116 protein-coding genes and 2 pseudogenes (2 of these 118 running past the window's edge) are annotated in these 112,235 nt (G+C 69.5%); 41 read left to right on the top strand and 77 right to left on the bottom strand.

Annotation, left to right across the window (positions count from 1 at the left end; all coding sequences use genetic code 11):
- Positions 1 to 1,417 carry the 5' portion of a glycosyl hydrolase family 18 protein gene (locus tag ALI22I_RS34580; protein ID WP_077009740.1) on the bottom strand. The gene continues 206 nt to the left of window position 1, outside the view, so only the first 1,417 of its 1,623 coding nucleotides appear in the window; its start codon is at positions 1,415 to 1,417; the stop codon falls past the left edge of the window.
- A gap of 254 nt (positions 1,418 to 1,671) precedes the next feature.
- Between ALI22I_RS34580 and ALI22I_RS34575 the strand changes: the two genes are divergently transcribed.
- Positions 1,672 to 2,778 carry a serine hydrolase domain-containing protein gene (locus ALI22I_RS34575; RefSeq protein ID WP_077009739.1) on the top strand — a complete coding sequence of 369 codons (1,107 nt, stop codon included), beginning with the start codon at positions 1,672 to 1,674 and terminating at the stop codon, positions 2,776 to 2,778.
- 222 nt (positions 2,779 to 3,000) lie between these two features.
- Here the strand turns inward: ALI22I_RS34575 and ALI22I_RS34570 are convergent, their stop codons facing one another.
- Both ALI22I_RS34570 and ALI22I_RS34565 read right to left on the bottom strand, forming a co-directional pair.
- A complete protein-coding gene (locus ALI22I_RS34570; protein ID WP_077009738.1) occupies positions 3,001 to 3,462 on the bottom strand; it encodes a heme-degrading domain-containing protein in 462 nt (153 codons plus the stop codon).
- Complete coding sequence (locus ALI22I_RS34565; protein WP_077009737.1) at positions 3,459 to 3,836, bottom strand: Gfo/Idh/MocA family oxidoreductase; 378 nt, start codon at positions 3,834 to 3,836, stop codon at positions 3,459 to 3,461. Before ALI22I_RS34565 ends, ALI22I_RS34570 begins: the two co-directional genes overlap by 4 nt.
- Positions 3,837 to 3,890: 54 nt before the next feature.
- On the opposite strand from ALI22I_RS34565, the gene ALI22I_RS34560 reads away from it, so the two are divergent.
- Complete coding sequence (locus tag ALI22I_RS34560) at positions 3,891 to 4,946, top strand: ROK family transcriptional regulator (protein ID WP_077009736.1); 1,056 nt, start codon at positions 3,891 to 3,893, stop codon at positions 4,944 to 4,946.
- Positions 4,947 to 5,001: 55 nt separating this feature from the next.
- On the top strand, positions 5,002 to 5,751 hold the full coding sequence (locus tag ALI22I_RS34555; RefSeq protein WP_077009735.1) for a PP2C family protein-serine/threonine phosphatase: 750 nt from the start codon (positions 5,002 to 5,004) through the stop codon (positions 5,749 to 5,751).
- 118 nt (positions 5,752 to 5,869) lie between these two features.
- On the opposite strand, the gene ALI22I_RS34550 is transcribed toward ALI22I_RS34555, so the two are convergent.
- Positions 5,870 to 6,547: an ArsR/SmtB family transcription factor gene (locus ALI22I_RS34550; protein WP_238598725.1), complete on the bottom strand. Its 678-nt coding sequence runs from the start codon at positions 6,545 to 6,547 to the stop codon at positions 5,870 to 5,872.
- A gap of 65 nt (positions 6,548 to 6,612) precedes the next feature.
- Between ALI22I_RS34550 and ALI22I_RS34545 the strand changes: the two genes are divergently transcribed.
- Complete coding sequence (locus ALI22I_RS34545; RefSeq protein ID WP_077009733.1) at positions 6,613 to 7,908, top strand: isocitrate lyase/PEP mutase family protein; 1,296 nt, start codon at positions 6,613 to 6,615, stop codon at positions 7,906 to 7,908.
- A 298-nt stretch (positions 7,909 to 8,206) separates the two neighbouring features.
- Here ALI22I_RS34545 and ALI22I_RS34540 read toward each other — a convergent pair whose 3' ends face one another.
- The 4 genes from ALI22I_RS34540 to ALI22I_RS34525 all read right to left on the bottom strand — a co-directional run bounded on the left by ALI22I_RS34540 (position 8,207) and on the right by ALI22I_RS34525 (position 12,431).
- Positions 8,207 to 10,039 carry a cellulase family glycosylhydrolase gene (locus tag ALI22I_RS34540; protein WP_077010147.1) on the bottom strand — a complete coding sequence of 611 codons (1,833 nt, stop codon included), beginning with the start codon at positions 10,037 to 10,039 and terminating at the stop codon, positions 8,207 to 8,209.
- A gap of 98 nt (positions 10,040 to 10,137) precedes the next feature.
- The gene (locus tag ALI22I_RS34535; RefSeq protein WP_077009732.1) at positions 10,138 to 11,100 is read right to left on the bottom strand and encodes a PDR/VanB family oxidoreductase; all 963 of its coding nucleotides are present in this window, start codon (positions 11,098 to 11,100) and stop codon (positions 10,138 to 10,140) included.
- A gap of 12 nt (positions 11,101 to 11,112) precedes the next feature.
- Positions 11,113 to 11,379, bottom strand: coding sequence for a hypothetical protein (locus tag ALI22I_RS34530; protein ID WP_077009731.1), 267 nt, complete (start codon positions 11,377 to 11,379; stop codon positions 11,113 to 11,115).
- A complete protein-coding gene (locus tag ALI22I_RS34525) occupies positions 11,376 to 12,431 on the bottom strand; it encodes an aromatic ring-hydroxylating dioxygenase subunit alpha (RefSeq protein ID WP_077009730.1) in 1,056 nt (351 codons plus the stop codon). The genes ALI22I_RS34530 and ALI22I_RS34525 overlap by 4 nt, the downstream gene beginning before the upstream one ends.
- Before the next feature lie 136 nt (positions 12,432 to 12,567).
- On the opposite strand from ALI22I_RS34525, the gene ALI22I_RS34520 reads away from it, so the two are divergent.
- The 8 genes from ALI22I_RS34520 to ALI22I_RS34485 all read left to right on the top strand — a co-directional run bounded on the left by ALI22I_RS34520 (position 12,568) and on the right by ALI22I_RS34485 (position 21,562).
- A complete protein-coding gene (locus tag ALI22I_RS34520; protein WP_238598724.1) occupies positions 12,568 to 13,434 on the top strand; it encodes a PaaX family transcriptional regulator in 867 nt (288 codons plus the stop codon).
- Between the two features lie 61 nt (positions 13,435 to 13,495).
- Positions 13,496 to 13,810 (top strand): hypothetical protein, encoded by a 315-nt coding sequence (locus ALI22I_RS34515; RefSeq protein WP_083752226.1) that lies wholly within the window; start codon positions 13,496 to 13,498, stop codon positions 13,808 to 13,810.
- Positions 13,797 to 15,251 carry a sensor histidine kinase gene (locus ALI22I_RS34510; protein WP_202971140.1) on the top strand — a complete coding sequence of 485 codons (1,455 nt, stop codon included), beginning with the start codon at positions 13,797 to 13,799 and terminating at the stop codon, positions 15,249 to 15,251. Before ALI22I_RS34515 ends, ALI22I_RS34510 begins: the two co-directional genes overlap by 14 nt.
- A complete protein-coding gene (locus ALI22I_RS34505) occupies positions 15,248 to 15,913 on the top strand; it encodes a response regulator transcription factor (RefSeq protein ID WP_077009729.1) in 666 nt (221 codons plus the stop codon). The genes ALI22I_RS34510 and ALI22I_RS34505 overlap by 4 nt, the downstream gene beginning before the upstream one ends.
- A 400-nt stretch (positions 15,914 to 16,313) precedes the next feature.
- A complete protein-coding gene (locus tag ALI22I_RS34500) occupies positions 16,314 to 17,702 on the top strand; it encodes an SLC13 family permease (RefSeq protein ID WP_238598723.1) in 1,389 nt (462 codons plus the stop codon).
- 236 nt (positions 17,703 to 17,938) lie between these two features.
- Positions 17,939 to 19,099, top strand: coding sequence for a glycerate kinase family protein (locus ALI22I_RS34495; protein WP_238598722.1), 1,161 nt, complete (start codon positions 17,939 to 17,941; stop codon positions 19,097 to 19,099).
- 156 nt (positions 19,100 to 19,255) lie between these two features.
- On the top strand, positions 19,256 to 20,857 hold the full coding sequence (locus ALI22I_RS34490; protein WP_202971139.1) for a pectate lyase family protein: 1,602 nt from the start codon (positions 19,256 to 19,258) through the stop codon (positions 20,855 to 20,857).
- A gap of 183 nt (positions 20,858 to 21,040) precedes the next feature.
- Positions 21,041 to 21,562 carry an SgcJ/EcaC family oxidoreductase gene (locus ALI22I_RS34485; RefSeq protein ID WP_202971138.1) on the top strand — a complete coding sequence of 174 codons (522 nt, stop codon included), beginning with the start codon at positions 21,041 to 21,043 and terminating at the stop codon, positions 21,560 to 21,562.
- A 2-nt stretch (positions 21,563 to 21,564) separates the two neighbouring features.
- Here ALI22I_RS34485 and ALI22I_RS34480 read toward each other — a convergent pair whose 3' ends face one another.
- From ALI22I_RS34480 to ALI22I_RS34460, 5 genes are all read right to left on the bottom strand, one after another.
- Complete coding sequence (locus ALI22I_RS34480; protein ID WP_077009725.1) at positions 21,565 to 22,923, bottom strand: sensor histidine kinase; 1,359 nt, start codon at positions 22,921 to 22,923, stop codon at positions 21,565 to 21,567.
- The gene (locus ALI22I_RS34475; RefSeq protein WP_077009724.1) at positions 22,920 to 23,576 is read right to left on the bottom strand and encodes a response regulator transcription factor; all 657 of its coding nucleotides are present in this window, start codon (positions 23,574 to 23,576) and stop codon (positions 22,920 to 22,922) included. Before ALI22I_RS34475 ends, ALI22I_RS34480 begins: the two co-directional genes overlap by 4 nt.
- A 289-nt stretch (positions 23,577 to 23,865) precedes the next feature.
- Positions 23,866 to 25,002, bottom strand: coding sequence for an MFS transporter (locus ALI22I_RS34470; RefSeq protein ID WP_077009723.1), 1,137 nt, complete (start codon positions 25,000 to 25,002; stop codon positions 23,866 to 23,868).
- Between the two features lie 111 nt (positions 25,003 to 25,113).
- Positions 25,114 to 26,379 (bottom strand): PepSY-associated TM helix domain-containing protein, encoded by a 1,266-nt coding sequence (locus ALI22I_RS34465; protein ID WP_077009722.1) that lies wholly within the window; start codon positions 26,377 to 26,379, stop codon positions 25,114 to 25,116.
- 74 nt (positions 26,380 to 26,453) lie between these two features.
- Positions 26,454 to 26,975, bottom strand: coding sequence for a hypothetical protein (locus tag ALI22I_RS34460; protein ID WP_143532592.1), 522 nt, complete (start codon positions 26,973 to 26,975; stop codon positions 26,454 to 26,456).
- 431 nt (positions 26,976 to 27,406) lie between these two features.
- Here ALI22I_RS34460 and ALI22I_RS54865 point away from each other — a divergent pair, with 431 nt between their 5' ends.
- Complete coding sequence (locus tag ALI22I_RS54865) at positions 27,407 to 30,073, top strand: ATP-binding protein (protein WP_077009720.1); 2,667 nt, start codon at positions 27,407 to 27,409, stop codon at positions 30,071 to 30,073.
- Positions 30,074 to 30,250: 177 nt separating this feature from the next.
- Here ALI22I_RS54865 and ALI22I_RS34450 read toward each other — a convergent pair whose 3' ends face one another.
- From ALI22I_RS34450 to ALI22I_RS34440, 4 genes are all read right to left on the bottom strand, one after another.
- Positions 30,251 to 30,757, bottom strand: a complete 507-nt coding sequence (locus ALI22I_RS34450) for a GNAT family N-acetyltransferase (RefSeq protein WP_077009719.1) — start codon at positions 30,755 to 30,757, stop codon at positions 30,251 to 30,253.
- A 10-nt stretch (positions 30,758 to 30,767) separates the two neighbouring features.
- A complete protein-coding gene (locus tag ALI22I_RS34445; RefSeq protein ID WP_083752224.1) occupies positions 30,768 to 31,991 on the bottom strand; it encodes an MFS transporter in 1,224 nt (407 codons plus the stop codon).
- 24 nt (positions 31,992 to 32,015) lie between these two features.
- On the bottom strand, positions 32,016 to 32,183 hold the full coding sequence (locus ALI22I_RS51435) for a hypothetical protein (RefSeq protein ID WP_179118457.1): 168 nt from the start codon (positions 32,181 to 32,183) through the stop codon (positions 32,016 to 32,018).
- A 105-nt stretch (positions 32,184 to 32,288) separates the two neighbouring features.
- Positions 32,289 to 32,921, bottom strand: a complete 633-nt coding sequence (locus ALI22I_RS34440; RefSeq protein WP_077009718.1) for a class I SAM-dependent DNA methyltransferase — start codon at positions 32,919 to 32,921, stop codon at positions 32,289 to 32,291.
- An 84-nt stretch (positions 32,922 to 33,005) separates the two neighbouring features.
- Here ALI22I_RS34440 and ALI22I_RS34435 point away from each other — a divergent pair, with 84 nt between their 5' ends.
- Both ALI22I_RS34435 and ALI22I_RS51430 read left to right on the top strand, forming a co-directional pair.
- Complete coding sequence (locus tag ALI22I_RS34435; RefSeq protein WP_143532591.1) at positions 33,006 to 33,203, top strand: PLP-dependent lyase/thiolase; 198 nt, start codon at positions 33,006 to 33,008, stop codon at positions 33,201 to 33,203.
- A complete protein-coding gene (locus ALI22I_RS51430) occupies positions 33,196 to 33,351 on the top strand; it encodes a hypothetical protein (protein WP_179118456.1) in 156 nt (51 codons plus the stop codon). Before ALI22I_RS34435 ends, ALI22I_RS51430 begins: the two co-directional genes overlap by 8 nt.
- Before the next feature lie 16 nt (positions 33,352 to 33,367).
- Here ALI22I_RS51430 and ALI22I_RS34430 read toward each other — a convergent pair whose 3' ends face one another.
- Entirely contained in the window at positions 33,368 to 33,736 is a 369-nt protein-coding gene (locus ALI22I_RS34430; protein ID WP_077009716.1) for a hypothetical protein, read from the bottom strand.
- Positions 33,737 to 33,822: 86 nt separating this feature from the next.
- Here ALI22I_RS34430 and ALI22I_RS34425 point away from each other — a divergent pair, with 86 nt between their 5' ends.
- Entirely contained in the window at positions 33,823 to 34,278 is a 456-nt protein-coding gene (locus ALI22I_RS34425; protein ID WP_077009715.1) for an SRPBCC family protein, read from the top strand.
- A 123-nt stretch (positions 34,279 to 34,401) separates the two neighbouring features.
- Here the strand turns inward: ALI22I_RS34425 and ALI22I_RS34420 are convergent, their stop codons facing one another.
- Complete coding sequence (locus ALI22I_RS34420; protein WP_077009714.1) at positions 34,402 to 35,844, bottom strand: aminotransferase-like domain-containing protein; 1,443 nt, start codon at positions 35,842 to 35,844, stop codon at positions 34,402 to 34,404.
- Between ALI22I_RS34420 and ALI22I_RS34415 the strand changes: the two genes are divergently transcribed.
- Positions 35,843 to 36,781, top strand: coding sequence for a DMT family transporter (locus ALI22I_RS34415; RefSeq protein WP_077009713.1), 939 nt, complete (start codon positions 35,843 to 35,845; stop codon positions 36,779 to 36,781). The two genes, ALI22I_RS34420 and ALI22I_RS34415, sit on opposite strands and share 2 nt — an antisense overlap.
- On the opposite strand, the gene ALI22I_RS34410 is transcribed toward ALI22I_RS34415, so the two are convergent.
- The 4 genes and pseudogenes from ALI22I_RS34410 to ALI22I_RS52555 all read right to left on the bottom strand — a co-directional run.
- The gene (locus ALI22I_RS34410) at positions 36,698 to 38,080 is read right to left on the bottom strand and encodes an RNA polymerase sigma factor (protein WP_083752223.1); all 1,383 of its coding nucleotides are present in this window, start codon (positions 38,078 to 38,080) and stop codon (positions 36,698 to 36,700) included. The genes ALI22I_RS34415 and ALI22I_RS34410 overlap by 84 nt on opposite strands.
- A gap of 65 nt (positions 38,081 to 38,145) precedes the next feature.
- Positions 38,146 to 38,592 (bottom strand): YciI family protein, encoded by a 447-nt coding sequence (locus tag ALI22I_RS34405; protein ID WP_077009712.1) that lies wholly within the window; start codon positions 38,590 to 38,592, stop codon positions 38,146 to 38,148.
- A gap of 134 nt (positions 38,593 to 38,726) precedes the next feature.
- Complete coding sequence (locus ALI22I_RS52560) at positions 38,727 to 39,566, bottom strand: SDR family oxidoreductase (RefSeq protein WP_077010141.1); 840 nt, start codon at positions 39,564 to 39,566, stop codon at positions 38,727 to 38,729.
- Between the two features lie 483 nt (positions 39,567 to 40,049).
- A pseudogene (locus ALI22I_RS52555) lies at positions 40,050 to 40,481 on the bottom strand (MSMEG_6728 family protein); the annotation flags it as partial.
- Positions 40,482 to 40,658: 177 nt separating this feature from the next.
- Between ALI22I_RS52555 and ALI22I_RS34395 the strand changes: the two are divergent.
- Positions 40,659 to 40,808: pseudogene (locus ALI22I_RS34395) on the top strand (F420-dependent methylene-tetrahydromethanopterin reductase); the annotation flags it as partial.
- Between the two features lie 36 nt (positions 40,809 to 40,844).
- On the top strand, positions 40,845 to 41,486 hold the full coding sequence (locus ALI22I_RS34390) for a ThuA domain-containing protein (RefSeq protein WP_202971137.1): 642 nt from the start codon (positions 40,845 to 40,847) through the stop codon (positions 41,484 to 41,486).
- Between the two features lie 18 nt (positions 41,487 to 41,504).
- On the opposite strand, the gene ALI22I_RS34385 is transcribed toward ALI22I_RS34390, so the two are convergent.
- Positions 41,505 to 42,407 (bottom strand): LysR family transcriptional regulator, encoded by a 903-nt coding sequence (locus ALI22I_RS34385; RefSeq protein ID WP_077009710.1) that lies wholly within the window; start codon positions 42,405 to 42,407, stop codon positions 41,505 to 41,507.
- A 247-nt stretch (positions 42,408 to 42,654) separates the two neighbouring features.
- Between ALI22I_RS34385 and ALI22I_RS34380 the strand changes: the two genes are divergently transcribed.
- Entirely contained in the window at positions 42,655 to 44,007 is a 1,353-nt protein-coding gene (locus ALI22I_RS34380; RefSeq protein ID WP_238598720.1) for an MFS transporter, read from the top strand.
- 197 nt (positions 44,008 to 44,204) lie between these two features.
- Here ALI22I_RS34380 and ALI22I_RS34375 read toward each other — a convergent pair whose 3' ends face one another.
- Positions 44,205 to 45,476: an ROK family transcriptional regulator gene (locus ALI22I_RS34375; RefSeq protein WP_077010138.1), complete on the bottom strand. Its 1,272-nt coding sequence runs from the start codon at positions 45,474 to 45,476 to the stop codon at positions 44,205 to 44,207.
- Positions 45,477 to 45,630: 154 nt separating this feature from the next.
- On the opposite strand from ALI22I_RS34375, the gene ALI22I_RS34370 reads away from it, so the two are divergent.
- Genes ALI22I_RS34370 through ALI22I_RS34355 form a run of 4 tightly spaced genes read left to right on the top strand, consistent with a single transcriptional unit; the run spans position 45,631 to position 51,014 of the window.
- On the top strand, positions 45,631 to 47,319 hold the full coding sequence (locus tag ALI22I_RS34370) for an ABC transporter substrate-binding protein (protein ID WP_077009709.1): 1,689 nt from the start codon (positions 45,631 to 45,633) through the stop codon (positions 47,317 to 47,319).
- A 28-nt stretch (positions 47,320 to 47,347) separates the two neighbouring features.
- On the top strand, positions 47,348 to 48,337 hold the full coding sequence (locus ALI22I_RS34365) for an ABC transporter permease (protein WP_077009708.1): 990 nt from the start codon (positions 47,348 to 47,350) through the stop codon (positions 48,335 to 48,337).
- Between the two features lie 17 nt (positions 48,338 to 48,354).
- On the top strand, positions 48,355 to 50,181 hold the full coding sequence (locus ALI22I_RS34360) for a dipeptide/oligopeptide/nickel ABC transporter permease/ATP-binding protein (protein ID WP_077009707.1): 1,827 nt from the start codon (positions 48,355 to 48,357) through the stop codon (positions 50,179 to 50,181).
- The gene (locus ALI22I_RS34355) at positions 50,178 to 51,014 is read left to right on the top strand and encodes an ABC transporter ATP-binding protein (protein ID WP_077009706.1); all 837 of its coding nucleotides are present in this window, start codon (positions 50,178 to 50,180) and stop codon (positions 51,012 to 51,014) included. The genes ALI22I_RS34360 and ALI22I_RS34355 overlap by 4 nt, the downstream gene beginning before the upstream one ends.
- 93 nt (positions 51,015 to 51,107) lie before the next feature.
- On the opposite strand, the gene ALI22I_RS34350 is transcribed toward ALI22I_RS34355, so the two are convergent.
- Positions 51,108 to 53,243 carry an alpha-galactosidase gene (locus tag ALI22I_RS34350; protein WP_077009705.1) on the bottom strand — a complete coding sequence of 712 codons (2,136 nt, stop codon included), beginning with the start codon at positions 53,241 to 53,243 and terminating at the stop codon, positions 51,108 to 51,110.
- Positions 53,244 to 53,361: 118 nt separating this feature from the next.
- Here ALI22I_RS34350 and ALI22I_RS34345 point away from each other — a divergent pair, with 118 nt between their 5' ends.
- The 4 genes from ALI22I_RS34345 (at position 53,362) to ALI22I_RS34330 (ending at position 58,905) form a co-directional block, all read left to right on the top strand.
- Positions 53,362 to 55,809, top strand: coding sequence for a glycoside hydrolase family 2 protein (locus tag ALI22I_RS34345; RefSeq protein ID WP_077009704.1), 2,448 nt, complete (start codon positions 53,362 to 53,364; stop codon positions 55,807 to 55,809).
- Positions 55,806 to 56,648: a LacI family DNA-binding transcriptional regulator gene (locus ALI22I_RS34340; RefSeq protein ID WP_077009703.1), complete on the top strand. Its 843-nt coding sequence runs from the start codon at positions 55,806 to 55,808 to the stop codon at positions 56,646 to 56,648. The genes ALI22I_RS34345 and ALI22I_RS34340 overlap by 4 nt, the downstream gene beginning before the upstream one ends.
- On the top strand, positions 56,645 to 57,625 hold the full coding sequence (gene mgrA / locus ALI22I_RS34335) for an L-glyceraldehyde 3-phosphate reductase (protein ID WP_077009702.1): 981 nt from the start codon (positions 56,645 to 56,647) through the stop codon (positions 57,623 to 57,625). The genes ALI22I_RS34340 and mgrA overlap by 4 nt, the downstream gene beginning before the upstream one ends.
- Positions 57,626 to 57,948: 323 nt before the next feature.
- Positions 57,949 to 58,905 (top strand): ROK family protein, encoded by a 957-nt coding sequence (locus tag ALI22I_RS34330; protein WP_077009701.1) that lies wholly within the window; start codon positions 57,949 to 57,951, stop codon positions 58,903 to 58,905.
- Positions 58,906 to 59,041: 136 nt separating this feature from the next.
- Here the strand turns inward: ALI22I_RS34330 and ALI22I_RS34325 are convergent, their stop codons facing one another.
- The 3 genes from ALI22I_RS34325 to ALI22I_RS34315 form a co-directional block, all read right to left on the bottom strand.
- Positions 59,042 to 59,713 carry a lytic polysaccharide monooxygenase auxiliary activity family 9 protein gene (locus ALI22I_RS34325; RefSeq protein ID WP_077009700.1) on the bottom strand — a complete coding sequence of 224 codons (672 nt, stop codon included), beginning with the start codon at positions 59,711 to 59,713 and terminating at the stop codon, positions 59,042 to 59,044.
- 176 nt (positions 59,714 to 59,889) lie between these two features.
- A complete protein-coding gene (locus tag ALI22I_RS34320) occupies positions 59,890 to 60,306 on the bottom strand; it encodes a nucleoside deaminase (RefSeq protein ID WP_077009699.1) in 417 nt (138 codons plus the stop codon).
- Between the two features lie 29 nt (positions 60,307 to 60,335).
- On the bottom strand, positions 60,336 to 61,169 hold the full coding sequence (locus ALI22I_RS34315) for an LLM class flavin-dependent oxidoreductase (protein ID WP_077009698.1): 834 nt from the start codon (positions 61,167 to 61,169) through the stop codon (positions 60,336 to 60,338).
- Between the two features lie 93 nt (positions 61,170 to 61,262).
- Between ALI22I_RS34315 and ALI22I_RS34310 the strand changes: the two genes are divergently transcribed.
- Entirely contained in the window at positions 61,263 to 61,709 is a 447-nt protein-coding gene (locus ALI22I_RS34310; protein ID WP_077009697.1) for an Lrp/AsnC family transcriptional regulator, read from the top strand.
- Positions 61,710 to 61,734: 25 nt separating this feature from the next.
- On the opposite strand, the gene ALI22I_RS34305 is transcribed toward ALI22I_RS34310, so the two are convergent.
- From ALI22I_RS34305 to ALI22I_RS34295, 3 genes are all read right to left on the bottom strand, one after another.
- Positions 61,735 to 62,625, bottom strand: coding sequence for a hypothetical protein (locus ALI22I_RS34305; RefSeq protein WP_077009696.1), 891 nt, complete (start codon positions 62,623 to 62,625; stop codon positions 61,735 to 61,737).
- On the bottom strand, positions 62,622 to 63,218 hold the full coding sequence (locus tag ALI22I_RS34300; RefSeq protein ID WP_077009695.1) for an RNA polymerase sigma factor: 597 nt from the start codon (positions 63,216 to 63,218) through the stop codon (positions 62,622 to 62,624). The genes ALI22I_RS34305 and ALI22I_RS34300 overlap by 4 nt, the downstream gene beginning before the upstream one ends.
- A gap of 269 nt (positions 63,219 to 63,487) precedes the next feature.
- Positions 63,488 to 64,444: an arabinan endo-1,5-alpha-L-arabinosidase gene (locus ALI22I_RS34295; protein ID WP_083752221.1), complete on the bottom strand. Its 957-nt coding sequence runs from the start codon at positions 64,442 to 64,444 to the stop codon at positions 63,488 to 63,490.
- A 233-nt stretch (positions 64,445 to 64,677) separates the two neighbouring features.
- Between ALI22I_RS34295 and ALI22I_RS34290 the strand changes: the two genes are divergently transcribed.
- Positions 64,678 to 67,293 carry a glycoside hydrolase family 3 protein gene (locus ALI22I_RS34290; protein WP_077010136.1) on the top strand — a complete coding sequence of 872 codons (2,616 nt, stop codon included), beginning with the start codon at positions 64,678 to 64,680 and terminating at the stop codon, positions 67,291 to 67,293.
- A gap of 167 nt (positions 67,294 to 67,460) precedes the next feature.
- Here the strand turns inward: ALI22I_RS34290 and ALI22I_RS54860 are convergent, their stop codons facing one another.
- Positions 67,461 to 67,586, bottom strand: a complete 126-nt coding sequence (locus ALI22I_RS54860) for a hypothetical protein (protein WP_274523025.1) — start codon at positions 67,584 to 67,586, stop codon at positions 67,461 to 67,463.
- A gap of 114 nt (positions 67,587 to 67,700) precedes the next feature.
- Positions 67,701 to 68,675 (bottom strand): EamA family transporter, encoded by a 975-nt coding sequence (locus ALI22I_RS34285; RefSeq protein ID WP_083752220.1) that lies wholly within the window; start codon positions 68,673 to 68,675, stop codon positions 67,701 to 67,703.
- Positions 68,676 to 68,740: 65 nt separating this feature from the next.
- Between ALI22I_RS34285 and ALI22I_RS34280 the strand changes: the two genes are divergently transcribed.
- Positions 68,741 to 69,232, top strand: coding sequence for a MarR family winged helix-turn-helix transcriptional regulator (locus ALI22I_RS34280; RefSeq protein ID WP_077009694.1), 492 nt, complete (start codon positions 68,741 to 68,743; stop codon positions 69,230 to 69,232).
- A 317-nt stretch (positions 69,233 to 69,549) separates the two neighbouring features.
- Here ALI22I_RS34280 and ALI22I_RS34275 read toward each other — a convergent pair whose 3' ends face one another.
- Positions 69,550 to 70,563, bottom strand: coding sequence for an alpha/beta hydrolase (locus ALI22I_RS34275; RefSeq protein ID WP_077009693.1), 1,014 nt, complete (start codon positions 70,561 to 70,563; stop codon positions 69,550 to 69,552).
- A gap of 102 nt (positions 70,564 to 70,665) precedes the next feature.
- Positions 70,666 to 71,976, bottom strand: coding sequence for a cytochrome P450 (locus ALI22I_RS34270; RefSeq protein WP_077009692.1), 1,311 nt, complete (start codon positions 71,974 to 71,976; stop codon positions 70,666 to 70,668).
- Positions 71,977 to 72,145: 169 nt separating this feature from the next.
- Between ALI22I_RS34270 and ALI22I_RS34265 the strand changes: the two genes are divergently transcribed.
- Together ALI22I_RS34265 and ALI22I_RS34260 are read left to right on the top strand one after the other, a co-directional pair.
- Positions 72,146 to 72,961, top strand: a complete 816-nt coding sequence (locus ALI22I_RS34265; protein ID WP_077009691.1) for an SAM-dependent methyltransferase — start codon at positions 72,146 to 72,148, stop codon at positions 72,959 to 72,961.
- A 116-nt stretch (positions 72,962 to 73,077) separates the two neighbouring features.
- Complete coding sequence (locus ALI22I_RS34260) at positions 73,078 to 75,195, top strand: putative bifunctional diguanylate cyclase/phosphodiesterase (RefSeq protein ID WP_077009690.1); 2,118 nt, start codon at positions 73,078 to 73,080, stop codon at positions 75,193 to 75,195.
- Here the strand turns inward: ALI22I_RS34260 and ALI22I_RS34255 are convergent, their stop codons facing one another.
- Positions 75,196 to 75,942, bottom strand: a complete 747-nt coding sequence (locus ALI22I_RS34255; protein ID WP_077009689.1) for a TetR/AcrR family transcriptional regulator — start codon at positions 75,940 to 75,942, stop codon at positions 75,196 to 75,198.
- 102 nt (positions 75,943 to 76,044) lie between these two features.
- Between ALI22I_RS34255 and ALI22I_RS34250 the strand changes: the two genes are divergently transcribed.
- Both ALI22I_RS34250 and ALI22I_RS34245 read left to right on the top strand, forming a co-directional pair.
- Positions 76,045 to 76,968 carry an ATP-binding cassette domain-containing protein gene (locus ALI22I_RS34250; protein ID WP_077009688.1) on the top strand — a complete coding sequence of 308 codons (924 nt, stop codon included), beginning with the start codon at positions 76,045 to 76,047 and terminating at the stop codon, positions 76,966 to 76,968.
- Positions 76,965 to 77,723, top strand: coding sequence for an ABC transporter permease (locus ALI22I_RS34245; RefSeq protein ID WP_077009687.1), 759 nt, complete (start codon positions 76,965 to 76,967; stop codon positions 77,721 to 77,723). Before ALI22I_RS34250 ends, ALI22I_RS34245 begins: the two co-directional genes overlap by 4 nt.
- Here ALI22I_RS34245 and ALI22I_RS34240 read toward each other — a convergent pair.
- Positions 77,699 to 79,264: a DUF885 domain-containing protein gene (locus ALI22I_RS34240; protein WP_077009686.1), complete on the bottom strand. Its 1,566-nt coding sequence runs from the start codon at positions 79,262 to 79,264 to the stop codon at positions 77,699 to 77,701. The two genes, ALI22I_RS34245 and ALI22I_RS34240, sit on opposite strands and share 25 nt — an antisense overlap.
- Positions 79,265 to 79,308: 44 nt before the next feature.
- Positions 79,309 to 79,830 carry an ArsR/SmtB family transcription factor gene (locus ALI22I_RS34235; protein ID WP_077009685.1) on the bottom strand — a complete coding sequence of 174 codons (522 nt, stop codon included), beginning with the start codon at positions 79,828 to 79,830 and terminating at the stop codon, positions 79,309 to 79,311.
- A 72-nt stretch (positions 79,831 to 79,902) separates the two neighbouring features.
- On the opposite strand from ALI22I_RS34235, the gene ALI22I_RS34230 reads away from it, so the two are divergent.
- The gene (locus ALI22I_RS34230; protein ID WP_238598719.1) at positions 79,903 to 81,111 is read left to right on the top strand and encodes an MFS transporter; all 1,209 of its coding nucleotides are present in this window, start codon (positions 79,903 to 79,905) and stop codon (positions 81,109 to 81,111) included.
- Between the two features lie 226 nt (positions 81,112 to 81,337).
- Here ALI22I_RS34230 and ALI22I_RS34225 read toward each other — a convergent pair whose 3' ends face one another.
- From ALI22I_RS34225 to ALI22I_RS34215, 3 genes are read right to left on the bottom strand one after another with little or no spacing between them, the layout of a single operon-like run.
- Positions 81,338 to 82,111 carry an ATP-binding cassette domain-containing protein gene (locus ALI22I_RS34225; protein WP_077009683.1) on the bottom strand — a complete coding sequence of 258 codons (774 nt, stop codon included), beginning with the start codon at positions 82,109 to 82,111 and terminating at the stop codon, positions 81,338 to 81,340.
- Entirely contained in the window at positions 82,108 to 83,142 is a 1,035-nt protein-coding gene (locus ALI22I_RS34220; protein ID WP_083752219.1) for an ABC transporter permease, read from the bottom strand. Before ALI22I_RS34220 ends, ALI22I_RS34225 begins: the two co-directional genes overlap by 4 nt.
- A gap of 3 nt (positions 83,143 to 83,145) precedes the next feature.
- Positions 83,146 to 84,192 (bottom strand): sugar ABC transporter substrate-binding protein, encoded by a 1,047-nt coding sequence (locus ALI22I_RS34215; RefSeq protein ID WP_077009682.1) that lies wholly within the window; start codon positions 84,190 to 84,192, stop codon positions 83,146 to 83,148.
- Between the two features lie 226 nt (positions 84,193 to 84,418).
- Here ALI22I_RS34215 and ALI22I_RS34210 point away from each other — a divergent pair, with 226 nt between their 5' ends.
- Both ALI22I_RS34210 and ALI22I_RS34205 read left to right on the top strand, forming a co-directional pair.
- Positions 84,419 to 85,453, top strand: a complete 1,035-nt coding sequence (locus ALI22I_RS34210) for a LacI family DNA-binding transcriptional regulator (protein WP_077009681.1) — start codon at positions 84,419 to 84,421, stop codon at positions 85,451 to 85,453.
- Positions 85,454 to 85,535: 82 nt separating this feature from the next.
- Positions 85,536 to 86,585, top strand: coding sequence for an amidohydrolase family protein (locus ALI22I_RS34205; RefSeq protein WP_143532590.1), 1,050 nt, complete (start codon positions 85,536 to 85,538; stop codon positions 86,583 to 86,585).
- 329 nt (positions 86,586 to 86,914) lie between these two features.
- Here the strand turns inward: ALI22I_RS34205 and ALI22I_RS34195 are convergent, their stop codons facing one another.
- The 4 genes from ALI22I_RS34195 to ALI22I_RS34180 all read right to left on the bottom strand — a co-directional run bounded on the left by ALI22I_RS34195 (position 86,915) and on the right by ALI22I_RS34180 (position 89,894).
- On the bottom strand, positions 86,915 to 88,090 hold the full coding sequence (locus ALI22I_RS34195; RefSeq protein WP_077009679.1) for a methyltransferase domain-containing protein: 1,176 nt from the start codon (positions 88,088 to 88,090) through the stop codon (positions 86,915 to 86,917).
- Positions 88,087 to 89,043, bottom strand: coding sequence for an ATP-grasp ribosomal peptide maturase (gene tgmB / locus ALI22I_RS34190; RefSeq protein WP_077009678.1), 957 nt, complete (start codon positions 89,041 to 89,043; stop codon positions 88,087 to 88,089). Before tgmB ends, ALI22I_RS34195 begins: the two co-directional genes overlap by 4 nt.
- The gene (gene tgmA / locus ALI22I_RS34185; RefSeq protein ID WP_077009677.1) at positions 89,043 to 89,372 is read right to left on the bottom strand and encodes a putative ATP-grasp-modified RiPP; all 330 of its coding nucleotides are present in this window, start codon (positions 89,370 to 89,372) and stop codon (positions 89,043 to 89,045) included. The genes tgmB and tgmA overlap by 1 nt, the downstream gene beginning before the upstream one ends.
- A gap of 87 nt (positions 89,373 to 89,459) precedes the next feature.
- Entirely contained in the window at positions 89,460 to 89,894 is a 435-nt protein-coding gene (locus ALI22I_RS34180) for a hypothetical protein (RefSeq protein WP_077009676.1), read from the bottom strand.
- A 165-nt stretch (positions 89,895 to 90,059) separates the two neighbouring features.
- On the opposite strand from ALI22I_RS34180, the gene ALI22I_RS51420 reads away from it, so the two are divergent.
- Together ALI22I_RS51420 and ALI22I_RS34175 are read left to right on the top strand one after the other, a co-directional pair.
- On the top strand, positions 90,060 to 90,233 hold the full coding sequence (locus ALI22I_RS51420) for a hypothetical protein (protein WP_179118454.1): 174 nt from the start codon (positions 90,060 to 90,062) through the stop codon (positions 90,231 to 90,233).
- A 603-nt stretch (positions 90,234 to 90,836) separates the two neighbouring features.
- The gene (locus ALI22I_RS34175; protein ID WP_143532589.1) at positions 90,837 to 92,177 is read left to right on the top strand and encodes a helix-turn-helix domain-containing protein; all 1,341 of its coding nucleotides are present in this window, start codon (positions 90,837 to 90,839) and stop codon (positions 92,175 to 92,177) included.
- Between the two features lie 232 nt (positions 92,178 to 92,409).
- On the opposite strand, the gene ALI22I_RS34170 is transcribed toward ALI22I_RS34175, so the two are convergent.
- The 22 genes from ALI22I_RS34170 to ALI22I_RS34060 all read right to left on the bottom strand — a co-directional run bounded on the left by ALI22I_RS34170 (position 92,410) and on the right by ALI22I_RS34060 (position 103,426).
- Positions 92,410 to 93,192 (bottom strand): hypothetical protein, encoded by a 783-nt coding sequence (locus tag ALI22I_RS34170; protein WP_077009675.1) that lies wholly within the window; start codon positions 93,190 to 93,192, stop codon positions 92,410 to 92,412.
- Positions 93,193 to 93,489: 297 nt separating this feature from the next.
- Positions 93,490 to 93,771, bottom strand: a complete 282-nt coding sequence (locus tag ALI22I_RS34165) for a hypothetical protein (protein ID WP_077009674.1) — start codon at positions 93,769 to 93,771, stop codon at positions 93,490 to 93,492.
- Entirely contained in the window at positions 93,768 to 94,133 is a 366-nt protein-coding gene (locus ALI22I_RS34160) for a sigma factor-like helix-turn-helix DNA-binding protein (RefSeq protein ID WP_077009673.1), read from the bottom strand. Before ALI22I_RS34160 ends, ALI22I_RS34165 begins: the two co-directional genes overlap by 4 nt.
- Complete coding sequence (locus ALI22I_RS34155; protein ID WP_077009672.1) at positions 94,130 to 94,432, bottom strand: hypothetical protein; 303 nt, start codon at positions 94,430 to 94,432, stop codon at positions 94,130 to 94,132. The genes ALI22I_RS34160 and ALI22I_RS34155 overlap by 4 nt, the downstream gene beginning before the upstream one ends.
- Positions 94,429 to 95,613 (bottom strand): hypothetical protein, encoded by a 1,185-nt coding sequence (locus ALI22I_RS34150; protein ID WP_077009671.1) that lies wholly within the window; start codon positions 95,611 to 95,613, stop codon positions 94,429 to 94,431. Before ALI22I_RS34150 ends, ALI22I_RS34155 begins: the two co-directional genes overlap by 4 nt.
- 210 nt (positions 95,614 to 95,823) lie before the next feature.
- Entirely contained in the window at positions 95,824 to 96,222 is a 399-nt protein-coding gene (locus ALI22I_RS34140) for a hypothetical protein (RefSeq protein ID WP_077009669.1), read from the bottom strand.
- Positions 96,219 to 96,401: a hypothetical protein gene (locus tag ALI22I_RS34135; protein ID WP_077009668.1), complete on the bottom strand. Its 183-nt coding sequence runs from the start codon at positions 96,399 to 96,401 to the stop codon at positions 96,219 to 96,221. The genes ALI22I_RS34140 and ALI22I_RS34135 overlap by 4 nt, the downstream gene beginning before the upstream one ends.
- Complete coding sequence (locus ALI22I_RS34130; protein ID WP_077009667.1) at positions 96,398 to 96,589, bottom strand: hypothetical protein; 192 nt, start codon at positions 96,587 to 96,589, stop codon at positions 96,398 to 96,400. The genes ALI22I_RS34135 and ALI22I_RS34130 overlap by 4 nt, the downstream gene beginning before the upstream one ends.
- Positions 96,586 to 96,951: a hypothetical protein gene (locus ALI22I_RS34125; protein ID WP_083752217.1), complete on the bottom strand. Its 366-nt coding sequence runs from the start codon at positions 96,949 to 96,951 to the stop codon at positions 96,586 to 96,588. Before ALI22I_RS34125 ends, ALI22I_RS34130 begins: the two co-directional genes overlap by 4 nt.
- A complete protein-coding gene (locus tag ALI22I_RS34120; protein WP_077009666.1) occupies positions 96,948 to 97,157 on the bottom strand; it encodes a hypothetical protein in 210 nt (69 codons plus the stop codon). Before ALI22I_RS34120 ends, ALI22I_RS34125 begins: the two co-directional genes overlap by 4 nt.
- Positions 97,154 to 97,765 carry a toprim domain-containing protein gene (locus tag ALI22I_RS34115; RefSeq protein WP_202971136.1) on the bottom strand — a complete coding sequence of 204 codons (612 nt, stop codon included), beginning with the start codon at positions 97,763 to 97,765 and terminating at the stop codon, positions 97,154 to 97,156. Before ALI22I_RS34115 ends, ALI22I_RS34120 begins: the two co-directional genes overlap by 4 nt.
- Entirely contained in the window at positions 97,659 to 97,964 is a 306-nt protein-coding gene (locus tag ALI22I_RS55730; RefSeq protein WP_083752270.1) for a CHC2 zinc finger domain-containing protein, read from the bottom strand. Before ALI22I_RS55730 ends, ALI22I_RS34115 begins: the two co-directional genes overlap by 107 nt.
- A gap of 74 nt (positions 97,965 to 98,038) precedes the next feature.
- Entirely contained in the window at positions 98,039 to 98,359 is a 321-nt protein-coding gene (locus ALI22I_RS34105) for a hypothetical protein (RefSeq protein WP_077009664.1), read from the bottom strand.
- Positions 98,356 to 98,733 carry a hypothetical protein gene (locus tag ALI22I_RS34100; RefSeq protein ID WP_083752216.1) on the bottom strand — a complete coding sequence of 126 codons (378 nt, stop codon included), beginning with the start codon at positions 98,731 to 98,733 and terminating at the stop codon, positions 98,356 to 98,358. The genes ALI22I_RS34105 and ALI22I_RS34100 overlap by 4 nt, the downstream gene beginning before the upstream one ends.
- A 31-nt stretch (positions 98,734 to 98,764) precedes the next feature.
- On the bottom strand, positions 98,765 to 99,514 hold the full coding sequence (locus tag ALI22I_RS34095) for an AAA family ATPase (RefSeq protein ID WP_274523030.1): 750 nt from the start codon (positions 99,512 to 99,514) through the stop codon (positions 98,765 to 98,767).
- Between the two features lie 102 nt (positions 99,515 to 99,616).
- Complete coding sequence (locus ALI22I_RS34090) at positions 99,617 to 99,814, bottom strand: hypothetical protein (protein WP_143532588.1); 198 nt, start codon at positions 99,812 to 99,814, stop codon at positions 99,617 to 99,619.
- A 62-nt stretch (positions 99,815 to 99,876) separates the two neighbouring features.
- The gene (locus ALI22I_RS34085) at positions 99,877 to 100,308 is read right to left on the bottom strand and encodes a hypothetical protein (RefSeq protein ID WP_077009661.1); all 432 of its coding nucleotides are present in this window, start codon (positions 100,306 to 100,308) and stop codon (positions 99,877 to 99,879) included.
- A 155-nt stretch (positions 100,309 to 100,463) separates the two neighbouring features.
- Positions 100,464 to 100,736, bottom strand: coding sequence for a hypothetical protein (locus tag ALI22I_RS34080; protein ID WP_077009660.1), 273 nt, complete (start codon positions 100,734 to 100,736; stop codon positions 100,464 to 100,466).
- 56 nt (positions 100,737 to 100,792) lie between these two features.
- Positions 100,793 to 101,323: a hypothetical protein gene (locus tag ALI22I_RS34075; RefSeq protein WP_202971135.1), complete on the bottom strand. Its 531-nt coding sequence runs from the start codon at positions 101,321 to 101,323 to the stop codon at positions 100,793 to 100,795.
- Positions 101,324 to 101,359: 36 nt separating this feature from the next.
- Positions 101,360 to 102,262 carry a RecB family exonuclease gene (locus ALI22I_RS34070; RefSeq protein WP_077009659.1) on the bottom strand — a complete coding sequence of 301 codons (903 nt, stop codon included), beginning with the start codon at positions 102,260 to 102,262 and terminating at the stop codon, positions 101,360 to 101,362.
- Positions 102,259 to 102,624, bottom strand: a complete 366-nt coding sequence (locus ALI22I_RS34065; RefSeq protein WP_143532587.1) for a hypothetical protein — start codon at positions 102,622 to 102,624, stop codon at positions 102,259 to 102,261. Before ALI22I_RS34065 ends, ALI22I_RS34070 begins: the two co-directional genes overlap by 4 nt.
- A 340-nt stretch (positions 102,625 to 102,964) precedes the next feature.
- Positions 102,965 to 103,426 (bottom strand): hypothetical protein, encoded by a 462-nt coding sequence (locus ALI22I_RS34060; RefSeq protein WP_077009657.1) that lies wholly within the window; start codon positions 103,424 to 103,426, stop codon positions 102,965 to 102,967.
- 149 nt (positions 103,427 to 103,575) lie between these two features.
- Between ALI22I_RS34060 and ALI22I_RS34055 the strand changes: the two genes are divergently transcribed.
- The gene (locus ALI22I_RS34055) at positions 103,576 to 103,866 is read left to right on the top strand and encodes a hypothetical protein (protein ID WP_077009656.1); all 291 of its coding nucleotides are present in this window, start codon (positions 103,576 to 103,578) and stop codon (positions 103,864 to 103,866) included.
- A 70-nt stretch (positions 103,867 to 103,936) separates the two neighbouring features.
- Here the strand turns inward: ALI22I_RS34055 and ALI22I_RS34050 are convergent, their stop codons facing one another.
- From ALI22I_RS34050 to ALI22I_RS34010, 9 genes are all read right to left on the bottom strand, one after another.
- Positions 103,937 to 104,164: a hypothetical protein gene (locus ALI22I_RS34050; protein ID WP_143532586.1), complete on the bottom strand. Its 228-nt coding sequence runs from the start codon at positions 104,162 to 104,164 to the stop codon at positions 103,937 to 103,939.
- Positions 104,165 to 104,254: 90 nt separating this feature from the next.
- Positions 104,255 to 104,602, bottom strand: coding sequence for a DUF2746 domain-containing protein (locus ALI22I_RS34045; protein WP_077009654.1), 348 nt, complete (start codon positions 104,600 to 104,602; stop codon positions 104,255 to 104,257).
- Positions 104,599 to 105,888, bottom strand: coding sequence for a tail fiber domain-containing protein (locus tag ALI22I_RS34040; RefSeq protein ID WP_077009653.1), 1,290 nt, complete (start codon positions 105,886 to 105,888; stop codon positions 104,599 to 104,601). Before ALI22I_RS34040 ends, ALI22I_RS34045 begins: the two co-directional genes overlap by 4 nt.
- A gap of 70 nt (positions 105,889 to 105,958) precedes the next feature.
- Positions 105,959 to 106,201 (bottom strand): hypothetical protein, encoded by a 243-nt coding sequence (locus ALI22I_RS34035; RefSeq protein ID WP_077009652.1) that lies wholly within the window; start codon positions 106,199 to 106,201, stop codon positions 105,959 to 105,961.
- A 12-nt stretch (positions 106,202 to 106,213) separates the two neighbouring features.
- A complete protein-coding gene (locus ALI22I_RS34030; protein WP_077009651.1) occupies positions 106,214 to 106,975 on the bottom strand; it encodes a hypothetical protein in 762 nt (253 codons plus the stop codon).
- On the bottom strand, positions 106,975 to 107,235 hold the full coding sequence (locus ALI22I_RS34025) for a hypothetical protein (protein WP_179118452.1): 261 nt from the start codon (positions 107,233 to 107,235) through the stop codon (positions 106,975 to 106,977). The genes ALI22I_RS34030 and ALI22I_RS34025 overlap by 1 nt, the downstream gene beginning before the upstream one ends.
- Positions 107,236 to 107,298: 63 nt before the next feature.
- A complete protein-coding gene (locus ALI22I_RS34020) occupies positions 107,299 to 108,516 on the bottom strand; it encodes a Gp37-like protein (RefSeq protein WP_077009649.1) in 1,218 nt (405 codons plus the stop codon).
- 2 nt (positions 108,517 to 108,518) lie between these two features.
- Positions 108,519 to 109,379: a phage tail domain-containing protein gene (locus tag ALI22I_RS34015; protein ID WP_077009648.1), complete on the bottom strand. Its 861-nt coding sequence runs from the start codon at positions 109,377 to 109,379 to the stop codon at positions 108,519 to 108,521.
- Positions 109,380 to 112,235, bottom strand: the 3' portion of a protein-coding gene (locus ALI22I_RS34010) for a hypothetical protein (protein WP_077009647.1). Its footprint extends 1,035 nt past the window's final position; only the last 2,856 of its 3,891 coding nucleotides appear in the window; its start codon lies off the right edge, out of view — the gene reads right to left on this strand; it ends in the stop codon at positions 109,380 to 109,382.

The following is a 112,235-nucleotide window of genomic DNA, read 5'->3' as shown; positions in this document are numbered from 1 at the left end:
TCTTGAGGACCTTGTAGTCCTCGATGCCCGCCTCGTACGTGCCGGGCGCCGCGCCGGTGGCCGTGCCGCCCGGAGCCGACTGGGTCACGCCCGTCCAGCCACGGCCGTAGAAGCCGATGCCGAGCAGCAGCTTGGCCGCGGGAACACCCTTGCTCTTCAACTTCTGGATCGCCGCGTCGGAGTTGAAGCCCGCCTGCGGGATGCCGGCGTACGAGGTCAGCGGGGAGTGCGGAGCCGTCGGGCCCTGGGCGTTGAACGCGCCGAAGTAGTCGTAGGTCATGACGTTGTACCAGTTGAGGTACTGCGCCGCGCCGCCGTAGTCGGCCGCGTCGATCTTGCCGCCGTTGGAGCCGTCCGCCGTGATGGCCGCCGTCACCAGGTAGTTGGCGCCGAACCGGGTGCGCAGCGCCTGGGAGAGCGTCTTGAACGAGCTGAAGCCGGTCGTGTCGCAGGTCAGACCGCAGGCGTTCGGGTACTCCCAGTCGATGTCGATGCCGTCGAACACGTCCGCCCAGCGCGGGTCCTCCACCAGCCGGTAGCAGGACTCGGCGAACGCGGCCGCGTTCTGCGACGCCTGGCCGAAGCCGCCGGACCAGGTCCAACCGCCGAACGACCACAGCACCTTGATGTGCGGGTACATCTTCTTCAGCTTGCGCAGTTGGTTGAACGAACCGCGCAGGGCGCCGGTGTCCCACGTGTCCGCGACGCCGTCGACGGAGTTCGCGGCGGTGTAGGCCATGTCGTAGTCGGCGTAGGCGTCACCGATGGTGCACTGGCCGTTCTGCACGTTGCCGAACGCGTAGTTGATGTGCGTCAGCTTCGCGGCCGAACCGCTGGTGTGGATGTTCTTCACGAAGTACTGGCGGCCGTAGACACCCCACTGGGTGAAGTAGCCGAGGTTCTTCCGCGAGCCGACCGGCGGGTTGCTGGTGGTCGTGGTCGGGCCGGTCGTGGTCGTCGTCGGTCGAGTCGTCGTAGTGGTCGTGGTTGTGGACGTCGGGCTGGTGCCGCCGGCGTCGCAGGAGGCGCCGTTCAGCTTGCAGTTGGCCGGTCCGCTGTAGGTGCCGGTGTAGGTGACGTTGAAGCCGAAGTTCGCCGAACCGCCGACACCGACGGAGCCGTTCCACGTGTTCTTGACCGTCACGTGCTGGCCGCTGGCGGTGTAGGAGCCGTCCCACAGGGAGCTGATCTTGTGGCCGGCGGGCAGGTCGAACTCCACCGTCCACGAGGTCAGGGCGGACGTGCTGCCGTTGCTGATCGTGTACTTGCCCTCGTAGCCGGTGCCCCAGTCCGAGCTCTTGCCGAAGGTGGCCGAAACGCCGCCCGCGCCGCTCGCCGCGGGCGCGACGACCAGCCCCACCACCAACGTGGCGACCGCCACGAACAACGCTGTGACATGCCATCGGATCTTGGACATCGTGCTCCTCGTGCAGGGAAGGAGTGCAGGGTGAGATCACGATGTGGTTCAGACCACTTCACGGTCAAGGTCTAGACCATTCTCGTCACTCGAAAGGACTAGCGCCAGAGCCCTCGGAACCGGTTCAGCGGCTGGACGACCACTAAGGGTGGACGAGCCTAAAGTCTGATCACCTCTTAGACCAGGGTCCGACGTAGGAGCGCCGCCGAACGGTCAGACTCGGAGTCCTCAACGTCGAGAGGGAGGAAACGTTGATGGGCAAGAGGGGGATCGCCCTGGCGGCCGTCGTGGGGTTGGCGGCGCTAGGGCTCAGTGGGACGGCGGTGGCCGAGCCGACCACCGACCAGGCGAGCCGGATCGATCGCGAGGTCGTCCAGCGGGCGTTGGACGAGATGGCGCGCACCGGTGCGCAGGGGGTGCAGGTCCGGATCACCGACGGGCGGCGGCAGTTCACCGCCCGCAGCGGCACGGCGCTGGTCGACTCGCCGCGGCCGGTGCCGACCGACGGCCGGTTCCGGGTCGGCAGCATCACCAAGACGTTCGTGTCGACCGTCGTGCTCCAGTTGGTCGGCGAGGGGAAGGTGGAGCTGGACGCGTCCGTGCAGCGGTACCTGCCGGGGCTGCTGCCGGACGGCGACAAGATCACCGTGCGCAACCTGCTCCAGCACACCAGCGGCCTGTACAACTACACCGACGCGCTGCCGCTGGGGCCTGAGGGCTTCGAGACGATCCGGCACAAGACGTGGACGCCGGCGGAGCTGGTCGCCCTGTCCACGGCGAAGCCGCTGGACTTCCCGCCCGGCACGGATTGGCGCTACTCCAACACCAACTACGTCGTGGCCGGGATGCTGATCGAGAAGGTCACCGGACGGCCGTACGCGGTGGCGCTCACGCAGCGCATCCTGCGCCCGTTGGGGCTCACCTCGACCTCCGTGCCCGGCACGCGGACCGGCATCCCCGGCCCGCACGCGCACGGCTACTACCGGGTGGGCGGGCAGGTCGTGGACGTGACGGAGCTGAACCCGTCGGTCGCGTACGCGGCCGGTGAGCTGATCTCCACGACGGCGGACCTGGACCGGTTCGTCGACGCCCTGCTGGACGGTCGCCTGCTGCGGCCCGCACAGCAGGCGGAGCTGACGGCCGTGCTCCCGTACTCGGACGGCTACGGCCTCGGGATCTCCCGCGCCGACCTGTCGTGCGGCGTCACCGTGTGGGGACACGACGGCGGGATTCCGGGCTACATCAGCATGATGTCGAGCACCGAGGACACCAAGACCCGACTGACCGCCTCGATCACCACCGCACCCGACCCGGGCGAACTCGGCGGGGTCGGCGCATTGCTGGAGGAGGTGTTCTGCTGACGCGTGCGGTCAGGGTCGGAGCGCTGGCTGGTGATACCCAAGGGCGGGTTGAGTATCACGACGAGTCGGTAATGCGAATTCGGTAGCACTGGGCGTAGAAGGCGGTGCGGGGCTTCCCCTGGGGGGAGTGGGAAGCCCCGCACGCCGGTCCGACGGCACGTCCGGGGGCAGAACGGCGTCGGGAGAGGGGCGCGGCTGAGTGGACAGCCGGGTGCGCCCGGGTCAGGTCGAGGCCAGGAACGTCTCCAACTGCTGCACCACGAACGCGTGGTCCTCGGCTTGGGGGAGGCCGGACACCCCGACGGTGCCCACCATGCCGACGCCGACCACGTTCACGGGGAACACGCCGCCGTGCGCGGCATAGCGGTCGGGGTCAAGGCGGGAGTGCTCCTCGAACGTCTTGCCGCTCGCACGGAAGCTCTCGCCGACCCGGTACGAGCTCTGCGCGTACCGGTCGACCACGCGGCTCTTGCGGTCGATCCACTCGTCGTTGTCCGCGGAAGTCCCCGGCAGCGCGGCGTGGAACAGGCGTTGCTGCCCGCGTCGCACCGAGATCGTCACCGGCAACGCCTGGTCCCGGGCGGCGGACAGCAGGAACGCGCCCAGTGCCAGCGCCACCTCGTTGTCGAACGACGTGAACACCAGCCGGGACTCCTGTTCGACCAACGTCTCCAGCAAGCTCACAGCGACACCACCTGTCCGGTCCGGGCGGAGGTGAACGCCGCCTCGATGACTTCCAGCGTGCGCACCGCCGACTCCGTCGGCGCGAACGGCTTGTCCACCACGACCGGCAAACCGGCCTCGATCGCCGCCAGCGCCAACGGCACGTGCGTCCGGTTCGGGGTGGCGACCACGACCAGGTCCAGGTCCAGCGTGAACAGGTCCTCGATCGTGTAAGGCAGCTCGACACCGGGGTAGGCAGCCCCAGCCTGCTCACGTCGCACCGGATCGGCGGTGACGACGGCGCTCAGCTCCAAGCCGCGAGTGGCGGCTATCAGCGGTGCGTGGAACACGCGGCCGGCGATGCCGTAGCCGAGCAGTCCGGTGCGGAGAGACATGAGGGAGATTAAAGCAACGCCGTGTAGTAAAAAGCCAGGTGCGATGATGGACCCGTGGCCAACTTGCGCTTTCTGCGGGGGTACAACGACGCGGTAGTGCTGGGCTTGGCCCGGTCCGGCGCGGTCACCAGGGTCGAACTGGCCGACCGCAGCGGCCTCACCCCCCAAGCGGTGTCCAAGGTGGTGAGCAGGCTCATCGTCGACGGTCTGCTGGTCGAGTCCGGCACCCGCAACGTCGGCGTCGGCAAGCCGCGCACCCTGCTCAAGCTGGTCGCGGACAGCAGGCTCGCGCTCGGCGCCCAGGTCGAACGGGACGAACTGCGCGTCGTGCTCACCGACCTCGCGGGCACCGTGCTGGACCGCGCCGTCGCACCACTCCCGCGCGACTTCGACCCGCCGACGTTCGTGGAGGAGCTCAACCGCTTGGTCGACGGCCTGCGCAGCGACCGGCTCCGCAGCGACCGGCTTCTCGGGGTGGGCATCGGTTTCGTCGGACCGCTCGACCACCGCACCGGCGTGGTGCACTACCCGACCGGCCTGACCGCGTGGCACGACGTGCCGCTGCGCGCGTTGGCCGAGAAGCGGCTGGGCCTGCCGGTCGTGCTCGACAAGGACACCAACACGGCGGTTGTCGCCGAGGCGTGGCGGCGCGGCGAGGAGCTGCGGGACGCGGTGCTCGTGCTCGTCGGCACCGGTCTCGGCATCGGGATGCTGCTCGACGGCCGCGTGCACCGGGGCGTGCGGACCAACGCGGGCGAGTACGGGCACACCACCATCCAGCTCGACGGCCCGCCGTGCGTGTGCGGCCGGAGCGGGTGCATCGAGGCGCTGCACAACCTCGCCGCCGCACGCGGTGACCTGGTGGAGGCGACGTCCATAGTGGGCGTGGCCGTGGCCGATCTGGTGCAGCTGCTCGACATCGACCACGTGGTGCTGGCCGGTCGCGCGGTGCTCGCCGAACCCGCCGCCTACCTGGATGGTGTGCGGGCCCGGTTGCCCAAGGACGAGTGGCTTCCGGTGGACGTGTCGATCACCCCGTTGGGTGACGATGTGGTCGCGGCGGGTGCGGCCATGCTCCTCCTGAGCGAGTTCTACGGCCGCCCTAGGTGACTGATTTGGAGATGCCCTGCTCACGGGCACCCGTGCGGGTGATTCACTGTGCAGCATGTATGCGCTCCGGTACGCCGTCGGCACCGACCCCGGCCTGCGCCGTGAAGCGAACGAGGACTCGGTGTATTTCAGCGAACGCCTGTTCGCCGTCGCCGACGGCATGGGCGGTCACGCGTACGGCGAAGTGGCGAGTTCGATCGCGGTGGCGGTGCTGGCCGACCTCGACGTGGAGGCCGACGACCCCCTCGGTGAACTGTCCGGCGCGGCGCGGGAGATCGCCATCCGGCTGACGGACCTGGCCGAGGAGAACTTCGACATGCGCGGCATGGGCACCACGCTCACCGCGCTGGTGTGGGACGGGGAGCGGTTCGCGGTCGGGCACATCGGCGACTCGCGCTGCTACCTCGTCCGCGAGGGCGAGCTGACCCAGATCACCAGGGACCACACCATGGTCCAGGCGTTGGTGGACGACGGTCGGATGGCCGCCGAACAGGCCGCCGAGCACCCCGGCCGGTCCATGCTCATGCGCGCGCTCCAGGCGGGCAGCGCGCACGACCCGGACCTGTTCTTCCAGGACGTCGAGGCGGGCGACCGGTACCTGATCTGCTCGGACGGTCTGTCCGACGTGGTCGGCGCGGCCGAGATCGCCGGACTGCTGGCGGCCACCTCGGACGGTGACGAGACCGTGCAGGCGTTGATCCAGGCGGCGAACGCGGGCGGCGGACCGGACAACATCACCTGCGTCGTGATCGACGTGCTGCCGTCGGGCAACTCCTCGTGGCTGCCGAAGTGGCTGACCCGCTGACCCCTGGCTTCAGAGCGCTGAGAGCCAGGGTGCTGATCCGTGTCCACGCCGCCAGGACGGGCTAGGGCGCTGAGCCAGGGTCTACGTTGAGCCAGGGCCTAGGGCGTTGAGCCAGGGTCTAGGGCGTTGAGACGCCGAGCAGGTCGTGCAGTGCCGCCTCGCCGGTCGGGGTGAGGCGCACGGCGCGGCTCGTGCCGATCTTCCGGACCCAGTTGCGGGCGTGGAGTTGGGCGCACACGTGCGCGCCCGCCGTGCCCGCGAGGTGGGAGCGGCGCTCGGTCCAGTCCAGACATGCTTTGGCGAGCGGGCGGCGAGTGCTCGGTGGGGTGAACGCGAGTTCGTCCCTGAGCCATGCGAGGCCCTGGTCTGTGACCGCGAGGTCGTCGGTGAGCAGGCCGCGTGCGGTCATGGCGTCGGTGATGGCCACGCCCAGCCGTCCGGCCAAGTGGTCGTAGCACGTGCGGCCGCGTCGGAGGGCCTGGTTGGCGGCGGACGCGCTGAGCGTGGGTTTCGGCGGTTCGGTCGGTCCCAGGTAGCCGAGCAGGTCTTCGAGCAGCCGGGCCTGCTTCGGGCCGGCGAGTTGGACGTAGCGGTGGCGGCCCTGGCGGCGTTCGACCAGCAGTCCGCCTTGAACGAGCCGGGTCAGGTGCTCGCTGGCCGTCGAGGGTGCGACTTCGGCGGCGTTGGCCAGTTCGCTGGACGTCCACGCCTTGCCGTCCATGAGCGCGAGCAGGAACCGGGCGCGGCTGCGGTCGGCCAGCAACGCGGCCAGGTTCGCCAGTTCGTCGGCTGCCATGCCCGCCATTGTGCGCGCCCGACGCTTCGGTGTGCGCCGAAGTAAGTAAGGCTTATGTTCGCAGCATGACTTCGGAAGTTCTGCACAGCAAGGCTTACGTCGTAACGCCAGTGCCCGCAGCGGAGTCCGGGGTGGCGTGGCTGCGGGCCGGTGGGGCGCGGTTCAGCGAGGGTGCGGACCACGAGCGGCGGCGGGCGTTCGCGCGACGGACTCTGTCCACTGTGGATATTCAGTCGTTGCGGCGGGCGGGGATGCCGGTGGCGGTGTTGGCGGAGGCGTTGGGGCTGCCCCGGTCGGTCGCGTCGGATGTGGCGGTGGTGGCCACCTGCTATCAGCCGCATGTTGCGGTGACACGTGAGGCCGATGAGGCGGTGGCACGGCTGGTCGCCGCGTGTGGTGGGGTGTGGGACGAGGAGACGGCCAACCGGATCGGGTTGCTGGTGCAGGCGTGTGACGCGACGCGGGCGTTGATCGCCGGGGTCGAGCCGCCGGTCCCCATCACCCGCCGGGTCGCGCCTGATGGTGCGGTGGTCGAGGTGGATCTTCGTGACGCTTGGTTCGGGGCCGGGCGGCACGAGTGCCCGGGGCGGGCGCACGCGTTGGCGTTGGTCGAGGGCGCGCGGGCGTTCCACCGGTTGCACGACGGGTTCCTGGTGCTGCCGAACGCCTGGGACTTCGCGTCGGCGGCGGCTTTCGTGCGGGCGGGGTTCCCTGCGGTCGGCACGACGAGCCTGGGTGTCGCGGCGGCGCACGGTATCCCGGACGCGGCGGGGGCGGCGCGTGCGGAGACGTTGGCGTTGGCCCGGATGCTGGTCCGCCTGCCCGTGCCGGTCACGGTGGACGTCGAAGCCGGCTTCGGCGGTGACGTGCGTTCGTTGGCGGCAGAGCTCTGGGAGCTGGGCGTGGCCGGCGTCAACGTCGAGGACGGACGCGGCGAAGGCTTGGCCGACCCCGCCGATCAGGCCGCGATCGTGCGGGCGTTCAAGGAGGCCGCACCCGGACTGTTCGTCAACGCCCGCGTCGACACGCACTGGCTGACCGTGGACCGGGATTCCACAGTAGACCGCGCCCTGCGATACGTAGACGCAGGCGCCGACGGCATCTTCGTCCCCGGACTGAACGACGAACGGCGAATCGCCGACGTGGTCGCCGCCGTCCCCGTCCCCCTGAACGTCCTGGCACAGCTGAACATCAAGACCCTGCAAGACCTGGGCGTCCGACGAGTCAGCACCGGCTCACTACTCTTCCGCGCCGCACTAGGCGAGGCCGTCCGAACCGCCGAAGCCGTCCGAGACGGCACCCCCACACCCACCAACATCCCCACCTACAACCAAATCCAGTCCCTAACCCCCACCTCATAACCCAAACCCCGAGAGTCGAACCCTCACGTCGCGCGTGTCCAACGTTCAGAACGCGCGTGTCCTACGTTCAGAACGCGCGTGTCCTACGTTCAGAACGCGCGTGTCCAACGTTCAGGACCCCCGAGTTCAACGTTCAGGACCCCCGAGTTCAACGTTCAGAACAGGCGAGCGCGGGGCCCGAACGTTCCGAGTGCTCAACTCGCCTGTTCTGAACGTTGGACACGCCTGTTCTGAACGTTGGACACGCGCGACGTGAACGTTGGACACGCGGGGCCTGAGGGTTCGACTCTCGGGAGGGTTAGTTGGGGAAGGTGGCTGCTGCCCAGGTGGCTAGTTCGGCGGCGGCGGCGGTGGGGGATCCGGGGGACGGGGTGTTGGTGATCAGGGCGAAGTGCAGGCCGGGGGTGGGGGTGGACAGGAGTAGGCGGTTCACGCCGGGGGTGCCGGGTTCCGGTGCGACGGAGACGCGCTCGGTGCCGGTGTAGGAGGGGAGGCCGGTGAGGGTGGCCAGGGTGCTCACGACGGTCGTGGAGGCAGGGGTGAAGGACGACGGGAGGTGCAGTTCCGTCGGGGCGGTGAGGCCGCTGGAACGCCAGACGAGCACGCCGAACTGGCCAGTGCCGACCAGGGCGCGCACGGCGGGCATCGTGTCGGGGATCTTGTTCCAGGAGAGGACGGTACTGCCGTCCCGGGCGCGGTCCTCGTACGTGAACGCGAGCGTCTTGCCCGCGACGGCGCGCGGGAACAGCCGGTCGACGACGCGGCTTTCCACCGTCAGCACGGCGTTCCCGCTGTCGTCGAGGCGCACGGCGGAGAAGTGCTCGTCGTTCATCGCGTCACCCTCGGTGCGCACCTTGTCCGGGTTGTCGTTCATCAGCTCGTGGTGCCGCCCGTAGTTCACGTCCCAGTGCCACTGGCTGCCCGACAGCACCGGGCCGGACCCCGCCGCGCCGGCCCACCACCGTGCGCCCGACAGCCGGGAGTCCAACGCCTGGTACATCGCCTTCAGCACGGTCGGGTTCTTGTCGGAGGTGTAACCCGAGACCGGGTGCCCGAACTCCGACACGATCCCGGCCGTGCCGAGCGCGCTCGCCCGGTCACGAATCCGGCCGAACGCGGCCGTGTACTCGCCGTCGGCCGCCTTGCCCGGCTTGAGCACACCGGACTGCGCGGCGCCGTCGTAGAAGTGCGAGTTGAACACGTAACGGTTGCCGAGGGTGGAAATGCCGGGGAACCCACCGGGTTCGGCGAAGAAGTCCACGTTCTGGTTCCAGAACACCAGCGGCTCGACGAACGCCGGCTTGTCCGCCCACCCCGCGTCGTCCATCCGCTGCCGGAACTGCTGGTAGAACGGCCAGAGCAGGTCACGTTCCCAGCTCACGCCGTCCTGCCCCTGGTCGTACTTCCCGGCGTACGGCTCGTTGAGCGGGTTGACGCCGAGCACGAGCCGGAACGCCTCGGCGGACAGCCGCGACTTCACGTGCCGCATCGCCTCGCCCGCCTGGTACAGGAATTCGTCGCGGATGCGGATCGACCCCGCGGACGTGGTCACCTCGCGGTTGTGCCAGAAGTCGTACGTGGCGGCGGTGACCGCGTTGTTGTTCTTCATGTTCTGGCCCCAGTGCGCGCAGATCCCGCACGACTCCTTGGGGTAATTGCCCGCGCGCACGACCCACTCCGGCGCACCGTCGCCGGTGTACCAGCTGTCGCGGTTGAAGATGTACCGCGAGTACAGGTCCTGGTGGAAGTCGAGGTAGACCCGGATGCCCTGGTCGGTGAAGGCGCCGATCTGCTCGGTGACCCGGTCCAGGTAGGCGTGGTCGATCCGCCGCGGCTCGGGCTCGACCCACGCCCACGTGAGCAGGAAGCGCACCGCGTTGGCACCGGTCAGCCGGCGCATCGCCACCGCCGACGACCGGGCGTCCGCCGTGCCGGCGAACGGCAGGCCCCGGTTCTCGGCGAGCTTGGCGGTGCCGGAGACGTTGAACCCGCGCAGCACGACTTCACGCCCGTGCTGATCGCGGAACGTCCCGTCGGCAACGACCAGCGTGGCGCCGTCGAACGGGAGGCCTTCCGCGACCGCGACGCTGGGTGTCGTCAGTGACATCAACAGCAGCACAACCACGAGCATCGATCGCTTCACGAGCACGTCCGCCTCTCACTCCGCCGAAGATGAAGACGTTTCACGTTCAGCGTAGCGGATCAACGGCGTCGCACAAGCGAACGAGGTCAGAGGTCGAGCACCAATCGCGGCCCGCACGACCGTGACACACAGATCATCATCACGTCGCAGGCCTGCTTCTCCTCCTCGCTGAGCAGCGAGTCCCGGTGGTCCGGCACTCCTTCCAACACGCCCGTCTCGCACGTCCCGCAGGTGCCCTCCTGGCAGGAGGACAGCACGGTGACGCCCGCTTCTTCGAGGGTGTGCAGGATCGACTTGTCCTCCGGCACGACCAGCGTCCGACCCGATTGCGCCAGCTCCACCTCGAACGACGTGCGCTCACCGCTGTCGGCGCCCGCCTTGGGCGTGAAGCGCTCGACGTGCGCGCGACCGGGTGGGAGCCGCTGCTCCACGGCGGTGAGCAGCGGCTCCGGCCCGCAGCAGTACACAGCGGTCTCCGGCGCCTCCGACGAAACGAAGGAGTCGAGGTCCAGCAGCCCGGTCTCGTCCTGCGGCGCGACGATCACCCGATCGCCGTACTGCTCCCGCAACTGCGCGACGAAGGCCATCGAGGAACGCGTCCGCCCGCCGTACAGCAGCCGCCAGTCCGCCCCACGCTCGTGGACGGCGGCCAGCATGGGCACGATCGGCGTGATGCCGATACCGCCCGCGATGAACAGGTAGCGTTCCGCCGGCACCAGCGGGAAGTTGTTGCGCGGCCCGCGAATGCGCAGCGTGCTGCCCGTCGCGAGCTGTTCGTGCACGTGCCGGGAGCCACCGCGGCCCGCCGGCTCGTGCAGCACGGCCACCTCGAACACCGAACGGTCCGCCGGATCGCCGCACAGCGAGTACTGCCGCACGAGATCAGGCCCCAGCACCAGGTCGAGGTGGGCGCCGGGCTCCCAGGCGGGCAACGGCTCGCCGTCGGGGTGGCGCAGCGTCAGCCGCACCACGCCGTCGGCCACGACCTCCTTGTGCTCCAGCAGGACGTCGAACTCCACCACGGCGCGCGGCTCGGTGAACGTGGTCATCCGCACTTCTCCTCAGGCCTGGGCCCCGACGGGCTGCCGGTCGACAACGGGCTCACGGTCGGCGGGAGGTTGATCGGCGGGAGGCTGGTCGGGCTGCCGGTCGGCGGCCGGTGGTTCGTGGCCCTCCGGGTGGGCCAGCAGCCACTCCCACAGCTCGATCGGGTCTTCCGACTCGTGCTCCGCGCCGCAATGGCACACGCCGATCAACACGTCCGTGCCGAGTTCCCAGTGGATCCGGTAGACCGTGTTGCCGCGCAGCATCGCGACCCGGTCATTCATGCCCTGGCCGCCTTCACCGGCTCGTCGGACTCGGCCGCCATGCGCTTGAGGATGCGCCGCGCCGCCAGGCCGCCCGTGTCGATGTTGACCGACAGCTCCTGGTAGTCGGCGGGCTCCTTCTGGATCACCTGCTCCAGGATGTCCAGCGCGACGACGTCCTGCATCACCACCGTGCGGTTGTTCTCGCGCAGGAAGTCCGACACCTCCTGGTCGCCGAGGGCGAAGTCCCGCGCCACGGCCCAGAAGTCGTGGGTGCTGTGCTCGGTCTCCGGGGTGATGGCGTAGACGACCTCGACGTGGAAGGCGTCCGGGTCCGTGCCGTCCTCGTTGGGCAGCACGCCGACCGGCGCGATCCGGCTGTGCAGCAGGTACAGGCACGGCGGGTGGTACTCGATGTCCTGCCACCGGGTGATCCGGCCCTCGATGCCGGTGGACTTGGAGTAGAACGGCGGGCAGGCGGCGTCGGCCATGTGCCTGCTCACGTAGATGACCTTGTTGTCCTCGTCCACCTCGGTGGTGATCGGCGTGTTCGCCACCTCGGGCGTGCCGATGTAGCCGCCGTGCAGGTAGGTCTCGTGCGACAGGTCCATCAGGTTGTCCACCAGCAGCTCGTACCGCGCGGCCAGCGGCTCCATCCCGCACACCGTGGTGTACGCGGGGTCGGCCAGCCAGGGCGCCCGGGGGATCAGCGCCTCGTCGGCCTTGTCGCGCTCGCCGATCCACACCCAGACGAACGTGTCCTGCTCGACCACCGGGTACGACGCCACCCGGGCGGTGCGCGGAATCCGTGCCTGCCCCGGTACGAACACGCAGGTGCCGGTCTTGTCGTAGGTGAAGCCGTGGTAGCCGCAGACGATCGTGTCGCCTTCGAGCCTGCTCTCCGACAGCGGGTAGCGCCGGTGCACGCACCGGTCGGCCAGCGCCACGACCTCGCCCGTCTCCTCACTGCGGTAGAACACCAGAGGCTCGCCGAGGATCGTCCTGCCGAACAGCTCGCGCCCGATCTCGTGGCCGTAGGCCGCCACGTACCACTGGTTGCGTGCGAACGTCATGACTCTGTTACCTCCAGGTGTGGCGAGGTGGGGTATCCGTCGAAGTTAGGCTCCTACGTGTCGGCCGTCAAGAATGTGCCTAACATCGTCTCGACGAAGGAGGACGCCCGTGAACGGCTCCGGTTACGCTAGCCCGGTGACCTCGCACGACGATCCGCCGGTCCGGGGTGCCGGGCAGGAGGCGTCGGCGCGGCCGCAGTCGCTCATGCTCAGTTTCCTGGGCGTTCACGTGCTCAACCGGGGCATCGCGGTGTTCTCCGGCAGCGTGATCGACGTGTTCGCCCGGATCGGCGTCTCCGAGGAGGCGGTCCGCTCGACGTTGACCCGGATGGTCAAGCGGGACCTCCTGGTGCGGCACCGCAACGGCAGGCGGATGTACTTCGGCCTGACCGCACGCTCGGCGGCCGTGCTGGACGACGGCGAGCACCGGGTCTGGTACAGCGGCGCGGTCAACAGCGACTGGGACGGCACCTGGACGATGGTCGGGTTCTCCCTGCCCGAATCCTGGCGCAGCCAGCGGCACGACCTGCGCTCCCGTCTGGTCTGGGGCGGGTTCGGCCCGTTGCAGAACGGCCTGTGGGTCGCCCCCGGCGTGGTGGACGTGCCCAACCTGGTCGACGACCTCGACCTCAACGACCACCTCAACGTGTTCACCGCGCACACGGCCAAGCCGACCGAGGCCGACCAGATCGTGCACGCCGCGTTCGACGTGCCCGCGATCGCGGAGCGCTACCACGCGTTCCTGCGCCGCTGGGACGGCGAGTTCCCGTTGCCCGACGCCCCGGACGACCTGGCCCGGCAACTGCTGCTGCACACCGAATGGCTGCAACTGGTCCGGCAGGACCCCCGGCTGCCCGCCGAGCACCTGCCCGCCGACTGGCCCGCGATCCGCGCCGAACAGGTCTTCCACGGCCTCGCCGAGGCCTACCGCGAGCCGGCCCGGTCGATCGCGGAGTCGGTGCTGGACACCATCCCGGTCGACGGCCCGTCGACCGGCGCATGAGGGCCGCGGGCGGTCGACGGGCCGCCGCGTCGTTCCATGAAGAAATCCTCATGGTCGTTTCATGGTTCCGCCGGAGTCGACGACGATGCTCGGACGCGTGATCCCCTCGCGGCGCACCGCAGCTCTGCTCGCGGCAGCGGCGGCCCTGTTCGCCGCGGTCTTCGTCGTCTTCACGCTCGCCGGACAGGCCGAGCCGCCCCGGATGCCCGCCGAGGTGACGATCGGCGAGTCCGCCCCGCCGCCCAGTGCGACCACGTCGTCGGCGCCGACCACATCGCCGCCACCGGCCACCCAGGAACCGCCACCGCAAGCGCCCCTGACCACGGTAGTACCCCCGCCACCGCCGGTCGGAGACGATGACGATGACGACGACTGATCCCGTGCGGGGCACCCGCATCCCGGCCAGGGTGAAGATCATGGCGTGGATGCTCGGCCTGATGGTCCTCGTGCTGACCACCGTCGTGCTCGTGGTCTGGCAGCTGCTCGCCTCCGGCATGGACGACCGGGTGGCCAGGGCGATCGAGCAGGAGGCGGGCGAGTTCGGCAACTTCGCCGGCGTGGCGAAGGACCCGTCCACCGGACAGCCGATCAGCGACCCGCACCAACTGCTGGAGGCCCATCTCCGGGCCCAGTACCCCGACGCGTTCGAGGTGCACCTCGGGATCACCGAGACCGGTGACCGGCTGCGCGCGCTGCGTCAGGGCGAACCACCGTACGACATCGGCGCCGACGACGCCCTGCTGCGGCGGATCGTCGCCTCCCCGACGCCCTACGGCGAGGCGGACACCCCGGCCGGGCCGTTCCGCTGGGGCAAGGTGCACGCCCTGCCGCGGGAGGGGACGGGCGACGGCGCGGGCGGGTGGTTCGTCACCGGCTACTTCCTGACCGGGCTCGGCGCGCAGGACCGCCAGACCATCGACCTGATGGTGCTGGTCAGCGCGGTGGGACTGGTGGTCGCGGCCGTGGTGGCGTGGCTGGTCGCGGGCGAGATCCTGGCGCCGTTGCGGATGGTCCGGTCGGCCGCGGCGCAGATCGGCGAGGAGGACCTGAGGCGCCGCATCCCGGTGCACGGCCGGGACGACATCGCAGCGTTGGCCGAGCAGTTCAACGCCATGCTCGACCGGCTGGAACAGGCGTTCCGGGCGCAGCGAGAGTTCATCGACGACGCGAGCCACGAACTGCGCACCCCCATCACGATCGTGCGCGGGCACCTGGAAGTGATGGGGGACGACCCGGTGGAACGGGCCGAGGTGGTTCGGCTGTGCACCGACGAACTGGACCGGATGAGCCGCATCGTGGAGGACCTGCTGTTGTTGGCCAAGGCGCAGCGGCCGGACTTCCTGCGCCCGGAACCGGTGTCCCTCGCGGAGCTGACCAGCGACATCGACGCCAAGGTCCGGGCATTGGGCCCGCGCAGGTGGGTGCTGGAGGCGTTGGGGGAGGGAACAGTGCGGCTCGATCCGCAGCGGGTGACCCAGGCGGTCGTGCAACTGGCCCAGAACGCGGTGCAGCACACCTCCGCGGGTGACGAGATCCGTCTCGGTTCGGCGTTGGGGGACGGAGCGGTGTCCCTGTGGATCAGCGACGACGGCCACGGCATCGTGCCCGCCGACCTGGAGCGGATCTTCGAGCGGTTCGCCAGGGGTTCGAGCAGGCCCGCCGACCGGGGCGGCGCCGGGCTGGGGCTGGCGATCGTGAAGGCCATCGCCGAAGGGCACCGGGGCACGGTGAAGGTGCTCTCCTCACCGGGAAAGGGCACCACCGTGGGCATCGAACTGCCGACCGGACCGTCTGCTGTGGAGGGTGGTGTGGGATGAGCGGCCGGATACTGATCGTCGAGGACGAGCAGCGCATCGCGTCGTTCGTGGAGAAAGGGCTGCGCGCCAACGGGTTCACCACCAGCGTGGTCGGGGACGGCGACACGGCGCTGGCCTGGGCGCTGACCGGTGACTTCGACCTGGTCGTGCTGGACCTCGGGTTGCCGGGCCGGGACGGGTTCGCCGTGCTGCGCGCCCTGCGCGAGGCCAAGGTGGCCACGCCGGTGGTCATCCTGACCGCCCGGGACTCGGTGCACGACACGGTCGCCGGCCTGGAGGGCGGCGCGGACGACTACATGACCAAGCCGTTCCGGTTCGAGGAGCTGCTCGCCAGGGTCCGGCTGCGACTGCGGCCGGCGGACCGGGCACCCGAGGTGACCGTGCTGCGGCACGACGAGCTGTCACTCGACCTGCGCACCCGACGGGCCCGACTGCCCGATGCCGTCGTCGACCTGACGGCCAGGGAGTTCGCCTTGCTGGAACTGTTCCTGCGGCATCCCGGCCAGGTGCTGTCCAGGGAGCAGATGCTCTCGCACGTCTGGGGCTACGACTTCGATCCGGGTTCGAACGTGGTCGACGTGTACGTGCGGGCGTTGCGCCGCAAGATCGGCAACGACCGGATCCAGACGGTGCGGGGGATGGGCTACCGCCTCGGGGTCTGATCCCGGCAAGACCACTGCGGTCGGGCGACCCGTCCACACATGAGGGCAGTTTCATCAAGCGCTCACGGATCGTTCAGCCGCCGGCCACAGGCTGGTCGTCATGAAGGTCGCGACAGACGGGAACACGACGCCACCCTGGACGTCGGCCAGAACTGTGCCGATCAAGCCCTCTCAGGCCGGGACCTCTCAGGCCGGGACTACGCCGAACCGGACCGCACCGAACCTGAACACGCCGAACCTGACCACGCCGGGTAGGGACGCGCCGGGTAGGGACGCGCCGGGCAGGGACGCGCCGGGTCGGAATGCTTCGGGCGGGAATGCGCCGGGTCGGAACGCGTCGGGCCGGCCGGGGCGCAGGCGGACCGCAGTGCCGGGGCGCAAGCGAGCCGTGGTGAAGGCCGTGATCGGTGTGCTGGGTGTGGGCGCGGTCGCGCTGTTCCTCCTCGTCGGTGGCACCGGCTTGCCTGCCGACGGCAAGGCCACGTTGCTCGTGTTCGCCGTCGCGGTCGCCGCCTGGGTGTTCACCGGGCTGGACGACACGTACGTCGCCCTCTCCGCCGCGCTGCTGCTGGTCCTGCTCGGCGTGCTCGGTGGTGACGAGCTGTTCGGCGCGCTCGGCGGTGACACGATCTGGCTGTTGATCGCCGCGTTCGTCCTGGCGGCCGGTGTCGGCGCGACAGGCCTGCCCGCGCGGGTGGCGGTCGGTCTGGTCGCCAGGGCGCGCAGCGTCCGGCAACTGGCGCACCTGGTCACGGTCGCCCTCGTGCTGACCGCGTTCGCGGTGCCGGCCACCTCGGGACGCGCCGCGCTGGTCCTGCCCGTGTTCCTCGCACTGGCCAAAGGACTGGCCGACCGGCCGCGAGTGGTTCGCGCACTGTCCCTGCTGTTCCCCACGGTCATCCTGCTCTCCGCCGTCGCGACCCTGATCGGCGCCGGCGCGCACCTGATCACCAGCCACCTGCTGCTCACCGCGACCGGAGCGGGCATCGGTTTCGGCCAGTGGCTGCTGCTCGGGCTGCCGCTCGCCGTGATCTCATCGCACGCGGCGGCCGAAGTCGTGCTGCTGCTGTTCACCCGCCGATCCGACCGGGTGCGACGCCTGCGCGTCGACGCCGACCGGCTGGGCCGGCTGGCCAACGCCCCGCGCTCCGGTCACCTCGAACCGGCGGAACGCCGGGCGCTGATCGTGCTGGGCCTGGCGTCGGCGGCCTGGATCTGCGAGCCCTGGCACGGTGTGCCAGCCGCGGTGGTGGCGCTGGCCGCCGCGCTGGTGATCACGTCGCCGAAGCTGGGCACCGTCGCGCTCGGCCCCGCGCTGGCCGGGGTGCCGTGGTCGTTGCTGCTGTTCATGGCCGCCACCGCGGCCCTCGGCACGGCGTTGACGGGCTCCGGGGCTGCTGCCTGGCTGACCGGGAACATGGCGGGTCTCGGCGGTGGCGACCTCGTCTTCCTGGCCGCGGTCGTGGGCGTCAGCACGGCGGCGCACCTGCTGGTGCAGTCCCGGTCCGCGCGGTCGAGCGTGCTCGTCCCGGTGCTCATCCCGCTCGCCGCGGCGCTCGGGCTGAACCCGGCCGCGGTGGCTTTCGTCTCGACCGCGGCTGCCGGGTTCTGCCACACCATGCCGTCCTCGGCCAAGCCGGTGGCGATCTTCGCCGCCGTGCCCGGCACGGCCACGTACATCCGGTCCGATCTGCTCAAGCTCTCGGCGCTGCTCGCACCGCTCAACGCCGCGCTCGTGCTCGGGTTCGCACTCGTCGTCTGGCCGCACCTCGGCCTGCCACTGCGCTGAGTGGACCTGCTGAGTGAACCTGGTGCCTGTCCCCGCCGCGCCGCCGCCTCCTTCTTAACCCGGCAACGTCAATGGTGCGCGGAAAGTTTCCCAAAAATCTTCCATTGACACTCAAGTCGCTCACTCGGGTGACGTGGCTTGGGGTGCCGGCGCACGGCGGGAGTACACCGACCGTACCAGCGGACGTCCCGGCCCTGCCGACCATTCCGCTGATTGTCCACTGTGGAGGAAAAGTCATGATGCCGCTGAAGTTCGTCGTTGCACCGAGCGGGTTCAAGGAATGCCTCGACGCGGAGGAAGTGGCCGAGGCCATCGCGGCGGGCGTGCGCCGCGTCGTGCCCGGCGCCGTGGTCGACCAGGTGCCGTTGGTGGACGGCGGCGAGGGCTCGGCGAAGGCGTTGGCGGCGGCCACCAACGGTGAGTTGGTGCCGGTGGTGGTCAGTGGACCGCTCGGCCACCCGGTGCGGTCGCACTTCGCGGTGCTCGGCGGTCCCGGCCCGCGTACCGCGGTGGTGGAGATGGCGGCGGCGGCCGGGCTGCGGTTGGTGCCGCCGGACGCCCGCGACCCGGGTGCGACCACGACCTACGGCGTCGGCGAGTTGATCGGCGCGGCGCTGGACGCCGGTTGCGAGCGGGTCCTGGTCGGCTGCGGTGATTCCGGCACCTCGGACGGCGGCGCGGGCGCTCTGCGGGCGTTGGGCGTCCGGCTGCTCGACGAACGGGGCGAGGACCTCGTCCCCGGTGGGAGCGCGCTGGTGGACGTGCGCCACGTCGACGTGTCCGGACTCGATTCCCGGCTGGAGAAGATCGAGCTCACGCTGGCCTGCAACCCGCACAACGTGCTGTGTGGCGACCGCGGCGTCGCCAGGGTTTTCGGACCGCAGAAGGGAGCCGGCCCGGCACAGGTCGAACAGTTGGCCGCGGCGATGGACCGCTGGGCGGGCGTGCTGCACTCGACGTTCGGCGTGGACGTGCGGCACGTGCCCGGCGGCGGCGCGTCCGGTGGGCTCGGCGCGGGCCTGGCCGCCGTGCTCGGCGCGACGCTGACGCCCCGCTTCGAGGTGATGCTGGACCACGTCGACCTCGACGCCCGGCTGGCCGACGCCGACCTGGTGATCACCGCCGAGGGTGCGATCGACTTCCAGACACCGCACGGGAAGGTGCCCGCCGAGGTGGCCCGGCGGGCCAAGCGGCAGGGCAAGCCGGTGATCGCGCTGGCGGGCACCATCGGGCGCGGTGCCCGGCGCAGCCACGACGTGGGCATCGACGCGTACGCGGGCATCCTGGCGGCTCCCGTGCCGCTGGCCGAGGCGATGGACAACGCGGCGGAACTGCTCACCGATGCCACCGAGCGCGTGCTGCGCATGGTGCTCGTCGGCGCCTCAATGCGGCGTTGACGCTGTGGAAACAAGTGATTAACGTCGCCGGTAAGGAATCGACCGCATTTCGATAGCGTGCCGCCAACCGCCGCCTCCGTTTGTCGGCAACCGGGTTCACCTGTGTGAACGCATTCACCAGCGTGAACTTCCGGGTATTCGCAACAGGAGGCTCGATTGAGCAAGCACAGATTGGCCTCGCTCGCCGCGGTGGCGAGCGGATTCATCTTCGCGGTGGCCGTTCTGGTGGTGCCGACGGCGTCGGCCGCCACGCTGTTCGGCGACGATTTCGAGGACGGCAACTCGACCGGCTGGAGTTCCAGCGGCGGTAGCTGGTCGGTGGTCACCGACGGGTCGCGGGCCTGGCGGCAGTCCGGCACCAGTTCCGACGCCAGGGCGTTGGCGGGCTCGGTCTGGTCCGGCCAGACGGCGCAAGTGCGGGTCAAGCCGACCGCGTTCAACGGCGCGAACCGGCACGTCGCCGTGACGGCGCGGGTGCAGAACACCGGCAACTACTACTACCTGGGCCTGTCGAACGCGGGATCGGTGGTGCTCGGCAAACGGGCCGGTGGCGGGCTCACCACCCTGGCGTCCGCGCCGGCCACGGTGACCGTCGGCACCTGGTACACGTTGCGGCTGGAGGTGTTCGGCAGCACGCTGCGCGGCTTCCTCGACGGCACCCAGGTCGTGACGGCGACCGACACCACGTTCGCGAGCGGTCGGATCGGCCTGGCGAGCTACTACGCCGCCGCGTCCTTCGACGACGTGCTGGTGACCGACGTGGCGGGCCCCGGCGGGCCGACCACGAGCACGACGACCACGACCACCACCCCGCCGCAGCCGGGCACCTGCCCCACCACGGGCACGCCGACCGGGTTCGCCTCGGTCGACGCCTGGGGCCAGAACGGCACGACCGGCGGCGCGGGCGGGCCGACGATCGAGGTCGACACGGCGGCGGAGTTCCTGGCCGCGATCGCGCAGGCCGGGCCGTTGAACATCTGCGTGCGCGGCATGATCGCGTTGCCCGGCCCCATGCACGACGTCACGTCGGACAAGACGATCGTCGGCATCGGTTCCGCCTCCGGCCTCACCGGGGGCGGGCTTAACATCGGCCTGCCGATCTCCGAGATCACCGCGCCACCGGCCGACGCGGTGCACAACGTCATCGTCCGCAACCTGGTGTTCCGCAACTGGGCGGACGACGCGATCAACGTGCAGATGTTCTCCCACCACGTCTGGCTCGACCACAACGACCTGTCCAACGGCTACGACGGCGCGATCGACATCAAGCGCGGGTCCAGCTACGTCACCGTCTCCTGGAACCACACCCACGACCACGCCAAGAACATGCTGCTGGGCCACGACGACAGCAACGGCGCCCAGGACATCGGCCGGTTGAAGGTGACCTACCACCACAACTGGTTCAACGAGACCCCGCAGCGCAACCCGCGGGTCAGGTTCGGCGAGCCGGTGCACCTCTACAACAACTACTACTTCCACAACACCGACGTCGGCGTGGCGTGCCAGGCGGACGGGGGTTGCCTGGTGGAGGGCAACTACTTCGAGGACGTGGAAGAGCCGGTGAGCAACAGCTACGCCGGTCCGGGCGGGCGTTGTGTGGCTCGCAACAACGTGTTCGCCGGTGATGAAGCGGGCCAGCCGGATTGCAGCGGCAGCGTGCAGGAGGCGCGGGACTACTACGCCTACACGCTGGACGACCCGAACAGCGTCAAGGCCATCGTCACGGCGGGCGCGGGCGTCGGGAAGATCGGGAGCTGATCCTCGTCGTGAACGGCGTGGCCGCCTCGGCCACGCCGTTCACCTGGTCGTTTACCTTCGGTTGGCCGGTCCGGTGATTTCTTGGAGGAATCCTTACTTAGCGTTGTCGTTCTCCTGCGCTGCTGCTTCTGCGTGTCACGCGAAAGTGGTGTCACACAAGTTCAACAACCGCAGGAGATGACAATGCGTAACATTGGTCGTGTTCGTTTGGGAGCGGTCGCCGCCGCCGGGGCGTTGGCTCTCACGCTGACCGCGTGCGGTGGTGCCGGCGCCCAGCCGTCAACGCCGGCCGCCAACTCCGCCCCTAACGCTGTCAGCGTCGTTCAGCCGAACAACAAGGAGATCGAGACGCTGTTCGACAACTGGAACAAGGCGCTGGCCACGCTGGACCCGCAGAAGGTCGCCGACCTCTACGCCCCCGACGCCGTGCTGCTGCCCACGCTGTCCAACAACGTCCGCTCCGACCGGGCCGAGATCGTCGACTACTTCGAGCACTTCCTGGAGAACAAGCCGCAGGGCGAGATCCTGGAGCGCCACGTCAAGGTGCTCGGGTCGAACTCCGCGATCGACACCGGTACCTACCGGTTCACCCTCGGCAAGGACGGCAGCAAGGTCGACGCCCGCTACGCCTACGTGTACGAGAAGGTCAACGGCAAGTGGCTGATCGTCAACCACCACTCGTCCGCCATGCCCGAGAAGATCTGACTCTAGGCAGCTCGCAGCACGATGCGGACGCACAACCCGCCCGTCTCGGGCTCGTGCAGGCTCACCGTGCCGCCGTCGTCGGTCACCAGCTGTTTGACGATGGAGAGCCCGAGACCTGAGCCGGAGCGGCCCGTCAGCCCCGGACCACGCCAGAACCGGTCGAAGGCCCGCTGCCGGTCGGCAGCGGGCAAACCCGGCCCCTGGTCGATCACGTCGATCACCGCCTTGTCGGCTTTCCGCCTGCTGACCACGGTGATCGTGGCGTTGTCCGGGGACACGCCCAGCGCGTTCGACAGCACGTTGTCCAGCACCTGCTCCAGGTGCCCGTGGCCGGCCAGGGCGCGCAGGTCCGGGTCGGCGGCGTCGTGCCGGAGCCGGATGCCGTGTTCGTCGGCGGCGGCACGCCAGGTGTCGAACCGGTCCGCCACGACGTCGACGATGCGCATCGGCTCCGGGGTGGCCACCGTGGACTCGGCCCTCGCGAGTGCGAGCAGGCCGTTGACCAGCCTGCTCATCCGCACGACCTCGGCGGTGGCGTGGTCGACGTCCTCGCGCACGAACGGGTCCTCCACGCCGTCCGCGATGTTGTCCAGGGACAGGCGCAGCGCCGTCAGCGGGGTGCGGAGCTGGTGGGAGGCGTCACCGATGAACGCGCGCTGCGACCCGACCAGGGTGCCGATGGTCTCGGTCGCGGTGTTGAGCGTGCCGGCGAGCGTCCGGGTCTCCGGCGGCCCGGTCTCGGCGACGCGCGCGGTGAGGTCGCCGTCACGCAGCCGGCCCGCCATGCTGTTGAGCTCGCGGAGCGGGCGGGTGAGCCGGCGGGCCAGCAGGACGCCGACCACTGCCGCCACGATCAGCACCGTGACGGCCAAGGCGGCCCGGAAACCCCAGATTTGCCACAACCGGTTGATCACCGGCGCGGACGGGTAGCTGATCCGGATCGCGCCGACGACCGTGCCGTCCGGCGCCTTGGCGGGCACCGCCAGCACGAGACCTTCGGCTTGCAACGCGTCGGCGTGACGCCACTCCAAGTACTCCTGGCCGTTCAGCGCGTCGGTGAACGCCGGATCGTCGACAGCGACCGGGAGCGGCATCGGGTCCACGGCGGTGCGTTCGGCCGTCAGGACGTCCAACCGGCCGAGGGTCTGGTCCTGGTAGGCGTCCACCAGCCGGGCCAGCGCCTGCCGGGACGGCGCGTGGTCGGAGGCCAGGAGCAGCGCGGCCACCTTCGCCTCCCGGCGCGCGGAGTTCTCCTCGTCGGTGTACAGCTGGTCGGTGAGCGTGAACGCGACCGGGACCGTGAACGCGGCGATGGCCACCAACACCAGGAGCACGTAACTCGCGGCGAGCTGGCGGGTCACGTCAGCACCAGCCGGAACCCGACCCCGCGCACGGTCTCCACGGCGGCCGCGTCACCGAGCTTGCGCCGCAGCGCGCCGACGTGCACGTCGAGGGTCTTGGTCGGGCCGAACCAGTTGGCGTCCCAGACCGCTTCCATGATCTGCTCGCGGGTGAACACCGCGCCCGGTGCCTCGGCGAGGAACGCCAGCAGGTCGTACTCCTTCGGCGTCAAGGTGATCTCGATGCCGTCGACGTGCACCCGGCGGGCGCGTCGGTCGATCGTCAGCCTGCTCGACCTCGTCGCGTCCGGCTGGGCGACCGCGGGCCGGACCCGCCGCATCACCGCGCGCATCCGGGCGATCACCTCGCGGACCCCGAACGGCTTGGACACGTAGTCGTCCGCGCCGATCTCCAGCCCGACCACGCGGTCGGTCTCGTCCGCCCGCGCGCTGATCACGATGATCGGCACGTCGCCGCGGGCCCGCAGTTCACGGCACACGTCCAGGCCGTCCATGTCGGGCAGGCCGAGATCGACCAGGACCATGTCGGTCGGCTCCGCCGCCAGCGCCTCGGCCCCGGTCTTCACCCACTCGACGTCGAACCCGTACCTGCTCAGACCTCGCGTGAGGGACTCGGCGATCGGCTCGTCGTCCTCCACCAGCAGCACCCGCATGCACGAATCCTCGCACTGTCCCCTTGCGACACCAACGCCCACACCGCACGAGCGTTCAACTCACCCGTTCTGAACGTTCAACTCACCCGTTCCGAACGTTGGACACGCGCGTTCTGAACGTTGGACACGCGCGAGAGCCGAACGTTCAGGTACCCCGAATTCAACGCTCAGGACGGAGGTGGGCCGGCGCGAGCGTTGAACCCAGGGGGCCTGAGTGTTCGACTCTCGGGTCCAGTTTCCCTTGCAGGGCAAAGAGTTATGTGGTCTGGACCAGTGTCGTCAATGAAGATCACGGTCGGGAAACGACCGCATCGTCCGGTTCCGGTCGGGCAGGTGAACGACCGTGTTTCCCGGCTCGTCCGAGTGCGCGCGGCAGCAAGAACGCCACCATGAGAACAGCGATCGACACCGCGCTCACACCACCCGTCACCCACGCCACGTACACGCCCATGGCGAACACCTCGCCGCCCAGCCCCGCCACCGACGTCACCGTCGCCCGCGCGTCACCGGTGATCCGCTCCTGCAACCGGGCCTCGGCGGTCACCAGCACCAGCCGGTACACGCCGTAGAACACCGCGACCACCGCCAACCCCGCCGGGTGACCGACCAGACCCGCCGCACCCAACAACACCGCCGAACCGCCCAGCAGCACACCCAACGGCAGCCGGGTGCCACCCAACGCGGCACCGGCCGCACCGGCCAACGGGATGGCCAACGTCGCCAGCGGCACCCACACCGTCGGCACCCGCCAGTCCGCCGCGATCAGCGGGAAGTACTCCTCGAACGCGTCGATGGCGGCCAACATCGCCACCACCAGCACCGCCAGCCGGACGTCACGCACCCGCACGGTCTCCGACCAACCGGACCGCAACGTGGCCAGGTAGCTCTCCGGTTCCGGCCGCGGCGTCTCCGGCAGCCGGGTCGCCACCAGGGCCGCGGTCAGGCAGGCCGCCACGCTCACCCAGCCGACGAGCGCGAAACCGCCGGTCGCGAACAGCACCGTGGCCAGGAGGGCGGCCGGGATCTGCGCCAGCAGGCCACTGGCCGTGACGCGGCCGAGGACCCGGCCGAAGTGCTCCGGGGCGCCCGCCGCCACCAGGCCGTCGTGCAGCAGGGCTTCCAGCGCGCCCGACGACATCGCGCCGCCCACGCCCCACAGCACGAACCCCACCGCGAAACCGGTGAAGCCGGGTAAGGCGGTCCACACCGCGTACCCGGCCGCCTGGCACACACCCGACCCGACGACCGACCACTTCCGCGAGAACCGGTCCGCGAACGCCCCGAACGGCACCTCGGCCACGATCGCGACCGTCGACCAGATCGCGAACAGCGCCGAGACCTCGGCGTCCGACAACCCCGTGGCCACGAACAGCAGCGCGTACAACTGGTAGATCGGCACGGTGTCGGACAGCACGGACCAGCCCACCGCGAGACGGGCCAGCGGCCGAGCCGGGGGCGGTAGAGGGTGTCAACCAAAGCGCATAGGCCCAGGCTAACCCGCCTCCGGCTCGGCCGTCACACGGTTAAACCGGTGCCGTCAGACCGGCTCGGGGACCTGTTTGCGGCGCGTGCTCAGCGCGGCGTCGACCAGCAGGAACGCCAGCAGGCTCAGGCCGAACAGCGGTACGAACCAGCCCACGCCCACGGCCACCACCAGCACGGCGATCAACTGCCCGCGGGGCACCTTCCGCCACTGGCCGCGCGGCACCGGACGGCCGAAGCCGCGGGTCGGCCGGCGCAGCCACCACACCCGGTAGCCCAGGACCACCAGCGTCACCAGGCCGAGCCCGATGGCCAGCAGGAGCAGCTGGTTCGGCCAGCCGAACAGGATGCCCATGTGCGCGTCGATGCCCCACCGGGTGAGCTTCGCGGCCAACGGGTAGTCGGCGAACCGCACCTGGTCCACCACGTCACCGCCCATGACCGCCACCGCGTCCACCTGCGACGGCCACCCGCGTCCGACCTCGGTCACCGTCCACGGCGCGTCGGCGGACGCGGGGAGGCTGATCTCGACCTTGTCCCCGTCGATGCCCGCCGACCGAGCGGTCGCCAGCACGGCATCCACGTCGTCCGGTGACGCGGGCGCGGTCGTGCCGCTGCCGTGCCCGGCGTGGCCGTCGCCCGCGCCGAGTGACGGCGTGGTCCAGTCGAGCGCTTTGCGCAGGTCGGAGACGTTCTCGCCGGCGTAGGCGGACCAGGTCAACCCGGTCGCGGACAGGAACAGCGCGCCGACCAGCACCCACAGGCCGAGCACGGCGTGCCGCTTGGTCGCGGGCTTGGTCCGCTGGGTGCGACGGCGGCTGAACCACAGGAACACGCCGCCCAGCGCGACCACCCACAGCCAGGACGCGGCCAGCTCGCTGTAGAGCCGGCCGGGTTCGCCGAGCAGCAGGTTGCGGTGGATCTGGTCGATCGTGGTGCGCAGCGGCAGCACGCCGCTGGTGCCGTAGGTCATCAGGTCGCCGACCACGGTGCCGTCGGCCGGGTTCACGAACACCGTCGGCCGCGCGTCGCCGTCACTGGCGAACAGCACGCGGGTCGTCGCGCCGGGCTCGGGCGCCGGGCGGACGGCCACCAGCTCGTCACCGGGTCGGGTCGCCACGGCGGCCTCGACCTGGTCGGCCAGCGGCACCGACGACGTGGACACCGGCACGCGGAGCTGGTCGGAGTAGACCCACGACTCCAGTTGCGGAGTCGCGGCGTAGAGCACGCCGGTCAGGGCGGCGATCAGCACGAACGGGCCGACGAGCACGCCCGCGTAGAAGTGGAAGCGCAGCACGAGGCCGCGCCAGGACTCTGTCATGGCGAGAACTCCTAGGTATGGGCAGATGCCACCGGTCCCCGCGAGCGGGACCGGTGGTGGGGAGGTGCGGATACCTAGGAGTGGGGCGGGCCGCGGCGGGGCAGCGTGCGGCGGCGCAGCACCTCGGACAGCGGGTGCTGGGGGTGCGCGGCGATCGGGATGCGCAGCGGCGCGAACGCGGGCGGCGGGCCGATCCGGCGTGGCAGCACCGACGCCAGGACGGCGGCCAGCCGGAACACGGCCTGTTCGAAGCCCGCCAGGGCCGCGACGACGATCGCCGTGGCCGCCAGGTGGGCCAGCAGTGCCGAAGGCGCGGGCAGCATCTCGCCCGGCTCACGGGACAGCAGCGTGAGGAACACGTGTGCGGCCACCTGTACCACGCCGACCAGGCCGAAGAGGTCGGCGAACCCGAGTTGCCGGTCGGTCAGCGGCGCGCACGTCCACGCGATGGCCAGCGCGAACCCCAGCACGTGCGGGAGGGAGGGGAGGTGACCGCCGCTGCCCGCGTGCGCGAGCACGGCCAGCAGGCCGGTGGACAGCCCGACCGCACCGCAGCGCACCACGCGTGCGGCGCCTCGGGTCGGGGCTGGGGCCACGGTTGTGCAGCCTAGTGCCGGTCGGGACTGTTGCGGAAGAAGGACGAATGTTCGTCGGACGGACGGGAGCGTCGGACTCCGTTGTCCGGACGACCCCTATTCGTCGCTATTCACACCACTTGGGTTGGAATATCGCCAAACGGGTTGGAATATCGCTGGTCAGTTGTAGGGCATTCCGCCGAACGGGCTGGTGGACAGGGTTGCGGCGGTGGTGAAGACGGTGACCAGCAGGGCGGCGATGAGCACTCGTCCGATTCGCATGCGTTCTCCAGTCGTCGGGGTCGGAGAATTCCGGCGATTACCGTTGCAGCAGTCGGAGGGACGCGGAGCGGAATCGGCGTGAACAAAGGGCTAAGCTGTGCGAAGATCAGGTTAATTGGGAAATAATGTAACATCTTGTTAACCTGGCGTTAGCGCCGTATTCTGGATGTGTGCGCGCCGTCACACTGCGTCTCGCGGGCCGCGAGCGAGAGCTTGGCCGCCTCCTGGCGCTGGTGGACGACCTGTCCCAGGGGCGGGGCACCGCGCTGCTCGTGGAGGGTGAGCCGGGCATCGGCAAGACCGCGCTGGTCCGCGCGGCGTGCGACGCGGCGGCGGCCCGCGGCTTCCGGGTGTGCCGGGGCGCGGGCGACGAGCTGGGCCGTCCCCTCCCGCTGTTACCGCTGCTAGACGCGCTCGCCGTGGCCCGGTCGGAGAGCTCCGCGGTCACCGCCGAACGCCTGCTGGCCCGCGTGGACGACCTGTGCGCGATCGGCCCCATGGTGCTGCTGCTGGACGACCTGCAATGGGCGGACGAGGCGAGCGTCGCGGTGTGGCGGCGGCTGGCCGGGCTCGTGCCGCAACTGCCGCTGCTGCTGATCGGCGTGCTGCGGCCGTTGCCGCGCCGGGACGACCTGGCCGCGTTGCGCAAGGGCGTGACCCGGTTGCCGCTGCCGCGCCTCGCGCCGGCCGACGTGGTCGAGCTGGCCGGTCAGCTGGCCGGCGGCACCCCGGACGAGGCGTTGGCGCGGCTGGCCGAGGACGCCGGCGGCAACCCCCTCTACCTGGTCGAACTGGTCGAGGCACTGTTACGCGGCGGCGCGATCGAGGTGGACGCCACCGGCGCCGCCCGGCTGATCGACTCCGGCGTGCCGCCGTCGTTGTCCGCCGCGATCGCGGACCGGATCGGGTTCCTCGGCGCGGACGTGCGGCGGGTGCTCGTCGCCGCCGCGCTGCTCGGCGTGGACTTCCCGGTGGCGGACCTGGCCGCCGTGCTCGGGACGCGGGTGGTGGAGCTGCTGCCCGCGTTGCAGGAGGCGACGGTGGCGGGCGTGCTGGTGGACGGCACGGCCGGCCTGTCGTTCCGGCACCCGTTGGTGCGCACGGCTCTGTACGACGAGGTGCCCGAGGCCGCGCGGGGTGCGTGGCACGTCGAGGCGGCCCGCGCGCTGGTCGACACGGACGCGGGCGTGGACCGGGTGACCCGCCAGCTGCTCGCCGCCGACGACCGGATGCCCGACTGGGTGGCGGACTGGCTCGTCGCGCACGGCTCGATGCTCATCGCGCACGCTCCCGAGGCCGCCGTGGACCTGTTCGGCCGGGTCGTGGCCGCGCCGAACGCCGGGTCGCGGCGCGGTGTGCTGTTGGCGCACCTGGCCGAGGCGCGGTTCCGGCTGGGCGACCACCACGGCGCCGAGGCCGTCGCGCTGGCCGGTCTGGAGCACGGGACGCTCGTGGACCTGCACTGGACGTTGGCTCAGTGCCGCAGCATGACCGGGCGTTCGGCGGAGACGTTGGTGGAGGTGGAGCGCGCGCTCGCCGCGCCGGGCCTGACGTCCTCGGGCCGGGCGCGGCTGCTCGTGGTGGCCGCCCGCGCGCACTGGGACATCGGTGAGCTGGACGCCGCCGAACGGCTCGCCCAGGCGGCGCTGGTGGACGGCGACCGGTGGGCCACGAGCTGGGCCCTGCACGTGCGCACGATCGTGGCCATGGCGCGCGGCCGGATGGCGGAGGCGTTGCCGCTGTTCGACCGGGCGTTGGCGGTGGCGATGGGTGAGCCGGCCACGTCCGATCTGCGGCTGCTGCTCCAGATCAACCAGGCCGTGACGCTGGGCGAGCTGGACCGGGGCGCGGAGGCCATCGCGTCCGCGCAGGTGGTCCGGCACGCCGCCGACCAGGTCGGCAACCTGGTGCGGCTGGCGCAGGCGCAGAGCGCGTTGGGGCAGTTGCTGCTGGACGCCGGTCGGTGGGACGAGGCGTTGGTCGATGTGGACCTGCTGGCCGACGACCTGAAGCACCCGATGGTGTCGCGGTGCGACCACGGCGTGGCGGCGTTGATCCACCTGCACCGGGGCGACGCGGAAGGTGCGCGACGGCACCTCGATGTGGCCGGGACCGGGCTGGAAGGGCACGTGATCGGGCCGTTGGCGCTGGCCGTGAGCCTGGAGCTGGAGCAGGGCGGGCGGGTGCGCGAGGCGTGGTCGGTGCTGACCGGGTGGGACTCGGTGGAGGACCTGCTGCCGGACTTCGTGCGGCTGGCCGTGGAGCTGGGTGAGGACGCGTCCGCCGCGGTTGCCCACGCCGAGGCGTTGGCAGCGGAGCTGGACGTGCCGCACCGGCGGGCGTCCGCGGCCTACTGCCGGGCGCTGGTGTCGGCCGATCCAGTGGGGCTGCTGCACGCGGCCGAGGAGTACCGGGTGGCGGGGCGTCCGCTGTTCCGGGCCAAGGCGTTGTCCGCGGCGGCGGAGCTGTTCGCGTCGTCGGGCGACCGGTCGTCGGCGCGGGCGGCGTTGAGCCACGCGGTGGACGCGCACGCGGAGTTGGGCGCGGAGTGGGACTCGACCAAGTTGCTGGCCCGGTTGCGCGTGCACGGCATCCGCCGCGGCCCGCACGCCAAGCACCGGCGGGCCACGCACGGGTGGGAGAGCCTGACGCCGATGGAGCTGAAGGTCACCGAGTTGGTGGTGACCGGCCTGTCGAACCGCCAGATCGGGGAACGCCTGTTCCTGTCCGGCCGCACCGTGGCCACCCACGTGTCACACGTGCTGGCGAAACTCGGGGTCCGGTCGCGCACGGACATCGCGCGTGAGGCCGTCCGACACCTGGGCGCGTCGGGCTGAGTCTAATTGCCGCTGCTCCGCAGACGGCGGCTCGGTCGCCGGGGAAGTCGCGACCTCGCGAGGTTGGTCGCCTGGGTGGCGTGATCTCGTGGCCGAGGTGCTGCGTCAGGGCTTCGGGTAGCGCTCGCGGGCCCAGGTGGCGTACCTGGCGGGGAACCTGCCGGCGGCCACGTACTGCTAGAGGGCGCGGGCGAAGAACAGGGCGGTCTCGCCTTCGGTCGGTGTGCCCCGGTAGAACGTGGTGTCCAGGCCGCACAAGGCGAACCCCATCCGCTGGTAGGCGCGCACGGCGGGGACGTTCACGGTCGACGTCTCCAGCCATGCGGTCAGCGCGCCGTGCGCGCGGCCGTGCGCGCAGGCGTGGTCCACCAGCGCCCGGCCGATACCGCGCCCCCGGTGGCTCGGTGCGACGGTGACCTGCTGGATCACCAGCCGCCGGTGCCAGTCCTCCAAGTCCACCACGACGAACCCGTGCACGCGTGGACCGTCGGCGGCGACGAACACCGTGCCGTCCGGGTCGTCGTCCGGTGGGAAGACCTTGTGCAGCGGCGGGTCGACCGGGGTGGGGCGGAGAGCGAATCCCTCGGGCTCCACCACGACTTCGAACACGGTGTCGGTGGTGAACGAGTCGTCCAGTGCGGCGATCCGGTCGAGGTCAGCGGCTTTGGCGGTGCGCAGCTCCACCGTGCCGAGGCTATAGGCGGGCGTGGCGGACGGCGGAGAACGCGATCCCGACCGCCTGACCGATCAGGCCGACCACCGCGATCCACAGCGCGGGCCGGTTGCCCAGCCAGTCGGCCAGCGTGCCGCCCACCAGCGCGCCGATCACGATCATGCTCCGGTTGACCGACCGCGTGGTGGCGTTCATCCGGCCCTGGAGCCGGGCGGGCGTGATGGTCTGCCGGTAGCCCATCTCCACCGCGCCGTCCAGGCCGATCGACAGGAAGAACAGGAACTGCGCCGCGCACAGCAGGGCGAACCCGGTCGCGCTCGACGTGGCCAACGGGACCAGCGCGTAGGCCACCGGGGTCAGCCAGCGGGCGGTCACGATCACCGGGCCCACGCCGAACCGTCGCCCCGCCGGGCCGGACAGCGACGCGCCGAGCAACCCGCCGAACCCGCCGACGGCGAACGTCACGCCGAACTGGAACGCGTCGAAGCCCAGTTCGTCCAGCACGAGCATGGTGTAGACGATGGTGACCATCGACGTGAACAGGAACCAGGCGTGCGAGGCGATGGCGAGCGGCTTGAGCACCTCGTGGTGGTAGACCCACCGGAGCCCTTCCCGCACCTCGGCGCGCAAGTCGCGCTTCGGGGCCTCGACCGGCGGTTCCGCGGTGCGCAGGGTAGCCAGCACCAAGCCGGAGACCAGGTACGAGAAGGCGTCGACGAGGAACGCGAGCGGTCCGCCGATCGCCTTGACGAGCGCGCCGCCGACGAGCGGCCCGAAGCCCTGCGCGGCCGACCGGGTCTGCTCCAGCCGGGCGTTGGCGTCGGTGAGCTGCGCCGTGGGCACGAGCAGGGGCAGGAACGACTGGTGTGCCGCGTCGTAGAACAGGGACAACGTCCCGAAGACCACCACCAGGACGGTCAGCAGCGGCATGGTGAGCGTGCCGGTGAAGGCCATCAGCGGGATGAGGGCCAGCACGGCGGCTCGGGCGAAGTCGGTGCCGACGAGTATCGGCAGCTTGCGGCGGCGGTCCACCACGACGCCCGCGACCAGACCGAACAGCATGTACGGCAGCCAACGTGCCGCTTCCAGCATGCCCGCCGCGGTGGCCGACGCGCCGAGCGTCAGCACCGCTACCGTCTTCAGCGCCAACGTGGTGACGTGCGTGCCGGCCAACGACACCGTGTCGGCGGTCCAGAAGCGGACGAAATCCCGCTGGTTCAGCAGTTTGATCGTGCGATCGCTCATGCGGCCACCCCCATGACCACCTTCTCAAACGTTGGCGCGCACCAGGTAGCCGGCCTCGATCAGCAGGGCGGCTTCCCGCTCGGTGAGGTTGGGGTCCGCACGGCGGAACGCCACGACGTGGTCGAGCTGATCGGCCGGGCGTCCACCACGCGAAGTCGCGTCGATCGTTCGTGACTCATTTCCGGCGATCACGCTTTTCGATCGTCGGAAATGAGGCGCGAGCGGTCTGCCCCGACGCGGAGCGTCGAGTCGATCACAGCCAGGCGACCGAGCCCGCCGTCTGCGGAGCAGCGGCAATTAAGCACCGTCTTTGTTCGCCAGCAGGCACGCTTGGGGTTGCTTCCCGTCCCACAGCATCCGGGCGGTGACGACGAGTCCGGCGTCGGCCAGCCACTCGACCACGCGGTCGGGTGGGAGCAGGTAGGCGTCGTAGGTCACGGGGAGGCCGTAGGACTGGAGCGGGCGCAGGTGGTCGTCGCCGACGTGGAAGCCGACCAGGAGTTGGCCGCCCGGTGCGAGGGTCCGGTGGAACTCGGCGAACACGCCCGGCAGTTCGGCGGGTGGCGTGTGGAAGATCGACCACCAGGCGACGATGCCGCCCAGTTCGCCGTCGGGGATGTCCAGCGCGGTCATCGACCCGACGTCGAACCGCAGGTGGGGGAAGGCCTGGCGGGCGATCTCGATCATCCGCGGCGACAGGTCGACGCCGAACGCGTCCAGGCCGAGTTCGTGCAGGTACTGGGTGACCTTGCCCGGGCCGCACCCGATGTCGGCGACCGGCTTTCCGGGCGCGACCAGCTCGGCGAAGGCGATGAGCAGGCTGCGTTCCAACGGCCGGTGGCCCAGTCCGAAGTCCTCGCGCTGGGCGAAGGTTTCAGCGACGGTGTCGTAGGACGTTCTGGTCGCGGCCAGGTGGGCGGGTTCGTTCATGGTCGAATTCCTACCCTTCCGAGACTGCCCTCGCTCGCAATTCGTGAGCAAGTGATCATGCGCAGGTTGTCTAGCATCGCATCCGTGACGGAATGGGGGTCCGGGGTGCCGTCTAGCTGGGCGCGTGCCGCGATAGAAGCCCTGGTCACGACCCGTGCGGAGGAGCAGCCGACACCCCTGCGGCGCTTCCCACTGCCGGGGGACGATTCCGTCGGGCTGTTCGTCAAGGACGAGTCGCTCCGACCCACCGGCAGCCTCAAGTACGGGTGCGGGGGTGCGTGAGCGCGGTGAGGCGGGAGCGGTGGTGATGCTGCTGGGCGACTCGGGCGTGCCGTACGCCGACACCTACTACGACAACCGCTGGGTCGAGGCCAAGGGCTGGGACCTGGCCGAGCCGACGGCCGCGCTGGCCAGGCTGACAGGGGCGTAGCCACGCCGTCCGGCGGTCACGGCGTGGGCCAATGGCGGTGCACTCGCTCCACGCGGGCCTCCGATCGCTCTGCCTGGTCCATGCCCAACCGCACACGCCGCCGCAACCGGCCTGCCACGACCTCACCCAACGGCGCGTCGGGGGCCTTCCGGAACACCGCCGGCCGCCGGGTCCGGACGACCTGCTCGGCTCGGTCGGCGACCGCCTCGTCCGCCGGCCCGAGCGCCGCGCGCAGGGCCTGGTCGGCGCCGCGCCGATTGGCCCGGTGGGCGCGCTGCCTGCCGCGAGGGATGTTCTTGCGGGAGCTCTTGTCGTTCTCCCCGTACACGTTGCGGCGGTCCTTGGCGTAGCTCAACCGCTTCTTCTCCTGCGGAGTCCTGCGCACCGGATGCCTCCTCGACCAACGTCCGCCGCGGACGGTACGCGGGCGATGTCCGACTGCCGAGCCGATTTCGGCCGTAGGGTCGTCCGATGACGCGCTTCGAGGTCGTCACCGCCATCGCCGCGCCCCCGCAGCGGGTCTTCGACGTCTCACTGGACGTCGAGGTGCACACCGCCTCCATGGCCGACGCCGCCGAGCGGGCCGTCGGCGGCGTGACCTCCGGCCGTCTCCGGCCCGGCGACACCGTCACCTGGCAGGCCACGCACTTCGGCCTGCGCTGGCGGATGACCTCCCGGATCAGCGCGTTCGACCCACCGCGGCACTTCGTCGACGAACAGGTGCGCGGACCGTTCAGGCGCTGGCACCACGCCCACCACTTCGAGCCGGACGGGCACGGCGGCACGCTGATGCGGGACGTGGTGGACTTCGCCGCCCCGCTGGGTCCGCTCGGGGTCGTGGCCGAGTTCGCCGTGCTCAACCGGTACATGCCCCGGCTGATCAGCGCCCGCAACGAGCACGTCAAGGCCGTCGCCGAGGCCGGATGAGCCCGTGCGTCAGTCGGGGATGGTGAGCAGGACGCGGCCGCGGCTGCCGGTGAAACCACTGTTCAACGAGTTGATCCGGTTCGAGCTCACGGCTCGGCCTCACGGCTCGGCTCCGCGCGGACACTAGCGGTTCGTCGGTCGTGCGTCGGCTCGTTGATCCGCGGAACGGGCGAGCGCACGTCCGATGATGCGGGCGCCGTCGGGGAACCGGTCGGGGTTCGGGCCGGAGTAGTTGAGCCGGATGAAGGGGCCGGAAGGTTCGGCGGGGAACCACTCGGTGCCGGGGGCGATCAGCACTCCCTCGGCTTCGCAGTCGCGGGCGAGTCGGTCCAGGTCGGTGGCGTCGGGTAGTCGTGCCCACAGGTGCAGGCCGCCGTGGGGCACGTGGTCGAGGTGGGCTTGCGGGACGTGCTCGGCCAGGTTGTCGACGAGCAGGTCGCGTCGGGCTCGCAACTGGTGGCGCAGGTCGCGCAGGTGGGTGCGCCACCCGGGCTGGGTGACGACGTCGAGCGCCGCGGCTTGCAGCAGGCCGCTGACGTACATCGACTCGGCCCCGCGATCGGCGAGGATGCGGTCGCGGGCGGGGCCGCGGGCGATGACGGCGGCGACGCGGACGGACGGGGACACGCTCTTGGTGAGCGAGCGCAGGTAGACGACGTGGCCCGCGTCGTCGTGCGCCGCGAGGGGCCGTGCGGTGGTGTCGATCCCGAAGTCGTGGGCCCAGTCGTCCTCCACGAGGAAGGCAGCGTGCGCGCGGATGACGTCGAGGACCTGCTCCGCCCGCTGGGGTGACCACTGGGCGCCGGTGGGGTTGGCGTAGTTCGGCTGCGCGTAGAACACGCGTGCACCGGTCTCCTCGAACGCACGCGCGAGTTCGTCCGGGTCCGGGCCGCTCGGTCCAGAGGGCACGGGGACGACGTGCACGCCGGCTTGCGCGGCGGCGAGGATGGCGCCCCAGTAGCTCGGCGATTCCATGAGCAACGGGTGCCCGAAGCCCACCAGGGCGCGGAAGATCGAGCTCAGGCCGCTCTGGCTGCCGGGCAGGACCACGACGTCCCGCGCTGCCGGCGGGGTGACGCCGACGGGGGTGGCCTCGGCGAGCTCGTTGGCGAACCAGGCTCGCAGCTCCGGCAGTCCGGCGGCGTCGGATCGGGCCAGTGTCGCGTCGCTGCGGGCGGCGCGTGCGAGCGCGGCGCGCACCAGCCGTTCGGGGAGGAGTGCGCGGTCCGGGTAGCCGGCGTGCAGGCCGATCGCGTCGGGCGAGGCGCTGCGCATCGGCGTGGACAGTGCCGGGATGCGGGCTTGGGGGGAGCGCAGGGCGCCGGTCTGCCAGCCGTAGTCGAGCGGGCGGGCGGTCCGCACGGCGCGGACGAACGTGCCCACTCCGGGGCGGCTCTCGATGAGCCCTTGCGCGCCGAGCGCGCGCATCGCCTTCTGGACCGTGACCGGGCTCGCTCCGTACTCGGCCACCAGGGCCCGATTGGACGGCACCTGCGCGCCCGGCGGTGCCTGCGCGATCCATGCGCGCAGACCTGCCACGATACGCGCAGTGCTATCGTCGGTCATGTCAGGGAACAGTAGCGCTACTCTGGATACGACGGCAACGTTATCGCCATCGCGCGCCGGCCTCTGGTGGGGACTGCTGGGCGTGGCGGCGTTCTCGTTCACCGTCCCCTTCACCCGCGTCGCCGTCGGCAGCTTCTCCCCGCTGTTCATCGGCTCGGGGCGCGCCGTCATCGCGGCGCTACTCGCGGCCGCCGCGCTCGTCCTGACCGGGCAGCGGCTGCCCACGGGCCGCCAATGGGCACGGCTGGCCGTCGTCGCCGGCGGTGTCGTGATCGGCTTCCCGCTGCTGACCTCGTATGCGCTCACCACCGCCTCGGCCGGTCACGGTGCCGTGGTGATCGCGCTGCTTCCGGCCGCAACCGCCGTCATGGCCGTCATCCGGGGCAAGGAACGTCCACCGCCGTCGTTCTGGATCACGGCGGGGATCGGTGCGCTCGCCGCCCTCGTGTTCGCGTCTTTGCAGGGCGGCGGGTTCGGCCGGCTGCACTGGTCGGACCTGCTGTTGTTCGGTGCGGTCGCCGCCGCCGCGATCGGCTATGCCGAGGGCGGGCTGCTCTCCCGCGAACTCGGCTCCTGGCAGACGGTGTCCTGGGCGCTCGTGCTGGCCGCGCCGCTGATGATCGCACTGGTGGTCGTCTCGACGATCGAGCGGACCCCGTCGGGGACACCGGTCCAGTGGGCGGCGTTCGCCTACCTCGCGGTGGTGAGCATGTTCCTGGGCTTCTTCGCCTGGTACCGAGGTCTGGCCATCGGCCCGATGGCACAGGTCAGCCAGGTGCAGTTGGTTCAGCCCGTCCTGACCATCACGTGGGCGGCGCTACTGCTGCACGAGGCACTGACCTGGCCGACCGTCCTAGGCGGTGTCGCCGTCATCCTCTGCGCCGCCACCGCCGTACGCATCCGCCTCACCCGCCACACGCCCGGCGAGCCCACCTGAACCACCACGCGAGGTCGACTTCCAGGCGACCTCGCCCGCGACGCCGGAGGCGGCGCAATTCAACGCAGCGCGGTCTAGGAGGAGCTTGCGTTCCCGCGCGTTGCGGGTGAGCGCGGCCGCGCGCTCGAATTCGACCTTGGCCTCGGCGTGCCTGCCGAGCTTGGCCAGCAGGTCACCGCGCACGCTCGGCAGCAGGTGGTAGTCCTTCAACGCGGGCTCGTCCACCAGTTCGTCCACCAGTTCCAGCCCGACCGCCGGGCCGAACGCCATCCCGATCGCCACCGCGTGGTTCAGGTCGATGATCGGTGACGGCGCGACCAGCGACAACGCCTCGTAGAGGCCGGCGATCCGGGTCCAGTCGGTGTCCTCCGGCACGCGTGCCCGCGCGTGGCACGTGGCGATGGCCGCCTGCAGCGCGTACGGGCCACCCGCGCCGCGCAACGACTCCGCCTTCGCCAACGCGGCCAGGCCGCGGCGGATCAGCATCTGGTCCCAGCGGGCCCGGTTCTGCTCCAGCAGCAGCACGGGTTCGCCGTCCGGGCCGGTTCGGGCCTTGGCCCGGGACGCCTGGATCTCCAGCAACGCCACCAGCCCGTGCACCTCGGGTTCGCGCGGCATCAGGCCGGCCAGCACGCGGGCCAGCCGCAGCGCGTCCTCGCACAGCGCCGGGCGCATCCAGTCGTCGCCCGCGGTGGCCGAGTAGCCCTCGTTGAAGATCAGGTAGATCACGCCGAGCACGGACGCCAGCCGGGCGTCCCGCTCGTCCTCCGCCGGGACCTCGAACGGGACACCGGCCTTGGCCAGCGTCTTCTTCGCCCGCACGATCCGCTGCGCCACGGTCGACTCCGGCACCAGGAACGCGCGGGCGATCTCGTCGGTGGTCAGGCCGCCCAGCATCCGCAGGGTCAACGCCACCTGCGCCTCGGTGGACAGCACCGGGTGGCACGCGGTGAACACCAGCCGCAGCAGGTCGTCGTCGATCTCCCCGACCTTGGACTCGGCGTCCGGTGCGTGGTCGTACTCGGTGTCCCGGCCGATCTGCTCCAGCTTGCGCTGGTAGTTCTGCTTGCGCCGGATGATGTCGACGGCCCGGTTCTTCGCGGCCGTCATCAGCCACGCGCCGGGGTTGCGCGGGATGCCGTGCTCCGGCCACTGCTCCAGGGCGCTGACCATCGCGTCCTGGGCCAGTTCCTCGGCCAGGCCGACGTCCCGCACCATTCGCGCCAGCCCGGCGATCAGGCGGGCGGACTCGATCCGCCACACCGCTTCGACCGCACGACGCGCATCGGTAGCCACCACGACCTGGGATCAGATCAGCTACCGATGCACGTCGGCAAGACGAGGGGACGAGCGGCCCCGCCGGTTCAGCCGTTCTGGTTCAGCTCCGCCTTGGCGCGGGCGTCGAACTCCGCGCGCAGCTCGCGCTCGCGCGCCTTCAGCTCCTCCGAGGCGTTGACGAAGTCGTCCTCGGTGAAGACCTGCCGGATCTCGATCTGGGACTCCTCGCCGGTCGGGTTCGGCGCCCGCTTGACCCATTCGATCGCCTCTTCCAGCGACTTGACCTCCAGCAGCCAGAAACCCGCGATCAGCTCCTTGGTCTCGGCGAACGGGCCGTCGACCACGGTCCGCTTGTCACCGGAGAAGTAGACCCGCGCGCCCTTGGAGCTGGGGTGCAGGCCCTCGCCGGCCAGCATCACGCCCGCCTTGACCAGCTCCTCGTTGAAGGCGGCCATCGCGTTGAGCATCTCCTCGCTCGGCTGGACCCCGGCCTCGGTGTCCTCGTCGGCCTTCACGATCACCATGAAACGCATTGTGCTTTCTCCCTGTCGATTCGTCCGGCCGGTCCATCCTGGCCTCTGCTGACGCGACGAACGGGGAGCGGCTGGGATCGACACGCGGGCCGAGATTTTTCCAAGATTTTTTCGCGGGGCGCTGACCAGCGGTTTCACGTGATCGGTGAGCCTCCGGTCACGCCGATGACCTCGCCGGTGATGTAGCTGGAGTCGGACGAGGCCAGGAAGACGTAGAGCGGCGCCAGCTCGGCGGGCTGGGCGGCACGCCCCAGCGGCGCCTGCTCGCCGAAGCCCTCGACCGAGTCCGCCGGCATGGTGGCCGGGATGAGCGGCGTCCACACCGGGCCGGGCGCGACCGAGTTCACCCGGATGCGCCGGTCGGCCAGGTTCTGCGCCAGGCCCTTGGTGAAGTTCACGATCGCGGCCTTGGTGGTGGCGTAGTCGAGCAGCTGCGGTGACGGCTGGAACGCCTGGATGGACGACGTGGTGATGATCGAGGAGCCGGGCGCCATGTGCGGCACGGCCGCCCGGCACAGCCAGAACATCGCGTAGACGTTCGTCTTCAGCACGCGGTCGAACTGCTCGTCGGTGATGTCGAGCAGGCCGTTCGGCGCGGCCATCTGGTAGGCGGCGTTGCTGACCAGGATGTCGATCCCGCCGAACGCCTCCACGGCCCGTGCCACGACCGCGGTGCACTGGGACTCTTCCACCAGGTCACCGGGGACGACGACGGCGGTGCGGCCCGCGTCCTCGATCAGGCGCGCGGTGTCGCGGGCGTCCTTCTCCTCCGCTTCGAGGTAGGAGATGAGCACGTCCGCGCCCTCACGGGCGAACGCGAGGGCTACCGCGCGGCCGATACCGGAATCGCCGCCGGTGATGACGGCTTTCTTGTCGACGAGCCGTCCTGTGCCGCGGTAAGTCGCCTCGCCGTGGTCTGGAGTGGGTCGGACGTCGTCGGTCAGACCTGGGTACTTCACCTTGGGCTCCACCATGCCCGGAGGGTGCCCACGTCCGTACCCCCTGAACACGCCAACGGCGCACCTCCGGGTGGAAGTGCGCCGTCGAAAGTGCTTCAGATCCGGCGTGGTTCGGCGTGGTTCGGCGTGGTTCGGCGTGGTTCGGCGTGGTTCGGCGGGTCCCTCTTCGGTGGTCTTACCGACCCGACGAACGGGACTCCTGCCGGATCGGCACGTCCGCCGAAGTTTTTCCGAGAAGTCGAGTTCGAGGGTGAAACGGCTGGTCGGAGCGGGTAAGGGCTGACCGCGGCGGAAGAACCGGACCTTTCTCGGGTCGATCGCCTCGGTGAGCATGGCGTCCAGGTCGGCCTCGCTGGGCACGCGGGCGGACGACGGGCCGGAGCGGTGGTCGAGCGGTCCCAGCAGCAGCGGGTAGTGCTCGTCGGGCAGGGGCGGGCGGTCGAGCCGGCACGCGATCAGGCCGCGGGTGTCGGGGACGTCCATCGGGAACACCGGCGGCGGCCAGACGTAGTCCAGGTCGTCCGGGACGTCCGGGAACAGCGGGCGGTAGAACGCGGAGTCCTTGCGCAGGAGAGCGGACTGGTGGCTGCGGTGCAGGGCGTCGTCGCCCAGCCACGGCGGCAGCAGGCCTTCGGCGAGGCACCACGACCACGTCGGATGCCGGCCACCCGTGTATTCGAGCAGCACGGCACGCATCCCGTCCCGATGGCCACGGCTTCGCCACTCGTCGCACATGGCCACGCCGTAGGCGACAAGAGCGGGCGTGAAGCCGCGCCACATGAGGACCGCCGGGTGCCGCTTCCAGCCGTACTCGGGCCACACCAGGGCGCGCAGGATTTGCAGCGTCTCGACGCGCTGCTTACCGAGCCGCTGCGTGTCGAGGGCAGCGGCGCTACGGCCAAATGTAGGACACGGTAGGAACGTTTGCACCAACCTCGGCTACCCCAAGTGGCTTCACCAAGCACGTGTTGCGCGCCACCAAGCATCCATGGTGCCCGTCGCCCACCCGGCAAGAGGCCGGCGGTCTGTTAGAACTGGTCGGCGCGGCACTTCGCGGGCTCGGTGCTGGCGATGTTGGCAGCGGTGACGTCGCGGCTCGGGCTGGCGGGGACGATCCTCGTCCCGCACGTGACGCCCGCCGGGCTGGACGCGTTCGCCGACCGGGTGGTGCCGTTGTTGCAGGAGCGCGGGGTGTTCCGGGCGGACTACACCGGGCCGACGTTGCGCGATCACCTGGGCGTGGGCGTTCGGACCTGAGCGCCGGCCCGGCCCGGTCGCCTAGGGTGCTGATCTGTGAAGGCACTCGTGGTTCGTGGTGGCTGGGCCGGGCACTCGCCGGTGGAGGCCACCGACGCGTTCCTGCCGTTCCTGCGCGGCGCGGGGTTCTCGGTCGACGTGTCGGACTCGCTGGACGTCTACGACGCCGGCGTGGGCGCGTACGACCTGATCCTGCAGTGCTGGAGCGACGGCGTGCTGACCGACGACCAGTTCGCGTGCCTGGAATCGGCGGTGCGGTCCGGGACGGGGTTGGCCGGGTGGCACGGCGGCCTGGTCGACTCGTTCCGCCACTCCCGCGGCTACATGCAGTTGGTCGGCGGCCAGTTCGTCGCCCACCCAGGTGATTTCGTGGACCACCGGGTGGAGATCACCTCCACCCACCCCGTAGTGGACGGCCTTTCCGGCTTCTCACTGCGCACCGAGCAGTACTGGGTCCTGACGGACGACCTCAACGACGTCCACGCGACCACAACCTTCGCCGCCACCCCACCCTGGCAAGCACAGCTGACCGTCCCGGCGGTCTGGACCCGCCGATGGGGCACCGGCCGCGTCTTCGCCTGCACGATCGGCCACCACCCAGCCGACCTGGCCCTCCCACCCGTCCGCACCTTCGTAGAACGCGGCCTCCTCTGGGCCGCCCGCTCCACCACCCGCTGATCTCCACGTGCCGAGCCGTCAACGCGGTTCGTCGAAGCGGCACGCATCGAGCACGCGGTCGCGCAGCCACCGGTGCGCCGGGTCCGCGTCGAGCCGGACGTGCCACAGCAGCGACACCGTCACCTCCGGTGCGCGGAAGGGCAACTCGAACGAGCACATCCCCTGCCGCAGGTTCGCGGTGTGACGCTCCGGAACCGTGGCAACGAGGTCCGAAGCGTTCGCCAGCGCCAACGCGGCGCTGAAGCCGTCGACGACCGTCACCACCTCCCGGTGACGGCCCGTCGGGTGAAGGGCCTCATCCACCAGCCCCTCCGTCAGACCTCGCCGTGAGACGTGCACGTGCCGCGCGGAGGCGTACCGGGCTGTCGTCACCTTCCCCGCGCTCAGCGGGTGTTCGTTCCGCACTACCCCGATGAACCGGTCGGTGAACAGGGGCCGGCTCACCACGTCCGGCGCCAGGGCGTGCTCGATGACGCCCGTCTCCAGGTCGACAACGCCATCTCGCAAGCGAGCGGTGTCCTTCCTGGTCTTCTGCAGGAACCGCAGTCGCACGCCAGGCGCCTCTTTGCCGACCTCGGCCACCAACGCGGGGCCGAACCGCTCCACGAACCCGTCGCTGCTGCGCAACGCGAACGTCCTCGCCAGCGTCGCCAGGTCCAGTTCTTCGGCCGGCCGCAACACCTCTTCGGCCTCCTGGACCAGGCCGCGCACCCGGTCGCGCAACGCCAAGGCGTGGGGCGTGGGCACCAAGCCCCGGCCGGCCCGCACCAGCAGCGGGTCACCCGTGGCGCGACGCAACCGCGCGAGCGCGCGACTCATCGCGGACGGACTGAGCGCAAGCCGTTCCCCGGCCCGCGTCACGCTGCCCTCTTGGAGCAGGACGTCCAGCGTGACCAGCAAGTTCAGATCGGGGCGGGCCATCCGCCCACGATGTCACGGATCCGCCGGGACATGGCGTTTCGTGCACAAGTGGGTTGCGATCTTTGCGCGTTCCGCCAGATCCGAACGAGACCTACGTTCGTTGACGACCGTTCGTCACGACCGGCGTCGACTCCAAGAAGTGGCCATCCTCATGAGACCAGCAACTCCTCCGGGCACCGAGCCCGACCAGGCACCGCCTGCGCGCCGTCCACCACTGGCTTGGGCGCTCACCGCACTGTCGCTATCCGTGCTGCTGCCTTCGCTGAGCATCAGCATCGCCAACATCGGCCTACCCGCCATGGCGGTGGCCTTCGACGCCGCCTTCAACGAGGTTCAGTGGGTGGTGATCGCCTACCTCCTGGCGATCACGACGCTGATCATCGGGGTGGGCCGACTCGGCGACCTGGCCGGCCGGCGTCGCCTTCTGCTGGGCGGCATCGCCGTGTTCACCCTCGCGACGTTGCTGTGCGGTCTCGCCCCCAACCTCCCCCTCCTGATCGCCGGCCGGGCGCTGCAAGGTGTCGGTGCCGCGTGCATGATGGCGCTGACCATGGCTTTCGTCGGCGAGACGGTGCCGGCGGACCGCACCGGCAGGGTCATGGGACTGCTCGGCACGATGTCGGCAGTCGGTACGGCGCTGGGACCCTCCCTCGGCGGAGCCCTGATCGCGGTCTTCGGCTGGCGTGCGATCTTCCTCGCCGCCGTGCCGCTCGGCCTTCTCGCGCTCGTGCTCACATTCCGGGTGCTGCCCGACTCCGCACCGGCGACTTCCGCGCGCAGGCGGTTCGACACCGTGGGCATGGCGTTGCTGGCGATCACCCTGGGCGCCTACGCGCTGGCCATGACGATCGAGGGCAACTCGTTCGGCCCGCTTGCCATCGGATTGCTCATCGCCTCGGCGGCAGGCTTCGTCCTGTTCGTCATCACCGAGCGCCGGGTCTCGTCCCCGCTGGTCACCCTCTCGATGTTCCGCGACCCCGTCCTGGCTGCCGGCCTGACGACGAGTGCCCTGGTCTCGACCGTCATGATGGCCACTCTCGTCGTGGGCCCCTTCCACCTGGCTCTGGCCCTCGACCTCGACCCGGCCCTCGTCGGCCTGGTGATGTCGGCAGGCCCCGCGGTGTCCGCCCTCATCGGCGTCCCGGCAGGCCGCGCCACCGACCGCTTCGGAGCCGGGGCGATGGTGGTCGTCGGGCTGGTCGGCATCATCGGCGGAGCTGTGGTGCTCGCCTTGATGCCCACGGCGGCCGGCGTCATCGGATACGTCCTGCCCCTGGTTGTCGTCACGGCGAGCTACGCGCTGTTCCAGGCCGCCAACAACACCGCAGTCATGAAGGACGTCCCCGCACAGCAGCGCGGCCTCGTGTCGGGCATGCTGAACCTCTCCCGGAACCTGGGCCTCATGACCGGCGCATCGGTCATGGGCGCGGTCTTCGCCTTCGCCGCCGGCACGAGTGACATCACCGCGGCCGCGTCAGCCGAAGTGGCTCGCGGAACCCACCGCACCTTCGCCGTCGCCGCTCTCCTCGTGGCCTTCGGCCTGGCCGTGGCCCTGGGCCACCGGCTACGTTCCCGCCGCGCGCCCAGCCACCACGCCTAGTGGCAGGCGGAACTCAAGCAACCGACGAGCGTTTCGCAGGGGTCCCCGCCCGGGGACCCCTGTCTTCATTCTGCAGGCGGGGTCCGACAATTCCGCCGAACTCCGCGCGGGTGCACCGCGAGTCGAACGTTCAGGTCCCGCGAGTCGGACGTTCAGGTCCCGCGAGTTCAACGCTCAGGACACAGTGAGTCCCACGCTCACGCACCGGAGGCCGGAAGAGCGGCCGGTTCGGAGTCGGCGAGGTTGTCGGGGAGCCTGAGGCCCTCGTGCAGTGGTACGAGTTCGGATTGCAGGACGAGGGCCGCGCCGCCGATCGCGGACGCGGTGGCGGCGGAGCGGGACAGGCGTACGTCGACGTTGTGCGCCGCACGGGAGAAGAACGTGCGGTCCAGTTCGTCGCGGACCACCGGCAGGTACACCCAGCCTGCGATCGCGAAGCTGGGGCCGGTCAAGACCAGGACCTCCAGGTCCATGATGTTCGCCAACGTCCGCGCCGCGACCGCGATGTACCGCGCCGAACGCTCCAGGATCGCCAACGCCGAAGGCTCGCCGCGCCGTGCCGCCCGGCTCACCGCCGCGAAGTCCGACGACACGGATCGGGACCGTCCGGTCAAGCCCGCCGACCCGGCCAGCGCCGCGTCCGCGCGGGCCGCCGCGACCACCGCAGCCGGACCGGCCAACACCTCCACGCACCCGCGCGCCCCGCACCAGCACTCGGGGCCGTTGGCGTCCACGCAGATGTGCCCGATCTCCCCGGCGTTCCCGCTGCCACCGCGGTACGTGATGCCGTTGATGATCAGGCCGGCGCCGATGCCCGTGCCCATGTACAACGCCGCCGAGATGGCCGTGCCGCCGATCCCGCCCGACCAGTGCTCGCCCAGCGCCGCCGCCGTGGCGTCGTTGTCCAGCACCACAGGCAGGCTCGTCGCCTGTTCCAACGCCTGGTTGAGCGGGAAGTCCTCCCACTTGCGCATGGCCGGTGGGGTCAGGCCCATGCCGGTGCTCGTGCTGAGGGGTCCGGGGGAGACCAGGCCGAGCCCCAAAACGCGCTTGTGGTCGATGCCGACGCTGTCGATCAGGCCCTTCACCTCGGCCGCCATCCGCCCGACCACGGTCTGCGGTTCGGCCGTGCCCGCGCCGGCCCTGGAAATGCGGGCCACCACGGACCCGCCGAGATTGGTCAGCACGTACGTGATGCCCGCGTGGTCCAGGTGCACGCCCACGGCGTAGCGGGAGGAGTGGTTGAGCTGGAGCAGCACTCTCCGCTTGCCACCGGTCGATTCCGCGCGCCCGGTCTCCACGACCAGACCCTCGTCGATGAGCTTGCGCACGACGGTCGAGATGGTGGCGCCGGTGAAGCCGGTGGCGTTGATCAGGCCGACCCGGCTGATGGTGCCCGCCGCGCGGATCACGTCGAGCACGGCGGACTTGCTGCTCGCGTGTTGCGTCGCTCGCGCCGGTCCGCTCACGTGGGTCACCCGCGTTCGTCTTAGTTCGTTCGTCGGACAAAGCGTAGCAACTTGGCCGGCAGATGACGCCGAGGTGTTGACTTCGTTTCTTTGATGACTTAACAATCCACCTCAACGCGGGACCGCGGCCGGTCTCGGGCCACGAGAGGAATCAATGATGTTCCTGAAGGCAAGGCGCTTCTCACGGACGCGCACGGCGGCGGCCGGACTGGCCGCGGTCGCCATGCTGGCGACAGCGTGTGGTGGATCCAGCGCGCAGAGCGACGCGAACAAGGCCACCCTGGTCCTGCCCGGCCCGGCCGGCGACTTCCAGATCAACTTCAACCCGTTCTCCCCCACCTCGCTGGAGGGCGCCGGGACGATCTTCGAGCCGCTGTTCTTCTTCAACAACATCCGCGACGTCGAGCCCAGGCCGCGGCTGGGCAAGACGTTCAAGTGGAACGCCGACGGCACCCAGCTCGACATCGAGCTGCGGGACGACGTGAAGTGGGCCGACGGCGAGAAGTTCACCGCGCAGGACGTCGCCTTCACCCTCGACATGATCACCAAGAACCAGGCCATCAACGGCACGGGCTACAAGGGCACGGCGACCGCGGTCGACGACACCCACGTGACGGTCAAGTTCGCTGAACCGTCCTACATGGACGGTCCGCAGGTGCTCGGCAGGATCTACATCGTCCCCGAGCACAAGTGGAAGGACTTCGGCACCCCGGCGACCGAACCCGTCAAGGAGCCGGTCGGCACCGGCCCGTTCATGCTGGAGGAGTTCAAGGCCCAGGCGTTCACGCTCAAGGCGAACCCCGGCTACTGGGGCGGTGAGCCCGCCGTCAAGAAGGTCCGCTACATCTCGATGTCGGGCAACCAGGCGACCGTCGACGCGCTGAAGGCCGGCCAGATCGACTGGCAGACGGGCCCGGTCCCGGACATCAAGAACGTCGAGAAGAACTACCCGGGCTACAAGGCCGTCACCATCCCGATGAACCAGGTCGCCCTGTTCACCTGCTCGAACGCCGCTCTGGGCTGCCAGGGCCCGCAGACCGACGTGGCCGTCCGCAAGGCCATCTACTACGGCATGAACCGCACGCAGCTCAACGCGCTGGCGTTCGAGAACACCGCGAGCGAGATCTCCCCCGGCGCGGCGCTCCTGGAGCGCGACAAGGACCAGATCTCCGGCAAGCTCAAGGAGAAGACCGCGCCGATGCAGCCGGACACGGCCAAGGCCACGCAGGCGCTGGAGGCCGCCGGCTACACCAAGGGCGGTGACGGCATCTACCAGAAGGACGGCAAGCCGCTGGCCCTGACGCTGAAGGTCGTGGCCGGCTGGACCGACTACATCACCGCCGTGGACACGATGACCCAGCAGCTCCAGCAGGTGGGCATCAAGATCACCGCCCAGCAGCTCTCCTGGAACGAGTGGTCCGACGCGCGTGGTCGCGGCAACTACGAGCTGTTGATCGACTCGATCTACCAGGGCCCGGCGCCCGACCCGTTCTACAACGCGTCCTACTTCTTCAGCACCTCGAACACGGCCAAGGTCGGCGAGACCGCGCAGCCGAACTTCGCCCGCTTCTCCAACCCGGACGTCGACGCCGCGCTCGCCGCGCTGAAGGGCATCGACCCGGAGGACGACGCCGCCCGGCAGCCGTACCTGGACACCATCCAGACGAAGATCGAGGAGTCGATCCCGTACATCCCGATCCTGACCGGTGGCACGACCAGCGAGTACAACGCGAAGAAGTTCACCGGCTGGCCCACGAAGGAAGACCTGTACGCGTTCCCGGCCCTCTGGGGGCGTCCGGACGCTTCCGAGATCATCATGAAGCTCAAGCCGGCCGGCCAGTGATCGACTGAGTGAGGCGATAGGCGGACCGATGAGGTACTACGCCCGCAAGTTCGGGTTCTACCTGGTCGCCCTCTGGGCGGCGCTGACGCTGAACTTCTTCATCCCGAGGCTCATGCCGGGCAACCCGGTGGACATCCTCATGGCGAAGCTCGCGCAACGCGGCGGAACCGTGGACCCGTCGGCCCGCCGAGCGTACGAGCTGATGCTCGGCACGAACAGCAGCGAGTCGCTCTTCCAGCAGTACATCTCCTACCTGGGTAACATGTTCCGCGGTGATCTCGGCATCTCGGTGAGCGCGTTCCCGGCGCCGGTGTCCGAGGTCATCGCGGGCGCTTTGCCGTGGACGCTGATGCTCGTGGGCATCGCGACGTTCCTGTCGTTCGCCTTCGGCATCATCCTCGGCACGTTCGTCGGTTGGCGGCGCGGCACCTGGCTGGACAGCCTGGTGCCCGCCACCACCGTGCTGTCCGCCGTGCCGTACTTCTGGCTGGCCCTGCTCCTGGTCGCGGTGCTGTCCTCGGCGTGGGGCTGGTTCCCGCTCCAGGGCGGCTACGACATCCTGCTCTCGCCCGGCTGGAACGGCGAGTTCATCGGCTCGGCGATCTACTACGGCACGCTGCCCGCGTTGACCATCGTGATCTCGTCGGTCGGCGGCTGGCTGCTGGGTATGCGCAACATGATGGTGTCCGCGACCTCCGAGGACTACGTGCTGACCGCGCAGGCCAAGGGGCTGCGCGACTCCCGGATCATGATCAAGTACGCGGCCCGCAACGCGGTGCTGCCGTCGGTGGCCGGTTTCGCGATCTCCCTCGGGTTCGTGGTGTCCGGCGCCGTCATCACCGAGCAGGTGTTCTCCTACCCGGGTATCGGGTCCAAGCTCCTGCAAGCGGTGCAGAACAACGACTACGCACTCATGCAGGGCGTCTTCCTCGTGATCACGGTCGCCGTGCTCGGCGCGAACCTCGTGGTCGACCTGCTGTACGCCGTCATCGACCCGCGCACCCGCGTCAGCGGCTGAGAAGGAGAACGGACACCGTGACGAATCTCAGTGCTGTCACCGTCGAGCCTCCGCGCGGCCGGGCCGGGTGGCGGTCCATGCTGCCGCGCTGGTCGCCGAAGCTCGGCGTCGGCCTGGCCCTGGTCGGGCTGATCACGTTCATCGGCGTGATCGGCCCGCTCCTGGTCGGCGACCCGAACACGATCCGCGATATCAGCCTGACGCCGCCGAGCGGTGACTTCTGGCTGGGCACGACGTGGACCGGCCAGGACGTCGTGGCCCAGCTCGCTCACGCGACCAGGGGGTCGCTCTACATCGGCCTGATGGTCGGCGTGATGGCGACGGTGCTGTCCGCGCTGTTCGGCATCGTCGGCGCCTACATCGGCGGGTACGTGGACGAGGGCTTCAACCTGTTCTCCAACGTCATGCTGGTGATCCCCGGCCTGCCGCTGGTGATCGTCATCTCCGCGTTCGTGCCCGCCGACCAGCGCGGCATGTGGACGATCGCGGTGGTGCTGGCGATCACCGGCTGGGCCGCGTCGGCACGGGTGTTGCGCGCGCAGACGTTGTCGCTGCGCAACCGGGACTACGTGGCCGCCGCCAGGGTGTCCGGCGAGAAGCCGTGGCGGGTCATCACGGTCGAGATCCTGCCGAACCTGCTGCCGCTGCTGGCCTCGCAGTTCGTGTTCTCGGTGATCTACGCGATCCTGAGCGAGGCGGGCCTGTCGTTCCTCGGCCTGGGCGCGTCCAACTCGTCCACGCTCGGCACGATGCTCTACTACGCGCAGAACAGCTTCGCGCTGCAACGCGAGGCGTGGTGGTGGTTCGTGCCGCCGGGCCTGATCATCGCCCTGTTCGGCTGCGGTCTGGCGTTGGTGAACTTCAGCATCGACGAGATCATCAACCCCAAGCTGCGCGACATCCCCCGTCGCCGCAAGGCGGAGGTCTCGAAGGTGGCCGAGCCCGTTTCGCGGACGGACGACGATGTGGTGCTGACCGTGAACAACCTGTCCGTCGTCTACCAGGTGGAGACGCCGGTGCACGCGGTCAAGGACGTGTCGATCACGTTGCGGCGAGGCGAGATCCTGGGGCTGGCCGGTGAGTCCGGCTGCGGCAAGACGACGCTCGCCTACGCGATCAACCGCCTGCACCGGCCGCCGGCCGAGGTGACCACCGGCTCGGTGACGTTCCACGACCGCGAGGGCGGTGACATCGACGTCCTGGCGCTGACGCCCGGCGAGCTGCGGGCGTTCCGCTGGTCGAAGCTGTCCATGGTGTTCCAGGGCGCGATGAACGCGTTGAACCCGGTCATCACGGTCCGGGCGCAGCTGGACGACGTGCTCACCACGCACCGGCCGGAGATGACCAAGGCGCAGCGCAAGGCCAAGTGCGAGGAAGTGCTCAAGCTGGTCGGCGTGGACGTGCGGCGGCTCAGCTCGTTCCCGCACGAGTTGTCCGGCGGTATGCGGCAGCGCGTGATGATCGCGATGGCGCTGCTGCTCGACCCGCAGGTGATGATCATGGACGAGCCGACCACCGCGCTGGACGTGGTCGTGCAGCGCGGCATCCTGCGGGAGATCCTGCGGCTGCGCGACGAGATCGGCTTCGCCGTCCTGTTCATCACCCACGACCTGCCGCTGCTGCTCGAACTCGCCGACCGCATCGCGGTGATGAAGGAAGGCGAGGTCGTCGAGTACGCGACCGCGCAGGACATGTACGAGCAGCCCGCGCACCCCTACACCCGCCAATTGCTCGACTCGTTCCCCAGCCTGACCGGCGAACGCGGCGCGTTCGTCCGCTCCGGCGAGCAGATGACGCCGGTCGACCGGTCCGGCGAGCCCACCGCGTTCGGAGGCGTCCGATGACCACGTTGGAAGCGAGCGAACTGGTCAAGGACTTCCACGTCCGGGTCGGCCTGCGGCGGGTGAAGCTGCGGGCGGTGGACAACGTGTCGTTCACCCTCACCCCCGGCCGCACGGTCGCGCTGGTCGGCGAGTCCGGCTCGGGCAAGTCCACCATCGCCCGGATGATCGCCCGGTTGGAGAAGCCGAGCAGCGGCGCCATCACGGTGACCGGGCCGGACGGGCAGCGCGTGGCGGACCGGCGGTACCGGGACAACGTGCAGATGGTCTTCCAGGACCCGTTCGCCTCGCTGAACCCGTTCCACACCATCGAGCACCACCTGGCCCGGCCGTTGAAACTGCACGGTAAGCCGCACGGCTGGAACGACGTCGTGCAGCTGCTGGAACGCGTCTCGCTGCCCGGCCGTGACATCGCCGGACGTCGGCCGCACGAGCTGTCCGGCGGTCAGCGGCAGCGCGTGGCCATCGCGCGGGCGTTGGCGCCGGGCGCGAAGGTCGTGGTGGCGGACGAGCCGGTGTCCATGCTGGACGTGTCGATCCGGTTGGGCGTGCTCAACCTGATGGCGCGCCTGCAACGCGAGGAGAACCTGGCCGTCCTCTACATCACGCACGACCTGGCCACCGCCCGGCACTTCTCCGACGACATCCTCGTGCTCTACAAGGGGCGCGTGGTCGAGCGGGGACCGGCCGACGACGTGATCCTCAACCCGCAGCACCCGTACACCCGCATCCTGGCCTCCGCCGCGCCGAACCCCGAAGCGCGCGGCCGGGCCGTGGACATCGACCCGGCCGACGTCGAGAAGGCCGGAGCCGCCGCCGCGTACGACTGGGTCTAATTGCCGCTGCTCCACCGCCTGCGCGGCTCAATCGGGGGATAAACACGAGTGCCGCACGCCGAAAAGGCGTGCGGCACTCGTTCAGGAATACCTCTAGACGGCCGTTGCGCGCACGAGCACCAACCGCTCCGGGTACTGGACAGGGGCCTGCACACCGGCGTTCTCCAGCACACGACCGGGCAGCGTCACGCCCTCCGGCGTCCACCAAGGCAGGCGTACGCCCCAGTTGTCCGCGTTGCCGTCCGGGACGTCACCGGGAGCCAGCGGCCGCACGTGGTACGAACGGTCGGGGGACAGGCCCGGCAGGCGGACCGCGCCCGGTGGGTAGAACTCGGACGTGGCCAGGGCGACGATGGCGAACACGCCGTCCGAGCCGTCCTCCGCCACCACGCCGTGCACCTCGATCGCCGGATCGGCGTGATCGCCGTGCACGGACACGCCGGTGTGCAGCAGGGGCCGCAACTCCTTGTACAGAGCCACCCACGACGTCAGCCGCTGGAGATCTTCCTCGGAAGCCTTGGTCAGGTCCCACTCGATGCCGAAGTGCCCGAACAGCGCCGTCCCGGCCCGGAAGTCGATCGGGTGCTGCCGGTGCGTGGTGTGTGACGTTCCCGAGCCGACGTGCGTCCCCATCAGCTCCAACGGGATCAGCGCGTTGGTCCACCGCTGCATCGACTGCCGCTCCAGCGCGTCGATGCAGTCCGACACCCACACCCGGTCGGTGCGCTCCAGGATCTCCAGGTCCACCCGCGCGCCGCCGGACGAGCACGACTCGATCTCCACCGTCGGGTGACGCCGCCGCAGCTCGTCCAGCAGCCGGTAGGTGGCCAACGTCTGACCGCGCACCCCTGCCCGCCCGGTCGGCCGGTGCCCGGCGTCCACCAGGTCCCGGTTGTGGTCCCACTTCAGGTACGACACCGGGTACGTGGACAGCAGGTCGTCCAGCCGCTCCAGGATGTACTCGAACGCCTCCGGCCGGGCCAGGTCCAGCACCTGCTGGCGACGCGCCGGACCGGGCAGCCGGTCGCCCGCCGCCATGATCCAGTCCGGGTGCGCCCGCGCCAGGTCCGAGTCCGGGTTGACCATCTCCGGCTCGACCCAGATGCCGAACTGCATCCCCAGCCCGGTCACGTGGTCGGTCAGCGGCTTGAGACCGTCCGGCCACACCTCGTCCGACACGTACCAGTCGCCGAGACCTCGGCTGTCGTCCCGCCGCGACCCGAACCAGCCGTCGTCCAGCACGAACCGCTCGGCGCCGACCAGGGCGGCGGCGTCCGCCAGGGCCTTCAGCCGGCCCAGGTCGTGGTCGAAGTACACCGCCTCCCAGGTGTTCACCACGACCGGGCGCGGTGACTTCGGGTGCGACGGGCGCGACCTCATGTACCGGTGGAACCGACCGGACACCTCGTCCAGCCCGTGCCCGTAGGAGGCGTACTGCCACGGTGACGTATAGGACTCGCCGGGCGCCAGGACCACCTCACCGGACAGCAGCAACTCGCCGGACCCGAGCAGTGACACCGAGTGGTAGGTCTTCTCGGCGAACGTCCGGTGGTTGCCCGACCAGGCCGTGTGCACTGCCCAGATCTCGCCCGACCGGTTGTCGAACCCGGCGGTGCCCGCCGCGAACAGGTACGCGGAGTCGTAGCCGGTCCGCCCGGTCCGGTTCTCCCGCACGCGCAGGCCCTGCGTCCACCGGGTGCGCAGCGGGCTGCGCTCACGCGTCCACCGCCCGGTGAAGTCCAGGATCTCCACCGCCTGCCCCGGCACCGGCAGGGTCAGGTTCACCGCGTCCACGGCGAACTCCGACGAACCGGTGTTGGACAGCACGGCGCGCTGCCGCACCAGCCCGGACGGGGTCAGCTCGATGACCAGTTCCAGCCCGAGCCCGGCGACCTCGTCCACCGCGTGCACCACCGATCGGCCCGCCACCGGGCCGTCGACCGACACGACGCGGAACGCGGTCGAGAAGTCCCGTCCGCCCCGATTGCCGATGATCCCGGGCGTGCCGAGCCAGCCGGCCGACTGCTCCGGCAGCACGGCCACGTCGACCGCGCCGTCCACCGAGAAGCCGATGGGGTGCGGGGCTTGCGCCAACAGCACCGCGTCCAGTTCCCCCGGATCGAGTTCGCCCAGCTCAGCGCCCCAATAGCGGACTCGGGGGAGTGTGCTCCCGGAGAAGTCCAGCACCAGGCTTACACCTGCCGCCCGCAGGTGCGTCACGTCTGCCACTTGTGGTCTTCCTCTCTGGTGATGAACCTCGTTGACTTACTTTAGTTGCTGGCGTAAGAATCGCCATACCTTGAAGTTCATACTGCTGAACCCACCGCGCCGCCGGAAAAGGGGAACGATGATCCGCACGACCTTGCACAACGGGTGGCGAATGAGCGCGGTGGCCGGGCCGATCCCCGAGACCGTCGCCGGCCGCGAGGTGCCCGCCGAGGTCCCCGGCAGCACTCACCTCGACCTGCTCGCGGCAGGCCTCATCCCGGAGCCGTACCTCGACACGAACGAAGCCGAGCTGGCCTGGATGCACCGCGCCGACTGGCGTTACGCCCTCACCTTCGAGGCCGAGGCCGCCAAACCGGGCGAGAAGGTGGAGCTGGCGTTCGACGGCCTCGACACCGTCGCCACGGTCGAGCTGAACGGCAAGCTGCTCGGCAGCACCGCCAACATGTTCCGCTCCTACCGCTTCGACGTGCGCGCGCACCTGAAGGACGGCGCTAACGACCTCGTCGTCACGTTCCGCTCCGCCCTCGCCTACGCAGAGGAGCAGGAGGAGGTGCTGGGCTGGCGCGACCGCGCCTACCCGCACCCGATGAACGCCCTCCGCAAGATGGCCTGCTCGTTCGGCTGGGACTGGGGTCCCGACCTGCAGACCGCCGGCATCTGGAAGCCCGTCCGCCTGGAACGCTGGGCCGAGGCGCGACTGAGCCAGGTCCGACCGCTGGTCACGGTGGACGAGAACGGCATGGGCCGGGTCGAAGTGCACGTCGAGGTCGACCGTGCCCAAAGCACCGACCTCACCGTGATCGCCGGTGTCGGCGGCGTCGAACAGCGCGTCCAGGTCGACGGCGACACCGCTGTGGTGACCGTCGAGGTGCCGGACGTCGACCTCTGGTGGCCCGTGGGTTACGGCGATCACCCTCTCTACGACCTGCACGTCATCCTCCAGTCCGGCGACGATTACGTCGACCGGAGTATGCGTCGCATCGGCTTCCGCACAATCACCGTCGACACGACGCCCGACGAGGTCGGCGCCCCGTTCACCTTCGTCGTGAACGGCAAGCCGGTGTTCGCCAAGGGCGCGAACTGGATCCCGGACGACCACTTCCTCACCCGCATCACCCGTGACCGGCTGGTCCGCCGGGTCGAGCAGGCCGTGGACGCAAACATGAACATGCTTCGCATCTGGGGTGGTGGCATCTACGAGACCGAGGACTTCTACGACGTCTGCGACGAGCGCGGCGTGCTGGTGTGGCAGGACTTCCTGTTCGCCTGTGCCGCGTACGCCGAGGAGTCGCCGCTGTGGGAGGAGGTCGAGGCCGAGGCCCGCGAGAACGTCGCCCGGCTGACCTCGCACGCCTCCCTGGCGCTGTGGAACGGCAACAACGAGAACCTGTGGGGCTTCGCCGACTGGGGTTGGCCGGAACAGCTCCAGGGTCGCACCTGGGGTCTGGGCTACTACACCGAGCTGCTGCCCAAGATCGTCACCGAACTGGACCCGACCAGGCACTACGCGCCGGGCAGCCCGTACAGCCCCGACAGCGACCTGCACCCGAACGTGGACACCCACGGCACCCGCCACGAGTGGGAGGTCTGGAACCGGATCGACTACACCCACTACCGCGACTTCACCCCGCGGTTCTGCTCGGAGTTCGGCTTCCAGGGCCCGCCGACCTGGGCGACGCTGACCAAGTGGGTGCACGACGAGCCGATGACCCCGACCTCGCCCGCATTCCTGCTGCACCAGAAAGCCGAGGACGGCAACGGCAAGCTGGACCGCGGCCTGGCGCCGCACCTGCCCGCCCCGGAGGCCTTCGAGGACTGGCACTGGGCGACCCAGCTCAACCAGGCCCGCGCGGTCGCGTTCGGCGTCGAGCACTTCCGCTCGCACTGGCCCCGCACGGCCGGCGCGCTGGTCTGGCAGCTCAACGACTGCTGGCCGGTCACGTCGTGGGCCGCGATCGACGGCGACGAGCGCCCGAAGCCGCTGTACTACGCGCTCAAGCACGCCTTCGCGCCACGCCTGCTCACCGTCCAGCCGCGCGACGGCGTGGACGCGCTGTTCGCCGTCAACGACACCGACGAGACCTGGACCGGTGACGTGTCACTGGAGCGGCAGACGTTCGCGGGTGACGTGCTCGCGGCGGTTAAACTCCGCCTCGACGTGCCGGCGCGGTCGGTCGCGCAGCTGGAATTGGCGGCGGAACTGGTCACGCCGGGCGACCCGAAGGTGGAGGTCCTGGTGGTGAGCACCGCCGACGCGCGCACCGCGCACCTGTTCCGGGAGGACCTGGAGCTCAGCTACGACCCCGCGCCGCTCACCGCCGAGGTGACGCGGCTCGCCGACGGCTACCGGGTGGACGTCACCGCGTCCTCCTTCTCCCGTGACGTCGCCGTGCTGGCCGACCGCGTCGCCGAGGACGCCGTGGCCGACGACACCCTGGTCACCCTCGCCGCCGGCCAGTCGCACTCGTTCCTGGTCCGGACCGCGACCACGCTGGCCGACCCGTCCGTCCTCACCGGACCGCTGGTGCTGCGATCGGCCAACAGCCTCTGCGCGGTGCGGACGTGACTTCCGTCCCCGGCTCCGTCGGCCTCGTCCTGGCCCGCCCCGCGCGGTTGCTGGGCGCGGAGCCGTTCTTCATGGAGTTCATCGCGGGCATCGAGGAACGGCTGGCCGAAGGCGACCGTTCCGTGCTGCTGCACATCGTGGCCACCGAGGACGCCGAGATCGCCGCCTACCGCAGGTGGGCGGCGGGCGGTCTGGTCGACGCGGTGGTGGTGGTGAACCGCACCGTGGACGACCACCGCCCGGCGGTGCTGCGGGAGATGGGCCTGCCCGCGCTGTACGTCGGCGAGCCGGACGAGATCGCCGTGCCCGCCGTCCGCACGGACGACGCGGGCCCGGTCCGCGAAGCCCTCGCGTACCTGCTCGACCTCGGCCACCGCCGCATCGCCCGGGTCAGCGGCCCGGACACGTTGCTGCACACCAGGGCCCGCACCGCGGCCCTGCTCGAAGGCTGCGCGCAAGCGGGCATCGAGCCGACCGTGCTGGAGGGCGACTACTCCGAGGAGTCAGGGGCGAAGCTCACCACCGTGCTGCTCAACGCCCCCGAGCCGCCCACCGCGATCCTCTACGACAACGACGTGATGGCCGTCGCGGGCCTGAGTGTCGCCAAGGAACTGGGCTTCGCCGTGCCCGACCGGCTCAGCCTGGTGGCGTGGGACGACTCGTCCCTGTGCCGGCTCACGTCCCCCGCGCTCACCACGATGAGCGTGGACGTCCACCAGTTCGGCGTCACGGTCGCCGAGTCCGTGCTGGAACTCATCGACGGCCGCGAGGTCGCCGAGCGCTGGTCGCCCAAGCCCACGCTCATCCCGCGGGAAAGCACCGATAAAGGACCGACATGACCCACCAAGCCGCCGAGTCGCGGTACGAAGCCATGCCCTACCGCAGGTCCGGCCGCAGCGGGCTCAAGCTGCCCGCCGTGTCCCTGGGCCTGTGGCACAACTTCGGCCACGACAAGCACCTGGACGGCCAACGCGCGATCGTGCGCCGCGCCTTCGACCTCGGCGTGACGCACTTCGACCTGGCCAACAACTACGGTCCGCCGCCCGGTAGCGCCGAGGAGAACTTCGGCAAGCTGTTCGCCCAGGACCTCCAGCCGTACCGGGACGAGATCCTCGTGTCCACCAAGGCCGGCTACCACATGTGGAACGGCCCGTACGGCGAGTGGGGTTCGCGGAAGTACCTGGTCAGCTCACTGGACCAGTCGCTGACCCGGCTCGGTCTGGACTACGTCGACATCTTCTACCACCACCGGCCCGACCCGGAAACTCCCATCGAGGAGACGATGGGCGCACTGGACGCGATCGTGCGGCAGGGCAAGGCGCTGTACGTAGGCATCTCGAACTACTCGGCCTCGCAGACCCTGGAAGCCGCCCGAGTGCTGCGCGACCTGGGCACGCCGCTGCTCATCCACCAGCCGTCGTACTCGATGTTCAACCGCTGGATCGAGGACGGCCTCCTCGACGCGCTGACCGAGGTCGGTGCCGGCAGCATCGCGTTCTCGCCGTTGGCCCAGGGCGTGCTGACCGACCGTTACCTCAACGGCGTCCCCGAGGGATCGCGTGCGGCAGGCGCCTCCCCGTTCCTCTCGTCGTCCAACCTCACCGAGGAGAAGCTGGCGAAAGTCAAGGCGCTGAACGACATCGCCAAGCGACGCGGCCAGACGCTGGCGCAGCTGGCGATCGCCTGGGTGCTCCGCAACGTGACGTCCGCTCTGATCGGCGCGTCCAGCGTGAAGCAGCTGGACGACAACGTGGCCGCGACGGCGAACCTGTCGTTCGAGGTAGCGGAGCTGGCGGAGATCGAGCAGTACCTCTGACGTCCACAGCCCCGTTGAACCCCCGCCTGGGCGTTGATCCGCACCGCCCAGGCGGGCCTCGCTCATGGCGGTGGTACGCGACTTCGCCGGCGCGATCCACAGTGGAGGTGCAGAACAACGTGCTCACGGTGACGGCGGAGCGCCCAACCCGCCGATCGGCGTACTCGCTTACCGCGAGGTAACACCGCTCGCCACCGCTCGTAACGACTACCGGTCATCCTCAATCCACAGGGAGTCAACCACTTCACGGTCCAATACGTCTCAAGTGGACCCTGGAGACGCAACGCTTGACGGAACTTTGCTTAACCGCTTAACTAAGTCCCATGGGCCAAGCACTCGACCCGATCGCGGTCGCGATCGACATCGGCGGCACCAAACTCGCCGCAGCGTTGGTCGAGTCAGACGGCACCGTCCTGGCCCGCCGCACCACACCGACACCGGCCGGTGACGCCGAAGCCGTCTGGCGCGGCCTGGCGGGCGTGCTGGACGAACTCCTCAGCCTCACCGCAGACCGCACCATCCTCGGCGCAGGCATCGCCTCGGCCGCCCCGATGGACTTGCGCGAAGGCACGATCAGTCCCGTCAACATCCCCGGCTGGCGCGACTTCCCGATCACCACTCACGTCCGCGACGTGCTGCCAGGCCTCCCAGTCCGGCTAGGCGGCGACGCGCTCTGCATGGCCCTGGCCGAATACCACCACGGCAACGGCCAGGGCAGCCAGTGCCTGCTCGGCATGGTCGTCTCCACCGGCATCGGCGGCGGTTTCGTCTTCGACGGCCAACCCCACTTCGGTACCACCGGCAACGCGGGCCACGTCGGCCACTTCGTGGTCGACCCGTCCGGCCCACTGTGCGGCTGCGGCGCGAACGGCTGCTCCGAAGCCATCGCCAGCGGCCCATCGATGGTGCGCTGGGCGTTGGAACAAGGCTGGCAACCACTAGGCGGCACAGCGGACGGCGTCGCCCTGGCCGCCGCAGCACGGGCCGGCGACCCAACCGCACAGGCAGCGTTCCGACGTTCCGGCGCAGCAGTGGCCCAAGTGATCACCGTAGCCGCCGCCCTGTGCGAAATCGACCGCGTCGTCATCGGCGGCGGCGTAGCCCAAGCCTGGGACCTACTGGAACCCGCCATCACCCAGCCGCTAGCGGACTACGCTGGCCTGGACTTCATGCGCCGAGTCGAGGTATGCCCGGCAACACTGGGCGTCGACTCAGGCCTCATCGGCGCCGCAGCACTGCTGGCAAACGAACGAATCCCGTCCCTACCCGTGGGAATCTGAGTCCACCACCCCACCGGCCACAACGGATCCGCCACCGGCCGACGAGGCTCGATTTGACATGGCACCCGTAAGGGTCCCATGTCAAATCGAGCCGGACTTGAGCCGAACAGTCCACTGAGGACTCAGAACCCCGTCACTACTGGAAGTTCACGTCACTGCACAGGTAGTACGCCTGATCCATGTGGCTGGCCTGCCAGATCGTGAACACCACGTGGCGACCGGTCCGGCTGCCCGCGTTGACCTGAGCCTGGTAGAGCCCCGTGGTGGGGTAACGCCCGGTCGTGGTGACCAGCTCCAGGTCGCTCCAGTTCAGCGGCGACGTCGCCGTGTTCACGCCCTGCCGGGTGATGTAGATGCGGAGGTAGTCCGCACCGTGCCTCGCCTGGTCGGTGATGGTGAGGGTGAACTGGCGCGGCTTGGTGGCCGTGTTCCACGCGCCGACCGCGTCGAGCGCCCGGTAACGACCACCCTCGGCCAGGCCACCGCTGCACAGCTGGCCGTTCGGCAGAGCGCCCTGGTGGTTGCCGCCGACACCGTTGCGGTACAGGCCGTTCCAGTTCCACATCGCGTTCGGGTCGGCCTTCCAGGCCTGTGCGCACATCGGGTCGGTCAGGTGCATGTTCGGGTTCAGGTGGTCGCTGCCCCAGCGTTGGTGACAGCCGTAGTTGCGCGACGGCGGGTCGGTGACCGAGCCGTGTGCGCTCGCGGTACCCGTTGCGCTCACCAGGACCACGACGCTGGCAGCGAGAACCGCCAAGACCGAGCTGAAGACGCCGAACACCGTTCGGAGACCGCGACTGAAGGTCATGTGTTTTGTCCTCCACGTTGAGGATTACGGAGTACTGACTGGGAGCGCTCCCAGACCCCAAGGTAGCGAACCGGGCACAATCTGTGAACCCCATAAGCGAACGAAGCTATTTCGCCGTCCCGCCAGCTCCAAACGGCCCCACCCCACACCCCCACCAGCACCAACGCGAACACCGGCTACCGGTAGTACCCCACGACCGGAACGCGAGCCTCCTCCAGCAGCGCCGGCCCCTCCTGCGGCACAGCCGCGAAACCGCCACCCGGCTTCAACGCGTTCAACTGCTCGGTGGACAGCGCGAACACCACCCGCCCCAACCCCGACCGCTCGATCGCCCCCACGCACATCCCGCACGGCTGGCAACTGGTGAACATCGTCGTCCCGGCCGCCACCTCCGGGGACAACGACCGCGCCGCCCACCGCGCCAACTTCAACTCCGGATGCGCGGTGATGTCATCGTCCGTCACGCTCGTGTTGCGCTCCTCCGCCAACACCGCGCCATCCGACCCCACCAGCAACGATCCGAACGGCGGGTTCCCGCCCGCCCGAGCCTCCGCCGCCAGCTCGATCGCCCTGCGCAAGCTCTGCAAACTCATCGGCGAACTCTGCGAACTCATCTGTGAACTCATCGGAACTCCTTCCGCACGGTCGCCAACGCCTGCCACGCCACCTCGGGATTGACCGTCTCCTGCGGATCGCCGACGAACGGGTCCAGCACCACCGCCTCCGCGCCCAGCGAGCGCAACTCCGCCAGATCACCCACGACCTGCGACACCGTGCCCTCACCCAACCGCCGGTCCGGCCCCACCTCATCAGGCGTGATGTTCAAGAGAATCCGAGGAGTCAACGCAGGCAAAGGTTTCCCTTCCTCCTCCGCGACAACCTCCAACCGCCGCAACCCTTCCCGGAACCCCACAGGCGTAAGGCGCAAGCTGTGCCACGCATCTCCCAACCGCACCGCCCGCCGCAACGCCGCATCCGAGTGCCCACCCACCCAGATCGGAATCCGCCCGCCCCGGTAGTCCTCTTCATCCCGCCACGCCGCCCGCACCGCCCGCAGCCCCTCATCGGTCAACCGACCCCGGTCCGCGAACCGCACCCCCAACGCCGAGTACTCCTGCCGCGCCCATCCGACCCCGACCCCCAGCACGAACCGCCCACCGGACAGCTCGTTCAGGTTCGCCGCCATCCGCGCCACCAGCAACGGGTGCCGGTACGGCAGCACCAGCACGGTCGTACCGAGCCGAACCCGCGACGTCACCCCGGCCAACCACGACAGCACGCTGAACGGCTCGTAGAACGGCGCCGGGTACTGGCTCGCCACGTCCGGCGTCACGGCCACGTGGTCGGACACCATCAACAGGTCGAACCCAAGCCCCTCGACCGTCAGCGCCCAGCGCCGCAGCACGTCCGGCGAGGTGCCGGGACCGAAATTCGGGACGTTCACACCGATTTCCACCGGACCAAGGTTAGGTACTGGTCGCCCGATCCTGAAGAGACTCATCCCGGCACAGCGCCCGACTCACCGTGAATTCCACGGTACTCTGCCCCGATGACCGGGAACCTCGATCCGACCGACTGGGCCATCCTCGGCGAGCTGCAACGGGACGGCCGGATCGCGCTCACCGAGCTGGGCCGCCGGGTCAACCTCAGCGCGTCGGCGACCACCGAACGCGTCCGCAGGCTGGAGTCCGCCGGGATCATCACCGGCTACCGGGCCGAGGTGGACCTGGACAAGGTCGGCTACGCCGTGCTCGCCGTCGTCCGCCTGAAGTACCCCGGCAACCGGCACGACCCGCTGCACGCGCTCCTCGCCGAACGCCCCGAGATCCTGGAGTGCCTGCGCACCACCGGCGACGACTGCTACACGCTCAAAGTCGCCGCTACGTCCATGACGCACCTGGAGCAGGTGGTCAACGACCTCACCGGCTTCGGCAGCACGACCACGAACATCGTCTACAGCCAGACCCTGCGGTACCGGGGTGTGTCCCCGACATGAAGGGACACACCCCGTTCCGACGAGGTCACTTGTTCCGCCAGGACACCGCCGGCCAGCAGGTCTTCGGGTCCGAGGTCTTGTCCCCCACGACGATCTTGTAGTCCCCCGGCCTGACGTAGCAGGGCCCGTACCTGTCGGCCGCCGAGCTGATCAGGTTGCCCTGCGCGTCGTACGCCTGGATCTCGCCCGCCTCGAAGTTGTCGGGGATCTCCCAGTTCGACGGGTGGATGATGCGGGCCACGAAGGTGCCGTTGGCGACCGTCGCCTCCGCCGTCTGCCCGTGCAACGTGTAGGTCACCTTGGCCACCTTCGCCGACACGCGACCGTATGCCATGTCGTAACCCGCCAGGCCCGCGTACTCGGCCTTGTCCACGTCGCCGCCGGGCTTCGCACCGACGTGGTCCACGGACGCTTCGCCGGGCAGCCACTCGACGTCGAAACCCGAGCTGAACCCCGCGTTGTACGGCATGGTCGGAATGTCGATCGTGCAGCCCAACGCGGTGTCACCGGTGTAGAGCAACCCGAAGGTCCCGGCGGCGTCGGTGAGGTATTGGTGCAGCACGGCCTTGCCGGGAACGCCGGCGCTCTTAGGGCACCCCTCTTCGATCTGGGCGATCCGCTCCGGGGACAGGTTCGGGATGACCGGCTTTTCCGCAGGTGACGGCGGAGGCAGGCGCACCGTGGTCGGGTGCACCGCGCTGCCGGACGCGGCAGGCCCCACGCCGCCGGGCTGCTGCCACGGCGCGACAACAACGGTGACCAGGGCGATCGCGGCCGCCACCGCGACCCCGGCGGTGATCAGCGGTGCGAACCGGATGGAACGACGGCCGCCGGCCACCTCGCGTTCGAGCCTGGCGCGGATCTCGTGGTGACGGTGCGGCGGCAGGTCGCGGGCCGGGGGGAGTGTGGTGTTCATCGGTCCTCCAGGGTGATCGCGGGGACGGCGACGACCGGTGTCGCGCCGAACCTGCGGGTCAGCCGGGCTTTCGCCTTGCTGACCCTGGCCCGGACGCTCACCTCGGCGATGCCGAGTACGCCGGCGGCGTCCGCGTAGGACACGCCGGACCACACGCACAGCGCGAGCGCTTCCCGCTCGTTGCGCGGCAGTTCCGCCACGGCGGCCAGCAGCTGTGCCATCCGCCGCTGGTCGTCGACCCGTTCGGCCACTTGATCGGCGTGGTCGGGGACCGAGGTCTCCACCGGCGCCTTGCGGAACAGCCGCAATCGCCTCGCCACCGTGCGCCGGTCGCTGCGCACCACGTTCGTGGCCACGGCCAGCAGCCACGGCAGGGCCGAGTCGTGTTCCAGCCGCAGCCGGTCCCGCTTGCGCCAGGCCACCAGGAACGTGTTCTGCAGGTGGTCCTCGGCCGCGGCCCACGACGCGGTCAGCCGGAAGCAGTGGTTGTAGACCGCCTTGGCGTGCCGGTCGAACAGCACGCCGAACGCGGGTCCACTCCCTGCCGCGGCCTGTGACCACAGGGTGCGGTCGTCAGGGTCATCGGTCGTCATATCCCGTTGTGCCCGCCGGTCGAGGAAGTGTTGCCCCCACCGTAAGCGCGCACCCCCAAGCGCCGCCGCACCCCAAGTCGCCGCACCCTGAGCGGCCGCCGCCAGCAGGCTGATCTCACCGTTGAGACCCTCCGAAAGACCCGACGAGAGCGCTCTCACCAAGTCCGTCACGCTGGCGACGGCCCCCTCGAACCCGTGAACGCCCGCCGTGCGCCACGGGAACGGCCGGAACGGCTGGGGGCACGACAGGGGTTGTGCCCCCAACCCGGTCAGTGCAGGTAAGGCCAGCCGGCCGAGTCGTAGGCCAGCCAGTTGACGCCGAGCCGCGAAGCCCCGCTGTCGGTGTAGTAGTGGTAGGCCATGACGTCGCTGTCCGTGTCGGTGAACACGTCCTGGTGACCGGGCCCGTGGACGCTGCCCTGACCGGCCAGCACCTCCGTGCCGCCACCCGACGTCATCGCCCGCCCGCTCCGGTCCACGTACGGCCCGGTGATGCTGCTCGACCGACCCACCACCACCCGGTACGTGCTCGACGCACCCCGGCAGCACAGGTCGAACGACACGAACAGGTAGTAGTACGAGCCGCGCTTGACGATCGTCGGCGCCTCGATCGCGCCGCCGCCCCGCCCGGCGATGGACCGGATGGTGCTGTCCGCGCGCTTGCCGGTGCTCGGGCTGATCTGCACCATCTTGATCCCGGACCAGAACGACCCGAAGCTCAGCCACCACCGGCCCTGGTCGTCCACGGACAGGTCCGGGTCGATGGCGTTGAAGTCGTCCGACGTCCGCGACTCGACGACCAGACCCTGGTTCGTCCACGAGCCGGACGCGCCGGTCGTGCTGGTGGCCAGGAAGATCGCCGACCGGTTGGAGCCGAACGTCGAGGCCGAGTAGTACATGTAGTACCGGCCGTTCAGGTACGACAGGTGCGGTGCCCACAGGTTGCGGCTGCCGCCGGTGTACGTGGTCGTCCACGGCGCGCCGCCGGGGAACGCCTGGCCCGCGTTGCGGAACGCGGTCCGGTCGGTCGAGGTCTTCAGCGCGATGTTGTCCCCGGTGTGCGCTACCAGGTATGTGCCGCCCGGCGTCTTGACGAACGACGGGTCGTGCACGCTGATGTCCCCCGTCACCACACCGGGGTACGGGTAGGCCATCGCCTCGCCGGTTAACGATGTCGTCAGCAGCAACGCGACCACGAGCGCCTTCAGGAAATACCGCAGATTCATGCTTCGCCTCCTTGCGAACACGATTCTGGGAACGCTCCCAGCCGGACCGTAACGCACATGTTTCCGCTCTGGCAAGCGCTTTCCAAAAAGGATCTTCCGGGATTCACGCCTCTGAACAGGGCGTTCATGGAAGCGCTCTCACGGACTCTTGACCACGACCCGGCCCGGTAACGAGGATCGGGCGCGACAGAGCCGTCGCCCTGCAGACGAACGGAACGCCGATGTCCCGCACGATGTCCCGCAGACACCTGAGCGCCGCGCTGGCCGCGGTGCTCGCCGCCGGTCTCATCACCGGAGCCGCCGCAGCCGGCGCCTCCCCGGACTCGACCTCGCCCCAGCCGGTCATCGGCGAACCGCGCACCGAACACGGCTGCGCCCGGATCGAGAAGAACCTCCCGGAACTGGCCGAGTGGCCCAAGGTCGACAGCCGGGTCAAGTCCAACCCGGCCGACGAGCGGCGAATCCGCAACATCCTCGCCGGTATGACGTTGGCCGAGAAGGTCGGCCAGATGACACAGCCGGAGATCGGCGCGATCACCCCGGACGAGGTGCGCGACTACGGCATCGGCTCGGTGCTCAACGGCGGCGGCTCGTGGCCGAACCGCGACAAGCACGCCGCACCCGAGGCGTGGCTGGCCCTGGCCGACGCGTACTACGACGCGTCCAAGGCCAGCCGCACGAAGGTGCCCGCGATCTGGGGCATCGACGCCGTGCACGGCAACAACAACGTCTACGGCGCGACCGTCTTCCCGCACAACATCGGCCTCGGCGCGGCGCACGACCCGTGCCTGATCCGGGACATCGGCGAGGCGACCGCCGAGCAGATCCGCGCCACCGGCCAGGACTGGGCGTTCGCGCCGACGCTGGCCGTGCCGCTGGACGACCGGTGGGGCCGCACGTACGAGGGCTTCTCCGAGGACCCGCGGATCACCCGCGCCTACGGCTACGAGGCCGTCCGGGGTCTTCAGGGCGACAGCAAGCGGCGCGTCGGCGTGCTGGCCACCGCCAAGCACTTCATCGGTGACGGCGGCACGATCGGCGGCAAGGACCAGGGCGTCAACCCGGCCTCCGAAGCCGAGATGATCAACGTGCACGGCCAGGGCTACTACGGCGCTCTCGCCGCGGGCGCGCAGACCGTGATGGTGTCGTTCAACAGCTGGACCAACTCCGACCTCGGCATCAACGAGGGCAAGCTGCACGGCAGCAAACTCGCGGTCAACGACATCCTCAAGGGCAAGATGGGCTTCGACGGCCTGGTGGTGTCGGACTGGAACGGCATCGGCCAGGTCGCCGGCTGCACCAACGCGAGCTGCCCGCAGGCGATCAACGCGGGCATCGACGTGGTGATGGTGCCCAACGACTGGAAGGCGTTCATCGCCAACACGATCGCCCAGGTCGAGGGCGGCCAGATCCCGATGGCCCGCATCGACGACGCGGTCACCCGCATCCTGCGCGTCAAGCTCCGCTCGGGCGTGCTGGACGGCGTGAAGCCGTCATCGCGTGCGCACGCCGGTTCGGCGGAGGCGTTGGAGGCGCGCAGGCTGGCCCGTGAGGCGGTGCGCGAGTCGCAGGTGCTGCTCAAGAACAACAACCGGGTGCTGCCGCTCAAGCCGCGGTCGAAGGTGCTGGTCGTCGGCAAGAGCGCGGACAGCATGCAGAACCAGACCGGCGGTTGGACGTTGAGCTGGCAGGGCACCGGCAACACCAACGCCGACTTCCCGACCGGCCAGACCATCCTCGGCGGGCTGCACGAGGCGCTCGGTGCGGACAACGTGGTGTTCAGCGAGACCGGTGACGTCGACCCGGCCGGGTTCGACGCGGTGATCGCGGTGATCGGCGAGACCCCGTACGCGGAGGGCGTCGGCGATATCGGCAAGCGCTCGCTGGAGGCCGCGAAGCTGTACCCGAACGACCTGGCCGTGCTGGACAAGGTCAGCGGCAAGGGCGCGCCGGTCGTCACGGTGTACGTGTCCGGCCGTCCGCTGCACGTCAACAAGGAGCTCAACCGCTCGGACGCGTTCGTGGCGGCGTGGCTGCCCGGCACCGAGGGCGCCGGCGTGGCCGACCTGCTGGTCCGCGGCCGGCACACCTACCCCGGCTTCACCGGCAAGCTGTCGTTCTCGTGGCCGCGCAGCGCCTGCCAGACCCCGGTGAACGCGGGCGGCGACCCGCTCTTCAAGCCGGGCTACGGTCTGCGCAGCTGGGAGACCGGCAACGTCGGCCGACTCGACGAGACCTCACCCGAGTTCGGCTGCTCGGGCAACGGTGGCGGTGGCACCGCCACCGAGGACCTGGAGATCCACAACCGCACGGACGTCGCGCCGTACCGCAGCCTCATCGGCTCACCGGACAACTGGGGCGGCACCGAAATCGGTCCGGACGGCGAGGCCGCGCACAGCTCGATCAACGTCGTGCCCGCGGACGTGAACGTCCAGGGTGACGCGATGAAGACGACCTGGACCGGCACCGGGCCGGGCCAGCTCTACCTCCAGGACCCGGCGGGCGGCAGCGACCTGCGCGGTTACCTCAACGCCAACGCGGCCCTGGTCTTCGACGTGATCGTGCACCAGGCACCGGCCGCGCGGACGGTCGTGAGCGCGCACTGCGTGTACCCGTGCTTGGCCGAGGTCAACGCGACCGGGGTGTTCAGCGGGTTGCCGACCGGCGTGAAGTCGACGGTGAAGATCCCGATCTCCTGCTTCGGCAACGGCGGGCTGGACCTGGAGAACGTCAACACCCCGTTCCTGGTCTACACCGAGGGCGCGTTCCAGGCGTCGTTCGCGAACGTGCGCTGGGTCCCGAAGGCAGCAGCCGATCCGGACGCCAAGACCTGCGCCGAACTGGGCTAGCACGTGGGGGCGGGCCTGATCCGGGCCCGCCCCCTGTTCGTCACCACCACAGCCGCAGTTGTCCACAGATGCGGCTCGACGACCCGAGATTGTCGGTGCCGGCCGGCAGGATCAAAAACGGGGGATCCCCTGGGCGGGGACCTCTGCGAAGCAACGCCTGCCGGCACTCAATAGCCGACGGTGAACCGGGTGCGCTGGTGCTTCGGCGTCTCGGCCTCGCCCAGCAACGCCACCGCCAGGTCCTCCACCGAGATCGCCGAGCCCACCTGCGCGTCGCCGCCGAGCCGGAACACCCCCGGTCCGCTCGCCGGGCTCCAGCACCGCCGGCGGGCTGAGGTAGGTCCAGTCGGCGACGCGATCCGCCCGGCACACCGCCAACTGCTCCGCGCACGCCCGGGCGATCGGCTTCAACTCGGCCGGGAAGTCCGGCGCTTCCTCGACCGTGTGCCCCTTGGGCGTGACGAGGGTGGCCGTGCCTCCTCGACCACCCGCCGGCCGACGCTACCGAAGGCTCCGAACACGGTGATCCGCATGGCTTCCCCCTTCTGCTGCTGAGTTTTCTGGGCCGCGACGAGTGCTCCCAGCACCACGACCGCGCCGAGCACCTGCAATGCGCTCAACCCCTGGTCGAGCACGAGCCACCCGACGAGCGTGGCGACGACCGGGCTGAGCAGGCCCAGGAACGTGACCTGGGTGGCGGGCAGCACGCGGATGCCGCGGAACCACAGGGCGTAGGCCAGCGCGCCGCCGATGGTGCCGAGGTAGGCCAAGCCGCCGACGTTCGTCGCGGTGAGCGCGGGCGGCAGGCCTTCGACCAGCAACGTCACCGGCAGCAGCACCACACCGCCCGCCACGAGCTGCCACCCGGTGAGGGCCAACAGCGGCGCGGGGGAGGTCCAGCGCTTGCTCAGCACGACCCCGGCCGCCATCGCCACCGCGCCACCGAGCGCCGCGGCCACGCCGACCGCGTCAAGCCGTGCGTCCGCCCTCAGCACCAGCAGCGCGACACCGACCACGCCCGCGATCGCGGCGAGCGCCGTGCGCGTCGTCATCCGCTGCCCGAGCAGCAGCGCGGCCAGCCCGGCGACCACCAACGGCTGCACCGCGCCGACCGTCGCCGCGACACCACCCGGCAGCCGGTACGCGGCGAGGAACAGCAGCGGGAGGAAGACCCCGATGTTGAGCGCGCCGAGCACCAGCGACCGCCACCACCAGTCGCCGCGCGGCAACTGCCGCGTGACCGCGACCAGCAACAACCCGGCCGGCAACGCCCGCAGCACGCTGGCCAGCAGGGGCCGGTCGGGCGGCAGGTACTCGGTGGTGACGAAGTAGGTCGTGCCCCACACAGCGGGGGCGAACGCGGTCACCCATTTGCTTAGCACTAAGACAAAGTAGCTCACCGCTAAGCTATCCTGGACGTGACTTACCTCACCGCTAAGCTAGTTCGGTGGCAGATCACGTCGACCTGGTCCTCGGTCAGTGGCACGCGCAGCGCCCAGACCTCGACGTCTCCCCGATGGCGGTGATCGGCAGGCTCAAGCGCCTGGCCCGCCTGGTGGACGGCGAACTGGGCAAGACCTTCGCCCGGCACGACCTGGACAACGCCTCGTTCGACGTCCTGGCCACCCTGCGCCGCAGCGCCCCGCCCCATCGGCTGACCCCGACCGAGCTGATGCGCGCCTCGATGGTCACCTCGGGTGCGGTCACGCAACGACTCGACCGGCTCGAAGCACGCGGGCTCGTCGTCCGGACCCCGAACGAGCGCGACGGCCGAGGCGTGGTCGTCTCACTCACCGACGCCGGTCGCGACCTGATCGACCGCGCCCTGCCCGACCACCTCGCCACGGAGAACGGCCTGCTCGGCACGTTGAGCGAACAGGAACGGGCGGCGTTGGCCAACACCCTCAAGCAACTGCTGGAGTCATTGGGCGACGAGTAAGCCCGCCGCCACGACCACACGCAGGCACTCCCGCCCAGCCCCGCGTGTCCTACCCCCAGAACGCGCGTGTCCAACACTCAGAACGCGCGTGTCCAACACTCAGAACGCGCGTGTCCTACGTTCGGAACGCGCGTGTCCAACACTCAGAACACCCGAGTTGAACACTCAGGCGTGAAGTTCGCCGTTCTGAGCGTTCAACTCGGATGTTCTGAGTGTTGGACACGCGTGACCTGAAGGTTGGACACGCGCGTTCTGAGTGTTGGACACGCGGGGGAGTGGTGAACGCGCCGCTGCCTACTCCTACTCGGCGAGGTAACTCAGATCCCGCGCGCCCACTCCACCACGGCACGGTGGTAGTCGGGCGCGTTGGGCGCGTAGTTGATCGAGTGCCCGTAGCCGTCGAGCACGTACGTGTGCAGCCGCGCCGCGTCGGAGAAGAACGGCGCCTCCGAGGCCCGCAACGCCTCCGCCGACGTGCAGTCACTGCCCAGCGGCTGCCCGCAGAAGTGGGTGTCGTTACCCACCGCGATCATCACCGGCACGTCGACCAGTCGGGTGAACGGGATGACCACGTTGTTCAACGTGATCGTGTCCACCGCCTCCGACGTCGCGAACACGTCTTTGGTGGCCTCGTCCAACCCGATCGCCTGCGGCACCTGAGGGCCGGGCGTGTGGAAAGCGCCGTAGCGGGTGCCGGCGGCGGTGGTCAGGTAGCCCAGGTCCAACGCGTACCCGCGCAGCTGCGGGTCGAGCGCCGCCGGGACCATGCCCGCCAACACGGGCACCACGGTCACCAGGTTCATCCGGTGGGTGAACCCGGTGACCAGCACGCCGTCCACGTCCTGGTTCAGCCCGGCCTCGATCAACGCCATGGCCGACCCGATCGAGTGGCCGCCCACGATCACCTTCTCGAACCGGGGCCGGATCTTGCGGATCACCTGGTGCACCGCGTGGGCCTGGGTGGACGCGGTCACGAGCGCGCTCAACGGCCGGGAGCTGCGGCCGGTGCCGAGCCGGTCCACGGCGAGCGTGGCGATACCGGCCTTGTTCATCGCCTGCCGGTACGACCGGCTCTCCGGCGCGTAGGAGATGTCCCAGTACGAGCTGTTGTACGTGCCGCCGGGTATCAACACCTGCACGGTGGAGGCGCCCGACGGTGTGCACAGCGTCCCGTGCATCGACTGCGGCGTGCCGAACACCGTCACCGGCACGTCGAGTTGCTCACACGTGACGGGCGCGGCGCTCGCGGGCGCAGGCACCAGGCCCGCGGCGAGCAGCGCGACCGCGAGTGACTTCGTGACCGTGGACAACCGGGAACGCGACCAACGCACGACTGAACGACCTCCTGTGTTTGATTGCCGCTGCTCCGCGGACGGCGGGCTCGGCCGCCCCGAAGTCGGCCGCTCGCGAACGACCGACGCGACCTCGCCGGGTCAACGGGGAACCGCCGTCATCAGCAGACCGCTGGGATAGGCGGCGGACGTGAACTTGGTGCGCACGGGCTTGCCGGGCACCGGGACCAAGCGCCACCTCGCGAGCACGGTGGCGAGGGTGATCACGATCTCGGTCTGGGCGAACACGTTGCCCATGCACTGCCGCCCGCCCGCCCCGAACGGGATGAACGCGCCGCGCGGCACATCGGCGCGGGCCCACCGGTCCGGGTCGAACCGGTGCGGCTCGGGGAAGGACGTCGGGTCGTGGTGCAGCGCGTGCGGGCTCACGATCACCTCGGCGCCCGCGGGTAACTCCACGCCGTCGAGGTCGACCGGCGCGGTGGTGCGGCGCATCAGGATCCATATCGGGTACATCCGCAGCACCTCGTTGGCCACGGCCGCCGTGTACGTCAGCCGCGGCACGTCGGCGAAGGTGACCGGACGGCCGCCCACCACCTCGTCGATCTCGGCGACAAGCCGTTCCTCGACGTCCGGGTGTTCGGCGATCTCGTGGAACACCCAGGCCAGGGCCAGCGCGGTGGTCTCGATGCCCGCGGTGAGCAGGGTCAGCACCTCGTCGTAGGTCTGCTGGTCGGTCATGCCGTCACCGGAGTCGTCCTGCGCCGATAACAGCGTCGACAGCAGGTCGCCGTGGTCACTCGCGCCGTCGGCCCGCCTGCTCGCGATGACCTCCAGCACGATCGCGCGCATCCGCGCGATGGCCCGGTCGAACTCGCGGTTGCCGGGCAGCGGCAGCTTCTCCACGAACGACGGCGATAACGCGCGGACCATGCCCTGCTTGATCACCACGAAGATGGACCGCCGCACCTCGGCGATCGCCCGCCGCCCCAACTCGGTGGAGAACAGCGCCTCGCCGACGATCGTGACGGCCAGGCCCTGCATGTCGTCCTCGACCACCCGCACCTCGCCGGGCGTCCACGACGAGGTCAACGCGGTGGCGGCGCGCGCCATGGTCTCGGCGTAGCGGGCGATGCGGTCGCGGTGGAACGCGGGCTGGATCATCCGCCGCTGCCGCAGGTGGAACGGGCCGTTGGAGAGCAGTAGACCGTTGCCCAGATACGGCTGGAACTTGTCGAACATCGCACCTTTGCGGAAACGCGCGCCGTCCGTGACCAGCACTTGGTGCACAAGTCGAGGACTGTTCACAAAATATGTCGTCATCGGTCCCAGATCGACTTTTACCACATCACCGTGATCACGCAGTGACGAGGTGAACTCATGTCGTCGGCGGACCATCTCCACGGTGTGGCCGAGGAATGGCAGGCGGCCGGGGGCCACCGGGACAGCCATGTCCGCTCCTCTTAGGCCGTCGAAAGGGACGGCTCACAATAGGACCCGTTCGGTGGAGGTTGACAGTGTCCGTTCGGGTGGGTTGGTGTCACACTGACGGCTCAATGAACGTTGGTCCCGCCCACCCGGTACTGTTGTCGGCCCGCGACGTGAAGAGGTATCCGCAGATATGACGCAAAGCGAATGGATTCCATCCGGCGTGGACATTTCCGTGCCGAGCATGGCCCGGACCTACGACTACATGCTGGGCGGCGGGCACAACTTCGCGGTCGACCGCGCGGTGGGCGAGCAGATCGAGGCCGCCATGCCCGGCTTGCGCAACGCAGCCAGGGTCAACCGGGCGTTCCTCGCCCGCGTCGTGCGGTACATGGTGGACCAGGGCGTGCGGCAGTTCCTCGACGTCGGCTCCGGTATCCCGACCGTCGGCAACGTGCACGAGGTCGCCCAGGCGGAGGCGCCGGAGTGCCGCGTCCTGTACGTCGACCGCGACCCCGTCGCCGTCGCGCACAGCGAGTTGATGCTGGTCGGGAACGACAACGCGGCCGTCGTGCAGGCCGACATGCGCGAGCCGGAGGCCATCCTGGGCAGCGACGAAGCGCGTCGGCTGCTCGACTTCGATCAACCGATCGGGTTGCTCATGCTGCTGATGCTGCACTGGGTGCCCGACTCGTCCGACCCGCGCGGCCTGTTGGGCCGGTACCGGGACGCGTTGCCGTCCGGCAGCTTCCTGGCGATCACCCACGTCACCGCGGACCACCAGGGCGAGAACCTGGCCGAGGCGACCGACGTGATCAAGCGGAGCAAGAGCCCCGACCAGGTGAACTTGCGTTCACACGCCGAGGTGATGGGATTGTTCGAGGGTTACGAACTCGTCGAGCCGGGGCTGGTCGGCTGCGGTGAGTGGCGGCCGACCGGACCCGCCGACATCGCCGCCGAGCCGGGGATGAACATGCTGGTCTACGCGGGTGTCGGACGAAAACCGTGAATTGTCTGACGGAAAGTCACCGGAGGTGTTCGGGATTCACACTTCCGGTCGAGTGTTGACCAGCGGGGGGTGGGTAAACTGCCGCGAATCCTCAATACCACAGCAGGGCAACGGGAATGCCGACCCCAAGTCGTAGACCAGAGGCCACACCACCACCTGAACGTGGCCGGGAACTCCTCGCGCGGAAGTGGTCGTACCTGCTCAGCGGAGCTGTAGTCGTCCCGCTGACCAGGGACGAACTCGACCGCGAAATGGGCGAACAGCTCGATGAGCTGTGCCGCGCGGTGCACGCCGAGTCGTCCGCCGAGTCCGCCTCGAATCGGTCGATCGAGCAGCTCGGTCAACGCCTCGTCGCGCTCGGCTACGTCGGTGAGGACGGCCTGCGCGTCACCCTCGAAGTGCTCGGCAAGGGCCTGCTCGCGCTGCCCGAGTTCCAGCCCGTCGAGCGCTACGCGCAGCGGATCGTGTCGACGCTCGGCGCGCTGTCGGCCGGCTTCCTGGCGGCGAGCAGGCGCGCGGTGTTCGAGCAGCAGGAGTCCATGCAGCTGTCGCTGCTCAAGGCGGTCCGCGACGCGCAGTGGAACCTGAAGGAGAGCGAGGCGCGGTTCGAGGAGGTCGCGACGTCGTCGGCCAGCGGAATCCTGGTGGTCGACCTGGCCGCGCGGATCGTGCGGGCCAACGCGGCGATCGGCGAGATCCTCGGGTACACGACGGAGGAGCTGACCGGGTTCTCCCTGCTCGAACTCGTGCACCCGGACTCGGTCAAGATCCTCGGCGAGGCGATGCGGGCGCTGGTCGACGGCGGGCAGGAGCGGATCCGGCAGCCGCAGCGGTTGCTGCGCAAGGACGGGGACGTCGCGCGGATCTCGTTGACGGTGTCCTTGCTGCGCGGCGCGGACGAGCAGTCGGGTCATTTCGTCGCCGTGATCGAGGACGGCACCGAGCTGATGCTGTTGCAGTCCGAGCTGAACCGGCAGGCGCTGCACGACGTGGCGACCGGGCTGCCGAACCGGCAGTACTTCACCACGTACCTGGAGAGCGCGCTGCGGCGGGCCGATCCGGTGCGCGGGATTTCGCTGTTCCACCTGGACATCGACGCGTTCGGCATGGTGTGCAACAGCCTCGGCCGCAAGACCGGTGAACGGCTGCTCGTGCACGTGGCGCAGCGGCTGCGGGCCGTGATGGCGCGGGAGAAGGCGATGATCGCCCGGTTCGACGGTGACGAGTTCGCCATCCTGGTGGAGAACACGGCCACCACGCCGGACGTCGGCAGCACCGTCGCCGAGATCAACCGGGAGCTGTCGGAGCCGGTGTACCTCGACGATCACGGGCTGGCCGTGTCGGTCAGCGTGGGCGTGGTGCGCCGGCCGCCGTCGGACTGGGAACCGGCGAACGTGATGCGCGCGGCGGAACAGGCGTTGCGGCGCGCGAAGTCGGGTCGTCGGGGGCAGTGGGAGCTGTTCCACCCTGGGCAGGACGAGGCCGAACGGCGGGCGGAGACCCTTGCCGTGGCCATGCCCGGGGCGTGGGAGCACGGGGAGATCGGCGTGCGCTACCAGCCGGTGGGGGAGCTGGCCGGTGGTGCGCTGGTCGGCGTGGCGGCTCGGCTGCACTGGGACCGCGGCGAGGACTCACTGGACCACTCCGCGTGCGTGGAGTTGGCCGAGCGGACGGGCCTGATCCTGTCGTTGGGGGAGTGGCAGCTGGCGACGGTGTGCGGCCAGGTGGGCTGGTGGAGCCAGAGCGCCCGCTTCACCGCGCCGCTGTACGTGGGGTTGACCAGGCACCAGTCGTGCGACGGCGATCTGGTCCGCCGGGTGCGTCGGGCGTTGGACGACACCGGGCTGGACGCGTCGCGGCTCACGGTGGGGATGCCGGTGGGCGTGCTGGCGGAGTCGGACGCCGTGGACAACCTGACCGTGTTGGCCGAACTGGGCGTCGGGACGTCGTTGGACGACTTCGGCCTGGGCCCGGACGACCTGGCCATGGCCTCGGAGCTGCCGATCAAGTCGGTGTGGGTGGCCCGGCGGTTGGTCGAGCGGCAGGCCCGGGGCGAGGCGGAGTACCTGGCGGACCTGGTCTCGCTGGTCCGGCGCACGGGCGCGCACGTGCTGGTGGACGGGGTGGAGACGGCCGAGCAGGCCGAGTGGTGGCGCGCCGCGTGGGCCGTGGCCGGCACGGGCGCTTTCTTCGGCCCCGTCACGCCGGCCGGAGAGTTCCCCATAACCGGGTGATCAGCCCTTGCGGGCCATGTGGGCGGCCACGCCGTCCAGGTAGAAGTTCAGGCTGAACGCGAAGTCGTCCTCCACGAACTGCTCGTCGTACAGGTTGTCGTAGTCGAACACCCCAGCCGCCACCAGCCGACCCAGGGCCGGCATCTTCCGCGGGTCGACCACCACCTTCAACGCCTGCGAGTACGAACGCCCGAACGCCTCCGGGTTCTCCTGGAACCCCTCCATCACCTGCACGCTGAACCGCAGGTCACCGTGCACGAACGTGATCAGCCCCATGACGATGCGGATCTTGTCGCCCTCGTCGAGCGGTGTGTCGGCCAGCGTCCCCAACGCGGAGTCGAGCCACGCCAGGTTGCGCGGCCCGGCCGGCGGTCCGTTCAGCGGGATGTGCGCGTACCACGGGTGCCTGCTCAGCGTCTTGCGCACGCTGTTGGTCCACAACGTGAGCCCGGTCCGCCAGTCGGTGTCCGCGGGGATCTCCGGCGGCATCTCCAACGCCGCCTCGCTCATCAGCGCGAGCAGTTCGTCCTTGCTCTTCACGTGCCGGTAGAGCGCCATCGTGGAGTTGCCGAGCTGCTGCGCGACCCGTGCCATCGACACCGCCCCGAGTCCTTCGGCGTCGGCGATCTCGATCGCGGCCCGGGTGATGTCGGTGATCGTCAACGACGGTTTCCGGCCACGTCGCGGCATCTCGCGCAGGCCCCAGAGCAGGGCAATGTCGTCCGGCAGGCCGTACTCGTCGGTCATCTTCGCCCTCTCGTCACCACCGTCGTCCAGTCTAGGGCTTCCGCCGGAAACTGCGTATGAGCTACGCTCTTTAGCGTATCGAATACACACAAGGGGGAAGTCGTGATCGTTGAGGCGACCGGCCTGCGCAAGGCGTACGGCTCGACCACGGTGCTGGACGGGATAGACCTGGAGGTCGCCGAGGGGTCGGTCTTCGCGTTGCTCGGTCCCAACGGCGCGGGCAAGACGACCACGATCCGCATCCTGTCCACGCTGACCCGGCCGGACGCCGGCGAGCTGCGGGTGGCCGGGTTCGACGTGGTGCGCGAACCGGCCAAGGTGCGCGGGGTGATCAGCCTGACCGGCCAGTACGCCGCCGTGGACGACGAGCAGACCGGTCGTGAGAACGTGGTCATGGCCGGCCGGCTGATGCACCTGGGCCGGCCGGGGGCGAAAGCCCGTGCCGCCGAACTGCTGGAGCGGTTCGACCTGGTCGACGCAGCCGACCGCCGGGTCAAGACCTACTCCGGTGGTATGCGCCGCAGGCTGGACCTGGCGATGAGCCTCGTCGCCGCACCGAAGGTGATCTTCCTGGACGAGCCGACCACCGGCCTCGACCCGGCCAGCCGCACGACGATGTGGGACGCCATCCGCGACCTGGTCCGCACCGGCACCACGATCTTCCTCACCACCCAGTACCTGGAGGAGGCGGACCGCCTCGCGGACCGGATCATGGTGCTGGACCAGGGGAAAGTGGCCGCCTACGGCACCGCGGACGACCTCAAGGCCCGCGTCGGCGGCGACCGCCTGGACCTCCGCTTCACCTCCGCCGCCGCCCTCGGCGCCGCGGCCGGCCTGCTCGGCGGCTTCGCCGACCAGGAACGGCTCGTGCTCAGCGTCCCGTCCGACGGCACCGCCGCCCACCTGCACTCCGTGCTGGACGACCTGCGCGCCGCCGCCGTGGTCCCCGCTCAGGTCTCCTCGCACCGCCCGACCCTCGACGACGTCTTCCTCGCCCTGACCACCCGTGAAGGAGTGCCCGCATGAGTTACGCGATCAGCGACTCGATGACCATGATCGGTCGCAGCATCCGGCTGGGCAGGCGCAACGTCGACACGTTGATCATGTCCATCGTCCTGCCACTGCTGATGATGGCCCTGTTCGTCTACGTCTTCGGCGGCGCGATCAACACCGGCACCGCGTACATCAACTACGTGGTGCCCGGCATCATCCTACTGTGCGTGGGCTACGGCGCCGCGTCCACCGCGATGTCCGTCGCGGACGACATGCAAAAGGGCATGATCGACCGCTTGCGCTCCATGCCGATCCGCAGCTTCGCCGTGCTGACCGGCCACGTGACGGCCAGCGTCGCCCGCAACGCCCTGTCCACCACGGTCGTCATCGGCGCGGCGATCGCCATGGGCTTCTGCCCGTCGGCCTCGCTGGTGGAGTGGGTCGCCGCGGTGGGGCTGCTCCTGCTCTACGTGCTGGCGATGTCGTGGCTGGCGGCGGGCCTCGGCTCGATCGCGAAGTCGGTCGAGTCGGCCAGCGCGTTGAGCTTCTTCATGCTGTTCCTGCCGTACTTGAGCAGCGCTTTCGTGCCGACGGAGACCATGCCGTCGTTCCTCCGGGGCATCAGCCAACACCAGCCGATCACCCCCGTCATCGAGACCGTGCGCGGCCTGCTCACCGGCACGCCCATCGGCGACCAGGGCTGGATCGCGCTGGCCTGGTCGGTCGGACTGCTCATCGCGTCCTTCGTCCTGGCCACCGCCCTCTACCGGCGGCGGATCAGCGACTGAATCCACTCCTCCACCAGGTCGGCCAGCGTGGACAGCGGAACACGGGCCTCGGACAGCACGACCTCGTGGAAATCGCGGACGTCGAACGCGTCACCCAGGCGCGTCTCGGCGTCCCGGCGCAGCCGCTGGATCTCCAGCCGCCCGACCATGTACGCCAACGCCTGCCCCGGATTGGCCAGGTAACGGTCCACTTCGGACTCGACGAGATCCGGTGCCATCGGCGTGTTGGCGAGCAGGAACTCCACCGCCCGCGCACGGCTCCAGCCGAACGCGTGCAACCCGGTGTCCACCACCAGCCGCCCGGCCCGCATCGAGTCGAACGTGAGCATCCCCAACCGGGCCAGGCTGTCGGAGTACAGGCCCATCTCGTCGGCCAGGCGTTCCGCGTACAGCGCCCAGCCCTCGGCGAAAGCGCTCACGCCGGCGGTGCGCCGCCACACCGACAGATCCGTGCGCGCCATGCGGGTCGCGCCGTCGAAGTGGTGACCGGGCACAGCCTCGTGAAAGGCCAAGGCTTCCGCGTTGTGCTTCCCGGACAACTGCGCCGGGTTGACGGAGTAGGTGCCCGGCCGCGACCCGTCCACCGCGCCCATCAGGTACGAGGGAGGCGTCGCGGCCGGTGTGCCGTCCGGATAGGTGCGCACCACGCACTTCTCCTCGGGCACCTGCCGGAACCACTGCGGCGCGGCGGCTTCGGCCTTGCGCACGATCGCGCGGGCGGCGGCGACCATCTCCGCACCGTCCCGCCACCGCGGACCGTTCTGGAGCCGGGTGAACACCTCGCTGACGTCCGACGTCCCGAACACTTCCTTGCCGAGCGTCGCGTACTCGGCGGCGAGGCCGTCCAGCACTTCGAGGCCCATCCGGTGCAGCTCGTCGGCCGTCCGGCCGGTGGTGGTGTGCCGGCGAGCCGCCGAGGCGTACAGCTGCTCGCCGTCAGGCAGCCAACACACACCGGCCCGGTCGTCCTCACGTCCGTGCGGCAGCACGTCGGCCGCCAACGCGTCCCGGTACTCGCGCACTCCGGGCAGCTCCGCTTTCCCGTCGAGTTGGGCGATAGCCGCCCGGACCAACCGCGCCACCGGCAACCGCCCGGCCCGAATCCCGTCGCGGTGCCGTTGTGCCAATGCCCCGAAAAATGCGGGAAGCCTGCTCAACCGGACTTCGTAATCCGCCCGCTGCCGTTCAGCGTCCGACGGCGTGTCGTCCAACGTGTGCAACACGATGGGCACCGGCGTCGAGATCAGATCGCTGACGGTGAACTCCACCCACCGTTCGACGACCTGATCGCGCAACGCGGACGCCTGGTACCCGATCATGGTCCGGGTGACGCGATCCGTCCTGGTCAGCGGCTCGGGATCGATCGCGTCCGCCCGCTTCGCGATGTCCTCCAGCACTGCGGCGAACCGCTCGTCGGCCTCTTCGCGGTAGTCGGTGAGCTGGTCGTCGTAGCCGGGAATCCCGCGCAGCGTGCCCAACACCGGAAAACGCGACAACACGGCCACGTGCAGTTCATCCGCGATCACGTCGACACCCGTCATAACCCCGATGGTGCCGGCGAAACCCTGCGCTGGACGGGTGAGCGCTACTCCTTGAGCCGGTGCACCACGATGATCCCGCCGTGCAGCGGCTGGTCTCGTCGCTCGTCGTCGGTGGCCACGTACTCGTCCAGCACGGCTCCGATCCGACGGTCCAACTCGGCCACGTCCTCCGGGGACAGGTGCAGCGCGAACCGCGCGTACGTCTGCACCGACTCGGGCCCGGCCTCCTGCAACTCCTCCTGGAACGCCTCCAACGGGGCCGTGTTCGCGACCAGCCCGCTGTCCGCCAGCGGCCCGTCCAACCACCACGACATCCCGGTCGACCGGTAGGGCTTCTCCAACGCCCCACTGGCCCCGGTCCGCACCTCGCCCGGCTCCAGGAATCCCGCCGAGGCCAGCTGCCGCACGTGGTAGAGCACCGTTCCGGGGTCGCGTCCCAACCGCTCGGCCAACTGCTTGTTGGTCAACTCCTGCTGCCCGCACAACCGCAGGATGCGCAGCCGCAACGGGTGGGCCAGCGCCTTCGTCTCCTCCACCGTCGCCGGACGCCGTTGCCGATGAGCCATGCCGCCAATCTAGTCCACCGATGGACAAGCACACCGATGGAGAAATCCCCATCGATGTGCCATCCTCGACCAATGGCACCCCTGGGAACGGCGTTCTGGCGTCTCTGGACGTCATCCGGCCTGTCGAACCTCGCCGACGGCACGTTCAAGGTCGTCCTGCCCCTGGTGGCCATCCAGACCACCCGCGAACCGACCCTGATCGCCGGCCTGGTCTTCGCCCTCACCCTGCCGTGGCTGGTCTTCGCCCTCCCGGCAGGCGCGTTGACCGATCGCCTCGACCGCCGCCGCACCATGGTCGGGGCCAACGCAGTCAGAGCCGCCCTGTTAGCGGCCCTGACGGGAGCGGTGGCGCTGGACTGGGCGAACATCTGGCTGCTCTACGCCATCGCGCTTGCCGCCGGCGTCGCCGAAACCCTCTACGACACCTCGGCCCAATCCCTGCTGCCACAACTGGTCGACCGCGACCGACTGCCCCGCGCCAACTCCCGCCTGCACGCCGTCGAACTGACCGCGAACGAGTTCATCGGCCCACCCGTCGCCGGTCTCCTGGTCGCCGCCGGCGCACTGGCCGCCTTCACCGCCCCCGCGGCCCTCTGGCTGGTGGCCCTGGCCGTCCTGTGGTCGGTGAAAGGCACGTTCAAGATCCCGCGAGAACACCCCACCACCCTGCGCGCGGACATCGCCGAAGGCCTGCGTTTCCTGCTCCACCACCGTGTTTTGCGCAGCCTCGCCGCCGTGGTGGGCCTGTTCAACCTCTCCGGCGGCGCGTCGGGCGCGGTCCTCGTCCTCTACGCCGTGGGGCCGACCTCGGCGATGGGCCTGACCGGGCAGCTCTTCGGCCTGCTCCTCACCGCCCCGGCCGTCGGCAGCCTCGTCGGCTCCCTGGCCGCCGAACGCGTCATCGCCAAGCTGGGCCGGGGACGTTCCCTGGCGGTCGGTTTCGTCGTCGGCACCCTGCTCGTCGGTGCACCGGCGGCGACAAGCAACCCCTTCGTGGTCGCGGCGGCGTTCGTGGTCGCGGGTGCGGGTATCGCCGTCCTCAACGTGGTCGCGGTCTCGCTGCGCCAACACGTCACGCCGGACCGTCTCCTGGGCCGCGTCAACAGCGCCTACCGCCTGGTCGCCTGGGGTTCCCTGCCGGTGGGCGCGGCGATCGGGGGCGCGCTGGCGGAGTTCTTCGGCCTGCGCGCCGTCTTCGTGATCATGACCGCCGTATCGCTCACGGCACTCGTCGGCCTGACCGCCGCCACCAACCGGAAGATCGAAGAAGCGCTGGCGTGACGCCGCACCGACTACCCGGTGCTGGCCGAAGCGCGCGCCTGACCAGCACGAAGGGCCCGGACGAACCAGTCGAACGCGGGCGCCGGGCTGTCCGGCGCACGCCGGGCGAGGTCGCGACTTCCAGGCGACCTCGCCCGCCGTCTCCGGAGGAGCGGCAATCCAACACAGCGCCGTCCATGCCCTCCACTCTGCTGCCTCCCGTTGCGGGAGACTCAAGCGGCCCGGGTCAGGCCGCCTGCTCGGGCGGCTCCATCGCGCCGGTCATGATCGCGACCGCGTCCGACATCGACACGGTCTTCGGGTCCACGACCGCCTTGCGCCGACCCAGCCGCTGGATGTGGATGCGGTCGGCCACCTCGAACACGTGCGGCATGTTGTGGCTGATCAGGATCACCGGCAGGCCGCGTTCCCGCACCTGGAGCACGAGGTCGAGCACGGCACGGGACTCGCGCACGCCCAACGCCGCCGTCGGCTCGTCCATGATCACCACCCGGCTGCCGAACGCGGCGGCCCGCGCCACCGCGACCGCCTGCCGCTGCCCACCGGACAACGTCTCCACCGCCTGGCCGGGGTTCTGGATCGTCATGATCCCCAGGGCGTCGAGCTGCCGACGTGCCTCGTCGCGCATACCGTTGCGGTCGAGCATCCGGAACACCGTGCCCAGCACGCCCTTGCGGCGGCGTTCGCGACCGAGGAACAGGTTGCTCGCGATGTCCAGCGACGGCGAGACGGCCAGGGTCTGGTGCACCGTCTCGATACCGGCGTTCCGCGCGTCGATCGGCGTGGAGAACGACACCGGGGCGCCGTCCAGCATGATCTCGCCCTCGTCCGGCACGACCGCGCCGGACAACGCCTTGATCAGGCTGGACTTCCCGGCGCCGTTGTCGCCGATGACGGCCAGGATCTCGCCCGGCAGCAACTCCAGGTCGGACCCCGCCAGCGCGGTCACCTTCCCGTAGCGCTTGACCAGCCCGCGGGCCTGGAGCACCGGCGTGGTCATGGCTTCACCTTCCGAATCCACTGGTCCAGCGACACCGCGACGATGATCAGCACGCCGACGGCCAGCGTCTGCCACAGCACGTCCACCCCGGCCAACGCCAGACCGTTGCGGAACACGCCGACGATCAGCGCGCCCAGCAGCGAGCCGATGATCGCGCCGCGACCGCCGAACAGGCTGGTGCCGCCGATGACGACCGCCGTGATCGAGTCGAGGTTCTCCAGCTGCCCGGCCTGGGGGCTGGCCGACGCGATCCGGCCGATCAGGATCCACGCGCTCAACGCGTACACCGCGCCCGCCGTCGCGTACACGCTCAGCAGCACCCGACCGGTGCGGATACCGGACAGGCGGGACGCCTCCGCGTCGTCACCGGTCGCGTAGACGTGCCGGCCCCACGCGGTGTTCTTGAGCACGAACGCCATCACACCGACCAGCACCACCATGATGATCGACCCGTAGGTGATGCGCGTGCCGCCGATCGTGAACGTCTCACCCGTCCACAGCAGCAACGACGGCATCTCCGTGCCGCGGATCGTGGCGCTCTCGGAGTACCAGAGGTTGAGCGCGAAGAACACGTTCAACGTGCCCAGCGTGACGATGAACGGCGGCAACTTCAGCCGCGTGATCAGCATCCCGTTGATCAGGCCGCAGGCCGTGCCGACGAGGAAACCGAGCAGCAGCGCGGGCACGCCGGGCAGCCCGGTCTCCGCCGCCACCTTCGCCATCACGATCGACGTCAACACCATGATCGCGCCGCACGACAGGTCGATGCCCGCGGTCAGGATGATGATCGTCTGGCCGACGGCGAGCGTGCCGACGACCGCGACCTGTTGCAGGATCAGGGAGATGTTGCCCGGCTGGAGGAACCGGTCGGACATCAGGGCGAACACGACGATCGAGACCAGCAGCACCACCGCGGGCCCGATGGTGGCCTGCGCGTGCAGCAGGTGCTGGATCCGGCTCAGCGGCGAGCGGTCTACGTGGTCGCCGCCGAGCGGGCCGGGGTCCTGTTTGGAGGACAACGTGGTCGACATGTGTCAGCCCCAGCAGTTCTCGAGACCCCAGGCGGAATCCTGCGATTCCACCCCTTCGGCCGGCTGGTCGGTGATCAGCGTGACACCGGTGTCGACGAAGTCCTTGCCCGGGGTGGCCTGCGGCTTAGTGCCGTCCGCGGCGAACTTGGCGACGGCCTCGACGCCGAGCTGCGCCATCTTCAGCGGGTACTGCTGCGAGGTGGCGCCGATGATGCCCGTCTTGACGTTCTCCACGCCGGGGCAGCCACCGTCGACGGAGACGATGGTGACGTCCTTCTCCTTGCCCGCGGCCTTCAGCGCCTCGTACGCGCCCGCGGCGGCCGGCTCGTTGATCGTGTAGACGAGGTTGATGCCGGGGTCCTTCTGGAGCAGGTTCTCCATCGCCGTCCGGCCTCCTGAGGGATCGCCGTCGGTGACGTCGTGGCCCACGATCCGCGGGTCGCTCTCGTCACCGATCTTGGTCTTGTCCTTCACGTCGATGCCGAAGCCCTCCAGGAAGCCCTGGTCGCGCTGCACGTCCACGGACACCTGGTTCGGGTTGAGGTCCAGCATCGCGATCTTGGCCTGCTTGCCGTCCTTGGCGAACTTCGCCTTCGCCCACTCGCCGATCAGCTTCCCGGCCTGGTAGTTGTCGGTGGCGAAGGTCGCGTCGGCGGCGTCCGCCGGTTCCAGCTGGGTGTCCAGCGCGATGACCAGCAGCCCGGCCTGGCGGGCCTTGTCCACCGACGGCACGATCGCCTTCGAGTCGTTGGGCGTGATCAGGATGCCCTTCGCGCCCGCGCCGATCAGGTTCTCGATCGCGTCGACCTGCGACTGGTTGTCGCCGTCCTGCTTGCCCGCGAAGGACTGCACCCTGGCGTCGGACGTGCCGGCGGCCTGCTGCGCGCCTTCCTTCATCTTCACGAAGAACGGGTTCGTGTCGGTCTTGGTGACCAGGCCGACCAGCACGCCCTCGCCGTCCTGGGCGGTGTCGCCGCCACCGCAGGCCGACAACACCATCAGGGGGACCACCGCCAAGGACGCCACCGCGGTGAGCTTCCGCTTCGACACGCTTCCTCCTGAGTCAACGTTGACGTAGTGCGCCGCGAGGCGCGGATCCGGCCGTTCGGGCCTGATCTCAGAGATTTTCGGGTAGGAACACTGGGCTTACGCGCCCAGTCGGGCCGAGCGTCGCAACCTCGGGGATTCCGTTAAGTCATCGTTGACGCTAGCTTTGTGCGTGAAGTCACGACAAGTCGCCGTTACGCAAGCGTTACTCGGGTTGGAGCAATCAACGATGGACTCAGGAGCCGGACGGCGCCCCGAACCGACGATGCGCGACGTCGCCGCGCTGGCCCGGGTAAGCGCCAAAACGGTCTCGCGAGTGATCAACGACCAGCCCGGGGTCGGGCCGGAGGCCATCGAGCGCGTCCGTGCGGCGGCCCGCACCCTCGGCTACCGCCCGAACCTGACCGCGAGCAGCCTGCGACGGTCGGACAAGCGCAGCGCCACCATCGGCGTGCTGTTCGAGGACCTGTCCAACCCCTTCGACTCGGCCCTGCTCCGGGCCGTGGAGGACCGGGCCAGGCAGAGCGGGGTGCTGGTGCTGGCGGGGAGCAGCGAGGACGACCCCAGCCTCCAGCGCGAACTGCTGGCGTCCCTGGCGTCACGGAGGGTGGACGGCATGGTCGTGATGGCCGTCGGCGGCCACCAGGACGCGTTGCAGCAGGAGCGCGAGCGCGGCACCCCGATGGTCCTGGTGGACCGGCCGCCGACGTTCGGCGAGACCGACAGCGTGACGACGACGAACCGTGAGAGCGCCCGTGAGGCGGTCGTGCAGCTGGCCGAGCTGGGCCACCGCGACATCGCGTTCCTGGGCGACCGCCAGACGTTGTGGACCAGCCACGAGCGCTACACCGGTTACCTGGAGGGCCTGGCCCACTCCGGCCTCAAGCTCCGCAAAGACCTGGTCTGCACCGACCTCAAGGGCCCCGACCTGGCCGAACAGGCAACCGCGGCGCTCCTGGACCTGCCCGACCCACCCACCGCCCTGTTCACCGCGCAGAACCTCGTCACGGTGGGCGCGATGCGAGTCCTGAGATCCCGCCGCATGCACCACCGGATCGCCCAGATCGGCTTCGACGACTTCCCGTTGGCCGACATGCTGGAGCCCGGCATCACGGTAGTCCGCCAAGACGTCCCCGGCCTCGGCCGCAAGGCAGCGGACCTCATCTTCGCCCGGATCGAGAACCACCACCTCCCCCCGTCGCACGCGGTCATCCCAGCCACCCTCATCCGCCGAGGCTCCGGCGAAATCCCACCGGAAAGCTGAGCACCGGCACACCCGGCCGCGATTGTCAGTCCACCCTGAACCGACCTTGCCCCCGCACGACTCGGCGCGTAGAGCTGGAACCATGGCGATCGCCCGAATTCGAGGCCGTGCCCTACCTCACGGCGAGTACGTAGACCTGTACGCCGACGGTGACAGGTGGACCACCGACCCCGTGCGGAACGCGGACCTGGTCGCCGAGGGGTGGCTGTTACCCGGCCTGGTCGACGCGCACACCCACCCCGGCGTCGAGGCGGCGGGCGACCCGCTCGACGAGGGACTGCTCCGCGACCACCTCCGGCAGCACGTCGACGCCGGCGTGACCGTGATCCGCTCACCGGGCCTGGCCGGCGAACCGCCGCCGTGGTTCGGCACGGACCCCGAGTCACCCAGGGCCTGGCACGCCGGTCCGTGGCTGGCGCAACACGGCCAGTTCTTCGACGGCTGGGGCCGCCGCGCCGACCACGCCGAGATGCCCGCCGTCGCAGCCGCCCAAGCAGGGCGCACCGGCTGGGCCAAGATCATCGCCGACTGGCGCTCGAACGACGAGCCGATCCCGGTCGAAGTGCTGACCGCCGTGGTCGAGGCGGTACACGCGGTAGGAGGCCGAGTCGCCGTGCACACCCAGCAGGCCGCAGGCGGCGCAGCCGCAGTGGCCGCCGGCGTCGACTCGGTGGAGCACGGGATGTTGCTGGACCCCGAACTCCTCACCCGCATGGCCGACCAGGGCACCGCGCTGACGCCGACGTTGTCGGTGTGCGAACGGTCGCTGCCGGAGGTACTGCGCAGACCCGACAGCCCTCACAAGCAGTGGTACGTCCAAGGCGCCCAAGCACACGCCTCCCTGGTCGCCGCCGCAGCCGAAGCAGGCGTCCGAGTCCTAGCCGGCACGGACTCCCTACCGCACGGCCGGATCATCGACGAAGTACAAGCCCTGTCCGCAGCCGGAATGCGACCACACGACGCCCTGGCCGCCGCCTCCTGGGACGCCCGCGCCTACCTCGGCCTCCCCGGCCTCGAACCGGGAGCACCAGCAGACGCCGTCATCTACGCCGAAGACCCCCGCACGGACCTGAACCAACTAGCCCACCCCCTCGCCGTAATCCTCCGCGGCCACCCCATCCGACCCCGCTGACCAGCGTCCGACCTGGCCACGCGCCGCACGAATAAGGCCCTTGACCGGATCAATGCCGGTCAAGGGCCTTATTCGTGCGGTTCAAACGATGTGCCCCCGGCAGGATTCGAACCTGCGCTCCCGCCTCCGGAGGGCGGTATACACACCGACTCTGACCTGCACGGATACTGAATATGATCTTCCCGTCGGTACACGATCGGCAGGGGCGCGAGGAGCGGCCGAGCGGGAGCGCGAGCGACTTCGCTGTTGCGGGCTGCCGCCCGCGCCACCCACCTGGCAAGCCGGTTACTCAGTGTTGTGCTTGGCTCCGCTATGGGCGACGCCTCGTCCTAGCTCGATAGGTTGGACCGTTGAGGCAGAACCCACTTGTGGTCGCCATCTGCCTCGTCGAGCCACACGCGATGGAGGCCGTCCGGGGTCACGGTGAGGCCGAAGCGATCCCAGTCGGGGCTCCCTAGTGCTTGCCACGCCTCATGTGCTGCTTCTACCTGCTCCCACAGTTTCGCGGGCCCGCCTTGGCACACCTCGCGGGTGCCGGACTCGTCAGCTTGCATTCGGGCCCACGCCCATGAGCCGTCCGAGGAGCTGAGCGTGGCCCATTCGGGCCCGCTGCCGGTCGCGCCGCGGTACCCGACGGACACCTCGCCGGGCATCTCCGCCTGGGCCAGGAACCAGGGCACGAGCTGGGTCCACGGCGTTGCGGGCAGGCGGGTTTCCGACCGATCTCCGGACGCGCCGTCGCCGTGCACATGCAAGCCTTCCGGCGCCTGGTCGGCGCCCCTCATCGCCATGAACCCGGCCCACCGGGGCAGGAACCGACCTTCGAGCCGGTCGGCGTGCCGCGTCAGCAGTGCGAGGTTCCCGGCGTGCACGCTGGGCTTGAGGTCAACGAGCACGAGGCCACCCTCGCGCACCTGCTCAGCCCACGTCCACGGGATCGCGGGAACGGAGCACGTGGCGATGATCCGGTCGAACGGCGCGTGTTCGGGCAGCCCTCGCACGCCGTGGGTGGCCGCCAAGGTGGGGGTTAGCCCAAGTGAGTTCAAGCGCTCGCCAGCGGCTTCGACCAGCGATGCCCCGATGTCAACGGAGAAGACTTGCCCGTCCCCGAGGCGACGGCAGAGAAGGGCTGCGTTGTAGCCGGTCCCAGTCCCGATCTCCAGCACGCGATGGTCGTCAGCCAGGTTCAGGGCTTCCAGCATTCGGACCATCAGGCCCGGCTTGGTCGAGGACGACACCGTGACCCGATCGCCGTTGGCAGTCGTGGCCAAGTCGGTGACCAGCGGCTCGTTTCGGTAGACAGCGGTGAGCCAGTTGTCATCCTCGTTGGTCGTCTGCGCCCACGACCTGTCCGGCTGCTGGGCAAAGAAGTACGGCACGAACACGTGCCTGGGGGTCTCCTCTACCGCCCGACGCAGCGCAGGGGTCCGAAGGACGCCTTCCGCCACGATCTCGTCGGCGAGCTTCCGGGCCAGGTCTCGCCACGGCAGGACGGTTGCCGTCATGCGCCGTTCCCTTTCTCCAAGAGGTCCGCGAGTGCCGCGGTGATCGGCAGCTCGGCCGCGTCTTCGAGCCAACCGTACTGGCCGCCTGCATTGCACTCCAGGAAGACCCATTCCCCGTCTGGGCGAACCACGAAGTCGAACGCGCCGTAGGCCAGACCCAGTTCGCGGCAGTATTCGCGGACGCCGGTCGCAACGCCTGGTGGCGGGTCGACGCGGTTGTAACTCAGCGCCTTGTAGTCGTTGCGCCAGTCGATGTATGTCTCCGCGTTGTTCGAGTGGATCGCCGCTGCGAACAGGCTGCCTCCAGCGACGATCACGCGGACTTCGTAGGACTTGGGCACCCACCGTTGGAACTGGTGCGCGGTGACCTCGACGCCACGAAGATCGCTCAAGTCGGAGGCTGCCAGTAGTTGGGTGAAGGCCGTCTTGCGTCCCCCCTCTTCGCGAATCGAGGGCGCCCCGAGCGCCTTGGTCACGGTTTGGCCACTTGCGGCGAAGCGCAGCACCGCGGCCTGACTGTTCGTGATCAAGGTTTCGGCCACGGTCAGACCGCATCGCGCCGCGGTGACGAGCTGTACCGGCTTGTATGAGGCGTCAGCGTTTCGCGCCGGATGGTTTACCCACTTCACGGGCAGCGACGCCAGCACCCCGCCGAGGCCGAGTTTGGCCTCGGTCATGGCCCAGTGCTGTTCGGTCGCGGTCATGCCTTCGGGGAAGCCGAAGGCGGAGGGGCTGCGGTACCAGATCGACCGCAGCCCTTCCAGCTCTACAGTCCGCTCGGCGGCGGACAAGGTCCCCATCCACCGCCCGTTCCGCAGTTCCGCGTCGATGCCCGCTCTCTGTGGAAACCAGGCTGTGTCCATGCGGACCACGGGCACAGCGCGGTCTTCCAGCGCCTTGACCATGCGGTCAGCGGTGAGATCCAGTTCGGGCGCGAGGATGAGGACCGTCATCAGTCGTTGTTCCAGTCCTCGGCGCTGGGCGGGTCTTCCCCGTCCACGCTCGAAGTCGTGTTGGCCGTGGGGGGACCCATGTGGGGCAGGTCGATCAGCGGCACACCGAAGGCGTCAACGGCCTTCTGCGCCTCGCTGTCGTAGGTCCACTCCTGGATCGTCACGCCCGGCCTGACCGGGGTGGCGCGACGGAGGCCGAAGGGACGGATGCCCGCGGGGGACGGGATGTCGGTCACCTGCTCGACCGACGTCGACCCCCGAAGGGCGAACTGGCCGCTGACCGGGGCGAACGGATCGAGCTCGGGCGGCGGGGTGAGTGCTGTCGTCATGCGTGCGTTCCTCTCATCCGTACCTCCGGCGCGGGATGCGCCGGGGGATTGGTGTGGCGATGTCCCGACGAGAACCTTCGATGCGCGCTACGGCGACGAACAGGCTGCCGTCTGATCATCCAGCCAGGTTGGGGTTTGCGGTTGACCGAAAGGGGTGTTGCGCCGGGCCGCCGTTTGCGCCGCCCACTCCTGCGCGAACGCAGGGCCGAGCCGCCCGCGCCGGAGGGGTGGCTCTGCCGCCCGACGTCTCTCGGCGTAAGCCAGATACGGCCGTACGACCGCCGAGATGAACAGGGTGTCCGCGTCGGGATCGACGCCAGCTTCATCTGTCTCGCGTGCTCGCCTCGCCAGCGCTTCAGCCTCACTGATTTGCAGCACCCGCTCCACGGTGAGCGCCGCGCCCCTGATGTTGGCGTGCTGGCCAGCGGGCGTGCGCAGGAGACAGATGAAGAGGCCGAACAGGGCGAGAGCAACTACCACACCCAGGACGGCAGCCCAGTGGTCAAGCAGGTACGTGAACATCGGGTGACCCACCTCCAGTCGGCCTCGTTCGTGGTTGCGGTCCGGTAACCGGTCGGAAGGCAAACCGCCAGACCTCTTATCTGTAGCTAGGGGGCGCCTGCCCGTTGGCCAACTTCGTCGGCCTCACCCTGCCGCGGATCAGCCCCACTCGCTAGAATGCTCGATATGACAAGTAGGCTGGAGTTCCGCGTCAAGGGTCTAGAGTCCCGACTGGCCGAACTGAACGGTAAAAACGATGAGCAGCTCACAAAGCTCACTGAAGAAGTCGCCGAATTGCGCAAGGACGTAAGCGAAATTCTGGCCTTGCTGAAAGGTCGAGAAAGCGGCGACTCTGCATAGTCGGGCGGCGGCTACCCGGCCGGTTGATCTCCGGGCGGGTGCCACCGAGATAGCGAAGACACGTAGGCGCTGCCTGGACGAGTTGGGCCGTGTGGCTGTGTTGGTGGATAGCTGATCGCCACACGACCCCACCCGCCGCGCACGACGCAATCGCGCTGCGCTCCGCGGCGGTGCCGGCTCACTACTTGCCGGGCATGTCAGGGTTGGGCGGCAGGCTCGGCGGGCCTGGGTTCTTGCCGCTCGGGGTCTTTTCCCCACCATCCTTTCCGTGGCCTTCGGTTGGCCCCGTTCCGGCCCCGCCCCTGCCTCTGCCGAACTGCACGTCAGCGTTCATTCAGGTCTCCAAACCGGATGCTTCTCGAATTAGGCGGATGCCGACTGTCGTTCATTTACCGGCCCGCCTAAGCAATTTTGCTGTGGAATGGTGTGACCAGGAACAGAGGTTGGCCAGGTGAATGCGGAACACGCCTGTAGGCGTGTTGGATGGCAGGGATGCCCAGAGCCCTACTAGGAGGCTTGGACGGAGGTTTGGTCGCAGGTGCGCCTGTTCGACCTGCCGAAGGGCTACGCTGAGCTAGGAGGCGAGCACAGAGGGGTGGCAGGGTGTCCAGCGTGCCAAATCGGCGACTCACCACGTTTCGCACCGCGCTCAGGCTGACGCAGGCGGGGTTGGCCGAACGTGCAAACGCGCAGGTGGAGGCAGATACGGGCGCGCCTGGCGCGATGGACGCCGACTACATCAGCAAGCTGGAACGCGGCGTCCATACGTGGCCTAACCGGCATTACAGGCGCGCACTGTGCGTCGTGCTGGGGGCGCGCTCGGATGCCGACCTCGGGTTCTACCCGGCTCGCCGCAAAGCGGCTACCGTCGGAGGCCCGGTAGTGGGTCCGTTCGAGGATGTCCGAGAGGGTGACGACGTGAAGCGGCAGATGTTTCTTCGTGGGGTGGTCGCCACCGTGGCAAGCGCGGCTCTCGGCAACCCTGTCGCCGAGGCGCTCAGCCGTGCCGCCGCTGGAGACACTCCATCGCGTGTAGGCGCTACCGACGTTCAGCAGATAGACCATGCCATCAGCACCTTCGGTGATTGGCAAGATCTGTACGGCGGCGGCGCGTGCAGAGCTGCGATTGCCGAACAGGTGAAATGGGCGACAGGCTTGTTGAAAGCGGATTCGACAGGCCGTGTAAAAGATGACCTGTACCGCTCGGTTGGCTTTTTGGCGGACATCGCTGGCTGGGGGGCTTTTGACGCGGGCTACCACGATGACGCGCGCCAGCACTTTAATTTGGCGCTGTACTGCGCTGAGCAGGCGAACGACTGGGGCCTACGAGCCAACGTCCTGTCCGACATGGCCCGTCAAGCAATCTATGTCGGTCGCCCCGACGACGGGCTAAGCCTCATCGAGCTCGCCCAGGTTCGCCAGGATCGGCAAACCGCGACTGTTCGCGCAATGTTGTCCACTGTGCGCGCTCGCGCCTTGGCGAAGATGGGTAATCGGGGAGAAGAAGCCTACGGTGCGGTGCTCGCCGCCGAAGACCATTTCAGTAACCGGAATCCCAACGACGATCCGCCGTGGATTACGTACTTCAGTTCAGCCGCCTTGGCCGGTGACACCGGACATGGCCTCCTTGATGTGGCGCTCACAGGCGGCCATGTCGACGACACTCGCAACCGCCTGCGGCAGTCGGTCGCCTCTTACACGCCAACGCAAGCGCGTGCACGGGCGTTCGCGCTCAGCAAGCTGGCCATCCTGGAGCTTAAGGTCGGCGACGCCAGCCAGGGCGTTGCACACGCCCGTGACGCACTGAGCGCTGAAGCCCCGCTGAAGTCGAAGCGGGCGAGGGACGACCTTGCGGAGATTCACACGGCGCTGACGCGCCACGTCGCCCTGCCGGGGGCCTCCGACCTTCGTCTGAAGATCACCCAAGTACTCAAAGTGGCCTGAACTGGTCGCAGGCGCCCCAGTGTTCTACGAGCGATCCCGGTTGCACCTCCTCGAACAGCGAAGCCCCCACCCGATTCAGGGTGGGGGCTTCGCTGCGTTCAACCGAGCGTGCCGCTCATGGCAGCTCGTGACCGGCGGTGCTGCATGCCCGCGAAGCCCTGCGGCTGTCCGCTGATCAACGGAACACAGAAGCCCCCTCTCGATGCCGAGAGGGGGCTTATTGCGTTTCCGGCTACCTCGCCGTGGCGGTCCAGGCGAGCTCGGCGCCCTCGACCCCCCTTCCGTCGTCTGTGCTCAAGACCTGGCGCAGCCTGCGGTCGGACACGCCGAGCTCGGCGGCCACGGCCGCCTTGGTGGGCCTGTCCGGGGACGCAAGGAGTTCCAGCGCCCTGGCGCGCAGCACTTCCGCGGGCACGCGCTTGCGCCTGCCTTCCTGCGCCTGCTCGATCGGCACGACGGCCACGGCCGGAACTTCCGGCTCCACGCGGCGCGGCTCCGGCCCCCGTGTCTTGGCCGGAACTTCCGCCTCGGGCTCGGTGGCAGGAAGTTCCGGCGCCCGCTTCTGCGGAGCTTGAGCAACCGGAACATGGCGAACCTCGGACGGCGCCGGAACCTCGGGCAAGCCCGAGTCCCCAACCTGTCCACTTGGCCCCGAAGTACCGACCGGAAGTTCGGCCAGGACAAGCTTGGAGAGCGCCATGAACGCCAGCGTCGGAACCGAGGCCAGCAGCCAGCCCGAAGGGCTCGGCGTGGCGACGGCGAGCTGAGCGGCGAGGGAGAGCAAGCTTGCGCCGACGAGGATCGCGGCGGGGTAGATGATGCTGCGCCCGGTCCGTCGCCGCTGGCGGATGGTGATCAGCGCGCCGATGGGCACGAGCTCGGAGACTGCCGCGTTGACCCAGCCGAAGGCGCTGGGAGTCCCTGCGGGTAGGTGGGTCATCGACCACTGGTGCACGTGCGAGAAGCTCACCACGCCCGCGGCACTGCCGACGAGGGCGAGGATGGAGACCTGCACGGCGCGCTCGGCGCGCTCCGTACGGCTCCGTTTGGGCGTGCCAGGGCACGCCGAAGTACGCTCTTGCATGGGTCGGGGACCTCTCCCGATCAAGAGCCCAGGACCGGTGCTGGCGGCACCGCCTGGGCTCGCTTCACTAAGACCATCTCAGGTTACACACATCGCCAGGCCCTGGACAAGGTCCGGCGGCTTCCCGGCGTCGAGCTGCCGCACCACGTACTTCCTCCCCAAACGACGGAAGCCCCCTACCCCGAGTCAGGGGTAGGGGGCTTCGTCCTTCCGGCCTCTCGGCGAGGCTCAGCGAGCGGAAGTTCCGGCGTGCCACGGCAGCGCGTCGGCAGAAGTTCCGGACTCGACGGTGTCGAGGAGCTTCCACTCGCCTTCGACGAGCTTCCACACCTCGCCGCCGCGCGCACCGCTGTAGGGACTCCAGGCGACCGCGGCGTGGGCCCGGCCGAGAGTGGTGTGCACCTTCCAGTTCGGCGAGCGGCTCGGCACGCGGCTGGCGTACACGGTGGGGGCGATCGGGGGCGTGCTGCCCGGCGGGCGCCGGTCGATCGAGGTGTTCTGGGCGGTCACGCGGCAGTCCTCCTGGCGTCCGGCTCGTTCATGGCGTATGCGAGCAGCTCCAAGCCGCGGGCGATGCGCTTGCTGATCGCGCGCTGGCTGACCTGCTCGTGCTCGGCGATCTCCTCCTGCGTCCAGCCCCAGCCGTAGGTCAGGAGGAGCGCGACCCGCATCTCACGGGTCAGGGCCCAGGCGGTGCGCCAGGCCATGCGGATGTCCGCCAGGTGGGCCCAGTAGGTGCCGCCCTGGGAGGCCACGCTCGTTGCTCGGGGCATGTCCGGGTCCGGGGCCTGGGGGTTCTGCCGCCCCCAGGCCCACGTCCCGCCCCAGACGGTCGGCAGAAGTCGCTCGACCTGCTCCGGGGTGTAGGTCACTGGTGCGTCGCCTCCACGCGCGTCAGCGACACGGTCTGGTTGGCCCTGCGGACCAGGGGTCGGATCTGGTCCCTGAGCCGCGACCAGATCCACCGGATGAGGTGACTCGGGTGTTCCTCGTCCGCCAGGTAGTCGCGGACCTTGGCCGGGTTGCTGGCGACGAGGATCGCCGCTTCCTGCTTCAGGTCGTCCAGCTCGACGACGTGCCCGAAGTCCCTGACCACGCTGGTGGCGGCGATGTCGATCGCTCCGCGCACCGGTTCGAGCTGGGCCAGGTCCCAGTCCATCAGGTCGATCAACGAACCACCTCCAGGGGCCCTACAGCCCCGTCCTTGGTTACGGCGACGATCAAGCCGGGGTGGCCGGTCGTGCCCTTGGCGTGCCGCCACCACGTGGATTCCGACTCCAGTGCGGGCGGCTGGATGAACAGGCGACGGCCGTCGCTGTCGATGTGCTCGTGGTGTAGGTGACCGGCCAACAGAAGGTCCGCCTGGTGCATCGGGGAGGCTGTGTTGAACGCCTGGCCCTTCCACCACTCGAAGTGCTTGCCGGGCTTCCACTGGTGGCCGTGCGCGTGAGCCACGACGGTCCCGGCGACCGGCAGCACGACGGTCAGTTCGTCCGTCTCGGGGACGAAGAACTCCACGTGCCCGAACGCCTCGGGGTTGAGCTGCGCGGCGTCGGCGACGGCGATCAGGGACTCGGTGTCGTGGCTGTCGTCGTAGCGGGTCAGTCCCTTGCCCTGGATGCGGACCGCCTGGTCGTGATTGCCGGGCACCGCGGCCTGGGTCAGCCGTTCGGCGAGCGGGGCGAAGGTCAGCAGCGCGTGGAGCATCACGCGGCGGTGCAGCCGGATCTGCTCGGTCTGCGTGAGCCGGGTTCGCCAGACGTTCGAGCCGCCCTGCGAGACGAAGCCCTCGGTGTGGTCACCGAGCCAGGCGAGGTGAACGTGTCCGATGTCGAAGCGCAGGCGGTGGAGCTCCAGCAGCTCGGCCGCGCGGTCGATGCCGTCGATGGCGCGCTTCAGCGTGCCCTCAACCCCGTCGCCGTCGATCTTGCCGAACTGGGTGTCGCCCAGTGCCACCATGAAGCCGTGGTCACCCTCGGCGCGCTTGGCGGCCGGCTTCTGCGCGCGGATCTCGGCAAACAGCTCGTCGAGCGGCGGGCGCTCGGCGCTGGCGACGGTGCCGCGTCGGGCAAAGGAGTACCTCGTGGAGACGCCGGTCGAGCCGTTGGCCATCGTCCACTCCGAGGCGCGGAACCCGGTCACCTCCCACAGCAAGGGGTCTTCGCCCTGCTCCCGTAGGAAGTTGGCCGCGGCGCTCTCGTCCACCTGGACGTCGCTGCGAACGGTGACCTCGGCGGTGTCGCCGGAGACCTCGACCTGGCGCGTGAAGTCCCGTTCGGGATTGGTCGCTCGCGGGGCGATGGTGGGGCCGACCGGCTTGGCGAGGAGCTGCTCCGTCAGGTTGTCAGCCAATGTGGACACCCCCCTTCTGGCGATGTGTTCGCCTGTAGTTGCGGATGGTGGAGGCGGACACGGTGTGCCCGTGCTCACGCAGGACGGCGGTCAGCCAGTCGGCTGACGTGTTGCCGAGTAGGTGCGGGCGCAGAGCGGCCCTCTGGACGGGGCTGAGGCCGTCCCAGAGGGCCGCGAGGGTGGGGCCCGGCGCGCCGGGAAGGGGTTCGGTCACGAGTACCGCGCGATCTGGTGGCTGACGTACTCGGTGGTCTCCCACGCCCCGCGCGGCGCTGCGCCCGCTTTCAGCTCGGCCAGCCGCTCCAGGTAGCTGTCCCGCAACCTCGCCTTCTCGGCCGCGGCGGCTTCGGCCTCGGTCGGCAGGCTGGTGGGGGGCAGCTCGGTCACGACGGTCAGCCGGTCAGGGCCGACGTGCACGCGCGGCTTCCGCTCGGCCCCCCAACCGCCGTACGCCCGGTGCTTGACCTCGATCCACACGCGACCGCTCGGCGTGAAGCCGACGACCGTGCCTTCCACCATCGCGACGCTGCGACCGACCGGGGCTCCGTAGATCACGGTCTGCCACTCCTTGATCGGAGTGCCGCGCCAGTCCTTGAGCTGTTCGGTCACTCGGGAAGCACCACCGCTCGTCGGAGGACGGTCACGTCCTGTGGAAAGTCGATCTGGTCGGAGCCGAAGAACGCCCAGTAGCCGCCCTGGCTGGTGAAGTTGAACTGGCCGAGCTCGGGCTCGTCCTCGCCGTAGCGCAGGACGTAGGCCAGGTCGCCATGCGAGAAGCCTGCGATCACAGCAGGACGACCAGGGCGCGGTTTACAACCGTGACGTCCTCGGGGCGGTCGGTCCAGTCGGTGCCGAAGTAGCACCAGTGCGCGTCGCCGTCGCCGTCGTGGTCGCAGTACTGCGCGAGCACCAGCTCGTCGGGCGTCTCGGCCCGGCGCACCTGGGCGATGGCCCCGTGCGTGAGACCGGCGGTCACGCTGCCGCCACGACGGGCGCGGCTCCGCGGCGGTGCAGGTGCTCGCGCCAGGCCACCGCGACGCCAGCGAGCTGGACCAGCTCCGTGCCGAGGCGCTCGGGGTCTTGCTCGCAGAGCACCTCGAACAGCTCCTCCACGAGGATGTCGCGCCAGGTGAGCATCCCGTAGGTCGCCGCCATGTCCACGTACTCGCGCCAGTCCTTGAGCATCGCGGCGAACGCGGGGCCCGTGCCGTCCGGATGGTCCAGCACGCCCCACTGGGCGTCCTGGCTGATGCGCTCGCCGCGCACGAGGGACAGGGTGTTGTTGGTCAGCCGGACCGCCTCGTTGCGGCGGACGAGCTCGTCGTAGGTCAGCGTCACGGGGTGTTGCCCTCCAGGTGGTCGATCGCGGGAAGGAGCTGGTCGTGGAGGCGCCGGAGCGCCTCGGGATCGTCGAAGCACCACGGGTCTCGGCCACCAACCGAGAGGGTGACGCCGGGGTTTCCGTCGAAGCGGTGGCCGAGGGTCACGGTGACGGCGTACGAGGGTCGTCCGGTCAGGACGCGCAGCGCCTTGCGAAGGGTCACGCGGCGGCCAGCTCCTTGGGCTTGATCAGGTCGAGCAGGGCCGAGGGCCCGGCCTTCAGGTAGGTGTCGGTGACGTCGCCGAGGGTCAGGCGGACGCCCTTGGCCGCGCGCAGCGAGCGCGCGACCCGGTTGGTGAACTCGGCGCCCGCGTCGTCCGGGTCGCCCCAGACCCACACGCGGGAGAAGCCTGCAAGCATCCGGCGGTGTCGGGGCATCCACATCTCGGCGCCGGGGATGGCAACCGCGTGCAGGCCGAGCATCGTCAGGACGACCGCGTCGAGCTCGCCCTCGGTCACGTGGATCTCGTCGGCTGCCCGGTGCACCGCGCCCACGTTGAACATCCGGGGCGGGTCGTCCTTCAGGGTCATGTACTTGCCGTGGAAGTACGCCCTGTGGTCGTGTTCCGCCAGGCAGCGGAACCGCACGGTCAGCGGCTTCCCGTTGTGGTCGAGGTACGGGATCGCCAGGAACCCGCGGTACTTGCCGTGGCCGGGGTGGGGTTCACCGACGACGCCAAGCCGGAACGTAACCGCCTGCTCCCGGTTGAGCCCCCTTCCGGCCAGCCACCTTGCGGCGTCCGCCGTAAGCGCTTCCTGATACGAGCTCACCGCCTCCTCCAGCGCTTCCCGCTGGGATGTTGAGAGAGGCTGCAAAGGCTCGTGCTCCGAGGAAATCGACGTTCTCCTTCCGCATGATCAGGTCGTAACTGCTCCCGCCTCCGCCGCATGAATGGCAGCGCCAGAGGCCCTTCTCCAGGTGAATGGAGCAGGAGGGGGTGTTGTCCTCGTGGAGCGGGCACCGGACCATCTGGGTGGCGCGGTCGGTGTGCTCGACGCCGTAGTGGTCGAGCAACGCGCCGAGGTCCGGGCGCTGGTCGTCGCTCACGCGAGCCTCCGACCCCGCAGGGTTCCGGTGGCGCGGTCGTAGCCGAGCTCGGCCAGCGTCGGGGGCGGCTGCTCGACGTCGAACAGGATCTCGGCGGCGCGGATTTGGCGGACGCCCCAGTGCTCGCCGTCGTCGTCGGCCGCCAGAAGGGCGTCGATCTCGAAGTTCACGGTCGCGGAGTTGTTGCCGCCCTGCGGCCAGTCGCGCAGGGCCAGCCACTCCTCCCACTCGCCGCCGAACAGGTGGGCCTTGCGGAGGAGCTGGTCCACCACGTTGTCGATGACGTCGAGGTAGGGCTCCAGGTGCTCGTCCGTCACCTGGTCAACCCGAAGTAGTCGCCCACGGTCGTGAGCACGAGCGCGTCCTTCCAGTTCAGTCCGCGGCGCTTGACCACGGCGATGCTGGCGACGCGCGCCCGGTCGAGGTTGCGGTGGGCGGCGAAGTGCCCGCCCTCGATCAGGGCTTGGCGGACGAAGTCCGTGACGTGGAGCTGGCCCGCCTTGGCCTCGATCACGACGAACTCGCCGGGCCGCGCGAAGTCGCGCACTACGAGATCGCCCTCGTCCTCCTTGCCGGTGAGCACGAGGCGCTCGACGTCGAGGTTGTGCTCGCGCAGGCCGTTGCGGAGGTCGCTCTGCCACTGCGCGCCGCGCCGCCGGTTGGCGGCGTTCCGCTTCGCGATGTCGGTCACTGGGTCACACCTCCGGTGCGGTCGTTGAAGATCACAGCGACACCCCGACCAGCGCCGGGTTGGTGGCGTCGAGGGCGTGGAAACGGGTCTTGTCGGGCTCGCACCGCAACGTCGCGTAGGTGCGAGCGGTGGGGTCGCAGGGCCCCATGCGCTGCTTGATGACGGCGATCCTGTAGATCAGCGACGTCGGGTCGAGTGCCACCGAGAGCGACAGCTCCGGCTTCTCCGACAGGCCGCCCTTGACCTGGTCGCGCGACGGCGGCGCCCACGGGTCACTCTTGGCTTCCCAGGACTTGTCGCTGGCGTGGTGGAGCAGGATCACCGTTGCGCCCGTGGCGCGGGCGAGCTCGGTCGCCGAGCTCATCACCGCCATCTGCTCGGTGTAGTCGCTCTCCGCGCCCTCGAAGTCCATGAGGTTGTCGAAGACGATCACTTCCGGGTAGGCGTTCCACAGCTCGATGTACGCCTCGATCTCCTCGTCTACCGCGCGCCAGGTGATCGGCGAGCCGAACGAGAAGGTGAGGCGGCTTCCGGCGAGGGCGTCCAGGTAGCGCTGGCGGTGGTGACCGCCCGCCGCCATGCCCGCCTCGACCATCTCCGTGGTGTCGCCCGACGCCATAGAGGCGAGCCGCGACGAGGCCGTGAAGGCGCTCATGTCCGCGGAGAAGTAGAGGGTGGGGCGGTTCATGCTGGCGACCCAGAACAGGGCCAGACCCGACTTCTGCGTGCCGCTTCGTCCGGCGATCATGATGACTTCCCCGTGCCGGGGGCGGCATCCCATGTCGTAGAGAGACTGGAATGCCGCCACCCTGGGGAGCTCACGGCCGGACTCGGCGTGCAGGCTCAGCGACCGCGAGGGCGTGAGCAACTGCTACGCCTCCTCTCAGGCCCGCGGGGGCCAGTTGTAGTGACCGGGGGCGGGCTCGATCGCGAACGGCACGCCGGGCAGCGGGTGCACGTACGGGGCGACCTGGTTGAACACCAACAGGTCCGCCGTCGAGCCGTCCTCGTGGACGTCGGTGATGAGCGCGGCGCGCGTCGCGCCGTCCGGGTCGGTCGAGTAGTGCACGAGCCGACTCACGCTGGGGACAGGGGGAGAGGCGGACCGGGAGGCCCGCCTCGTCCCCTGCTGCGCCTCGGCCATCAGTCGAAGTCCGGCGCCGCCGCCACGGCCGCCTGGACAGCCTGCTCGCGCTTGTTCGCGTACTCGACGACCTTCTGCATGACCGCGCGCTCGACCGGCCGCCACACCCACGCCGGGTGGGCGCCCGGCTTCTTGTTCGGGACCTGGGTCACGGTGACGACCGTGGCCGAGTTGACCAGGCCCGCGAGGTCGCGAGCCAGGACGGTCTGCTCGATGCGCACGCCCTTGACCTCGGTCGGGGTACCGGCGTCGAGGTCGGCCTGCGAGTTGAAGATCGACAGGTCCGTGAGGGCGCTGTCCTTCGGGCCGTTCGGGGTGGGGCGCTGCCGGTCGAAGCCCTTGACCTCGACGAGGATCGCGACTGCCCCCTGGTGCTCCGAGGGCTTGAACCAGCCGCCGGACTGCTGGGGGATGTCAACGAAGTTCAGCACTGTGTGGGTACTCCCTGTGTTCGGCGATGAGGAAAGGTGATGCGGTGAAGGAGGTAACCTCTCAGGTTACACACTCACTTCTAAAAAAGGGCGGGCCAGATGCCGCCGGATGCACTTCTCAACTTACACACCCGGCGGTGAAAAGGCAAGCCCTGTCAGGCGATGAGCTGGCGCAGCTTGTCTGCGGCTGCGCGGTTGTCCGCGGCCTGGAACGCGGCCGAGGAGGCGGTGCCCGCCAGCTCCTCGATCTCCTCCTGCGCGAGCTGCGCGACGAGCTCCTGCTCGCGGGCCGCGGCCTCCAGTTCGTCGATGGTCGTCTTGAAGACGGACTTCGCGGACTCGGCTCGGGCCGCCGCGATGGCGGAACGTTCATCGAGGTTGGGCTCGGCGGGCTCGGCGGGGTGGCCGCTCAGCAGCTTCTTCAGCACGGGTGGAGGTTCTCCTCTGTGGTACGAGCGGGAAGGACGGGGAGATGGGCCTGGGATCAGGCCGCGGCCTTGAGCGCGCGGCCCTTGGCCTTGTAGGCGTCCATGAGGGCGCCGTCCTGGAAGGCGGCCTGGTTCTCGGCCCACAGGCGCTGGAGCTCCGGCACGGACTTGCACGCCTCGATCTGGGCGAGCATCGGGTTCACGGCGGGCTTCTCCGAGATGTCCCAGGGCGGCGACCCGGCCGAGCTTCCGGCGTCCGCCCAGGGGTCGCCCTTCGGGGCCGGCTCCTGGATCGGGCGGGCGCCGAGCTCGTCCTTCAGGAGCTGCATCACCTGCGCCTCGTCGGGCGCGGCCTGCGCTGCCTGTGTGGGCATCGGGATCGGGCCGCCGTGCGCGACCTTGGTCGCGTTGATGACCAGCTCGTTGAGCGTCAGGCCGCTCGCCGCGTACTCGTCCAGACCGAAGTACCTGATGAGGTCCGCGCGAACCTCGTCCGGCAGGCCGTTGAAGACCGCCCAGGTCTCCTCGTAGCCCTTGCCGTACTTGATGGTGACCGTGATGCCGCGGGCCTTGCTCTCGCTACTCACTGGGCTGTGAGCTCCTCTCGCTTGGTATCTCTCAACTTACACACCTGGACCAGAGTGTGCAACTTGAGAGTCCGTGACCTGGTTCACAGCGGGCTTGAGGATCAGGTCGTCCCGGATCGGCAGCTCGTTGGAGCGCAGGCCGCCGACTGCGCGGCAGTAGGCGCGTACGCCGCAGCCGTTGCACAGTGACGTCACGTTCGGAAGGAAAACGCCGTTACGGATGCCTCGCCAGGCCATCGCGTACTGCTCGTCGATGTACTCGTCGGAGTACGCCGTCAGGTCCTTCAGCGGGGTCAGCTCGCCGTCGCTCGCCATCCAGTACGCGCCCCACTCCGCGAACAGCCCGTACTTGCGCCACAGGGCCACGGAGTAGCTGCCGAGCTGGAGCGAGGACATCGGCACCGACCCGGTCTTGAGGTCGATGATCACGATCTGCCCCTGCGGGGTGATGTAGACCCGGTCGATGAAGCCGAGGAAGTCCTCCCCCGCCATCGAGTCGTTGACCATGACCTCGATCCCGACGCTGCCGTCCGGCAGGATCGCGATCTTCCAGTCGCTGGCCGCTTTCCAGGCCAGCCACTTTTCCACGTACAGGGGGCCGTAGATCAGCCACCAGTCGTAGTCCTTCTTGTTCGGCCCGCCGGACGGGCCGATGTTCTTGAGCTTCTTGCCCGAGGGCTTGACCTCGCGGCCGAGCTCGCGCTCCTTGGCAAGCAGGCGATCGAAGACCGGCTTGAACTCGGGCACGTCGCCGTCGCGGCGGCCGACCTCGATCAGGTCGTGCGCTTCGGTGATCTCGTGGACCGCTGAGCCTGCGACGGTGGCGAACCAGGTCGAGGCGTTGAGCTTGTGGCCGCGCTCCAGGCGCCAGCGCTCGCCGCACTCGGCGTAGGAGGAGAGAGAGGAATAGGACAGGCGGCTCGGTACCTCGATGGTCAAGCGGCCACCCGCGGCGCGACGATCACGAGCTCACTGCGGTGCTCGACCGGTTCGATCGGCACGAAGTAGCGCCGGACCCAGTCGTCGTCGAGCAGCTCGGGGTCGGCCTCGTCCAGCGGGATTGGTTCGTAGCCGAGCATTTTCAGGTAGGCGAGGGAGGCCCTCACCCACCGCATGTCGGCGTCGGGTGCGACATCCATGTGGAAGTCGAACGCCTCGACGTCGAGGTGGACTCGGACCTGACCGACAGCTTCGGCGGTCAGCAATGCGACGGCGCCCGCCTCGTTGGCGAGGGGCGGCCGAGTGGAGGCGAGCTCGTCCCGCTGGCGGGACGCCGCGGGGGAAGGTGGTGCAGTGCGCACGAGGGCACAACCTCCGGTGTGTAAGTTGAGAGATTCAGGGGCAGTTCTACCCGTCCGTCGATCACGTGTCAACGGGTCCGAGACGCGAGGCGGTGTTAGCGCAAACAACCACGACCTTGATCGCTCTACGTGATGATGGTTTGTCTCGAACATCGGCAACTGCGCGACTCGTGTTACCCCCTACGGCGCAGTAGCTTTCGCACAGGTGTTCGGCGGAAAACGGACAGCGCCCCGGCCGAGGCTCGGGGCGCTGCGAGGATGCAAGATGGTGTCGGATAGCGCTTGCCGCAAAACTGCGGTCTGTGTGACGATGCGTCTCGATCGGGGGAGGGGTCTCATGTCACTCAATGTCATCGGATGGGCGAAGCCCGTCACGCTCGTCGGGTGGACGCCGGATGATGTCGTCATCCCCCTCCTCACGTTTCACGTAGTGGAACCCCTCCGGAGTGTCGGGGTCGTAGTGGACGACCGCGCCCTGTTCCGCCAACCATTCGAGCCAGTTGTCCAGGCGGGTCACGTCGATCGGCCGCAGGGGGAGGCCGCTGCGCCGACGCCCCTCCAGGCGTAGCAGTGTCAGCGGCGTCTTCCAGCCGTGTTCGTCCTCGACCTTCCACGGGACCAGGTTCGGGTCACGCGCGATGCGCGGCTCCAATCCGCGTCGCCTACGGAAGTTGGAGAACATCGTGATCGTGGTGTCGATGCCGTACTTCTCTTTGTACTGCTGAACCATCCAGGCGTAGGTCTTGCCCTCCTCAATCCAACGAACCACCTCCTGCGCGTCCTGGATCTTCGACGCGGGCATGACACTTCCCCTCTCCGCTGTGTTAGTTGCGACTCGGCTACCGTATGTGTGTAACCTTGACACGTTGATCAACTGACTGTCAAGGTTACACACCTGCGAGTAGGTGAGCCTAGTCCGTTCGAGTGAACAGAGGGAGATGGAACACAGTCATGAAGCTCACGCTCACCGTGTGCGACGTGTGTCAGGACCAGGACAAACCGGCCAACAGCTATGAGATCAGACGCCTGGACGACGGCGCGACGGCGAACCCGGACCTGTGCGACGAGCACGCTGCACCCCTCGAAGCCCTGTTCGCCACCGACGTGCCCAAGCCGAAGCCGCAGAAGGCCACAACGTCCAAGACCAAGGCCACAAGGCCCAAGACCGCAGCCGTGCGTCGCAGAGACATTCAGGTCAAGACTATGGAGGACATCGAGCGGGAGAAGGCCGAAAGGGCCTGACCCGGCAGACGACGAAAGCGCCCCACCTACTGGAGGAACCAGCAGGTGGGGCGCTTTCGCGTATCCGGCGTCAGCCCTTGTCGGTGCCGTCGCCGGACGGGATCACGGCGCCGCCCAGCCAGACGATCAGTACGGCGGTGCCGAGCTGATCGACAACGTCAGCGATGGCGCCCTCGGCCTCCGTGGACAGCGGCAGGACGCCGAGCACGACAAGGGTGTGGATGAGGCCGGTGATCGCGGTGACGATCGCGCCGCGGATCACGAGGGCCTTGGTCGGGGTGGTCGGGGTGGAAGCCACGGTGGCGTTCTCCTTCAATGTGGGGTCGGTGAAGACGCCGCGAGGCCCCGCCGTCGAGCTGGTGGCAGGGCCTCGCGGAAGTGGGGCGGGTCAGCGCTCGACGCTGTCGATGTGCCGGTCGAGCCGCTCGGACACGGCCAGGCGCTCGGCCCGCTCGTGGGTCAGGTCGCGGCGCAGTCCGCCGATCTCCTGCCCGTGCTGCCGCAGCGCCTCGTCGTGGCGGGCCTGCCCGGCGAGCACTTGACCCAGGCCGGAGATGACCTTGTCGAGGTCGTCGCGCAGGTTCGTCGAGTGACTGTTCTGCACCTGCTTGCGCGCCTCGGCGGTGTGCTCCTTGACCTCGGACAGCTTCTTGTCCTGCCGCTTCAGCAGGCCCGCCACGATGCCGAGGAAGGCGAAGCCGGACGTGATGAGTGCGGTGATCACGGCGTCGCTCACGCGCCACGCTCCAGGAGGTCGGCGACGAGCTGCTCCAGGCGCTCGATGCGCGCCTGCTGGTCCTGCGCCACCGGGAGGAGGGCGACGCCGAGCAGGTCGTAGCGCAGGGACATGATCACGCCGTCCTCGTTGCGCTGGACGATCTCCGGCAGCGTCTCGTTGACCTCCTCGGCGATGAGGCCGAGCTCGTCCTTGTGGTCGGTGTTCTTGCGGTCGTAGACCCGCGGGCGTAGCGCGAGCACGCGCTCAGGGGAGATCCAGTAGTCCCGGATGTTCTCCTTGAACCGCCTCGCGCTGGTGTTCTGGCAGAAGTTGCGGTTGCCGTCCACCCACGCGGCGTACCAGGGCCCCGGCCCCGGCCCGTTGGTGTGGACGCGGTCGGTGCCCCAGGCGCGGGAGACGTGGCCGTCGATGTCGCCACCGCCGTGCCGGTGACCCCACGTGGCGTACTGGCCGTGGCCGTGGTCGGCCCAGGACTTGCTGTTGACGAGGTAGTCCAGGTCGGCCTGAAGTCCGGAGATGTCGCCTTTGCCGTGCGTGTGGCCGGTCGGAGGGAACGCCGAGGGCTTGCCCGTGACGCTGTCCCAGGTGTGGGAGTGCGCGGCCGGGGTGAACGAGGTCGGCTTGCCGTCCAGGTCGTTCCAGTGGTGGCGGTGCGGGGCCGGGGCGAACGTGCCCGGCTTGCCTTCGATGGTCTCCCACACGATGACCGGGGCGAGATCGACCCACGTCGTGCCGTTGTGCCACTCCCACCGTCCGGTGCTCTGGTTCAGGCCCAAGACACCCAGGCGCGGGTCGCTCGGCCGAGTCTCGGTGCGCCACACCCGCACGCGGCTGCCGACGAACTGGCGGTCGTCCTGCGGGGTGGTGGTGCCGATGTTGGTCGCGCCGACCGTGACCGGAACCTTGCTCAGCGGCACCTCGTAGACACCCGAGTCGGTCTGGGTCAGCGGGGGCGGGCCTGCGCCCGGCTCGCCCTTCAGCGGCTCCAGGCTGATCTTGTTCTGCGTCGGGTCCAGGCGCAGCACGATGCGGTCGGTGCGCGCGAGGGACTCCGCGGCGGGGATAGGGATCTGCTCCACGGCGGTGCTCAGCACGGCATGGCCGCGCACGATGGCGAAGCCGGGCTGGACCCAGACATACATGCCGCCCGCGTCCGCGGAGACGGCGAAGCCGGAGCCGGTCGCCGAGTCCACGACACCGGAGTCCTGGAGCTCGCGGAACAGCGCGCTGTACTGGGCCTCGGTGGTGCTCTGGTCGTCGAACGGGAAGGAGGTAACTGCCACTGCGGGCCTTCCTGGAGACAAGGCGGAGCCCCCCGCGCAACGTGGCGCAGGGGGCTTCGGGGACGGGAAGCTAGGCGGGGGCCGGCTCGGGCGCCGGGGATTCCGGCTGCTCGGCGAGCGCGTGGATCTCGCTCGCGATGACCTCCAGGGCCACGACGTAGCGCAGCGCAGGCTGGAAGGCCGCAGGGTTGGGGTCGTCGGCCGCGGGGGCGTCGGTGAAGACGCCGAGGATCATGTCCGCAGCGTGGTCGTACTCCCAGCCGAGCAGACGCAGCGGCACGCCAGGGACGGCACTCGCGTTCGGGGCGGTCACGGGCAGCAGCTCCTACTGGTCGGCGTGGAAGACCACGTTCAGCGTGATGTAGTTGTTGCCGCTGCCCAGGCGCAGGATCTCGCCGTTGGCGCGGACGTCGATCCGGTTGAAGGTGTCGGCCTGGTTCTGGACGGTGAGCAGGGTGGCCGAGGGCCGGTACCCGGCCGGAAGGGTCGCGACGTGGTTGGCGGTGCCCCAGCGGACCAGGCCGCGGACCTCCACCAGGCCGCCACCTCCCGCGCGGTACGCCGCGGTGGCCCACTCCTCGCCGTAGTTGACCCAGCCGTTGAGCAAGGACAGCGGACGCCAGTAGTCGCCGAATTCGCCCGTACCCCACTTGACCGGGGGCGTGCCGTTGGCGTCCTCGTTGCGAGTGGCCAACAAGATCCAGTGATCAGGGGTGTCCCAGGTTCCGGGGTCGAGGTAGTCGGTGATGCGGAAGTTGTCGTTGCGTGTGACCTTGTCCCGACCCAGGGGCAGGACGTACCACAACGACGAGAACAGGGGCATGGGGATGCGCCCGGACGTCACGGTGACGCCCGTTCCGCCTGATCCGCTGGGGATGACCGTGCCATCAGGGGGCATGAGAATCTCGAAGCGCCCGTCCGTGGTCCAGTTGCGCCCCTTGCCCAGGCTGATGGCGAAGAACCGCCTGCTCCAGGCCACACTCCGGTCGGAGGCGACCGACTTGACACCACCACCGGTCAAGGCGAACTGCATCTTGGTGGTATTGACGAACGGGCCGTTTCGAGCGTTGAAGACATGGATGCCCATCAGAGGTCCATCTCCACTCCGGAGGCGTTGATGGCGACGAGTCCCACGCTGTCGCTCCACGCCTGGAGTTGGTTGCCGCTCTCCAACACCTGGGCGCAGTCGAGGGTGAAGACGCTGCCCGGCGCGAGCACGTACCAGGCGACGAGTGGCGTGCCGTTGAGCGAGACCCATACGTAGACGCTCGCGGCGTTGATACTCCCGCTGTGGGTGATGATCAGGTTCGTCAGTACCCAGCGCTTGCCCGTAGGCACGGTCGCCACGGGAAAGCTCCCGGTGTTGGACAGCGTCGTTCGTGCCAGCACCTTCGGCGTTGCCGCCACGCGCTACCACACCCCCATCAGGCTCATGACCGCCGCGTCGTCCGTGGCGGTCGTTCCGATCTCTGCGTTGCGCTCCAGCGCCGAGATGCGCTTGCGCGCGTCCTCCAAGCGCCGGTTGAGCGTCTCGTTCCGGTCGAACTGCCTCGGGTCGCCGAGGATCGCGCCGAGCTGTACGCCGCCCGCGCCGACCACGAGGACGTAGCCGGTCGCCACGGCCGTGAGCTCGCCCGAGCCGACGACCGCCGCGACGCGGTCGCCCAGGTGCCAGTCGATGCCGAAGCGCATCGTCAAGTCGTCGGTCGGGACCGCGCGCATGGCGACCGCCGTGAACCCTTCCTCGGCGAGCACCTCGTCCGCTGCCTGCTGGTACTCGGCCGGGTCGTCGGTCTGCCGCTGGTCCACGAACCGCTCGATGCGGCGCCCCCACTCCGCTTCCGCCGCAAGGGCTTCAGGCGTGGTGGCCGCGAGGAAGCTCCGGTTCGTCAGCTCACCCTGGCCACCCACGATCACCTGCGTGGCGCCCGGCGGGGCGACGGCGACCGACTGGGAGGCCAGCGTGCCGGTCAGCACGTCCAAGCGGATGTCCAGGCTGCGGTCGGTCACCTGGTAGGTCTCGAAGACCAACTCGGTGCCGCGCTGCACGACCCGGAACCCCAGACCCGCCATGACGGCGACGTCGGCGATCAACGCGCCCAGTACGGGGAACCTGGCGGACTTCTTCACCTGGGGACCGCGGGCCAGGTTGGTCCCCATGCGCAGCCTCGCCTTGCGGCGCGCGGCCGGGGCGGCGGGTCCGCAGTTGGCGTTGACGAAGCCGTGGATGACGGACTCGGCGTCGCCCTGGCGCACGTCGTGCGAGAGGGCCTGCGTGGTCGGGTCCGGGTTGGACGGCTGGGGCCAGGCCAGCATGTCGGCCAGCACGACGGAGTCGCTGACGCCCTCGACGGACACCATGCCCTCCGGGTCGTCCGCGGAGGTGACCACGACCGGGCTCACGGTCGGCCCGGACATGAGGATGTCCTGCGGGCCCGTGACGATGATCCCGGAGCCGGGCTGGCGCAGGACGCTCGCGAGGGGGTGCTCCGCGGCCAGCTCCAGCTTCCACGTGCCGATGCCGTTGTGCTCGCCCTCGATGCGGAGGTTGAGCTCCTCGGGCCGGATCAGGCCCAGGCGCTTGAGGTCGCGGTCACGCACTTCCACGGTGAGGTCGGCGAGCTGCACTGCTAGATCACCATCCACTTCCGGGGTCGCCAGGTGCACACGATGCGCGACTCGGGGATGACGTCCTCCAGGCTGACCGTCGCGGTGGTCGTGCCGGGAGGGATGGACCAGAACTTGGGGGCGGGCGCGAGCTCGCCGTAGCGGTTCGCGCCGAGGTGATCGACGACCGTGCCCAGGCTGGCGTCCAGGATCAGGCTCTGGCCGACGTCCAGGGTGCCGCGCCAGTGCAGCAGTTCGCCGGTCGGCGAGATCGCCTTGAAGTCGCGGCCGGGGCCGATGACCTCCCACAGGGGGGAGGCCGAGGCGTCGCCCGTGTTCTCCAACTGGATCTGGCCGATGGCCTGCGAGCTGGCAACGTTCATGTTCGCCAAGCCGCCGACGAGCAGGCCGCGGGTGGTGGCCTGCTCGCCGATGGTCTTGCGCGTGGGCACGGAGTAGGTGAAGAAGGGATTTCCCGCGCGCAACGTCACGACCAGGAAGAGGTCGGTCTCACCGATCGTGTCGGCGCCGAAGGCGTAGTCGCCGCCGCCTACACGGACCACGGTGGTGGTCCACGAGGTTCCGTCGTCCTCGACCCAGCGCAGCGTGCAGGGCTCGGCCAGCATGACCGCCAGCCGGGTCACCAGGCGCTGGAGCTCGACGCGGTCGGGCGCTTCGAGCAGCAACGGGAGATCGACGTCGCGCGGCAGTACGCGCTTGCCACGGTAGATCGCGCCGTCGCCCGCGCCGCTGAGCCACTGGACGGCGACGGGGGGCAGGCCGAGCCCGGTCGCGCCGGACAGGGCCTGTACCCCCCTCCCTTTCTTCAGGGCGTCGTCGAGGTCGAAGACGTCCGTCGCGGATTCGAGTTGAAGACGTGGCACTTACCAGCCCACCATTCGTGCGCGACCCGAGGCGGCGAACAGATCCTCCTCGGAGGAAATGGACGAGCCGGGTGCCGCGTAGTAGTTGAGAACCTTCTGAGCGCCGCGCTCGCCGTTCGACAGTGCGCCGTCCGCGATTCCCGCGATCCGTCGTGCGACGCCGGGAGCGCCTACGTCGGGGGCGATGAATTCGGTTCCGGCTACATCCTCAGTGAGCCCCTTCAGCGAGGCGCGTACCGCGTCGTAACGCGATTCCAGACCGTCGATGAAGCCGTCAACAACAAGGCGTCCGGCACCGAACAGGATCGTCCGGTCCCGAGAGGCCGGCCCCTTCCAGTCGGGCAGCAGGGAAGTCAGCTCAGAGAGCGTGTCCTTCACGCGCTGGAAGGCATTCCGGATTCCACTAAGGAATCCGTCGATGACCTTCTTGCCCGCCTCGACGAGGATTCGGCCGGGGTCGCCGAGGGATTCGACGATGCGACCGGGAATGCCCTTCACCCAGTCGATGACGCCCTGCACGCCGTCCCGGACGGTGTCCTGGATCGAGCGCCAGGCGTCGGACGCCTTCTGCTTGATGTTCTCCCAGGCTTCGGCCATGTTGCTCTTGACCTCTTCGGCCTTGGAGCGCAACGTGGAGCCCAGGTTCGACCAGAACTCGCCCCAGCGTCGCCCCATCTCGCTGGCGACTTCGCCGAGCTTCCGCTTCTTCTCGTCCCAGGACTCTCCCCACTTCTGGGCCATCTCGACGAGCTTGTTCTTCAGGGGGGCCAGCATGGTGACGCCGAGGAACAGATCGAACAGGCCGCCGATTCCGTCCCAAATCCCCTTGCCGACTTCCTTGATCCCGTTCCAGACCTTGTCCCAGTCGCCCGTGAGGAACCCGGAGAAGATGTCCCAGGCACCCTTCATGGTCTCGAAGGTGCCCTTGAACATGTCACCGATCCCGGACAGGGCGGTGGACAGGTTCTCGCCGAGGTACTTCGCCAGTTCCAGGATCGCGGGAAGCAGAATCGGCAGGATTTCGCTGTTGACCTGATTGAACTTCTCGATCATCGGGTCGATTACCTCGACCAGTTTCACGATTCCGTCAATGAGGCCGGGAAGCGCTTTCTGCACGAAACTCACGAATGCCGGGACGAGCGTCTCGGCCATTGTGAGCGCCAGTTCCGCGAGGTCCGGCAGAAGCGGAGTGATCGCGTCGAGAATCCTGATCAGGCCATCCGCGACGGTCGGAATCAGCTCGATGAGCTGCGGCAAGATGTCGGCGACGGTGTCCGCCCAGATGCCGACCAGGTCTGAGAACAGGTCGGCGAGCTTGGGTAGAAGGTCGCCCGAGGTCAGCGCTTCCAACGCTGTGATCAGTGCCTCGCCGATGATCGGCAGCACCTTCTCCAGCGCAGGCACCAAGCCGTTGATCGCCTTGGTGAGTGCCGGGATCAGGCCCTCGTCGGCTGCCTGCGCGAGCGCGTCGGCGAGGCGCAGCAAGACGGGCGAGAGGGCCTCGACCACGCGCAGCAGGCCGTCGCCCAGCACGTCGACCAGTTGGATGATGCGCGGCGCGAGTTTCACCACGACGTCGGCGACGGTGGTGAGCACCTCGCCCAGCAGTGGGCCCAGGACGCGGGCGATCTCGCCGATGACCATGCCCACCACGCCCAGCGCGCGGCCGAGCGGCTCGAAGGCCGGGGCCAGCGCCACGACGGCGTCGTGGATGCCCTGGAACATCAGCACCAGGCCGCCCTGGAAGGCGGGCTGGCTCAGGGCCGTGGCGACGCTGTCGAGCAGCGTGCCGATGGCGTTGCCTACCAGCGGCAGGATGAACGTCAGCGTCTGACCGAGGCTCTCCAGCAGGCGGGCGACCGCCGGGCCCGACTTCGAGGAGATCAGGTCCATCGCCTCGTGGGCGGCGCGGAAGACCTCGGTCAGGCCGTGCTGGAAGCGGTCGCCGTTGACGATGTCCGCGATGCGGGTCAGCGCGTCGGCCAGCGTGCTCAGCGTCGAGCCGCCCGCGGCCTCGGCCGCCTTCATGACCCCGGCGAAGATCCGTCCGATCTGGAGGATCACCGTGCCGAGGTCGGCCAGCGCCTGGATGCCGTGGTCGATCCAGGTCTGGAGTCGGCCGTCCGCCGCGGCCTGCCCGAGGAACTCGTCCAAGCGCCGGGAGACATCAACGAACCAACCCGCCAGGCGCGGCAGGTAGGACGCGCCGACCGTGCCGAGCTTCGCCAGGATTCCGGCGTAGGCGTCCGTGCCCGCGCTCGCGATGCGGATCGAGGCGATGAGCCCGGCGAACATCCCGTCGAGGACTTCTGCGGGCAGTGCCCTCGTCAGGGAGTCGGCGAGCCGGGCGAAGAACGTGCCAAGGGCGTCGGCCGTGCGCCCGAGCCCTTTCTCCAGGGACGGGAACAGCTTGTCCACCAGGCGGCGGATCGGGGCCTCGGCCACGCTCCAGAACCGCTCGGAGAGCTGGTCCTGGAGGGCGCTCAGCCGCTCCTTGACCTCGGGGATGACCTCGTTGAAGTCCTTGAGGACCGCGATGGCCACGCCCACGCCGATCGCGATGCCGCCGAAGATGCCGGGCAGCGCAAGCGCCGCTCCGCCGATCTGCGCCAGCGACGCCGACAGCGCGAAGAGGTTGGAGACCGCGGTGATCGCCCAACCGGCCAGCCCGGCGACTGCGAGGGCGATCGAGCCGATGATCGGGACGCTCTTGTCCAGGTTGGACAACGCCTCGCCGAGGCGACGAATCCAGTTGCCCGCAACGCGGGCGCCGGACAGCGCGGCCAGGGCGGCGCTCACTCGCGCGGCTGCTGCCTTGTTCAGCTCGACGACGATCTGTACCCGGCGGGCACGGGC

This window comes from Saccharothrix sp. ALI-22-I (assembly GCF_001984175.1).
Taxonomy (GTDB): domain Bacteria; phylum Actinomycetota; class Actinomycetes; order Mycobacteriales; family Pseudonocardiaceae; genus Actinosynnema.
This window is presented reverse-complemented; position numbering and strand designations above follow the sequence as displayed.

Excerpts from the sequence above, each read along its gene's own strand:
- ALI22I_RS34495 (WP_238598722.1), top strand. The coding sequence starts at position 17,939 with ATGATGCCGCTGAAGTTCGTCGTTGCACCGAGCGGGTTCAAGGAATGC.
- ALI22I_RS34195 (WP_077009679.1), bottom strand. The coding sequence starts at position 88,090 with ATGACGGCAACCGTCCTGCCGTGGCGAGACCTGGCCCGGAAGCTCGCC.
- ALI22I_RS34525 (WP_077009730.1), bottom strand. The coding sequence starts at position 12,431 with ATGACGTTCGCACGCAACCAGTGGTACGTGGCGGCCTACGGCCACGAG.
- ALI22I_RS34545 (WP_077009733.1), top strand. The coding sequence starts at position 6,613 with ATGACTTCGGAAGTTCTGCACAGCAAGGCTTACGTCGTAACGCCAGTG.
- ALI22I_RS34055 (WP_077009656.1), top strand. The coding sequence starts at position 103,576 with ATGAAGCTCACGCTCACCGTGTGCGACGTGTGTCAGGACCAGGACAAA.
- ALI22I_RS34225 (WP_077009683.1), bottom strand. The coding sequence starts at position 82,111 with ATGACCACGCCGGTGCTCCAGGCCCGCGGGCTGGTCAAGCGCTACGGG.
- ALI22I_RS55730 (WP_083752270.1), bottom strand. The coding sequence starts at position 97,964 with ATGGTCCGGTGCCCGCTCCACGAGGACAACACCCCCTCCTGCTCCATT.
- ALI22I_RS34575 (WP_077009739.1), top strand. The coding sequence starts at position 1,672 with ATGGGCAAGAGGGGGATCGCCCTGGCGGCCGTCGTGGGGTTGGCGGCG.
- tgmA (WP_077009677.1), bottom strand. The coding sequence starts at position 89,372 with ATGACGACAGCACTCACCCCGCCGCCCGAGCTCGATCCGTTCGCCCCG.
- ALI22I_RS34440 (WP_077009718.1), bottom strand. The coding sequence starts at position 32,921 with ATGAACGAACCCGCCCACCTGGCCGCGACCAGAACGTCCTACGACACC.
- ALI22I_RS34505 (WP_077009729.1), top strand. The coding sequence starts at position 15,248 with ATGAGCGGCCGGATACTGATCGTCGAGGACGAGCAGCGCATCGCGTCG.
- ALI22I_RS34385 (WP_077009710.1), bottom strand. The coding sequence starts at position 42,407 with ATGGCCCGCCCCGATCTGAACTTGCTGGTCACGCTGGACGTCCTGCTC.
- ALI22I_RS34265 (WP_077009691.1), top strand. The coding sequence starts at position 72,146 with ATGACGCAAAGCGAATGGATTCCATCCGGCGTGGACATTTCCGTGCCG.
- ALI22I_RS52560 (WP_077010141.1), bottom strand. The coding sequence starts at position 39,566 with ATGGTGGAGCCCAAGGTGAAGTACCCAGGTCTGACCGACGACGTCCGA.
- ALI22I_RS34205 (WP_143532590.1), top strand. The coding sequence starts at position 85,536 with ATGGCGATCGCCCGAATTCGAGGCCGTGCCCTACCTCACGGCGAGTAC.
- mgrA (WP_077009702.1), top strand. The coding sequence starts at position 56,645 with ATGACCCACCAAGCCGCCGAGTCGCGGTACGAAGCCATGCCCTACCGC.
- ALI22I_RS34320 (WP_077009699.1), bottom strand. The coding sequence starts at position 60,306 with ATGAGTTTGCAGAGCTTGCGCAGGGCGATCGAGCTGGCGGCGGAGGCT.
- ALI22I_RS34510 (WP_202971140.1), top strand. The coding sequence starts at position 13,797 with ATGACGACGACTGATCCCGTGCGGGGCACCCGCATCCCGGCCAGGGTG.
- ALI22I_RS34535 (WP_077009732.1), bottom strand. The coding sequence starts at position 11,100 with ATGACCACGTTCACCGAGCCGCGCGCCGTGGTGGAGTTCGACGTCCTG.
- ALI22I_RS34235 (WP_077009685.1), bottom strand. The coding sequence starts at position 79,830 with ATGGCTCATCGGCAACGGCGTCCGGCGACGGTGGAGGAGACGAAGGCG.
- ALI22I_RS34370 (WP_077009709.1), top strand. The coding sequence starts at position 45,631 with ATGATGTTCCTGAAGGCAAGGCGCTTCTCACGGACGCGCACGGCGGCG.
- ALI22I_RS34255 (WP_077009689.1), bottom strand. The coding sequence starts at position 75,942 with ATGACCGACGAGTACGGCCTGCCGGACGACATTGCCCTGCTCTGGGGC.
- ALI22I_RS34325 (WP_077009700.1), bottom strand. The coding sequence starts at position 59,713 with ATGACCTTCAGTCGCGGTCTCCGAACGGTGTTCGGCGTCTTCAGCTCG.
- tgmB (WP_077009678.1), bottom strand. The coding sequence starts at position 89,043 with ATGACGGTCCTCATCCTCGCGCCCGAACTGGATCTCACCGCTGACCGC.
- ALI22I_RS34230 (WP_238598719.1), top strand. The coding sequence starts at position 79,903 with ATGGCACCCCTGGGAACGGCGTTCTGGCGTCTCTGGACGTCATCCGGC.
- ALI22I_RS34095 (WP_274523030.1), bottom strand. The coding sequence starts at position 99,514 with ATGGGATGCCGCCCCCGGCACGGGGAAGTCATCATGATCGCCGGACGA.
- ALI22I_RS34290 (WP_077010136.1), top strand. The coding sequence starts at position 64,678 with ATGTCCCGCAGACACCTGAGCGCCGCGCTGGCCGCGGTGCTCGCCGCC.
- ALI22I_RS34030 (WP_077009651.1), bottom strand. The coding sequence starts at position 106,975 with ATGGGCATCCATGTCTTCAACGCTCGAAACGGCCCGTTCGTCAATACC.
- ALI22I_RS34540 (WP_077010147.1), bottom strand. The coding sequence starts at position 10,039 with ATGCTCGTGGTTGTGCTGCTGTTGATGTCACTGACGACACCCAGCGTC.
- ALI22I_RS34305 (WP_077009696.1), bottom strand. The coding sequence starts at position 62,625 with ATGAACACCACACTCCCCCCGGCCCGCGACCTGCCGCCGCACCGTCAC.
- ALI22I_RS34220 (WP_083752219.1), bottom strand. The coding sequence starts at position 83,142 with ATGTCGACCACGTTGTCCTCCAAACAGGACCCCGGCCCGCTCGGCGGC.
- ALI22I_RS34240 (WP_077009686.1), bottom strand. The coding sequence starts at position 79,264 with ATGACGGGTGTCGACGTGATCGCGGATGAACTGCACGTGGCCGTGTTG.
- ALI22I_RS34445 (WP_083752224.1), bottom strand. The coding sequence starts at position 31,991 with ATGAGCGATCGCACGATCAAACTGCTGAACCAGCGGGATTTCGTCCGC.
- ALI22I_RS34210 (WP_077009681.1), top strand. The coding sequence starts at position 84,419 with ATGGACTCAGGAGCCGGACGGCGCCCCGAACCGACGATGCGCGACGTC.
- ALI22I_RS34355 (WP_077009706.1), top strand. The coding sequence starts at position 50,178 with ATGACCACGTTGGAAGCGAGCGAACTGGTCAAGGACTTCCACGTCCGG.
- ALI22I_RS34295 (WP_083752221.1), bottom strand. The coding sequence starts at position 64,444 with ATGAATCTGCGGTATTTCCTGAAGGCGCTCGTGGTCGCGTTGCTGCTG.
- ALI22I_RS34530 (WP_077009731.1), bottom strand. The coding sequence starts at position 11,379 with ATGAATGACCGGGTCGCGATGCTGCGCGGCAACACGGTCTACCGGATC.
- ALI22I_RS34555 (WP_077009735.1), top strand. The coding sequence starts at position 5,002 with ATGTATGCGCTCCGGTACGCCGTCGGCACCGACCCCGGCCTGCGCCGT.
- ALI22I_RS34260 (WP_077009690.1), top strand. The coding sequence starts at position 73,078 with ATGCCGACCCCAAGTCGTAGACCAGAGGCCACACCACCACCTGAACGT.
- ALI22I_RS34245 (WP_077009687.1), top strand. The coding sequence starts at position 76,965 with ATGAGTTACGCGATCAGCGACTCGATGACCATGATCGGTCGCAGCATC.
- ALI22I_RS34270 (WP_077009692.1), bottom strand. The coding sequence starts at position 71,976 with ATGGCTGTCCCGGTGGCCCCCGGCCGCCTGCCATTCCTCGGCCACACC.
- ALI22I_RS34485 (WP_202971138.1), top strand. The coding sequence starts at position 21,041 with ATGCGTAACATTGGTCGTGTTCGTTTGGGAGCGGTCGCCGCCGCCGGG.
- ALI22I_RS34180 (WP_077009676.1), bottom strand. The coding sequence starts at position 89,894 with ATGTTCACGTACCTGCTTGACCACTGGGCTGCCGTCCTGGGTGTGGTA.
- ALI22I_RS34425 (WP_077009715.1), top strand. The coding sequence starts at position 33,823 with ATGACGCGCTTCGAGGTCGTCACCGCCATCGCCGCGCCCCCGCAGCGG.
- ALI22I_RS34420 (WP_077009714.1), bottom strand. The coding sequence starts at position 35,844 with ATGACCGACGATAGCACTGCGCGTATCGTGGCAGGTCTGCGCGCATGG.
- ALI22I_RS34345 (WP_077009704.1), top strand. The coding sequence starts at position 53,362 with ATGATCCGCACGACCTTGCACAACGGGTGGCGAATGAGCGCGGTGGCC.
- ALI22I_RS34550 (WP_238598725.1), bottom strand. The coding sequence starts at position 6,547 with ATGGCAGCCGACGAACTGGCGAACCTGGCCGCGTTGCTGGCCGACCGC.
- ALI22I_RS34475 (WP_077009724.1), bottom strand. The coding sequence starts at position 23,576 with ATGCGGGTGCTGCTGGTGGAGGACGACGAGCCGATCGCCGAGTCCCTC.
- ALI22I_RS34330 (WP_077009701.1), top strand. The coding sequence starts at position 57,949 with ATGGGCCAAGCACTCGACCCGATCGCGGTCGCGATCGACATCGGCGGC.
- ALI22I_RS34365 (WP_077009708.1), top strand. The coding sequence starts at position 47,348 with ATGAGGTACTACGCCCGCAAGTTCGGGTTCTACCTGGTCGCCCTCTGG.
- ALI22I_RS34515 (WP_083752226.1), top strand. The coding sequence starts at position 13,496 with ATGGTTCCGCCGGAGTCGACGACGATGCTCGGACGCGTGATCCCCTCG.
- ALI22I_RS34310 (WP_077009697.1), top strand. The coding sequence starts at position 61,263 with ATGACCGGGAACCTCGATCCGACCGACTGGGCCATCCTCGGCGAGCTG.
- ALI22I_RS34465 (WP_077009722.1), bottom strand. The coding sequence starts at position 26,379 with ATGACAGAGTCCTGGCGCGGCCTCGTGCTGCGCTTCCACTTCTACGCG.
- ALI22I_RS34060 (WP_077009657.1), bottom strand. The coding sequence starts at position 103,426 with ATGCCCGCGTCGAAGATCCAGGACGCGCAGGAGGTGGTTCGTTGGATT.
- ALI22I_RS51420 (WP_179118454.1), top strand. The coding sequence starts at position 90,060 with ATGACAAGTAGGCTGGAGTTCCGCGTCAAGGGTCTAGAGTCCCGACTG.
- ALI22I_RS34300 (WP_077009695.1), bottom strand. The coding sequence starts at position 63,218 with ATGACGACCGATGACCCTGACGACCGCACCCTGTGGTCACAGGCCGCG.
- ALI22I_RS34565 (WP_077009737.1), bottom strand. The coding sequence starts at position 3,836 with ATGTCTCTCCGCACCGGACTGCTCGGCTACGGCATCGCCGGCCGCGTG.
- ALI22I_RS34415 (WP_077009713.1), top strand. The coding sequence starts at position 35,843 with ATGTCAGGGAACAGTAGCGCTACTCTGGATACGACGGCAACGTTATCG.
- ALI22I_RS34405 (WP_077009712.1), bottom strand. The coding sequence starts at position 38,592 with ATGCGTTTCATGGTGATCGTGAAGGCCGACGAGGACACCGAGGCCGGG.